We start from the raw sequence: 113,832 nt of genomic DNA on the forward strand, positions 1-113,832 counted from the left end.
GGCAGCCCGGGCCGCTTTCGAGTTCGGGATGTTTTCGTGCGACCCAAGCGTCACGCCGGGCCCCCATGTTCATACCCGCCGTTCTCATCCTCGCCAGCCTGAGTGCCGCCCCGGTGGTGGTGCCTCCACAGCCCGCGCCCGGGCTGGAGCCCGTGAAGAAGGAGACTGGAGTCGATGCGATTGCGCTGCCGTTGGTGAGCTTCAACTCGGACCACGGCTTCGGCTACGGCGGCGTGGGCGGCATGTATCTGTACTCGCCGGGGAAGACGCCGTACGCGCACGCGATTGGCGCGCAGGTCTTCTTCAGCAGCCGCGGCGTGCAGACCCACTACCTGCGCTACGACGGGCCGCAGCTCATCGGCCCGCTGCGGCTGGAGGGGCGGCTGGAGTACCGGCGAGAGCTGCGCAGCCCGTTCTTCGGCGCGGGCAACAAGTCGGCGCCGGACTTCAAGGGCGACGTGAATGATCCGAAGTACAACTTCGACAAGGGCTCGCCGGGCTTCTGGGTGCGTCTGCGTGGACGGCCCTTCGGACTGACGCACCCGCTCCAGTCCTACGTGGGCTACGGGTGGCGGTACACGAGCGTGGACTCGGCGGAGACGTCCATGCTGGCGAAGCAGCAGCCGCTGGGCATCGCCGGAGGCTCGACGGGGCAGCTGCTCGCGGGCGTGCTCTGGGACACGCGCGACGACGAGTCGGACCCGACGGAGGGCGGCGTGGAGGAGCTGGCGCTGCGCGTGTCGGGCGGCGTGACGGGGAGCAGGTACCAGTACGCGGGCATCACCCTGAGCGAGCGGCGGTACTTCAAGCTGTCGTCGCGGCTGACGCTGGCGCACCGGCTGACGTTGGACGTGCTGTTCGGCGACGTGCCGTTCTTCGAGTGGAGCAACACGGGCGGAGTGAATGTGTCCGAGGGCGTGGGCGGGATGAGCAGCGTGCGCGGGATTGAACGCAACCGCTTCTCGGGGAACATCAAGGCGTTCAGCAACACGGAGCTCCGGTTCCAGGCGACGCAGTTCCGGATGTTCGGGCAGAGCCTGAAGCTGGGCGCGGTGGTGTTCATGGACTTCGGCCGCGTGTGGCACCCGGGCGTGCCGGACGGCAAGTGGTACGAGTGGCACCCGGGCATCGGCGGCGGCCTGCGCCTGTCCAAGCGCGCCGCCACCGTGCGCATGGACTACGCGCGCTCCACGGAGACCGGAGCGCGGCGGTTCTACCTGACGTTCGGGCACATGTTCTGAGGGCGCGGCCTGGGCTCGGGCTTGCCAGCTACAGCCTTACGTCGTCCAGCCGCTCCAACGCGGCACGGATGGCGTCCTCGGTCGTGCCGAACTTCTTGGCGAGACTCGTCGCGGAGAAGGTCACGGCCGCCGTGGACGGTGGGTACTGCGCGAACGTGCTCACCACGATTCCGAGCTGACCGGGCCACGAGAGGGTCGCCAGCTCACGGCTTCTCCGAGCGGGTTCCAGCAGGGTGAAGCAAGGCCAGGTGGGAAGCCGTAGGGTGCCGGCGTCACAGCCGATGAACCGGCAGCCGTCCAATTGCGCGCCCGTGAAGTCGCAGTCCTCGATGCCACCTGCTTCGGAGTCCGGCCAGCGCCCGAAGTCATTGCCGATGAGTGCGCCCGTGAAGCGGCACCCCTTCACGAAGGCCTCGTCCCAGCGGAAGTTCTTGAGCGGCTTCTTCACCTCGATGGAGCAGTCGATGATGCGCGTCCTGGCGATGGTCAGCGCGTTGGCGGGTACCCCGATGACGAGTGTGCAGTTCCGCAGGGTCAGGTGATGACCGAGGTAGTAGTGCTCGGTCTTGCTGTTCAACTCGAGCCGCTCGTTCACGAGCTCGGTGTCTCGGAACTGAATCATGGTGCCTCAAGCCGACGACGTGCTCAGAAGGTAATCATCCGGAACAGGGCGTTGGCCATGCGCTGTCCATGGAGAGCCAGATTGGAGGCCGTTCCGGAGAGAACTTCGTATCTGTACCCTGTCATGGGATCAACCGCGTCGACTCCGGTGCGGCTCCATTGCAACTCGGGGAACTGCCGCCGCAGCTCGTTCTCCACGAAGCGGCCTCTGGCCTGACGTTCCAACAGTCGCGCCAACCATGACTTGCCCTGTGCCGCGGCACGCTGGATGGCGATGAGCTCATCAGCGTCAGGGCCTCGCGCGCTCCAACGCTCGGCGCTGCGAGCAGCAGCGGCCTGAAGCCGATCTCCCATCGAGCCCGTCGCTGGGATGTCCTTCAGCGGTTTGTTCGCGGGCACGTGCCAGCGCTGCCCGTTGGTGATGACCTGCCGGTTTCCACCCTGATGCCGGATGATGGCGGTGACCGTGGCCTCTGCCTCCGCGGCCGCCGTGCTCGCCCGGCTCCCGGGGCTCTTCATCACCACGGAGAAGGTGCCCTCGGACGAGGCCGCCACCGACTCCACCTCGGCGGCTTGTGCGAGCCGGACTCCTCCCTGGGCCTCCGCCTGTACCGCCGCCTGCTGGAAGCCGGGCAGTGCAGGCAGTTTCTTCGCCAGCTTCGGCACCGAGCCCGCGAGGACCGCCGTGGCCACCATCACCAATACGCGCGCGGTGTTCTCGCCCATCACCCGGCCGAACCTCTCTCCGGCGTCGCTCAACTCATCGAACGTGGTGGCCCGGTTGGAGTCCTCCACGAGTTGGACCCAGCCGCGCATCATGCTCCACACCGTGTCCACGCCCAGCCACGCCAGGAGCGCCACGGTCATCACCGCCGCGACGCCTTTAGACAGCGGGTCTGGTAGTGCCCACAACGTGAGATAGAGGGCGGCTGTCCATACCAGCATCGAAAGCACGGCGGACGGCTGCACCATCCCCTTCAGCGCCTCCTTCGTCTCCGCCATCACCGAGCCCAGTGAAATCGCCAGCGCCAGGGCATACCGGTCATCACCGCGCACGGTGGGCCCGTCCACCAGCAGGCGCAGGCAGTCACCTCCGCCCTGCGTCCGCTCGCACCAGCGCAGGTACTCGCGCGTCAGCTCCGCTTCGGCCCGCGACGCAGAGGCACTCACGTTCACCGGCGCCAGGCGGAAGACGCGCTCGCCGTTCTCCCGCGCCGCAGCCTCGCGAGCCTCCGCGAACAACCGCCGTGCCTCTTCCTGAGGGCGGGCGATGGGCCGTGCCTCGCGCGCCAATCTCGCTACCGCCTCCGTGAACTCGTCCTCATCCACGTCTACCGGCGACACAGGCGCGCTTTGTGGAGATACGACAGCCACACCGAACCGGGCCGTTCCCGCGCCTCCCTCGCGGACTTCCCATGAAGCCCGCGAGGCACGCGGAGCGCCGCCACAAGCAGTCAGCAGCACCAGGAGAACGGCACCGACCTTCCGGAGTGTCATGCTGGGCCCTCTATCTTCGGGTGCCCGACGCTACGGCAGCACACGAAAGATGAGGACGATTCCCGGAGTCCTCGAGGTGCCACTGACCTCGAAGGTGGAGGTACGAGTGAGCGCTTCGCCCCGAGGAGACCGGAGCGCGGCGGTTCTACCTGACGTTCGGGCACATGTTCTGAGGGCGCGTCACGCATCCGGGAGGAGCACGGAGGTTCCTCCCGGGCGCGTGTTCCTACGCGTGAATCACGGACCGTCCACCGTCACGTCGTCGATGGCCAGGCCGCAAGTCACCCCCGTCGAGGTGCTCTCAATCTTGATGAGGGAGCTCGTGCTCGTGGCATTGAACACGTAGGTCCTCAGGGTCCACCCCGCGAGCGTGTTGGAGAAGCTCGCGGTCGAAGGGCCGTACGTAATCTTCGCGGAGCGGTTGACGCCCGTGCAGCCCGGGCTGTTGGCCACGTAGAACTTCACCGTGTACCCGGCCCCCACCACCGTGGGAATCGTCTGCGAGATGCTGCCCGCGCCCATACCGTTGAGGTCCACGGACTTGGTGCCGGTGTTCGCCGCCTTGTACGTGCTGTGCATCACCTTGATGCTGCCGCCGATGGTCCAGTTCGTCAGCGTCGTCGCTCCCGTGGTGAGGACCGTGTAGTTGTAGCTACCGGCTGGGGCAGCCTCGAAGCTGCTGTTGGTGATGAGCTGGAGCCCCTGCTCCGTGCTCCCCAGCTCCGGAGCCGCCAACTCCTCCGTCTCCGGTCCACCGCACCCCGTCAGGATGAGCCCCAGCACAGCGACACCGCGGACGACTCGCTTCGCGTTCATGTTGTCCCCTTTTGTTTGTGGATGAGACCTCGGCAGGGGTTTTGCAGACCCGCTGCTCGTGGCACGGCGTGACAGCCGCAACCAGGTAACGTGAAGAACGCGAATCATTGAATTGTCGACACAACACCCGGCCGCAGGACGGCCGGGCGAGGGATGACTCGGGGCGCGAATGACTCAGATGTATTCGTCGACCCAATCGAACATGCGGTGATTGGCCACGGCCTGCGCGGCTTCCTGGCAGTGCAGTTGCGCCGTGTCCTCCTCGGTGAAGAGCAGGTAGTCCTTGGGGCACGTCAGCGCGTCGAAGAGCAGCTTCGCCTGGCCCACGGTGAAGGCCTCGGCGGTGCCGTCCATGACGAGCGTGCGGCAGCGGATGCGCTGGACGACGGGCTCGTTGTTGAAGTCGCGCAGCTTGAACAGCAGGTCCGACGGCGAGCTCGCGCCGTGCTTGAACATCGCGTCCCGCATGTACCAGCGATACAGGAACACCTGCTCCATGAGCTGCGCCATCGCCGCGTCGAACGCCTGCGGGTCCTGGTCCAGCAGCGCCATGATGTCCGGGAAGTACATGTTGAACTGGTCGAACGACGCCTGCCCCCAGTTCAGGACACCCGGGTTCGGAATCAGCAGCTTGATGCGGTGCTCGAACGCGGCCGCGCGCGGCACGAGCGCTCCGCCCATGCTCCAACCCAGCAGCGCGATGCGACGAGGGTCCACACCGGAGATTCGCGTGGCGAAGCTGATGACGGGCGTAATCACCTTCTCCCAGTCGGGCCGGAAGGCGAGCCCCTGCTCGCGCACGGCCATGCCCTGCCCCGGCGCATGGACGATGAGGCAGTGGTAGCCACGCGCCAGCGCGTCATCAATCACATACTTGGACTCCTCCGGCCACGCGTCGCGTCCCTGCTGGAAGACGAGCAGGGGCGCATGGCCGTGCGCGCACGAGCTGCGGAAGAAGTAGCCGGGCAGCGTCGTGCCTTCGTACGGAATCCGTACTGGCGTCGCAGGAAGCCGAAGCAAGGAGATGGCCTTGTTGTACGCATCCACGGCCTTGCGTCCCGTGTCGAGCACGCTCGGGTGTCCGGGCTCGGGGTGGTGAATCAGCGCGGCGCGGTAGTAGTTCGCGGCGCGCAGGTAGGCATTGCCTGCACTGTGACGGCGTCCCTTCGCGTGGCTCGCGTCGCCCATGGCGCGAATCCGGTCGGCCGTGCTCACCCACTCCGTGGGCCAGTTCCAGTCATCGCCCGCGACAATGCGGCTCGCGGTATCGAGCACCTCGCCGATGTCCGATTGCGCGCTGTACGTCCCCGCCAGGAAGTGCAGGAGCTGACTCTCCATGATGGGGTCTTCCAGTATCCCCATCTCGTACCAGGGGCGCGGCTCCGCATCGGGTGACGCAGTGGGCGTCGAGCGAGGCGCGGCGTGGGCAGGAGTTGCACGCAGCAGGGCGAGTCCCCCCGTCAGGCCAAGGCTGGCCTGGAGGAGCGAGCGACGGTTCAACATGGGCTGAAAACCTCTCGGAAGGGGTGTGTGACGTTCAAACCCCGGAGGCGTTCGAACCTGTCACCCACGCTTTTCCGAGCGACTCAGCCCAGCGCGTCCACCCAATTGCGCAGCCGTGCGTCCACCTGCGCCTCGCCGCGCACACCGGGCTCCGCGTCCAGTGTCAGGGTATGGAAGCCACGCGCCTCCAATCCCTTGCACAGCTCCGTGCGCGTCTGCACGTCCGGGGCGAACAGGATGCATCCGTCCCCACCGCCCGCACCGGACAGCTTCCCCGCGCAGCCGTAGGCCGCCGCCATCGCGAGCACCCGGCGCATGCCTTCCGTCTCCAGCGGCCCCAGCTCCAATAGCAGCGCGTGCTGCGCCTTCACCGCCTCGGAGAAGGCACGGAAGTCTCCACCACCGAGGCCGTCCTCAATCACGTGCCCCAGCGCATCCGAGCGCTCCACGAACGAGCGCCGGCCCGCCTCCTCCAGCCGCGCTTCCACCTGCGCAATCAACACGCGTGTGGAAGCGCTCTCACCCGTGAAGGCATACGCCATCGCCACGCGCGGCACGGCGAGCCGCCACACGTCCACCGACGGTGACTCCGCCAGCGCCGCCCGCAGCCGGCCCGCGTTGCTCGCTTCAATCAGCGGCGCCACGTCATAGCGCCGGTAGCGCAGGAGCCCACCCGCGAAGCTCGCCGCCACGTCTCCGCCACTGCCCTTCCCGCCCTGCCCCAGCGCGTGCGCCGTCAGCGCGAGCTTCAGCGCGTCGTAGCGCTCCTCCAGCACGTAGCGCGCGCCCTCCGCCGCCAGCACCGTCGCGCACGCACTGCCACCCATGCCCAGCTTCTGCCCGTTCGGTCCCACCGCGGACGGCGCCACCGCCAGGTCGAAGCCCGGGCTCGCGCGGCCGTGGGCACGCAGCGCCTCGTCCAGCGCGCGCGCCACGAAGGAGAACCCCGCCGGCACCTCGCGCTCCCACCGTACGCCCAGCGGCGTGGTGCTCCCTCCGAGCGTCCCCTCCTCCAGGCACACGTGCACGCGCGAGTCATGGCGCCTGCGCACGTAGGCCGCCGTGCGCGGCGCCACCGCGGCCACGCGCGACACGCCGCCCCACAGCACCGCGTACTCACCGGAGACGAACAGCTTCCCTGGGGCGGAGAGGGCGCGCTCCATCAGAACAGGTGCTCCGACTTCAGCTCCGCGTCACCGCCCGGCACGCAGCGCACCACTTCCAGCGCGCCACACGCGCGGGCCAGTGCCTCGGCCGCCACCTCGTGCGCCGCGTCCGTCAGCAGCACCGGGTTGGGCCCCGCGTCCAGCGTGAACCAGACCGGAATGCCCTTCTTCCGCTGCTCACGCAGATTCTGGATGAGCGCCAGCGTCCCCGAATTCAGGTAGCAGAGCGGCGGGTTGGCCCCGAGGGACGTCGCGTGCATCCGCCACGCGTTGCGCTCGCACAGCTCGCCGAGGGCCTGCAAGTCGCGCTTCGCGATGTGCTCGCGCGCCTGGGGCACCTCCTTCTCCGCGTCCTGCACCCACGCCGGGTAGTACGGGCTGGTGTCCACCGTGTGCTTCATCCCGTCCCGCGACTTCACCTCCTTCTCGCCGCGGTCGAGAATCGCCACCACCATGCGCAGGTCCGGCCAGTGGGCCGCGTCGAAGCGCTGCACCGCGAAGCTGTCCTCGCCGTCCGCGCGCTCGCCACGCTGCCACTCACAGAAGCCGCCCTGCACGCTGCGGCACGCCGAGCCGCTGCCCAGCCGCGCCAGGATGCTCGCCGCCCTCGGGTCCGCCGGCAGCCCCGCCGCCGCGCGCCCCGCCACCGCCAGCGCCGCGAAGCCCGCCGCGCTGCTCGCCAGGCCCGCCGCCATCGGGAAGTCCCCGCGCGACACCACCTTCGCGGGGCCCAAATCCTTCTTCGCCGCCGCGCGCACCGACTCCAGCAGGCGCAGCACGCGCTCGCGCTCGCTGCCCCGGGCCGTGTGGCCGTTGAGCTCCACGGCGTCGTTGCCCACGCCGAACTCCACCGTCGTCGTCACCGACAGCGGCGACAGCGTGAGGGACAGGCTGGATTGATGCGGCAGGATGAGCGCCTCGTCCCGCTTCCCCCAGTACTTCACGAGGGCGATGTTCGGATGCGCCAGGGCAGTCGCTTTCATGACAGGACTCACTACGCCCGCGGACCCGCGAGCTGGCTGCTGAAGCAGCGCACGCCGAGCCGCGTCAGCTTCTTCACCGCCGGCTCGGGTTCGAGGAACAGGCCGATGACGGCCCCACCATCTCCGCCGGCTCCGGTGAGCTTGGCGCCCAGCGCACCCAGCCCCCGCAGCCGGTACACCATCTCCTCCAGCGGCGGGGACGACAGCCCCAGCGCCGCCAGGAGGCCCTGGTTGACGTTCATCGCGTCACCCAGCGCCTCCAAATCTCCCGCCTCCACCGCCTTCGCGCCCTCGGAGGCCACGCGCCCAATCTCCGTGAAGAGGCGCGTGTACCGCTCGGACCACTTCGCCTGCCGCTCGCGCAGCGCGCCCACCGTCGCCTTCGTCGGGCTGCGCTCACCCGCGAGCGCCACCACCACGTGCAGCGGCTTCGGGCTGTCCACCACGCGGCCCTTGCCCACCGTCGTCCCCGGCTTGCGGCGGTAGAGGACGAGCTGCTCCTCGGCGCTGGTGGTGTGGTCCACGCCGGACGGCGTGCCGTGGAACTCCTGCTCCATGGCCCACGCCACGCGCGCGGCGTCCTTCGTCGTGGGCTCCTTCCCGGAGGCCTTCAGGAGCAGCCGCGCGCACGCCACCGACAGCGCCGCCGAGCTGCCCAGCCCCACCGCCAGCGGCAGGTCCGCCTCCAGCGACACCTTCACCGGCGGCGAGCCGGTGGCCTCCGCCGCGCGAGCGAAGGCCGCGGTGAGCTGTGCGCGCTGGACGCGGCTCAGGTGTGGCGGCAGCGCGAGCTGGCACTGCTTCGCCGGCACCCCGTGCGCCGTCACGCCCTGGGTCAGCGGCCCGGCCAGCGCCGGGTGGCCGTACACCACGCTGTGCTCGCCGAGCAGGATGACCTTGCCGGCGCCGAACGCCGTCAGCGGTGGAGAAGAGCGAGGTGCCACGGCTCAGCCGTTGGTGCCGGTGATGGCCGCGTCGTCCTCGGCCGGGAGGCTGGCCAGCAGCTCGCGGGCCTTCTCCACCTTCACGTGGCCGGCCTTCACCAGGAGGTTGGCAATCTTCTCCACCCAGTGGCCGCGAGCCCCCGCCGTCACCGCCACGCAGCGCGCATGCATCGCCATGTGGCCCTTCTGGATGCCCACGCTACCCAGCGCCCGCAGCGCCGCGAAGTTCTGCGCCAGGCCCACCGCCGCGAACACCATGGCCAGCTCGCGCACGTTGGTGGTGCGCATCAGCTTCAGCGCCATCTGCACGCCCGGGTGCACCTTGATGGGGCCGCCCACCGTGCCCAGCGCCATGGGCAGCTCGATGCGGCCCACGAGGTGGCCCTCCTCCAGGTACCACGTGGAGATCGGCCGGTACTGCCCTCCGCGGCAGGCGAACGCGTGCGCGCCGGCTTCGATCGCGCGCCAGTCCTGGCCCGTGGCAATGGCCACCGCGTCGATGCCGTTCATCACGCCCTTGTTGTGCGTGGCGGCGCGGTACGGGTCGGCCTCGGCGAAGCGGCTGGCCTGGGCGATGCCCTCGGCAATCTCCTCGCCCGGCATGTTGAAGTCCGCGAGCTGCGCCAGCGGAATGCGGCACATGGCGCGCGCCAGCCGGCGGTCCGCGAGGTTGGACAGGATGCGCAGGTACACCTTGCCGCCCGTAATCTGCTCGATGAGCGGCGCCACGCCCTCGGCGACGGTGTTGATGAGGTTGGCCCCCATCGCCTCCTGCGTGTCGATGAGGATGTGGACGATGAGCAGCGGCTCGCCGCGCGGGCCCTCCGGCGCCGGCAGCACGCGCACCTCCACGTCCCGGGCGCCACCACCACGCGCCACCATGGACGGGTGGAAGCTGTTGGCCAGCGCGAGGATCTGCTCCTTGTGCTCGAGGATGCGCTCGGTGGCCACCGTCGGGTCGCCGTAGCGCGTCACCTGCACCTGGCCAATCATCATCGAGTCGTCGGCCTCGGCGGTGAAGCCACCCGCCTCGCGGACGATCTTCGCGGCGAAGGACACCGCCGCCACGACGGACGGCTCCTCCACGGCCATGGGCACCAGGTAGTCGCGCCCGTTGACCTGCATGTTGAGGCCCAGGCCCAGCGGCAGGGAGAAGGTGCCCACCGCGTTTTCAATCATCTGGTTCGCGAGGACGGGCTCCAGCGACTCGGTGCCGCGAAGCTGCAGCAGTTCCTCGGGCGTGAGCCGGAACATCCGGGCGAGCTGCGCGAGGCGCTCCTCCATCGGCAGCTTGTGGAACCCGGCGAGCCGGGACGTCACGGTCTCAGACATGTTCTTCCTTCCCCACTTCGCTGCGGGCCTGCCTTACAGGGCCGCCAGCCAATCCTTCAACTCTCCAGTCACCACCCGGGGCCGCTGCCAGAGTTCAGCGCAGCTTCTGCTCCCCGTCAGGACGAGCGCCTGCCGCAGGCCCGCCAGGATGACTCCCAACGCCGCCTCCGCCCCTTCGAATCCACCGGCCTGCTGCGCGCGGAACAGCGGCAGCGCCATGCCAGCCAGGTCCGCGCCCAGCGCGAGCACCTTGGCCGCTTCCAACCCCGTGCGGATGCCTCCGCTCGCCACCAGCCGGATGTCCGGACCCACGGCCCGCCGCACAGTGGCCAGGGCCGCCGCGGTGGGGATGCCCCACGCGCTGAACTCGGCCCCCAGCTCCGCCTGCACGCCAGACGCGCGCAGCTGCTCCACCCGCACCCACGAGGTGCCGCCCAGGCCGGACACGTCGATGTTCCGCACGCCCAATTCAGTGAGGCGCCGCGCCACGTCCGGGCCGATGCCGCACCCCGTCTCCTTCACCAGCAGCCGGTCGCCGAAGGCGCGCACCAGCGCCTCCACCACGCGGTAGCCGCCGCGGAAGTCCCTGTCCCCTTCCGGCTGCGTGAGCTCCTGGCCCGCGTTGAGGTGCAGCGCCAGCCCGTCCGCGCCAATGGCATCCATCAGCCGCCGCGACCCATCCACGCCCAACCGCACCGCCTGGTACAGCCCGATGTTGCCCAGCAGCGCCACCGTGGGCGCCACCTGCCGCACCTGGAACGACGCGGCGCGCGAGGCGTCCTCCGCCATGGCGCGCTGGCTGCCCACGCCGAAGGCGAGCCCATGGCGCTCGGCCAGCCTCGCGAGGTCGCGGTTGACGGCGCCGGCCCGCTCGGTCCCGCCCGTCATGCCGGTGACGAGCAGCGGCGCGCTCAGCGTCTTGCCGAGAAAGGGCGTGCGCAGGTCCACGTCCTCCACCGCCATCTCCGGCATGGCGCAGTGGACCAGACGGACGCACTCCAGCAGCGTGCTGTTCTGCCCGGGCTCGACATCACCCGTGGCGCAGAGGTCCAGATGGGAATCCTTGCGCCTGGCTGTGATGTCCTCGGTCATCGTGCCGAACCCGGTCCGCTGAAACTTCTAGAAACGTGTAAGTGCCTGAATGCCCGTGGGTTTCCTAGCAAGCGGCGGGGCAGGGACGCAAGACAAAGGGCCCCGAGTGGTCGCCCCGTGAGCGCGAATGGACGAGGCCCGCTTGTGGACGGTATGAGGCCCCTGTGAGCACACCGTCGTCGAAGGTGGTCGTCTTCCTGCACAGCGGAGAGTACGACCGCGTACACCAGGGGCTCTCCATCGCCGCGGCGGCCGTCGCCTCTGGCCGGAAGGCGGAGGTGTACCTCTTCTGGTGGGCGTTGGAGCGCTTCCTGAAAGGCGCGCTGGACGAACCCGACTTCGCCGGGCGTGACGACGTGTCGGACCGCTTCGAGTCGCGCGGCATGCCTACCCTGCGCGTGCTGCTGGAGCACCTGACGGACTCGGGGCTTTGCACCGTGGCGGGCTGCACGGGCTCGCTGGGGGCGCTCGGCGAGGAGGCCTCGGCCGGGAAGAGCGGCATCGACGTGTGGCTGGGCTGGAGTGCCATCCTCCAGCGTACGGCTGGCGCGACGGACCGTTTCTATCTTTGAGGAGCGCTCGGACTCCCGCCTGTTCCGTGAGCAGGCCCGGCCCCCTCGCGGGCCGCCCGCTTCCGTTGCCGCACCTGCCACCCTGTCTACATTTCTGAAGCCCCCGGGACGGGCGAAAGGAACGAGACGGCCATGGCCTACAGCGGGACCCATAATTCCTCGCGCGGCGGATTCAGCGGTGGTGGGTGGCACCGGCTCGGCAATGCCCTCAAGACGACGGTGCTGCTCGCGGGGCTGACGGCGCTCGTGCTCCTCATCGGCGAGCGGCTGGGCGGCGCGCAGGGGCTGATGTTCGCGGGCCTCTTCGCGGTGGTGATGAACTTCGGCTCCTATTGGTTCAGCGACCGGATTGCGCTGGCCATCCACGGCGCGCAGCCGCTGTCCTACGAGCAGGCGCCCTGGCTGCATCAGATGATTGAGCGCCTGGCGGCTCGCGCGGGCATGCCCAAGCCGAAGGTGTACCTGCTGCCCACGCGCACGCCCAACGCGTTCGCCACGGGCCGCAACCCGAGTCACGCGGCGGTGGCGGTGACAGCGGGGCTGATGGACATCCTCGACCGGCGCGAGCTGGAGGGTGTGCTCGCGCACGAGCTCGGCCATGTGCGCAACCGGGACACGCTCATCGGCACGGTGGCGGCGACGCTCGCGGGCGTCATCAGCTACGCGGCGCAGATGCTGTTCTGGTTCGGCGGCTCCATGCTGTCGCGCAGTGATGACGACGAGGGCGGTGGCATCGCGGGTGCTTTCGCCAGCCTGGGCCTGCTGCTGGTGGCGCCCATCGCCGCCACGCTGTTGCAACTGGCGGTGAGCCGCTCGCGCGAGTACGGCGCGGACCTGGCGGGCGCGGAGCTGTGCGGCGACCCGGATGCGCTGGCGGACGCGCTGCTCAAGCTGGAGCGCGGCGTGGAAGCGATGCCCTATGACAGGGCCCCGGCGACGTCGCACCTGTTCATCGTCAACCCGCTGCACCATGGCGGTGTCATGGCGCTGTTCTCCACGCACCCGCCCATTCCGGAGCGCGTGCGCAGGCTGCGCGAGATGGGGGCCCGCGCGGGTGGCTACAAGGCTCACGGTACGGGCGGCTGGGAGTACGCGTACTGACGAAGAGGTCCCCTGGTTGTTTGTTGACCAACCGACATGCTCGCAGGCTATTGAAGAAGTCTGCGTTGGAGCGTGCGGGACCGCCTCTTCAGCGCTCGTCACTTCGTTAGGGCCGCCCGCAGTAGCGTGCGACCCTTGCGGACTACGCGACCGCCAGCCGCGCCATCCGTAGCAGGCTGTAGGCAGCTCCGACGAAGTAGGCGGCCATCTGTGTTCTCTGCCTGCCTTTGAAGCGCGTCTTGCGGCAACTGCCCACCGTCTCTATCCAGCCCCAAATCTCCTCGTTCCGTTTTCACGCACGCTGGATCAGGCTGAAACCCGCTGGTGCCGTCGTGCGGGCGTCGATTGCCTGGCGGCATCGGACGCTGGCGTTCTGTGAGGCGTGACGACCAAGTGCCAGCAGTCGGCCACGATCGGAACCTCACTCTTCTTTAAGGCGCCCGACCCTCCTCAAGACATTCTTGCGAAGTTGATCCTTTGCAACTGAGTAATGAAGGGCCATGTGACAGTTGGGGCAGACGGCGACCACGTTGGCAACGGTGTCGCTTCCCCCTGCCGCCAGCAGTCGCAGGTGATGCACCTCCAGGTAGGGAGTACCGTCTTCTTTCTTGAACGGCGCCTCCTTCTCACACACTTCGCAAGTGCCCTTGGCCTGACGCAGAACCCAGGCTTTCACCTGGGGGTCACGCTCAATTTGATCGGTCTCTTTTTTCGAGCGCGTGGGATGCTTATTTCCTTTGGGTTCGGGGATATCCAGCTCGGTCGACAAAAGAGCTGACACCTTTTCGTCCAGCGCATTCCTGTCCGAGGTTGGCGTATTGAGCACGTCTGCAAAGGCACCGGCGTTTTGCGTGCCGGATGCGAGCTGCTGCCACAACTCCTCACTCACAAGCGGGTGGTAAAGTAAAACTGTCTTGTAGCGATTTCCGCCACTGGTACCTGGGTCCACTTTGAGGTCGGCCACGGCGCTCCCAATAACCAGCCTCACCTCGTGCGGGTCCTGGCCTGACAGAGTGATCCGGTCGGAACCGATGGTTCTGATCGCCCGCTGCGCTGCGTTGGGAAAATATTCTTTGAGCTCTCTCGAAACAGCCCAGACCTTTACGTAGGGGACCCCACACGCTTTCAGTCGGCTGAGAAGGACTTCCATCGCCTGAGCGTACTCGCGGTTCGTATCGCCCGGTCCCCACCTATTGAGAATCAGCCCTTTGTTCCTGCCTTCCGCTCCGAAAGTGTAGGTGGAATTGAGCTCCTGGTTGTTTGCACCGATGATCTTGGGCATGGGGACCTCCTTCATACAGATGCGCTATTGGAACAGCCAGACGGCCACGATGAGCAGGGCGTCGACCACGCCACGCACGTCAACAGCCTGCTAGCGCGACTCAAAATTAAGACATCTCAAGCTGTCACTTCACCGCCTCCGGCAACCCGAAGGCGGTGAACGGGTCCTCGAGCATCTCCCGAATCGTGTTGGCAATCACGCCCGCGTGGTAGCCGTCGATGAAGCGGTGGTCGATGGACGCATTCACGCTCATCACCTTCCCCACCACCACGCGCTCCCCTTCCACCACCGCCGTCTCGCGCACCGCTCCGGGCGAGAGGAACACGGGCACGCGCGTGAAGGGCACCAGCGGCAGATACGCGATGTCCAGCCCCAGCGTCCCCACGTCCGCGACGACGGCCGCGCCGAACGCGTCCCTCGGCAGGCCGAAGCGGCGCAGGTCCAGGTTCAGCGTCACCGCGAGGAACGACACCAGTCGCGTGAAGAGGTGCAGCAGCGGTGACGGCACGCGCTCCACCATCCGCCACCCTCGCCGGGCCTCCGGCTCCGCTCGCACCGCGGCCTCCAATTCGGCCGCCAACTCCATCAGCCCCTTCTTGTCCGCGTCCTCCACGCGCACGGGCACCAGCCGCGTGCCGTTCCCCTCCGGCCTCGCCACCAGCGCGGACACGGTGACGCGGTGGCGCAGGTAGATGCGGCTGAAGCGGAGCACCGCATTCGCGTCGGGACAGCGGTGCAGCGCCTCCGCCAGCGCCTTGAGCACCAGGTGCGTCACCGTGAGCCTCACGCCCGTGCGCGCCTGGAAGGCATCCATGTAGGCCACCGCCCGGTCCATCCGCACCGTCAGCGTGCCGTAGACCGTGGGGTCATACGCCGTCTCCCAGCTCCCGATGGCCAGCTTGCGGAAGCTCGACACGTGCGTCTTGGGGCTCAGCTCCAGGTGCGGCATGACACCTATCTATCCCATGGCCCGCCCGCCTCACGGCCCTCCGAGGGCGCTGGAAGGCCCTGCCCTCCAGGACGGGGGCTGATTTCCCGAGTGCAATCTTTCGCGAGGCAGGGCATGCAGGGCCCCGAAGGAGCCCCGTCCGGCAGTGGACCCTTGACGTGCCTATGTCTGACGGTAGGCTGCCCCGCTTTTTGCATCTCCCAGTGGAGGTCGTCCCCGTGCTGGTTGCACTCATCCTCGTATCGATCGGGTTTGCCGTGACGCTCGGCATCCTGCTCTTTGGCGGCTCGAAACAGGCCGCGCTCCCGTCCTCCTCTTCCTCCGCGCCCGCGTTCCGCAACGAGCTCGAGTCCGAGTCGCAGCGGCGCACGAAGGCGGAGGCGGAGCTCCAGCGGAAGCAGAAGGAGCTGGACGAGCAGCGGACCCAGTTGCAGGACGTGAAGGACCAGCTCAAGCAGGCCAAGCGCAAGCTCTTCGAGCAGAAGGAGTCCGACAAGGGCTCGCAGGACCTGACCAAGGCCCGCGCCGAGGTGGAGCGCGCCGCGTCCATCCAGCTCGAGCGGACCCGCGAGGAGCTGGCCCACGCCCTGTCCGAAAACCAGCGCCTGCGCTCGGAGGCGGAGTCGCGCGGCCGCCGTCCGCAGCCGGCTCCCGCTGCAGCCCCCGCCGCTCCCGCCACGCCCGCCCCGGCTGCGCAGATCTCCGCCCCCGCCAAGGAGGGTGAGCCCGTCGTGGCCGCCGCCGTGACGGTGACCCCGGCCGCCGAGGCCGCGCCGCAGCAGGACAAGGGCGTGCGCCGCTACCGCGAGCTGAACGACGCGGACCGCGAGAAGATGGAGCGCCTGGAGCAGCAGGCCAACAAGGAGCGCTCGCGCGCGGTCGAGCTGGAGAAGGAGCTTCGCCGGGTGAAGGGCCGCTCGGAGACGCAGCAGCGCGTCTATGCCTCCGCGAAGAACGACCTGGACCTGATGCGGGACAAGTACAAGGCGCTGGAGAAGCGCCTCAACCGCACGCTCCTGGAGCGCGACCTGATTCGCCGGGCCATCAAGGACCTGGAGAAGAAGACGGGCATGCTCGCCGACCGCACGGAGCTGACGCCGGAGGAGATGGCCGCCAGCGACCAGCGCACCGAGGAGACCGCTCGCGCCCGCGCGGAGAGCGAGGCCCAGGCCGCCGCCCAGCAGCCCGCCGCCACCGAGACGCCCGCCTCCGAGCCCGCCGCTCCGGCCGACTCCGAGTCCAAGCCCGCGTCCGTCTGAAGCACCGGCTCACGCCGTGTAACGCATGAAGGGCTCGGTCCTCTCGGGGGCCGGGCCCTTCGGCGTTTCTGGCGCCCTGCTCACGTCATGCCGGACATGAAGGGCTCGGTCCTCTCGATGAGGCCGGGCCCTTCGGCGTTTCAGCCCGTCACTCGTCCGCCGCGCACGCGGGGCCCGACGTCGTGGAGTCCTCCTCCTTCGACAGGCCATCCTGGAGCTTCGCGAGCAGGCGTTGCAGCTCCGTGACCTCGGTGGGCTCCAGGTGCTTGCGCATCTCCCCGTCCACCCAGTGGAGCGCGGCGACGATCAATTCCATCTCCGCGTGGCCCTTCTCGCCCAGCTCCAGGCGCACACATCGGCGGTCCTCACCGGCGCGCCGATGTACGAGCCCATCCTCCTCCAGGCGGTCCACCAGCCGGCTCGCCGCGGGAGGGTCCACGGACAAGCGATCCGCGAGCGCAGCCTGACTGCGCACACCGTGCGCAATCGACTTGAGCGCCAGGAGTTGCATGAAAGGCCTGCCCGTCTGCTCTCCGAGCCGCTCGGCGAGGAGCCGACGGACGGTGCGACGCAGGGTTGCCACTTGCTCCGCGAGCGTCATTGCCCGTAAAGATGGTTGCGAACCACAACGGTTGTCAATTACATCGGTTGCGCCGCAAGCCGTCGAACGGGGGGAAACCGGGCAGCACGCGCAGTCACTCCTCTTTCTTCTCCACGTCTGGCGTATGGCAACCCCTTCAGTCCTCATCCTGGCGCTCGCCGCCACCTCGATGCAGTCCGAGCCGACCCCCTCCTATGCCCCCACGGCTGCTGTCGCGCCGAAGGTGGAGGACGCGATGCTCGCCCCCGTCCCGCCGGCCCCGCGGCTGGTGAAGACGTGGGACGAGGCGCTCGGTCTGCTGCGCGAGCGCTCCACGGACCTGCGCAGCGCGGAGGCCGGCGTGGAGCGCGCCGGCGGCCGGTGGCGTCAGGCCCTGGGCACGCTGCTGCCCAACGCCCGTGCGCAGGCGGCCCTGTCCCACGACCTCCTCAACCCGGACGTCCCCTACGGAGTCAGCCCCACCGCGGCAGGTGACGGCCGCACGGCGACGACGCCGGTGGCCACCCTCACCGCGACGCTGACGCAGTCGGTGGTGGACCTGAGCGCCTGGCGCGGGCTGTCCTCGGCGCGGGCCTCGGAAGAAGGCGCCTCGGCGAGCCTCCTGGACGCACGCCGCCGCCTGACGCTGGGGCTGGCCCGCACGCTGGTGGCCACCGTGGCCGCCGAGCGCGCCGCCGAAATCAACCGCGTCAACCTGCAGCGCGCCCTGGAGCGCTCGGCCCTCACCCAGCGCAGCTTCGAGTTGGGCGCCGGCAACCAACTGGACGTGGTGCGCGTCGACCAGGACGTGGCCGTGGCGCGCGGCGCTCTCGTCGCCGGTGACGAACAGCTCCGCCAGGCCCGCGAGGCGCTGGGCATCGCCCTCGGCTTCGGCCAGTCCATTGGTGTCGACCCGTCCTTCAACCTCCAGGGGCTGGTGGACTCCACGCGCAAGGACTGCTCCCCGCTGCAGAGCTTCGAGTCCCGGCCGGACCTGGTGGCGGCGAAGGCGCAGGTGGAGTCCGCGCACGAGAGCACGCGCCAGGCCACTGCCGGCTACCTGCCCTCGCTGGGCGTCTCCAGCGCCCTCTACGGCCTCACCACCTCGCCGGGCTTCGGCCACTTCGCCACGTGGAGCGTCTCCGCGGTGCTTACCGTGCCCATCTGGGAAGGCGGCACGCGCGAGGGGCTGGTGCGCGAGCGCAAGGGCGTGGAGACGCAGGCGTCCGCGACGCTGGAGAGTGCGCGCCGCAACGTGGAAGTGGAAGTGGCCCAGGCCCGGCGCGGCGTGGAAGTCGCCGAGGCGCTGGTGAAGACGGCCATCGAGTCGCGGGATTTGGCGGAGAAGACGGACCGACTCACCCGACGTGCTTTTGAAGTGGGCCGCGGCAGCAGCCTCGAGCTGGTGCAGAGCGCGGCGGCATTGCGCCAGGCGGAGTTGACGCTGGTGCTGCGTGAATTCGAGCTCGTCCAGGCGCGCCTGGACGCATTCCTGACGGAGGCCCGGTGCGACTGGTGAAGCGGGTGCGCCCCCTGGCGGCGCTGAAGAAGACGGTGGGCAGTCTGGTGGTGGTGGCGACGGTGGCCGCGTGCGGTGGGCAGAAGGGGCCTCCGCCCGCGCCTCCGCCGCGTGAAATCGACGTGGTGTCGCTGGCACCACACGAGGTGCGCGACACCGGCGAGTACCTCGGCAGCCTGCTGTCGCGGCAGAGCGTCACCGTGCTGCCGCAGGTGGCCGGCTACGTGCGCAAGATTCTCGTGAAGCCCGGCCAGCAGGTGGAGGCCGGCGCGCCGCTGGTGGAAGTCGACGCGCGCGTGGACACGGCCGCTCTGGACAGCGCCCAGGCCCAGCTGAGCTCCACGAAGGTCAACCTCGAGCTGTCCCGCACGACGCTGGCCCGCGTCGAGGCGCTGCGCAAGGAAGGCCTCGCCAGCGCGCAGGAGCTCGACTCCGCCCGTGCGCAGGTGGAAGCCGCCGAGGCCGCCTCGCGCTCCTCGGCCGCGCAGGTGACGCAGCGCCAGGTGCAGCTGCAGTACAACGTCGTGCGCGCGCCCTTCGCGGGCACGGTGGGCGACGTGCTGGTGCGCGTGGGTGACTTCGTCGGCGCCACCTCACAGCTGACCAGCATCGCCCAGGCGGATGCGCTGGAAGTCAGTGTCTCGGTGCCCTCCACGCGCGCGCGGGAGCTCAAGCCGGACACGGCGGTGGAAATCCTCGACGGCCACGGCAAGGTGCTGCTCACCAGCACCGTCTTCTTCATCGCCCCGCAGGCCGACCCGCGTACGCAGTTGGTGGAGGTGAAGGCCGCCTTCCGCAACACCGTGGGCCTGCGTCCCAGCGAGCTGGTGCGCACGCGCATCGTCTACTCCGTGCGCGACGCGCTGCAGATTCCGGCGCTCGCGGTGGTGCGCCAGAGCGGCCAGCCCTTCGCCCTCATCGTGCAGGAGAAGGAAGGCAAGACGGTGGTGGAGCGCCGCCCGATTTCCCTCGGCGCGCTCGGTGAGATGGCCTACGTCGTGGAGAAGGGCCTGAAGGCCGGCGACCTCGTCGCCGTCTCCTCCATGCAGGCGCTGCGCGACGGCATGCCCGTGAAGGTGAAGAACGCGCCCCAGGCCGCGGCGCAGCCCGCCGAGGCCCTGGAGAACACGAAGACGGCCGGCGGTACGGGAGGCGGGTCTCCCGTCGGCGGAAGCCGCTGAGCCGGGAGTACCGAGAGCACCATGTTCGTCGATTTCTTCATTCGCCGGCCCGTCTTCGCCATCGTCTGCTCCATCCTGCTGACGCTGGTGGGCCTCATCGCCATCCCCACGCTGCCCATCGCCCAGTACCCGGACCTGGCGCCGCCGCAGGTAACTGTCACCAGCAACTACGTGGGCGCGAGCTCCGAGGTGGTGGAGAGCGCCGTCACCATCCCGCTGGAGCAGGAGCTCAACGGCGTGGAGGGCATGCGCTACATCACCTCCACCAGCGGCAATGACGGTGTCAGCACCATCACCATCACCTTCGAGCCCACGCGCGACATCGAGGTGGCCGCCGTCGACGTGCAGAACCGCGTCAGCCGCGCCGCCGCGCGCCTGCCCTCGCAGGTGAACCAGACGGGCATCGTCGTCAACAAGGCCTCCAGCCAGATGCTGATGACGGTGGCCCTGTTCAGCCCCGACGAGCGCTACGACGCGAAGTTCCTCTCCAACTACGCCGACGTGAATCTCAAGGACGCCATCAAGCGCGTGCGCGGCGTGGGCGAGGTGCGCATCTTCGGCGAGCGCAAGTTCTCCATGCGCCTGTGGCTGGACCCCACGGAATTGGCCCGCCGCAAGCTCACCCCGCAGGACGTCACGCGGGCATTGCAGGAGCAGAACCTCCAGGTGGCCGCGGGCGCCGTGGGCCAGCCTCCGTCCTCGACGGAGCAGCCCTACCAGCTCGCGGTGCGCGCTCGCGGCCGTCTCGTGGAGCCGGAGGAGTTCGGCGAAATCGTCCTCATGCGCCAGAACGACGGCAAGAGCGTGCGCGTGAAGGACGTGGGCCGCGTGGAGATGGGCGCGGAGAACTACGGCACGCTGCTGCGCTTCAACGGCAAGCAGGCCGTGGGTCTCGCCATCTTCCAGCTCCCCACCGCCAACGCGCTCGACGTACGTGACGGCGTCTATTCGGAGCTGGAGCGCCTGTCGAAGCAGTTCCCCCCGGGCATGCAGTTCATGACGGGCACGGACACCACCCTCGCGGTGCGCGCGTCCATCAGCGAGGTGCTCCACACCCTCGTGGAAGCGATTGCGCTCGTCATCCTCGTCATCTTCCTCTTCCTGCACGGCTGGCGCAGCGTGCTCATCACCGCCTTCACCCTCCCCGTCTCGCTGGTGGGCACCTTCGCCTTCGTCCAGTTGATGGGCTTCTCCATCAACACCCTCACCCTCTTCGGCCTCACACTGGCCACGGGGCTCGTGGTGGACGACGCCATCGTCGTCATCGAGAACATCGAGCGCTTGATGGTGGAGCGGCACCTGACACCGGTACAGGCCGCGCGAGAAGGCATGAAGGAGGTATCCGGCGCCGTCATCGCCATCTCCATCGTGCTGGTGGCTGTGTTCGTCCCGGTGGCCCTCTTCCCCGGCACCACCGGCGCCATCTACCGCCAGTTCGCGCTCACCATCGCCGCGTCGGTGGCGCTGTCCACCTTCTGCGCCCTCACGCTGACGCCCGCGCTGTCCGCGCGGATGCTCAAGCACCACGAGGGTGAGAAGTGGATCTTCTTCCGCTGGGTGGACAAGGCGCTGGACGCGACGCGCGCAGTGTACGGCCGCAACCTGCGCCGGCTGCTGAAGCACCCCGTCATCGTGCTGGTGGCCTTCCTCCTCTGCATCGGCGGCACGGTGGCGCTGTTCCGCTCCGCGCCCACGGGCTTCATCCCCGACGAGGACCAGGGCTACCTCATCGTCTCCCTGCAGGGCCCGGAGGGCATGTCCCTGGCCCAGACGGAGAAGGTGATGGCGGAGGTCGAGAAGATTCTGAGCGCCCAGCCCGAGGTGCGCGCCGTCTTCGCCATCGGCGGGTTCTCCCTCCAGGGCTCGGGCGCGAACATGGCCACCATGTTCACCGCGCTGAAGCCCTGGGAAGAGCGGCCCGGAAAGAACCAGACGGTGGCCGCGCTGGTGGAGCGGCTGCGTGGCCCCTTCAGCAAGATTGGCGGCGCGCGCGTGATTCCCTTCCAGCCGCCGGCCATCCGCGGCGTCGGCAGCGTCGGCGGCTTCCAGTTCGTCGTCGAGGACATCGCCGGCACCAGCTCGCTGGACCAGATTGCCTCGGCCGTGCAGCAGTTGGTGGCCAAGGGCAACGAGGACGGCCAGCTGCGCGGCGTCTTCACCACCTTCAACGCCGACACGCCGCTGCTCGACGTGGAGGTGGACCGGCAGAAGGCCAAGGCGCTCGGCGTCCCCATCGAGCAGGTCTTCGGCACCATGCAGGTCTACATGGGCAGCCAGTACGTCAACGACTTCAACTACGCGAACCGCACGTACCGCGTCTATGTGCAGGCCGAGCAGCAGTTCCGCGACAGCCCGCAGGACATCGGTGCCTTCTACGTGCGCAGCGACAGCGGCGACATGATTCCCCTGGAGTCGCTGGTGAACGTGCAGCCCACCGTCTCCGCGCAGGTCATCCGTCACTACAACCTGTTCCGCTCGGTGGAAATCAACGGCCAGGGCGCTCCGGGCGTGTCCTCCGGCCAGGCGCTGGACACGATGGAGTCCATCGCCGCGCAGGTGCTGCCGCAGGGCATGGGCTCGGAGTGGACGGGCATCAGCCTCGAGCAGAAGCAGAGCGGTGGCCAGACGCTGGTCATCTTCGGCCTGGGCCTGCTCTTCGTGTTCCTGGTGCTCGCGGCGCAGTACGAGAGCTTCAGCCTCCCGCTGGTCATCATCCTCTCGGTGCCGCTGGCCATCATGGGCGCGCTGGGCCTGCAGCTGCTGCGCGGGTTCGCCAACGACGTGTTCTGCCAGGTGGGCCTCGTGATGCTGGTGGGCCTCGCCAGCAAGAACGCCATCCTCATCGTGGAGTTCGCGGAGCAGCTCCGTGAGAGCGGCAAGAGCGCCATCGACGCGGTGGTGGAGGCGGCGGAGGTGCGCCTGCGTCCCATCCTCATGACGTCGATTGCCTTCCTCCTCGGCGTGGTGCCGCTGATGACGGCGTCCGGCGCGGGCGCGGCCTCGCGCAACTCGCTGGGCACGGCGGTGTTCGGCGGCATGCTCGTGTCCACCGTGGTCAACTTCGTCTTCATCCCCGGCCTCTACGTGCTGATGCAGAAGCTGCGCGGCGAGGCGAAGCGGAGCACGGGCCAGGACGAGGCGGTGCCCACTCCGGCGCCGTCGCACTGAGCGGCGAAGCCCGTTGAAGACACGAGGGGCCCGGGTTCCACACCCGGGCCCCTTTTCATTTGCGGCGCTCGGCCTCGATGAGCTGGGCCAGCAGCGTGCGGTGGCAGATGGGCTCGAGGATGCAGTCCTTCGAGCAGAGCAGCGTCACCGTCTCACCCCGGTCCACGCGGGCGGCCAGCGCGGCAATCTTGTCCTGCTGGGCCTGCATCTCCTGGACGTACCGCTCGCGGTACACGTCGAGGGTGATGGGCGTCTGGCCCTTTCCGTAGAACGCGTCGAAGAGGTCCGGGCTGGGTGCCAGGTCGCTCATCCACACGTCCCAGGTCTCCTTCGCCTTGGGCAGGCCGCGCGGACGGTAGCGGCAGATGAGGACGCGAAACCCATCATCGGGCTCCGCGGGAACACACCAGCGCTTCGTCTTGATGGGCATTCCGACTCAACGCCCACCTGACTGGTGGGATTCCACGAGCAACGCCCGGAACCGCCGGGGGCGGCCGGGACTCACTTAAATCCCGCGCGACAGGAGTGTTACAACGAAATCCCCCCTGCAGCAGAGGTCCCCCATGTCCGCCGCCGCAGCGCCCTCTCCCACCTCGCCCCAGGTTCCCGCCAGCATGTTCGAGGGCCTCTTCGTCCGCGCGCTGCCAGCGGACCCCGCCTTCCACGCGGCGCTGAGGGCGGTGGGCGTGGACGTGGCGAAGCTGTCCCCGCACTATCCGGTGGAGGTCTGGCAGGAAGCCATGGCCGTGGCCCGCCAGCACTTCCACCCGGGACAGCCGCGGGTGCAGGCGGACTGGCAACTGGGACGCGTCTTCGCGCAGGGGTTCCTCGACACGCTGGTGGGCAGGGTCATCGCGGTGACGATGCCCATGCTCGGCCCGGCCCGCCTCGTGGACCGGCTTCCGCGCCACCTGGCCACGGGCCGCGCCGACATGCGCGCCACCGTGGAGACGCTGGGAGAGACCGAGCGCAAGGTGCGCATCGAGGCCCTGCACCCCATGCCCGACTTCATGGCCGGCACCGTCGAGGTCATGATGGAGCGCACCCGGGTGAAGCCCCAGGTGGAGGTGCTGGAGCGGGCGGCGGCCTCGTACGTGCTGCGCGTCCGCTGGTAGTCCGCCTGCCTGGAGGGCTTGGAGACACATCGCGACTTGCGCGGCGGGCCGGGTCCGCGTAGCGATGACTCCCTGTGAAGCTCTCCCTCGCCACGCGCATCTTCCTGGGCTACGCCGTGGTGCTCATCACCTTCGGGATGGTGTCGCTCTTCAGCGTGACGGAGCTGCACCGCAACCGGCTCGAAATCCGCCTCGTCAGCCAGGGCTACCTCCAGCTCTCGCAGGACGCCGCGGAGCTGGAGACGTTCCACACCACCCAGGAGAAGGACACCGAGCGCCTGCTCGACGAGGGCAGCGTCGAGGCCCGCCGCGCCTTCATCCGCCTCGCCCGGCTGTACTTCCCTCCCCTCATGTCCCAGCGGCTCACCGCCGCCCAGGTGAAGGCGCGCGAGGTGCTCGCCTTCGCTCCGCCCGGTGAGGCCCCCTTCATCCTCGGGCTGGAGAACCGCTTCGGCGAAATCCACGCGCGCTACCGCGACTATGCCCGCGCCGCCGAGGCGGTGTTCGCCGCCCTCTCCACCGAGACGCCGGACCGCGAGCAGGTGGCCCGCGCCACCGCGGACCTGCGCCAGTTGGAGACGTCCATCGGCCGGGAGATTCGCGTCCTGCGCGCCGCGCTGGCCAACCGCATCCGCGAGCGCGTGGACGGCGCCGAGGAGCGCGAGCGCACCACCGGCCTCTTCATCATCGGCTTCTCGCTCGCGGCCATCATCGTGGGCCTCGGCGTCATCGCCTGGTCCGCCCGCACGCTGCGCCCGGTGCGCACCCTCATCGAGGGCGTGTCCCGCATCGGCCGCGGTGACTACAACGCCCAGCTCGGCGTGCGCGGCGACGACGAGGTGGCCGTGCTGGCCCGCGAGTTCGACCAGATGGCCCGCTCGCTCCAGGCCCGCGAGGCCCAGCTCAAGGCTCAGGCCGAGGCCCTCATGCGCGCCGAGCAGCTCGCCGCCGTGGGCCGCATCTCCGCGCAAATCGTCCACGAGGTGCGCAACCCCCTCTCCTCCATCGGCCTCAACGTGGAGCTCCTCCAGGACGGCCTCGAGCGCGCCAGCTTCGCGTCGCAGGAGGACTCGGCCGAGGTGAAGGAGCTGCTCTCCGCCGTCACCCACGAGGTGGACCGGCTGGCGGACGTCACCGAGCAGTACCTGCGCATGGCCCGCCCTCCCCGGCCTGATTTGGACCCGCGCGACGTCACCGCCGTGCTGGATGGGGTGCTCGACTTCACCCGCGAGGAGCTGGAGCGCGCGGGGGTGGAGGTGGTGCGCGACTTCGCGAAGGACACGCCTCCCGTGCTCGCCGACGAGGGCCAGCTCCGCCAGGTGTTCCTCAACCTGCTGCGCAACAGCCGCGAGGCGATGCCCCAGGGTGGGAAGCTCACCGTCGCCACCCGCCCGCTGGAGCGCGACGTGGAGGTGCAGGTGAGCGACACCGGTCAGGGCATGACGGAGGATGTGCGACGTCACCTCTTCGAGCCCTTCTTCACCACCAAGGAGGGCGGCACCGGGCTGGGACTCGCGGTGAGCCAGCAGATCCTCCAGGCCCACGGGGGCTCGCTCTCCTGCCAGAGTATTCCCGGCCAGGGAACATCCTTCGTGTTAAGGCTTCCTCGCGCATGAGCTTCAATTCGTACCAGGACGTGCTGCCCTCCGGTCTGCGCGTCGTCACCGTCGAGACGCCCCACCTCCACACCGCCCTGCTCGCCATCTACGTGCGGACGGGCAGTCGTCACGAGACGGCCGCCAACAACGGCGTCAGCCACTACCTGGAGCACCTCTTCTTCCGCGGCAGCGAGGGCTGGCCGGACACGGTGAAGATGAACGCCGCCGTCGAGGAAGTCGGCGGCAACCTCAACGGCGTCACCACCCGGGACCACGGGTACTACTACACGCCCATCCACCCCGCGCACCTGCGCGTGGGCATGGACATCCTCGGCGACATGCTCACCCGCCCCCGCCTCACCGACATGGAGGTGGAGCGGCAGATCATCCTCGAGGAGATGCTGGACGAGGTGGACGAGAAGGGCCGCGACATCGACCTGGACAATCTCTCGCAGCGGCTGCTCTTCCCCGAGCACCCGCTGGCCCTGAAGATTGCCGGCACCCGCGAGTCCGTCTCCGCCCTCACCCACGCCCAGGTGCTGGAGCACTTCGCGAAGCACTACGTCGCTGGCAACCTCGTCGTCACCGCCGCGGGGCGCGTCAACCGCCAGGAGGTCCTGGAGCTGACCGAGCGCGCCTTCGCCCGCCTGCCACACGGCCCGGGCAACATCGAGGTGGCTCCGCCCCCGACGCCGGCCGGCCCGACGCTGCACTTCGTGGCGCACGACGAGTCGCAGACGGAGTTCCGCATCAACTTCCGCACCGTGCCGGACCGGCACGAGGACCAGCCCGCGCTGCAAATCATCCGGCGCCTGCTGGATGACGGGCTGTCGTCACGGCTGCCCTTCGAAATCGTGGAGCGGCGGGGCCTTGCGTACTCCGTCCACGCCTTGCTGGACACGTACCACGACGCGGGCATCTTCGAGATTGAGGCCGCCAGCGCCCCGGAGAAGGCGGCGCAGGTGGTGGAGGAGTCCTTCCGCGTGCTGGGCACCCTCTGCGACACCGAGGTGGGCGAGGAGGAATTGTCCCGCGCGAAGCGGCGTCACCGCATGCTGCTGGAGTTCGCCCAGGACTCGCCGGGCGAGCTGGCCGGCTGGTTCGGCGTCAACGAGCTCTTCAACGCGCCCGAGTCCTTCAGCCACCGCGCGGACCTGGTGGACGCGCAGTCCGCCGCGCGAGTGCGCGAGGTGGCGCGCCGCTACTTCCACCGGGAGAACCTCACGGTGGTGGCGGTGGGCCAGCGCAAGGGGCTCAAGGCCCTGGAGCGCGTGGTGCAGGAGGCCCCGGGCCTTCCGGCGCCGGAGGCCCCCGTGCTGGCGGCCGTCAGCGGCGGCCGCCGCGGATGATGATGGGCCCCGAGGGGCGCTTCGCCGGCTTCGGCGTGAGCGCCTGGAGGGCCTTCTGCGTGCGGAGGTACTCTTCGTTCTCGGGGCTGCGCTTCAGCGCCTCCTCGATGAGCTTCAGCCCCTGCGGCACCTTCATCTGCTGGGCCGCGTAGAGGGCGGCGAGCTGCGCCTTCTCCTCCAGCGAGGCGTCGCCCAGCATGAGCAGCCGCTCCAGGGAGAGCTGGGCGTCCATCTTGCGGCCCGCGTTCAGGTGCAGCTTCGCCATGCGTGAGTGGGCGGGCGCGAAGCGGGGGTCCGCCGTCAGCGCGAAGCCATAGCTCTCCTCGGCGCCGCGCCGGTCTCCCTGGTCCTCCTGCACGCGGCCGCGCACGTAGAGCGCCCGCGCCAGGCGGGGCCTGAGCTGCAGCGCCCGGTCCACCAGCCCCTGCGCGTCCGCGCGGCGCCCCTGCGCCAGCGCGGCCTCCGCGAGCCACGCCAGGGCCTCGGCGTTCTGGGGCTCGGTCTCCACCACCTTCTTCAGCGCGATTTCCGCCTCCGCGGGGCGCCCCAGCACCAGCAGCACCCGCGCGCGCAGGGCGACGACGTCCGCGCGCGCCGACTCCGGGGCCTGCACCGCGCCCAGGTCCGCCTCCGCCATCTCCGGGAAGCCGCTGTTGAGGAAGTACCTCGCGCGCAGGAGGCGCGCGGACGTCAGCCCCGGGTCCTTCTGGAGGAGCCGGTCCATCAGGTTGGCCGCGAGCAGCTCGTCGCCCTTGAGGAGCAGCACCTCGGCCTCCACGGACTTGGCCTCGGCGTCGTCCGGATTCTCCTGGAGGATGCCCTCCAACGACTTGAAGGCGGCGTCAATCTGCCCCTCGCGCGCCTGGATGCGGGCGAGCCGGAGCACGTCCGCGTCCGGGAGCGCGCCCGAGTCACGCAGGCGGATGAGGGCGCTGAGCGCGTCCGCGGTGTGGCCGTCCTCGAGGTAGAGGTCGGCCAGCTCGCGCTGGATGGCGGGGTCGTCTCCCACGAGGGTCTTCGCCTGCTTGAGGGCGAGGATGGCGGCCCCCTCGTTGCCCGCCAGCCGGTGGGCCTGCGCCATGAGGAGCAGCGGCTCGGCGCTCTCCGGGGCGGCATTGGCGGCCTTGCGCAGCGCGGAGAGGGCCTGGTTGGGCTCGTTCTTCTCCAGGTAGGCACGGCCCTCCGCCAGAGCGGTCTGGGCCTGCTGGGCACGGTTCTGGACGGCGGCGACCTCCGGCTCCTTGCAAGCGAGCGGGAGGAGGAGCGCCAGGGTCCAGGGACGGATCAAAAAATACCGGGGCATCGCTGAGCGGGAGGGTAGCGGATGTTATCCTCCCCCGTCGATGGACCCATTCGTTCGGCGCCTCGTGGAGAGGCTCCATGACCCCAGCAAGCCCCTGTCGAGAAATCGGCACTTCCACACCTTCGACACCCCCGAGGGTCGACTGGCGCTCAAGGTGTTCCGCCGGCTGCGTAGCCTGCGCAACGACATCCTCGCATGTCAGGCCGAGGGCCGCCGCGCGCGCATCTCACGCCAGCTCAGTCCATCAGGTGACTATCGCATCGAGCTGCTCATGGACCGTCTGTCCGGTCGGCGGGTGTCCATGCTCCAGGCGGCGGAGTTCGAGCTGCTCGCCGCCCTGCCCGGCGTGCGTGATGCGCTGGAGATTCTGGACGTCGCGGCGTAGTGCGGCTCAGGCCTCCGCCGCGTACGGCGGCGCGGGCTCGTATTGGATGTAGCGCTGGACCTGTCGCGCGAAGGCCGGGTCCCAGAGCTGTCCCACCAGCCACAGGGACATGTCGATTCCGGCGGACACTCCCGCCGAGGAGACGACGTTGCCATCGCGGACGTAGCGGATGCCGTCGAGCACGGTGACGTTGCCCCGGGCGCGCAGCTCCTCCACGGCGCTCCAGTGCGTCGTCATGCGGCGGCCGGTGGCCAGCCCCGCCGCGTGCAGCAGGAAGGCACCGGTGCAGACGCTGGTGTTCCACCTCGTCTCGGCGCCCTTCGCGCGGAGCCACGCGAGCATCTTCTCGTCGTGCATCTCCCGCTTGCGGCCGTCGCCTCCGGGCGCGAGCAGCACGTCGAGGCGCGGAGCGTCCGCGAAGCTGCCGTGGGGAATGACGCGCAGGCTCTTGGCGCTGGTGATGGCGTTGCCGTCCTTCGAATAGGTACGGACGTCGATGTCGAGCTCGGGGCGGAGCTGCGCGGCCGCGGCGAAGACCTCCCACGGGCCGGCGTAGTCGAGCTCCTCTGCTCCATCGAACAGCACGATTCCGATGCGGGTCATGTGCGGTGTCTCCTGTCTTCAGCGGCGTGGAAGCGCTCGCGGTAGGCGGTGGGGCTGATGTGCAACAGGCGGGTGAAGGCGCGGCGCATGGACTCGGAGGTGCCGAAGCCCAGGCGCTCGGCGATGGCGTCCACGCCGTCGGTGGTGTCTTCGAGGGCGCGGCGCGCGGCCTCCACGCGCACCTGCTCCACGAAGCGGGCGGGAGGACACCCGACCTCGGCGGTGAATGCGCGGCGGAAGTGGCGCTCGCTCATCGCGGCGCGGCGGGCCAGCGCGGGGATGCGCAGGTCCTCTCCGGGATGGTCCGCCATCCATGCCTGGAGGTCGCGCAGGGGCTCGCGCTCGGCCGTCTGCGTGGAGAGCTGCACGCTGAACTGCGACTGACCTCCAGGGCGGCGGAGGAAGAGGACCAGCTCTCGGGCCACGGCCATGGCCACGTCCCGGCCGCAGTCCTCCTCCACGAGCGCCAGCGCGAGGTCCATGCCCGAGGTGACTCCGGCGGAGGTGTAGACGTGGCCATCGCGGATGAAGATGGGGTCCTCTTCCACTCTGACGCGTGGATGGAGGCGCGCGAGCTGTTCGCACTCGCTCCAGTGGGTGACGGCACGGCGGCCGTCGAGGAGTCCGGCGGCGGCGAGCACGAAGGCGCCGGTGCAGACGGAGGCGAGCCGTCGGACACGCGAGGCCTGCGCCTTCACCCAGGCGAGGACGTTCTTGTCCTCCGCTACGTGGCGCACGCCCCTGCCTCCCGAAATGAGGAGCGTGTCGATGGGGGCTCGCGTGCTCCGACGCGGAATCACCGCGTCCGCGACGAGGCGCAGACCCGAGGATGAGCACAGCACGGGGCCGTGCGCGCTGAGGAGCTCCAGGGTGTAGCGGTCCCCGGTGGCGCCGTGCTCCTCCCGGAGCAGGCGGGACGCGCGGCCGAAGACCTCCAGCGGGCCGGTGATGTCGAGGATCTGCGCGTCATCGAACGCGAGCAGCGCGATGCGCAGGGGCGTGCCCCGGGTTCCGGAACGCGCGGACGCGGTGGACCGTGGGCGCTGGGGAGGTTGCTTCATGCGAGGCACTGTGCGCCCCTTCGCCCCATGGCCGCAAGGACGCGGAGCCCACGCTTTCGGCCATGCTCAGAACACCCACGGTCCGAGGCCAGCCGGCGCGCCTCCGCACGCCTCGCGCAGCCTCGCGAGCGCGTCCTCGTAGGACAGTGTCATGGCGTCATCCCGCAGCTCCGGCGAGGCCCACGTCCTCCACGAGCGCAGCACGGCGACATGGTGCCCGTCCTCCTCCTGGGCCTCGGAGAACTGCACGAGGAGCCGCTCCTGCAGCGTCTGGCGGGCCTTGGTCCATGGCCCCTCCTTGTGGAGCCGCACCTCGCCATCCCGCTCCACGGCCGTCAGCAGCTCACGGGCCTCCGTGGACAGTCCCACCAGCGACGCTCGGCGGCGCGAGGGCTCCATGGCAACGCGGTACACGGAAGGCCACAGTGTGTGGTCCACGAAGGCGACCTTCCCCTCCACCAGCCGCACCGCGAGCACGTCCGGCGAGGCCCTCAACATCCGCCCCAGCCGGTACGCGAGCCGGCCCTTGGCGTGCTCCCGCCAGCTCCCGCTGGGACACCCTCCCAGCACCTTCTCCACCAGCGAGGCGGGCCCGTGCGTGGGAACCTCCGTGATGAGGTGGTGCGTGTGCACCAACTCCACCGCGTCGTTCAGCGTGCGAATCAACCGTCCTCCTTCGCCGGCGCGCCGTACGGGCCGGCCTGTCTGGAAGATGGTCATCCCGCGCGGACGGTGATGCGGGCGCTGCCTCGCAAGGCCGCCGCCCTCGTCGCTTTTCTAATGCTTGCCGCCAACTCCCCTCTCGGACGCTTTTCAGGAGTCAGGGACAGGCAGGCGGGGGAGCCCTATTTTTCCTCCATGCCCCTACTCCCTCGACTTCACCTCTTCGAGTTCGTCGACCAGTCGTGGCTGCCCAAACCGATACGCAGTGGCGAGGTCGACTACCTGCGCATCGTGCTCGACCGCATGCGGCCCTATGACAGCGTGGCGCCCCAGCTCGCGGAGCTGCTCCGCGCCGCGGGCACGAACCAGATCATCGACCTCTGCTCCGGGGCGGGAGGCCCATGGCGAACCCTGCTCCCGGCGCTGCAGGCCGTGCATGGCCAGGCCGAGGTGATGCTCACCGACCTCCATCCCACCCCGGGCCAGGAGCTGCCTGCCGGCGCGCGCTACCACCACACGCCGGTCGACGCGATTCGCATCCCGGCGGAGCTGAAGGGGGTGCGCACCATCTTCGAGGGGCTACACCACTTCCGACCGGAGCAGGCCCGCGCGCTCCTCGCGGATGCCGCCGCGCGCGAGGTCCCCATCGCCGCCTTCGAGCTCACCCAGCGCTCGCTGGTGTCCATCCTCTTCCAGCTCCTGCTCATCATTCCCCTCGTGTGGGTCTTCACCCTGCTCATCCGTCCGGTGCGCGGGTGGCGCCTGGTCCTCACCTACCTGGTGCCCGTCCTTCCCCTGGTCATCCTCTGGGATGGCATCGTGTCGTCGCTGCGGACCTATGCGCCGACGGACCTCGAAAAGCTGACGGCGGGGCTCGGCACCGACGGGTACCGCTGGACGAGCGGGGTCCATCGCCAGAAGGGCATGGCCATCACCTACGTCGTCGGGCAGCCCGTCCGCCCGTAGGGATTGCGACTCGACTCCCTCGGGACAGGCACTGGCGCGCGAGCCGGACGGCTCGAACGGTCTCCGTCCTGAGCGGGCCCGGGAGCACGCCCCCGGGCCGCCGAGCTACTCGCAGCGGCCCTCCGTCCCGTCCGCCGTCGTCGCGTGCCGGCACGCATGCAGCGCCGGAGGCACATCCAGCGAATAGATGAGCTGCACCACGTCCTGACTGCTCTGCACGTTGACGCTCTGGGCCTGCGGCGCCCCCGGGTCGAACGAGTCGAGGCTGTAGCGAATCTGCCCCTGCGCGTTGATGCTCACCTTCGGCGTCGGCTCGGCGGGAGGCGTAATCACGGTGCGGGTCAGCGAGCGGACATAGGTGCCATCCGCCTGCTTGAACGAGTCCGCGCAGTCCGCCGCGCCGGTGAAGATGTTCGCCTGGTAGATGCGCGCCTGGTTCGTCCCGCCCACCGCGCACGTCGAGACCGCGTTCGGCTGGAACTCCAGTGAGTTCCACAGCACACAGCTCGCGAGCACCCCCGAGCCGCTCGCGGTGCGCTCCGCCATCGCCCCGTACTCCAGCCGCCACCCTTCCGAGCTCGGCGCCGCCGTGCCGCCGTCCGTCACGTCCACCAGTCGCGCCTCGCGCAGCCGGTTCGAGTCGAACGCCGCCGCGCCCGTGTCATCCGAGAACTCGCGCGTCACCGTCCCGCCGTCCGCCTGGGTGACGGACTTCCCGTAGCTCCAGAAGCCGTAGTACCGGTTCCTGTTCACCCCGGTGCCCGTGAAGGTGCCCACCGTGGCCGTGTCGAAGACGCCGCCGCCCTCGGACGCCATGTCCTCGGTGCAGCCGTAGCCGCCGTCCATGTTCTCGCACGTCACGCTCTTGTACTTGAGCACCTTCGGCGATGAGAGACCCGCGCAGTTGTTGACGGCGTCCACCTGCCTGCCCGTGAACGAGGCGCACGTGGAGCCCGTCCCTGACGTCGTCGTCTCCGTCACCGAGGACACCTTGGCCCCCGACAGCGTGGTGGTCGTGGAGTAGCTCCGGTCCCCCGTGTCGATGGTGAGATTGCTCACCCACGTGCACGAGTACTTGCCGCAGGCATAGGGGTTGTCCACCCGGCACTCACCGGCATTCGTGTCACGGACGTTGTAGCGGTCTCCCGTGCCGAGGAACGTGCGCAACTGGCCCGTCATCGGGTCGATGCTGTTCGACGGAAGGAAGAAGAACGAGTTGCGTTCCTTCAGGTCCAGGTCCGAGCCGCCGCCCTGCTCGAAGGTGCGCGCCATGCGCCAGTTGTCCATCAGCCCGTCGCCGTTCGTGTCCTGGCCCGGCTCGTTGAAGCGCAGCACGTGCACCTGTCCGCCGGTGTCCGCGACGATGGCCGTGTCGAAGAAGCCGTCCTGGTTGGCGCCCTGCCCGCCGTAGTCGATGAGGCCCATCGGCGCGGCGATGGGGAACTTCAGCGTCAGCCCCTTGCCCGCCGCCGGGTCATACTGCCGCTTGAAGAGCAGCGAGCCCGTGAAGACGTCGAGCACGTAGACGCCGCGCCCCTTGTTGAGGTTCGGGTCGTAACCGCCCTGCAGGAACACCGTCCAGCGCTCCTCCGTGGGCACCGCCGCCGTCGCCGGGGGGACGAGGCGCGGGACGCCACCCGCGCCGCTCGTGCGCAGCAGCACCGGGCCGATGGGCGGCGCCTTCGGGCTCAGGCTCATCCACGTCTCGCCAATCTCCGCCGCCTCGGGCGAGCAGGGCTGCGGGAAGAGCCAGCGGAACCGCGGCTCTCGCGGGCTCGTGACGTCCAGCGCGAAGTAGTGGTTGCCGCCCCGGCGCTCGCTGAAGACGGCCAGGGTGTGGAACTCGTCCGCGTCCTTCTGGCCGGGGTTGGTGGCGGAGTCCGCCCAGATGTCGCGGACCATGATGTCGCCGTCCACGAAGTAGTGGTGCCGGCCCTCGAGGTTGATGCGGAACTTCAGCTTCGCCAGCTGGTCCGGCGGAATGAAGGCCCACAGCTCCTCGCCCGTGCCCACGTCGTGCGTCTCCGGGAAGCGGTTCGCGGCCGAGGGCGCCGGCACGGACGTCAGCGGACTGCCCGCCTGGAACGCGTGCACCATGCCGTCGTTGGCGCCCACCAGGACGACGCGCTCGCGCGACAGGCCGTCCTGCCGGTACTTCTCGTAGGCGTCCACCGTCGACGTGCCGGAGGGATAGCCCGTCAACGGCGTGGCCCCCACGGGGAGCTGCTTCACGTACAGCGTGTTGACGCACTGGGTATGCAGGCCCAGGTCGCAGAGGAAGGGCTCCACCGGGTTCGACACCAGCGCGGGCGACGAGTGGAAGACGTCGCCGAGCAGCCACTCGCGGTCGTCGTTCCGGTCCAGGTCTCCGTCCTCGTCCAGCACGTCCTTGCCGCGCACGTAGCGGATGAGGTACCTGCCGCAGTCCCGCTTGCTCAGGGAGCTCAGTGCCAGCGACGTCTGGATGATGCCGCACACGGGCGAGCCCTCCAGCGCGAGGTACGGCAGCAGCCGGTCCACGTTGGCCTCGGTGAACTCGATGCGCGCGTCACCCGAGTCCAGCTTGCCGTCCGGCCCGCCGCTGCCGTTGGAGGACGCGGTGTCGACGACGGTGTAGATGAGCCGGTTGTCCGAGCCCTTCTGGACGAGCTTCTCGCCCGCCTCCCAGTGCGGCGTGGCCACCTGGGTGGAGCCCTTGCGCCGGAAGACGCCGTCGTCATCCTCGATGACGATGTTGTTGTTCACGTCGGTGATGAACACGTCGTCCAGGTCATCCGGGTCCTCCTCGCTGGCGTTCTTGTTCACGCCCTCGACGAACTCGCTGAACAGGTTCCAGCGGTAGAGGAAGCCGCGCCAGTCGCCGGTGCGGTTGGGGCGGAAGCGCGGGACGATGCCCGTGCCGCCGGAGTTCACCTGGAACGAGGACACGGCCGCGCTGGCGAAGGACGTGGCCCGCCGCGACATCTGCGTGAGCATGGAGTCCAGGCCGGTCTCCAGCTTTGAGTACTCGTCCGCGAGGTAGAAGTCGCCACCGCCCTCCTCCGCGATGCGGCGGAGGATGTTCATGCGCTGCGCGCTGTTGCTGCCCACTCCGATGACGTACGTCTGGACGGTGTTGTCCCCCGGGAAGGCGGACGCGACGCTCAGGTCCGTGCGGTCCAGGAAGCCCGCCACGTCATCCGCCAGGTCCGAGGGGCACGTGCCCGAGGGCGTCCGTGGCAGGCCGCCGCCCAGCACCACCGAGCGGCCCGCGGAGATGTAGTCCTCCCCGTCGCCCTCCGTGTGGGAGACCCCCGTGGGGTCCAGGCAGGCCGCGCTCGTCGCCTGCGTGCAGGGGCTCGGCAGCCTCCAGCCGCCCGAGCCGTCGGGCTGGGGCGCGCAGAAGGGAATGGCATCGTCGCCGCGGCCATCCGACAGCAGGGCCACGAAGTGCTTGTCGCAGTCGCGGCAGAGGTTGCCCTTGTCGTTCATCTTCTGCACGTTGCTGTCGTAGAAGAGCTGGTTGGCGCCGCCGTACCAGCGCCCCGAGTCCGCGTGGAACTCGCCCATGTTGAACAGCACCTCGGAGAGGGGGTTGCTGTCGAGGGTGAAGGGGACGGAGTCGACGCCGTTGGAGAAGGAGTTGGTGGGCGTGCCGCTGCCGCCGCACGAGGGGCGGAAGGCCTCCCTGATGACGGCGCCGCGGTCATCGTTGTTGCTGACCACGGAGATGCGGAAGCGGGAGATGCGCGGGTCGCCCATCAGCCGCTTCAGCGCCAGCCGCAGCATCACGAAGCGCGGCGGGTAGAAGTTGAGGAAGTTGCCGGAGAAAACGCCCGCCTGCGTATTCGTCAGCAGGCTGCGCCCGTTGTCCGGCGCGGTGGGCAGGTTGGGATTGAGGTAGTAGCCCCGCGTGGCGAGGCACGTGTTGCACTCCGTCTGCTGCGTCGCCGTCAGGCCGGAGAGGCCGGAGCAGGCCGTGGTGACGCTGCCGGAGGGCGCTGGCGAGGCGCCGCGGTACGTCCAGGTGAGGAACCGGTAGTAGCTCGTGCCAATGAAGAGCTGGTCCACCGCGTTGGTGTTCACCGTGCTCGGGGAGTAGACCACCTCCGGGCGCGGGTAGCCGCGCGTCGACTGGTAGCGCCCCGAGAGCGCTGTGTTCCTCGGGTAGAAGTAGTTGAGGTTGTTGAGGTACGCGTTGTTGCAGCCGGTGGCGGACGGGTCATCCGGGGAGCGGCCATCCGCGCTGCCCAGGATGCGAATCTCGTACATGGACAGCGGGAACTCGAGCATCCGCCTCCGGTTCATCAGCACGAAGGCGATGGTGGCGTCGCCTCCCGCGGCCTGCCGGAAGAAGGTGTTGTCCTCGCCCGAGGGCGGGTTGAGGTACGCGCTGAGCGCGCTCGAGGCCGTCAGGCAGCATGAGGCGTCCGAGCCGGACTGGGCGCTCGCGTGCGGAGCCACCAGCAGTCCGCCGGCCAGGGCCACCACCGCCGCCCACGCGACGACGCGTGCGTTGTTCTCTCGTGACACGGGCGTCTCCTAGATTCCGAAGCGGACGAGCATCTCCATCTCGTGCTGCCGGCCGCCCCGGCCCGTGCACTCGACGGCGATGCGGTAGTACTGGCCGCCGAGCACCGCGGGGCCGACGAGGTTCGTCACGTCGCGCGCCTGCCGGCCGGTGGAGCCCACGCCCTTGAGCACCACCTCCACCGGCTCCACCGTCACGCCCGCGCCACCGTCGGCCGCGGCGGGCGGCGCGCCGACGTGGCCCGTGCCGTAGGTGGAGCGGGTGGACGTGAGGACCGAGTCCGGGAGCTGCTCGCTGAAGCGAATCTCCGTGGGGCGCACGCCCACGGTGCGCAGGCGGGCCAGCACGTTGGCGCGCGCCGTCTCCGCGCAGGCGCGCACCTCCGCCTCCTGGGTGAAGGCGTGGGCCGCCTCGCGCTCGCGCCCGGTGAACTGGATGCCCAGCACCGCGAGCACCGCGAGGATGGTCATGACGATGAGAACGAGCAGCAGCGCGGAGCCGCGGGCAGAGCGGGAGTGCATCAGCTTCCTCCCCCCGACTTCACCTGCACCGGGGCGAACTCGGAGCGGGACAACATGTTGCGGATGGCGACCTGGGTGGTGATGACGCTGCGGTAGAAGTCGTCCGGGACGGTGGCCGCCGGCCGGTTCTCCACCGCGGGCCGCGCGCCGCGCCGGCCCACCGGGCGCGTGGAGCGGATGACGAGCGTGAGGCGCACGCTCCGGATGTTGGCCGGGTGCCCGCTGAAGCGGTTGCCGTCGAGGTATGCGTCGGTGAAGGCGGGCGCGGTGGCGGCCGGGTTCGGCTGCTCGGCGGCCGAGTCACCGAGAATCCAGTTGGCGTCCGCGTCGGGCGCCGTCACCGTCGTCGTGGGGGCCGCGGCGCCCTCGGGCCGGTTCATCAGCCACGCCACCTGGAAGTCCTCCACGTCCGCGGCCAGCGGCGTGACGTTCTGCAGCTCGTTGGTGGTGAGCACCCGCGCGCCGTCCCAGGGTGTGGAGTCCCTCGGCTCGGGGAAGCGGTCCGTGGTGGTGTTGAAGGCGCCGCGGGTGCCGGGCACCACCTCCAGCCCCTGGTCCAGCAGGAGGTACGCGCGGACGCGGCCGCCCTCATTCACGTCCGCGACGAAGAAGCGGTAGCGGTCCACCTTGAGGACGTAGGGCGCGTCCGTGCAGGTGGGCACATTCTGGCGCGGAAAGGCGCCGGACGCGCTGAACAGCGACACCGTGGCCAGGCCCGTCATGCCGCTCACGGTGACGTAGGCGCTGCCGCTGCCCGTGGGGCAGATGAGCAGCAGCACCTGCCCGGGCTTGAGAGGGTTGGCGAGCGGCGCGTCCAGCGTGAGGGTGGTGCCGCCCGTCATGGTGCCGCGGCGGTTGAAGCCCGGCGCGCGGGTGAAGAAGACCAGCTCGTCCGGCGCGGTGTTGGAGTCGCGTGGGATGACGTCGCCCACCTTGCCGAAGTCGAAGGCGAAGCGCGGGTCCACGCCGAAGCCGGCCATGCGCAGCCGGCGCTCGATATAGGAGACGCTGGTGCGGTTGGCGGACACCACCTCGCGCATGCGGGCGCTCAAGTCATACGCCCGCGTCTGGTGGATGACCACCGCCACCACCGCGGCCGACAGCAGCGAGACGATGACCAGCGTGACGAGCAACTCCACCAGGGTGAGGCCGCGGCGCGCACGGGCGCGGGGACGGGACATCAGGGAGCGCATCGCGCACGCCTCACAGCCCCGGCACCGGCGCGTTGTTGCCCGCCGGGTCGTAGACCATCGTGTGGAGCACCACCTGGCGCCACCGGCCGCCCTCCGGCCAGGACACCACCGCGCTCACCAGCAGCCCGAGCTGCGTGGTGCCGTCCATCAGCGGCCGCAGCGCGACGTGTCGGCGGAAGGTGGTGTTGTCGAGCGCGCGCGTGGAGCTGGGGGCCGCCGTACCGGACACGGCCGCCATGTCCAGCTCGTACGCGCTCCAGTCCGGCTCGGAGAGGAAGGCGCCGCTCTCCAGCACCCGGCTGTCGTTGCCCGGGCTGTTGCTGAGGCGGGTGTCCGAGTAGTTCCACCGGGACAGGGTGTCCGCGATGTCACGCGCGAGCGCCGTGGCCTGGTTCTGCTTCACCGCGTACGCGTTCTGCTGAAAGGAGACGAGGTCCGCGGACAGCAGGCCGAGCATGCCGAACAGCAGCGCGGCCGTGGCCACCATCGCCTCGACGAGAGTCGTGCCTCGCTGGGAGGCAGGGGAGCGGAGCGAGCGCCTCACGGCCGGGTCACCCGCGAGAAGCCGGTGGCGGGCGCGACGGCGAGCGCACCCCGTTGGTTGTCGCTCGACAGCGTCACCACGCCGGCGTTGAGGTTGGACACGGTGACGCCGTTGCCGTCCACCAGGCGCACCTCGCCGTTGGCCTGGAAGACGATGGCGCCGCGCAGGCCGGCCGGGCCGTTCGTGCAGAAGTTGCAGGTGGCCGCGGCGCCAGAGAACGGCGCGTTGAGCGAGAAGCCGTCGCTCGGCCTGAGCGCGAGCTGCACGCGGCCGCGGTAGGGCTCGGCGCCGTACCACGTCCTGTTCAGCAGCTCGTCGCCCGCCTCGGGCGCGGTGGCCAGCGTCCCGTCGTCATTGACGGCGAGCGAGCCGAGCATGAGGTCGCGGTCGAAGTCCTCGTAGACGAGCACGCCGCCCTTCGCCCGGGTGGTGGTCCCCGCCGACGTCGGGACGATGACGACCCACACGTCACCGCCGCGCGACCAGGCGCGGGCCTGCGCCTGCGCCAGCGTGGCCTGGAGGTCATCCAGCGCGCCCATGACGTCCATGCGCGGCTGCATCCGCGACAGCGTGGTGACGGAGAGGCTCGCGAGGATGCCGACGATGGCGATGACCACCATGATTTCCAGCAGCGTGAATCCCGACGCGCGTTGCCGGCCCATCGTCTCCTCCTGGCGCGAAGAAGCACCGCACCGGGGGGACCCTGCCCACCATTCGAATGGCCACATGCGGGGCCGCGAATTTGCCGGAGTGTGAAAAGCCGAGATTCGCGCCGGGTTGACCTTCACCCACCTGCCCGTAGATGAAATCCGGCCTGTGGGTGGACCTGAGCGACACGGCGTGTCGCGAGCATTCGCGAAGACCCCGGAAGTCCGCTCGAAATGGGTGGAAATCGACGCCCCGATCCGCGAAGAGGCTGACGCGTCAACACTTCACCGTGTGTCTGGCCCTGGGTTCTTTGACACGTCAGGAATCCACCGGCGTGCGCCCGGGGCCGGGCTGAACAGAGCGAGCCTCCCTCTGAGAGCGTGTGCGCTGAGCCCATGGCTCGGTGCGTGCACAGGGGCCGCGAACCCCATTCGGGTCGATGGACGCGTGCACCAGAGGGGGGCACGCGAGACGTGGAGGAAGCCGTGTTTCTACGTAGGAATCATTTCTGGCTCGGGGGACTGGCGGTCCTCTGGGCATCCAGTGTCCAGGCGCAGGCGCAGCGCATCCCCAGCGTGGAGCTGGAGCGCCTGCAGCTCAACCCCGCGGCGAAGGACAGCCTCGTGCTGTCCACCGGCGACTTGCTGGACAAGGGCGAGTACCGCCTCGCCTTCACCGCGCATTACGAGAACGAGCCGTTGGTGCTGCTGGAGAACGACCAGCGGCAGGGCGTCATCGTCACGGACCGCGTGACGGTGCACCTGTCCGGCGCGTACGCCGTCACCGACTGGTTGGAGTTGGGCGCGCAGGTGCCCGTGGTGGCCCAGTGGGGCCCGGACACCTCGTCACTGGGCGTGGCCACGCCGGAGACGGCGGCCCTGGGCACCCCGTGGCTGCAGGCGCGCGCGGGCATCCTCTCCGAGCGCAACGACGGGCCGCTAGACCTCGGCGTGCACCTGGGCGTGGCGCTTCCGCTGGGCAGCGCCGAGACGCTGACCAAGGACGACGGCTTCGTCTTCACGCCGCGCCTGGGCGCGGGCAAGTCGCTCGGCGGCACCTGGCGCGTGGGCGCGGACGTGGGCGCGCTGGTGCGCACCAAGACGTATGCGCTCTCTCCCAACACGCAGCCGGTGCGTGACGAGATGGGCGTGGAGATGAACGGCGGCGTCAACCTCTCCGCCGGCCTCTTCGGCCTCAAGGAGGAGTTGGTGGTCCGCGGCACCCTGCCGGTGGCGGACGCGCCGGAGTCCCTCGAGGTGCTGCTCGGCCTGCGCGCGCCCACCAGCAACGGCTCCGAGGTGTACCTCATGGGCGGCCCCGGCTTCGGCCAGACGCCCGGCACCCCCAACTTCCGCGTGCTCGCGGGCATCACCTTCGGCACGGACTCCAACACGGCGCGCCGCTGTGTCGAGGGCCAGCCCTACGAGGTCTCCCAGTGTCCCGACCTGGACGCGGACGGCGACGGCGTGAAGAACGTCGCGGACCGCTGCCCGTCCACCAAGGGCCTCGCCCAACTCAACGGCTGCGCGGACGGCGACGATGACAGCGACGGCATCCTCAACCTCGCGGACCGCTGCGCCTCCCAGCCGGAGAACACGAACGGCTTCGAGGACGAGGACGGCTGCCCGGACGACCCGGACACCGACAAGGACGGCATCGCCGACTCCAAGGACTCCTGCCCGAAGGAGGCGGAGGACAAGGACGGCTTCGCGGACGAGAACGGCTGCCCTGATTTGGACAACGACTCGGACGGCATCGCCGACGCGCGTGACGCCTGCATGAACGAGGCGGGCCCGAAGGAGAACCGTGGCTGCCCGGACAAGGACCGCGACGGCGACACCATCGTGGACCGACTGGACAACTGCCCGGACGAGCCCGGCACCGTGAAGAACAACGGCTGCAAGGAGAAGCAGCTCGCGCAGATTGGCGAGGGGCAGATCCGCATCGTGGAGAACGTCTACTTCGAGAACAACAAGGACGTCATCGCCCCGCGCAGCTACAAGCTGCTCGACAACGTGGCGAGCATCCTCGCCTCGCACCCCGAGGTCGAGAAGCTGCGCATCGAGGGCCACACCGACAACACCGGTAGCCCCGAGTACAACCTCGACCTGTCCCAGCGCCGCGCCGAGGCGGTGGTGAAGTACCTCGTCGACAAGAAGGTGGCGCGCGAGCGCCTGGAGTCGAAGGGCTTCGGTCCGGAGAAGCCCATCGCGGACAACAAGACCAAGGAAGGCCGCGCGAAGAACCGCCGCGTGGAGTTCCACATCGTCGGCGATGCCGAGGGCGTGACGACCCAGCAGGGCAGCCCCTCCGCCGACACCACCGAGAAGTGAGGCCAGCTTCCATGAATACCCGAACCCTCTTCAAGGCGGCGGCACTGGCGCTCGCGCTGGTGTCCACCCTGACGGGCTGCGAGGCGGATGTCCCGCAGCAGTCGTCTACCAACCCCCCCGTGCTGGTCAGCCAGGCGTCGTCCCTCGTGGGCGACGGCCGGCTCCAGCCCAACGAACAGTGCGACGACGGCAACACGACGTCCGGTGACGGCTGTTCCGCCACCGGCACCATCGAGGCCGGCTACCTCTGTCATGTCCCCGGCCGGGCCTGCTCGCTGGCGAGCCTGTGCGGCAACGACGTCATCAACCCCGGCGAGGCCTGCGACGACGGCAACACCACCGCGGAGGCCAACGGCTGCTCCGCCACCTGTGATTTGTCGCTGTGCGGCAACGGCGCCTTCAACAACCGCCCGTGGCCCAACTTCGACCAGGAAATCTGCGACGACGGAAACCGCTTCGAGGGCGACGGCTGCAGCCGCCAGTGCGAGGTGGAGCCCGGCTTCGCCTGCGCGGGCAGCCCCAGCCGCTGCGTGCTGGCGGGCGTGACGGTGTTCAACACCGGCGTGGACCAGAACAACCGCCGCCTGGAGACCGGCGCGGACCCGCACTGGTTCTACGCGGTCACCAACACGGGCGCCGCCACCGACGTGCGCGACGCGCAGGACTGGCCGCAGGAAATCCAGACGGCGCGCTACATGCGGGCGCCCCTGGGTGAGAACACCTGCGTGTACCAGGACTTCCTCGTCCCCTCGACGACGAACGTCGCCAACTTCCGCCTGCGCATCGCCACGTTCAACGACAACGCCTTCAACGGCGCGCGTGTGAATGGCGCCTCCTTCACGCCCACCGTGGTGAACGACCCGGGCGGCCAGCCCTGGCAGAAGAACATCTTCCGCGAGTTCGGCACCACCGCGCCCTGGCGCACGGGCCTCAACCGCATCGAGCTGTGCAACGACAACGAGCAGACGGAGCCCAACGCGTTCCGCTACCTCTTCGTGGACGCGTACGACGACCGCTGCGGCGACGGCAAGGTGTCCCCGCGCGAGGACTGCGACGACGCCAACACCACCAACGGCGACGGCTGCAGCGCCACCTGCGGCATCGAGCCGGGCTACGGCTGCGCGGGCCAGCCCAGTTCCTGCGCCCGGACGTGTGGCAACGGCCTGCTGAACCCCGGTGAGCAGTGCGACGACGGCAACGCCAACAACGGCGACGGCTGCAACGCGAGCTGCCGCGTCGAGGCTGGCCATGCCTGCCCCACCCCGGGCCAGGCCTGCGTGGCGACGTGCGGCAACGGCACCGTCAACGCGGGTGAGCAGTGCGACGACGGCAACACCAACGGCTCGGACGGCTGCTCCGCGGCGTGCCGCATCGAGCGCGGCTACGAGTGCGTGGGCACCAGCCCCTCCGTGTGCTCCCCGCTGTGCGGCAACGGTGCGCTGAACCCCGGCGAGCTGTGCGACGACGGCAACACCCGCTCGAACGACGGCTGCTCCATCGCCTGCACCCTGGAGCTGGGCTACTCCTGCCCCACTCCGGGCCAGGCCTGCACGCAGACGTGCGGCAACGGCACCGTCAACCCCGGTGAGCAGTGCGATGACGGCAATGTGAACCCGGGCGATGGCTGCGCCACCGAGTGCCGCGTCGAGCCGGGCTACGCGTGCAGCATCCCCGCCTCGGGCCGTTCCGTGTGCAGCCTGACGTGCGGCGACGGCAACCTCGACGACAACGAGACGTGCGACGACAACAACACCGCCAGCGGCGACGGCTGCAGCCAGGGCTGCCGCGTGGAGCCGGGCTACGGCTGCTCGGGTGAGCCCAGCGCCTGCCAGACCCTCTGCGGCGACGGCATCCTCGCGGGCAGCGAGAAGTGCGACGACGGCAACACCCGCTCGGACGACGGCTGCAACGCGACCTGCACCGTGGTGGAGCCGCCCTACACGTGCCCCACCCCGGGCCAGGCCTGCGTGCTCACGTGCGGCAACGGCACCCTCCAGGCCGGCGAGCAGTGCGACGACGGAAACAAGACCAGCAACGATGGGTGCAGCAGCACCTGCGCCCAGGAGAGCGGCTACTCGTGCAACGGCCAGCCCAGCGTCTGCAGCACCTCGTGCGGTGACGGCGTCGTCGCGGGCACCGAGGTGTGCGACGACGGCAACCTGAACAGCGGCGACACCTGCTCGCCGCGCTGCCTGTGGGAGGTTGGCCAGACGTGCTCGGCGTCGGGTGTCTGCGACAGCGGCTACTGCAACCCCAACACCAACCGCTGCGCTGTCCTCACCAACTGCGGCAACGGCAGCCTGGACGAGGGCGAGCTGTGCGATGACGGCAACACCGCCAACGGCGACGGCTGCAATGCGACGTGCTCCACCATCGAGGCGGGCTATAGCTGCAGCGGCAGTCCGTCGGTGTGCGCGGTGACGTGCGGCGACGGCGTCAAGGCGGCCTCCGAGGCGTGCGACGACGGCAACACCACGGCGGGCGACGGCTGCGGCGCCACCTGCACCATCGAGAGTGGCCATGGCTGCCAGAACACGGGGGTGCGCAGCTTCTTCACCCGCCTGGGCCGCAGCCAGTGCACGCAGGTGACGGACATCAACGCCCCCGTCATGCCGGACAGCGCCATCCAGGCCGCGCTGACCGTCCCGGGCCGCTACCGCATGCACTACGTGTCCGGCGCCGTCAGCTACTCGGGCACCACGAAGTGGTACCCCGGCATCTTCGGCGTCAATGCCAACCCGGGCTCCGGCGTGCAGGTCTTCTCGCAGGGCTTCGTCACGGACAACGGCACCGTCGCTGCCACGCGCGCCGCCGCCATGACGCTGGGCTTCCCGCTGTCGCGCGACTTCGACGCGGCCACGGGCGAAGTGCGCCTGGCCCTGGTGGACATCAACTGCCCCTCGCTCGACAACACCGATACGGCGGTGACGTACCGCGTGGACGCGCTGTCCATCTGCCAGCTCTACCCCGTGCTCACCCAGCCGAGCCCGGGCGGCAGCTCGGGTCCGGACATCGGCGGCACCGGCACTCCGGGCGCCACCATCAACGTCTACGTCGACGGCGGCACCACGCCGGCCTGCACCGCCGTGGTGGACAACACCGGCCACTGGACGTGCGCGCTGACGGGCGTGCCCGCGGGGCAACATGAGCTGGTGCTCACCTCCACCACGCTGAGCGCCACGGAGACGGCCCCGGCCGTCACCGTCACCATCAGGAGCAACGACACCACCGCGCCCCCGGCGCCGGTCATCACCGGTCCGGTCAACGGCTCGGTGACGAACGACTCGACGCCGACGATTTCGGGCACGGCGGAGGCGGGCACCACGGTGACGGTGCGCGAGGGCACCACGGTGCTGTGCACGGCCACCGTCAGCGACACCGGCGCGTGGAGCTGCGTGCCGGCCTCGCCCCTGGCGGACGGCGCCCACACCGTGACGGCCACCGCCACCGACGCGGCGGGCAACACCAGCCCGGCCTCGGCCCCGGACAGCTTCACCGTCGACACGCAGGCACCGGACACCAGCATCCCGCGTGGCCCGGGCCCCCGCACCAACGACGGTGATGCCTCGTTCGAGTACGACTCCACCGAGGACGGCGTGGACTACGAGTGCAGCCTGGACGGCGCCGCATATGTCCCCTGCGAGGACAGCTACGACGTCGGCGTGGGCGACCACACCCTGCGCGTGCGCTCCATTGACGAGGCGGGCAACGTGGACGCCTCGCCCGCCGTCTACAACTGGACGGTGGAGCAGATTACCCGCGCCTTCGCGGGTGGCGGCTGCAGCGCGGCGCCGGCCTCGTCCGGCCTCGCCCTGCTGGCCCTGCTCGGCCTGCGCCGTCGTAGCCGCCGCTCGGACGCGGCGAGGAAGTAACGGTTGAGACCGCCGGGAGGTCCACCTCCCCTCACCGGGCCCTACTCCCCCTGGGCCCGAAGGACCTCCCGGCGGGCCTCCCGCTGCACCGGGGCAGCCCGTATGCTGCTCCGGTGCACGCGGTGGGACGGTTGAACGAGGTATTCGAGGAGGAGCTGCTCCTCGCCCTGGACGAGGGGCTGGTTTCCCACGAGGAGGCCTCCGCCCTGCGGGAGGAGGCGCTCCGTCTGGAGCGTGGCCCCCTGCAGTTGCTGAAGGAGCGCGGGCGGCTCACGGAGCACACCCTGTCCCTGCTGCGTGAGGAGCTGACACCCCGGGGCCAAGGAGATTCGGTGAGCACGGACAGCGGCGGCGTCCGGCCCGAGGAGGCCGACACGCTGACGCCGCCCACTCCCGGTCGCTCCGGCGAGGCGGGTGTGCCGGGCGCGGCGTCCCTGCCCGACTTCCCGGTGCCGGAGTGGGAGCGCTACCAGCCGGTGCGCTTCCTCGGCCAGGGTGGCATGGGGCAGGTGTTCCTCGCGTATGACCCGATGCTGCGGCGCAACGTGGCGCTCAAGTTCGTGCGCGGCGCGCACCCGGAGCAGGCGCGGCGCTTCCTCTCCGAGGCCCGCGCCCAGGCGCGCGTGCGGCACGAGCGCGTGTGCGAGGTGTACGAGGTCGGCGAGGTGCGCGGCCGCGGCTACATCGCCATGCGGTACGTGGACGGGCGGACGCTGGGACAGCTCGCGTCCACGCTGACGCTGGAGCAGAAGGTGCTGGTGCTGCGCCAGGCCGCGGAAGGAGTGCACGCGGCCCACCGCGCCGGCCTCATCCACCGCGACATCAAGCCCGGCAACATCCTGGTGGAGCGCACCGAGGACGGGGGCCTTTCGCCCTTCGTCATGGACTTCGGCCTGGCGCGCGAGGTGCGCGACGACGGCGGGGCCTCGCACGCGGTGCTGGGCACGCCGCACTACATGGCGCCGGAGCAGGCCCGGGGCGAGGTGTCCCGGCTCGACAGGCGCGTGGACGTCTACGCCCTGGGCGCCACGCTGTACCTGCTGCTCACCGGGCGCACGCCCTTCCCCGGCGACACGGAGGAGGAGGTCCTCAAGCGCATCCAGACGGAGGAGCCCCAGCCGCCTCGCTCGCTGGACGCGGACATCCCGGAGGACCTGGAGGCCATCGTCCTCAAGTGCCTGGAGAAGGAGCGGCCGGCCCGCTACGACTCGGCGCGCGCGCTGGCGGAGGACTTGGAGCGCTTCCTCTCCGGCGAGCCGGTGCAGGCGCGGCGCGGCGTGGGCTACCGCCTGCGCAAGAAGGCCCGCAAGCACCGGGTGGCGCTGGCGCTGGGCGCGGCCGCGCTGACGGTGGTGACGCTGGCGGTGGGGCAGACGGTGCTGGCGCGGAGCGAGGTGGCCGCGCGCGAGCGGCTGGCCCGCCGCTTCACCGAGCGCGTGGAGCGAATCGAGGCGTCGGCGCGCTACTCCGCGCTGTCACCGCTGCACGACACGCGCGAGGACCGCAAGGCGCTGCGCGCGAGCATGGACGCGCTGGAGGCCGAGGTGCGCGAGGCCGGACCGCAGGCGCAGGGCCCCGGTCAGTACGCGCTGGGACGCGCGCTGCTCGTGCTGGATGACCGGGACGAGGCACGCAAGCGGCTCGAGGCCGCGTGGGCCTCGGGCTACCGCGAGCCGCGCGTGGCCTGGGCACTGGCGTGGGTGCTGGGAGAGCAGTACCGCGAGCAGCTCCTGGTGGATGTGGAGCGGCGCAATCCCGAGCAGCGGGAAGCCCGCCGCAAGGAGCTGGAGCAGCGGTACAGGGACCCGGCGCTCGCGTACCTCCGCCAGGCGGAAGGGCCCGACGTCCCAGCGCCGCCGCTCTACGTGCGGGCGCTGTTCGCCTTCTATGAGGGCCGGTACGAGGAGGCGCTGTCGGACCTGGATGCCATGGGCCGCGCGCAGCCATGGTTCTACGAGGCACCGCTGCTGCGGGGCGACGCGCTCCTCGCGAGGGCCACTCACAAGTGGAACCTGGGAGACACCGCCGGCTCGCGGGAGGACCTGGACGCCGGCCGTCGGGCCTACGCCACCGCCATCACCACCGCGGACAGCCACCCCTCCGCGCACTACGCGCTGGGCCGGCTGGAGCTGGACGCGCTCATCATGGAGCTGTACGGCGAGGGCAACACCCTGCCCCACTACGAGCGTGGGCTGGAGTCCATGTCGCGCGCGCTCCAGGCCGCGCCGGATGACTTCCGGCCACTGCTGGGCAGGGCGCGGCTGCACCGCCGGCTCGCGGAGCAACACTCCCTGAAAGGGGAGCCCGACACGGAGCAACTGCTCCAGAAGGCCATCGACGCGGCGCTCGACGCGCAGGCGGTGGCGCCTCCCGCAGCCCGCGTGCCGCTGGAGCTGGCCATCTCCTACCGGTTGTGGGCGCGACACCGGCAGCGCCAGGGGCTGGACCCTCGCGAGCAGCTCCGGCAGTCCATCGAGGCCTGCGAACGCCTTCGCCCCGAGGAGCGCGACTACACCTACCACGCCAACCTCGGCGTGACGCACCTGGTCTGGGCGGACTACGAGGCCGAGCATGGAGGGGACCCGTTGGAGCACCTCGACCGGGCCATCGAGGCGCAACGCGCGGCCATCGCCCTGCGGGAGCAGCAGGCCGATGCGTGGATCAACCTGGGCTCGGCGCTGGGCAAGCGGGCCGCGCTCCCTCGCGCGCCGGATGCCCCGGGAGACCTGGCCCGGGCGAGGGATGCGCTCGAGCGGGCCCTGGCCCTCAATCCACGCAACGTCGCGGCCTGCTTCCAGGGAGCGGACGTGTCCGAGCAGCTCGCGCGCTGGCACTGGGACCGGGGCGAGGACCCGGGGCCCGACCTCGAGAAGGCGCTCGCGCTCTACCGCCAGGGACTGGAGGTCAACGCAAAGCTCCCGCCGCTGCACCACGGCCTGGGCTCGGTGCTGCTGTGGCAGGCGGAGCTGCGCTGGGACGAAGGAGGAGCCCCCGAGCCCCTCCTCGCCGCGGCCCAGCAGTCCTTCGAACAGGCGCGGGCGGTGGCCCCCCAGCAGGCCTATGCCTACAACAACCTGGGCGAAGTCGCGGCCCTGCGCGCCACGTTCGCGCTCGCGCGCCGCGAGGACCCGGGCCGGAGCGTCCGCGCCGCCGTGGAGTCCTACCAGCAGGCGCTCGGGCTGATGTCCGATGACGCCGACGTCTGGACCAGCCTCGCGCGCGTGCACGCGCTGGATGCGGCGTGGGCGGTGGAGAGCGGAAGGGAGCCAGGACGCGACGTGGCCCGGGCCGAGCAGGCGCTGGCGCGCGCGCAGGCGCTCAACCCTCGCATGGGCCATGTGTGGCGCTACCTGGCCGAGGTGCGCGGCATCCGGGCCCGGTGGTTGGCGCGGCTCGGGACGGCGCGGGACGCGGACTTCGAGACAGCGGAGGAGGCCTTCCAGCAGGCGCTGGAACTGGCCCCCACGAAGCTGGAGTACCGGCTGGCCGCCGGGCACCTCCAGCGCGAGTGGGCGGAGTGGAAGGCGCGCCAGGGCGGAGACGCGACTCCGATGCTGCGGCGAGGCCTGGAGCTGGCGGAGCACGTGCTGGCCGCGCGGCCCACGTGGGCCCGGGCGCAGGTGCTTCACGCCAGCGTGCTGCTGGCCCTGGATGAAACGCGGAGAGACGAGGCGCGGAAGGAGCTGGAGGGGGCACTCGCGTCCAATCCGCACCTCGTCCCCGCGTGGCAGGGCCTGCTCGCTCCGTCACCGGAGCGGTTGGCGGGCCCTTCCACACCCTGAGTCGCTCAGGGCTACTTCTTCTTGTCCTTCGGCGGCTCCGGCGTCACGTCGATGCCGCCCTTCTTCACCTCCAGCTCGCCACCCAGCTTCGCCTTTACCCCGTCCTGCCCGCGCACGGTGCTGTCGAAGATGGTCACCGTGAAGTCGTACTCACGCGTGATGGCGTTCGTGGCGACGGTCTCCAGCTTCGACGACGTCGTCAGGGAGGTGCCGTTCAGGTAGTAGGGAGGCTGCGCACTGAAGGGGCAGCCGTTGTCGAAATCGATTTCGGCCTCGTAGGGGACGTTGTCGAGTTTGAACGTCACCTGGTCGCCAGGATGGACGTCGGGGCTGGGGTCGTAGCGGAGGTCTGCGTTTCTCTCGATGGTGATGGTGATGTGGCCCATGTGCCTTGGCTCCTCCCCTCAGGGGGCTTGAAGGACGTTGTCCGCGTGGGATTGCAGGCAGCGTACCAACGCCGTCCTCCTCTGGAGCCAGGGTGTCCCGTGCGCGCGGGTTGCCCATTGGACACGTCATCCGGTGCGTCAGGCCCGGTCTTGACGTGTCACGAGCCGAGGCCCAGCTCGCGCACGCGGCGCTGCAGCGCGCGCTTGGAGACCTCGAGCCGCTGCACCATCTGGTCGAGGTCTCCCCCGCACTCGTGGAAGCAGCGGGTGATTTCCTCCGGGCTCAAGTCACGCGCGGTGCGGATGAGCGAGCTCTTGTCGATGAGCAGGTACACGGAGGGGCGGGGAATCCCCAGCCAGTCCGCGGTGGCCTTGAGGTCCCATGAGCACGCGCGCAGGGCCTCCAGCAGCTCCTGCTCGCCCACCTCGGAGGGCTTGCGCCGGGCCGCCTTGGCCTCGGCTGCCTCTGGCGCGGGTGCCTCGGGCACTGGTGTGGCCACGGCGGTGCCGGGCACGGGCAGCGCGTCCGCGTCGAGCGTCTGCTCCAGGCGCGGGTCGACGCGCAGGCGCGGCATTCCGCGGCTGCCGATGACGAGCTGCCGCGCGACATTGCGCAACTGCCGCACGTTGCCGGGCCACGCGTAGCGCACCAGCCGCACGGCCAGGTCCGCGGGCAGCCAGGGGTGCGCGCGGGCTTCCGAGGATGACAGCCGCCCTGCCTCGCCCGTGGCCTCCAGCTCCTGCCGGGCGAAGTGGAGGAAGAGCGGGCCGATGTCCTCGCGGCGCGCGCGCAGCGGAGGCATCTGGATTTCGAAGCCGGCGAGACGGTGGAGCAGCGGAGCCTTGAAGAGGCGCTGCTGGATGCGCGCCTCCAGGTCGGCGTCGGTGGCGGAGACGAGCCGCACGTCGACGCGCACGGGCTCATGGCCGCCCACCGGAATCACCTCGCCGGACTCCAGCACGCGCAGGAGCGCGGCCTGCACCTCGGGCGGGGCCTCGCCCACCTCGTCGAGGAAGAGCGTGCCTCCGTGCGCGGCGCGGACGAAGCCCTCGCGGTCCCTCGTGGCGCCGGTGAAGGCGCCGCGCTGGGCGCCGAACAGCTCGGCCGACACGAGCTCCTTCGCGAGCGCGCCCAGGTTGACGCTGACGAAGGGGCCGTCACGGCGCGGGCCGCGCTCGTGGATGGCGCGCGCCACCAGTTCCTTGCCCGTGCCCGTCTCGCCGCGGATGAGCACGGGGATGTTCAGGTCGGCGACGCGGGCGATGTCGTCGCGCACCTGGCGGATGCCCTCGCCCTGCCCCACGATGCCCAGGTCCTCCTCCGAGCCGGAGGCCTTGGTGCCGGAGGCGTCGGCGTTGAAGGTCCGATGGAGCAGCAGCACCACGCGGTCGGCGAGCACCAGCGGCACGCCGACGGAGAGCTCCTCGGCGGAGAACTCGCGGTCACCGGTGAGCGGCTCCCAGGCCACGCGCACCTGCGTGGAGTCCTCGGGCACGTGCAGCCGCACGCCGCCCCGAGGCGTGGGGACGAGGCGCACGGGCGTGCGGCTGATGAACGGGTCCCCCAGGGGCATGGACAGCAGGCCGCCGGGACGTACGAAGTCCGGCGCGTTGCGGGACAGCGCCACGGGGACGAGCGACTCCAGGAGCAGCCGGTCTCCCACGCGCTGGAGCTGCGGATGGGCCACCACCGTCAGCACCGGCACGCCGTGCGCGGACGGCGACAACCGGGACGTGTCCCGTCCCGGAGGCGTCGACATGTCGGCGGGGTGCTTCGGCTCCATGGGCATGCGTCCGGCCTTGATACCTCTGTCGCGTCAATACCGCACGGCCTCTGTGTTTCAACGTGAGCTATTGGCTGACAGCCCCCGTGGGGGAGACACCCTGGGGGCCGTCCCGGCGCACGGACAAATGCAAAGAAATTCCCCTCGCTGCGGCTCATGCATGGAGCCGGAGACACGCTCCGATGCACCCACGGAGGAGAACTTCATCGTGATGACCTTGTTGCGAATGACGAACGTGTCGGTGGTCTGCATGGCCCTTCTGACCGCGTGCGGTGGCAGCGCGCCCGAGCCCGCGGAGTCCCAGCCCGCCTCGGCCAGCGCGCCGCTGCTTCCACCGAATGAGTGCATGGAGTGCGAACCCGGCGGTGGTGGCGGAGGCGGAGGCGGCGGGACGACCACCACGCAGGTGACCATCAACACCCTCCAGCCGCCCTCGGCCCCCTTTGGAATCACGCCCAACGTGCCGCTGGTCCCCTACTCCTCGGGTCGTCCGGAGGACAAGTGCCGCCAGTCCAGCTACGTCTCGGCCACCTTCCAGTCGCCCACCACCGCGAGCTCCACCATCTTCTTCACGGGCGTCGTGGCGCCGAGCACCAAGGCCACCTTCCACTTCTACAACGCGCAGGGCCAGCTGGTGCGGAGCCACGAGACGAACCACTCGCACGACAACTGCGTCATCATGCAGGAGCCGGAGACCACCACCGTCGGGCTCCCCGCGGGGACGTACCACGTCTATGCGTCGTTCTGGTTCATCGGCGTGTATCTGAATAGCGGCTGGTACTACAACGGCGGCTACGGGCCGCTGGCGTACACGAACCGGTACCTGGGCTCCATCACCGTCCAGTAGCGCCTCCGGCCGGGTGGGTTCCCACTGGCGGCGCGGGGCTCTATCTTCCGCGCCGCCGCCACCCCGCCGGAGCCCATGGGACACGTCCACATCATCCGAGACTTCGCCTCTCCCCTGGAGGGGCGCACGCGCACGGTCCGCATCTACACGCCGGATGCGTATGACGCCGCGCCCGGGCAGCGCTTCCCCGTGCTCTACATGCACGACGGGCAGAACGTCTTCGCCCATCCCGAGTCCGCGCTCTTCGACACCTGGTGCGCGAACCTCACGCTGGAGCGCCTCGTCTCCGAGGGCCGAATCGGGCCGTGGCTCATCGTGGCCGTGGACTCCACGAACGACCGCCTCGCCGAGTACTCGCCCTGGCCCGAGCCGCGCGGCAACATCCCCGCCCGCAGCGGCCCCTTCGTCCACTTCGTCGTCGACACGCTGAAGCCCTTCGTCGACCGCGTCTACCGCACGCGCCAGGAGCCCGAGTGGACCGGCATCATGGGCGCGTCGCTCGGCGGGCTCATGTCGCTGTACTTCGGCTGGAGGTACCCGGACCTCTTCGGCCGCATCGGCGCGCTGTCGCCCTCGGTGATGTGGGGCTGGGACAGGCTCTTCGGCGAGTGGACGTCCCATACGCGCAAGTGGTCGCGCATCTACCTGGACGCGGGCACGGATGAGGCGGTGGACCCGGTGGGCTACGTCATGCGCTACGGCCAGGCCACGAGCGACTTCCACCGCCACCTCCAGCACCTCGGCTACGCGGACCACGAACTGCGCCTCGTCCTGGAGCCCGGGGGCCAGCACCACGAGCGCGACTGGCAGCGGCGGCTCCCGGATGTCATGGGCTGGCTGTTGAGCTAGCCCACTGTCCGCTCGCCTGCCGTGCGCGAGCGGCACCTCACATTCCGCTCCGCTCCACTCCCTCCCCATGAACAGGAGGGTCCTCACATGCCGTTGAAGAACTATGGCGTCTTGAAGGGTGCGGCCATCGACCGGAAGCTGGGCTCGGGTCCAAGCCCCCACTACCAGGTGCGCATCGTCGCCAGCGACGTGCACTACCGCATCGCCGTCAACGTCAGCTCGAAGCTGCCTCCGTCCGACTTGATGTACGTCGTCGACGAGAACTTCCAACATCCCCTCGCCGAGGCGCTCGAAGCGCTGTCACCGGGCTTCACGGCCATTCCCCGCCGCTCAGGCGGACTGGCGCTCGACTTCGTCCGAGGCAACCTGTTCAAGAAGGAGGACATGAAGCCACTGCCGCCCAACATCCCCGGGCCGGACAACGACTTGAACGACAAGCTGGACCACTACTTCCAGCGCGCCATGCGTGACTCGCAGGCCATCGTCTATGCCTTTGGCGAGCCCTGGGGACCGGAGACCAACATTCCGGACAAGTATTTCGGCTTCAAGCCCGGCAACGGCATCCACGACATCCACATGAACCAGGGCAATGACCCATCCTTCGCCGACCAGGACGGCGTCTGGCAGGACGGAGGAGTGCTCATCCATCTGCCGTCGACGCAGCAGTGGGTCGGCATCTTCCTCGGCTTCCAGTCCCAGACGTGGCACACCGACGACGTGACGGGCCACGCGCTCGACATCCCCCAGCCCGAGAAGCACGACGGCGTGGTGCGCATCATCGCCGCGCTCGTCAACGACACGCGCTCGCCCGAGCGGGAGACCGTCACGCTCCTCAACACCTCGCCCGATACGGTGTCGCTCGACGGGTGGCAGCTCGTGGACAAGAACAAGCACATGCTGCCCTTGAGCGGAGACCTGCCGCCGGGCGCCACGAAGCTGACGCCGGTGACGAAGCCCCTGGAGCTGTCGAACAACGGCGGCATCCTCTCGCTCCTCGACAGCAAGGGCATCAAGGTGGACGGTGTCTCGTACGTGAAGGCGCAGGCCCGTCCCGGGTGGACCGTGGTCTTCTGATGCAAGGCATTGCTGCTCCCGTGGGTGGCGGATAGGGTCCGCCACCCCAAAAATCGGGAGCCGCATGTCACGACACCTTCGTTCCGCCCTCGTGCTTCTGTCCTGCTGTGCCCTCGCCGCCTGCTCCAAGGAAGGCCCCACCGGGCCCCAGGGGCCTCAAGGCCAGCAGGGCGTCCAGGGGCCTCAGGGGCCCCAAGGTCCACAGGGCTCGCAAGGCCCCCAGGGACCTGAAGGTCCCGCCGGTGGCCCCATGGGGCCGCAAGGTCCGCAGGGCCCTCAAGGCCTCCAGGGCCCAGCCGGGCCGCAGGGCCCCAAGGGCGACCCGGGCTCGCTGGGCCCCGCCATCTGCACGCCGGGCGAGAACTTCTGCGAGGGCAGCTCGCTCTGGGCCTGCACGAAGTCGGGCTCGGACGCGATTCGCACCGCGAAGTGCGCGGGCGGCTCGGCGACGAACCCCACCGGCTGCTTCAGCGACAACTGCCCTCCGGGTGATGCCGCCTGCTGCCGTCCCACGAAGCCCCTGTGCCGGTGGAACTTCACGAACCCGGCCAGTTCGGGCACGTACTACTCCGGCTTCCTGGACGGCGAGCTCGTGTGCACCACGCCGGCCCCGTGCACGGAGGCCAGCGCATTCGAGCTCCAGTTGTACCGCAACGGAGGGGGCCTGCAGTGCGGCACCGGGCTCAGCCACCTCTCCCTCCGGCTGCCACGCCCCATGGCCAACCCCGGTCAGGTCTTCACCCTGCCGGACGCGCGCGTGTCGCTGAGCCTCAACGCGTTCCAGAGCACCCGCTCCTGCGGCGCGTGGACGGGCACCATCACCTGGAGCTCGGAGGTGCCCTCCTGGAGCGTCACCATCGACGCCACGTGCAGCACGAGCGGGCGGACCGACATCCGCGTCACCGGCACCTGGAGCGGAGACCTCTGAGCCCCCACCGGAACAGCCGCACCGCCTGATGTGTTACGAAGGACTTCGGCACCAGGCAGGCGAGGGCCACGCGGGGAATCCTCCCGGTGTGGCCTCCCGCTCCAGCGGTGGTGGCGGCGGTGGCGTGAGAGCGGGTGAATGTTGTCGCATGCAACGAAGGCGCAGTCCCGGGAGTCGGGGCTCTTCCATCAGGACCTCAAGGCGCGGGTGGAGCAGTACCTGGAAGCGAGCGGTCGCTCCGCCCGCGACCTCCCCCGCATGTACGTAAAGACGGCGGTCATCCCTGGCTGGTTCGGGGCCTCGTACGCCTGGCTCGTCTTCGGGGCCACGAAGATGCCGCGGCCCGGGGGATGGAAGCTGGCCGGAGTGCTCGGCCTGACGCTGGCCACCGTGTTCCAGCTCGCGCACTGCGTGGAGGAGGCCGGCTTCACCGAGGTGCCGGAGCACGGCGACGTCTACCGGGTGAACCCAAGCGTGGGCGCGCCCCTGAAGAGCCACGTGCGCTGGCTCAAGCGCATGGGACAACCTGCCATCGAGGGTGCGGCATGAGTGATGAGACGGAGAAGGTCCGGTACGGGCGCGCGCAGAAGTTCCGCCTCTCCCCGAAGGGCACCGAGGCCGCGGCGTCGTACGCAGCCATGATTGAAGCGGCGAAGAGTGGCACCGGCCGCGCCCAGTTCGACGCGGCCCGCGCCGCGTGGGGTGCCTCGCTCGGCCTGCCCGCCGAGGATGGACTCTTCCTCGGGGAGTTCGCCGCGGGGGAGCGCACCATCGCGGAAGCAACGCGCAGCCTCGAGGACTGTGGCCCCACGGCGAAGGAGGTCAAGGCGGCCGTCGAGCGACTGCTGAAGCTGGGCATGCTCGAAGTCCCGACCGTTGCGGCGCCACCGACAGCGCCGGTGCCTCGCCGCTACTGGTGAGCGCGGCTATACCGCGGACGCGGTGAGCCGCTGCGCCTGCGTCACCCCGGGCAACGTGGGCGCGGGGTTGAGGGCCTGGACGAGCAGCGAGCGCAGCGCCTCGGACAGGTCGTCATTCACGCCCACCGCGCCCGCGGGTGCCCCTTGCAGCGCCGCGGGCACCTCGGCGCCCACCACCACCACGGGCATGCGCACCTCCCACGAGAGGTAGTGCGCCAGCCGCACGGCGGGCTCGGACACGTCGAGCAGCAGCGCGCCCACCGCGCCCGCCGTGAAGGGCCGCCACAGCGGGCGCGCCGCCTCGGCGGGGGGCAGCACGCAGAAGTCCAGGCGCAGCACCTCGCTCAGCACCAGCCGGCCCAGCGTGCCAAAGCCGCTCTTCACCGCGGTGGGCTCGGCGGACAGCGCCTCCAGCCCCGGCAGCCGCGCCATGATTCGCCGCGCCGCGCTCGCGCCGCTGCCGCAGATGAACACCTTCGCGGTGGCCACCTTCGCCGGCGCCGCCCGCGTGCGGAGGATGCGGCCGCGCAGCGCATGCACCTCCGCCGCGCCCAGCAATTCGCTGGCGCTCGCGTCCGCGCCGTCCGAGTCCGACGGCTTCGCCACGCCGCGCTGAATCAGCGCGGACAGCACGCTCAGCACTTCCAAATCGGTGGCGGGCGCCAGGTCCAGCACCTCGCCCAGCGCGCGCGGCTGGCGCAACAGGCCCACCACCTGCGCCGTCACCGGGTGCTGGTCCTGCGCCAGGTCCACGTCCGGCGCAAGCATCAGCCGCGTGTGGCGCGGCGGCAGGCCCGGCATCAGCCGGTTGACCTCGTCCGACTGCCGCATGCCTTCCAGCAGCGCGTCGTCCATGCCGCGGTTGATGCGGGGGCGCGCCTGGCTCGTGCCGGGCGAGAAGGTGAAGGTGCCGTCCATCCACGCCAGCAGGCGGAACAGCGCCTTCTCCCCTTCCACGCGCCCCAGCTTGGCATTCACGGGGCGCCCGTCGACGACGAAGATTTCGCCCCGGTCGTTGCCGCGCTCCAGCGCCAGCCGGCCGCTGCGCTTGTTCATGCCCAGCAGCTGCATCAGGTCCGGGATGCTGAGCTGGCTGAGCGAGCCTTCGATTTCCTGCTGCTCGCTCTTGAGGTCCTTGGCCGCCTCGTTGCGCCGGAAGATGTGCTCGATGCGGCTGAGCACCTCGTCCAGGTTGAAGGGCTTGCGCAGGTAGCCGTCGCGCAGGCCGCGCTGCCGGTCCGAGTCGAAGCTGGCGGTGGTGAGCACCACCGGGATGTCTTCCGTGCGCGGGTTGGTGCGCAGAATCTGGATGAAGGTCCGCGCGTCCAGCAGCCGGCAGCCCTCGTCGAAGAGCGTGAGGTCCGGGTGGCGCAGCACGGCGACTTCGAGCGCGCGCGAGCCGTCCGGCGCGTAGTGCACCTGGTAGCCCTTGGTGCGCAGCGCGCGCGACAGGGAGCGCACGGACTCGAGGTCGGGGTCGGCGATGAGAATCTTGCGGACCTGGGCCACGGTGGTTCCCCTCGCGCCTCAGTAGGGCTGCAGGTCGTACTCGGCCTGCAGCTTGGAGATGAGCCCGTCCACCACCGCGGTGTCCGAGGTATGGAAGCCCCAGGTCGCCCCGAGCCCGCGCCGCTGGATGAGCGCGTACGCGGCGTTCTCCGAGAGCCAGAGGATGAACTCGTGCCGCGTCACCCGGTCATCGCCCTCCAGGAAGACGGGCGTCAGCGCGGGGTGCGACTCCAGGTCCACGCGGCGGCCCAGCAGGTAGATGCGCGACGCCATGTCCGGCGGCGCCGACTCCAGCCCCGCGGCGATGGGCAAATCGGTGCGAATCTCCGGCCCGCCCACGTAGAGCAGGCCGCGCGAGCCCGGGTCTCTCATCAGCTCGCGGGCAATCTCCGCCTGCAATTCGTCGAAGAGGACGTCGGCCACCTTGCCTCGGCGGCTCGGCTCGGAGCGCTCGTCCACCGGCAGCTTGGGGCTGGTGGGCGTGCCGAGCAGCAGGTCCACCTCGTCCCAGAAGGGCAGCCCGTCCAGCATCAGCCGGCGCTGCAGCGAGGCACGGCGCTCGTCCATGCGGCGGCGGCAGCGGTGGACCAGCTCGTCGAAGTCCTCGCCGTCCTTGGGGAAGGTGCTCGCGCCACCGACGAGCGCCAGCGGCAGGCGCTGCTCCACGTCCTGCACCTCGGGCTCGTCGCGCACGGCGGCCACCGCGCGGCGCACGAACATCAGCGCGCCGAAGAAGTCCGTCTCCGGCAGCAGGAGGTAGAACTCCTGGTCGCTCGCCTTCGCGATGACGTCCGAGTCGCGAATGATCTTGCTGAGCGCGCGGATGATGCCGCGCACCGCCTTCTTCGCGTCCGATGCGCCCAGGCGCACGCGCACCAGTGGCAGGTTGTCGATGGAGAAGGTCAGCAGCGAGAAGGTCCGCCCGTAGCGGCGCGCCTTGTAGATTTCCTTCGACGCGTAGTCGGTGAAGTAGCTGAGGTTGTACGCCGCCGTCTCGCGATCTCTCAGGCCCAGCCGCTGGAGCGCGAGCATCCGCCGGCCGTTCTTCACGCCCACCGCCGCGAAGTCCGCGAGCACCTTCGCGTCGCGCGAGTGCTCCGGCCGGAAGTCCCCGGCCAGCGGGTCCGAGAGCTGCGCCAGCCCGACGATTTCGCCCGAGGCCAGCAGCGGCACGTACATCACCGCGGAGCGCTCGTCGCGCGCCTGCCACGGCTGGGCCTCGCGCAGCCGGCCGGAGAGCGGGCCCTCCGGGTTCATCTTCTCCGCGAGGAACTGCTTGTCGAGCAGGCCCCGGTACGCGCGCAGCACCAGGTCGCCCCGGTCGTCCATCACCCACAGCGCGGCGCTCTGCGCGTCACAGACGGCGCCCAGCTCCGCGATGATGCGCTCCTGGAGCCACTCCAGATCCGGATGGGACAGGAGCTCCAGGCAGCGCTGGTGCAGGTTGTGGAAGCGGGCGAACTCCAGGTTCTCGTCGCGGAGCTGCGCGCGCTCGCGGCGGAGGCTGGCGCGCTCCAGGGCGCGGCCCACGGACAGCAGCAGGTCCGCTTCGTCCACCGGCTTCGTGAGACAGTCCGCCGCGCCGGAGCGCAGCGCCATCTCCGAGCCGCGCACGTCGGTGCGCTGGCTGACGAGGATGACCTCCTGGTCGGGGTCTCTCTCTCGAAGGCGCGCGGTGAGCGCGAAGCCGTCCACGCCGGGCATCACCACGTCGGCGATGACGAGGTCGAACGGAGTGCGGGCCGCCTCCTCGAGCGCGACCGTTGCGTTCTCCACGGACACGACGCGGTGACCGTTGCGGGTGAGCATGTCGCTGGCGACTTGTCGGAAGAACAGGTCGTCGTCGACAAGGAGGATGGGACCGACCACGGCGCGTTCTGACCTGGGGCGAGGGGGAGGAACGCGGGAGGTTATCGGGGCGAGGGAAGCGCGACAACGCCTTCGAAGACAAACGCGACAGGACCCCGGAGGCGGATGTCGGACAGGTCGGTGGGCACGCGGATGCGCAGGTCTCCGCCCGGCAGCGTGACGCGCAGCCAGGCGTCCGCGGGCAGCCGCTTCGCCAGCACCGCCGCCACCGCCGACGCGCACGCGCCGGTGCCGCACGCCTGCGTCAGCCCGCAGCCCCGCTCCCAGACGACTACCGTGAGGCCGTCGGATTCCACGCGCACGAACTCCACGTTGGTGCGGTCGGGGAAGGACGGGTGCACTTCGAGCGCGGGGCCCAGGCGGGGGGCGTCCTCCAGCGGCTGGTCGAGGAGGACGAGGTGCGGGTTGCCCATGCTCACCGCGGAGCCGCGCAGCTCGGGGTGGCCCGGCAGGGGCAGGTCGAGGAACGGCTTGCCGGTGGCGCCCGAGGGCAGATTGGGCGCGACGAGGCGCGCGGGGCCCATGGAGATGTCCACGCCGACGACGCCGCCGTCGCCATAGCCGGGGACGCACGTGAGCACGCCTGCGCCCGTCTCCACGTCGATGCGGCCTGGGTTCTCGTCGGAGTGGTCCACCAGGTACTTCACCGCGCAGCGCAGGCCGTTGCCGCACATCTCCGCGATGCTGCCATCGGCGTTGTGCACCACCATGCGGGCCGCGGCCTGATTCGAGGGGAGGATGGAGAGCACCCCGTCCGCGCCGATGCCGAGGCGCCGGTCGCACATCCACCGCGACGTGGCGGCGTCGATGTCCACGCCGGTGCGGCGGCGGTCCAGGATGACGAAGTCGTTGCCCAGGCCCTGATACTTGAAGATGCGCTCGCGAGCGTCCACGGGCGCAATCCTAGCGGCGAGCCGTCACTCGCGCTCGTCTGGCTTCTTCGGAGTGGTGGCGGGCGGCAGGTCGAGCGCGGGCACGGCGGTACGGCCCGGAGGCTTCACCTGCGGAATCGTGGGCAGGCGGCCGGTCGAGCCCCCGGGCGCCGCGGGGGTACGGCGGGACAGCTCGTTCTTCACGGCGTTCAGCTCGGCGTTGGCGCGCTCGTAGATTTCCTGGACGGGGTTGGCGCCGGCCCGGGCGGCCTGCCTCCGCAGGGTGCCCAGCTCCGTCTCCTGGGCGGCGAGCTTCTTCTGGAGGTCGTCCACCACGGACTGGAGCTGCTCCATCTCCGCGGCCATCTCGAGCACGGCCTCGGGCTGGGCGGAGGCCTTGAGCTCCTCCACCTCGGCCTGGAGCTGCTTGCGCTCGGCCTCCAGCTCCGCGAGGCGGACCTGCTGCTCGCGGACGCGGGTCTCGAGGCGGGCTCGCTCGGCGCGGTCCTCCAGGAGGGACTGCTTCTCCGTGGTCAGGGTGCCAATCTGCTCCTTGAGGGCGGTGACTTCGGCGAGGAGCTTGTTGAGGCGCTCGGCGGAGCTGCCGTCGCGCTTCTGGAGCTGCTGGCGCGTCTCTTCGAGCGTCTGGGTGAGGCGCTCGCGCTCGGTGCGCTCGGTGTCGAGGATGCGGACGGCGTCGGTGGAGGCCGTTTCGAGGGCGGTGATGCGGCCCTCCAGGCGGACGCGGGCGGACTTGGCGACGGTGAGCTCGGACTGGAGGCGCTCGCGCTCGGAGGCGATGGCCGTGCGCTCGGCCTCGGCGCGGGACAGGCGCTCCTGCGTGGACTGGAGGGTGGCGGTGCTCTCGGAGGCGGTGGCCTCCAGGGCGGCCTTCTCGGATTCGAGGCGCGCGGTGGCGTCGGCGAGCTGCTGCGCCAGGGCGGCACGGTCCGTCTCTGCGCGAGCGGTGAGCTCGGCGAGCCGGGACTCCAGCGCGCTCCTGTCGGCCTCGGCGCGGGCGGTGACGTCGGAGAGCCGGGACTCCAGCTCGGAACGCTCGGCCTGGAAGCGCGAGGTGGCCTCCGCGAGCTCGGCGCGCTGCGCTTCGAGCTGGGCGGTGGTCTCCGTGAGGCGGGCCTCCACGTCGGAGCGCCAGGTCTCCGACTGGGCGGAGACTTGAGCGAGCCGGGCTTCCAGCTCCGCACGCTGGGCCTCATGTTGCGCGGTGGTCTCCGCGAGACGCGACTCCAGCTCGGTGCGCTGCGCCTCGTGCTGCGCCTTTGCCTGCGCGAGCTGTGTCTCCAGCTCGGCCTGACGCGCCTCGAACCGGGCGATGTCGGTCTGCCGCGTCTCCAGCTCGGCACGCTGGGCTTCGACTGTCGCGGTGATGTCCGCGAGCCGAGCCTCCAGCTCCGTCCGCGCAGCAGCCGCACCTTCCTGGGCCTCTGCGAGCCGTGCCTCCAACGCGGTGGCACGCTCCTGCTCGACGCGGGCCTCCTCGGTGGCACGCGTCAACTCGGCCTTCAGCGAATCGAGGGCGGCACGCTCGGCCTCCAGCGTGTTCTCCATCGCGTTGGCCTTGCCCGCGAAGCGCCGCGCCGTTTCGAGCTGCACCATGAGCAGCTCGGCGTTCTCCCGCTGACCGGCGAGCCGGTCCTGCGCGTCCACCAGCTCCGCGTCGAGCCGGGCAATGTGCATGCCCCGCTCGTGCAGGGCCGCCATGGCGCGCTGGAGCTCCGTGTTGAGGCGCATGATTTCCTGCCGCGCCGCCACCACGTGTCCCAGCTCCGCGCGCAGGGCCACCACCTCCTGCTGCGCGGCCTCCAAGGCAACGCGCGCCTCCTCCCGCTCGCGGGCGCGCTCCGTCTCCAGGGTCTCGATGTGGCGCTGCTGCCGCTCCGCGCGGATGAGCGCCTCCTCGACCTCCGCCTCCAGCGAATCCAGCTTCTTGCGCGACACCGACTCCTGCTGGGCCAGTGCCTCGCGAGCCTCGGCCAGGGCCTTCTCGTGGGCCGCCGCCGCCTCGGTGAGACGCCGGGCCTCGCCCTCCCCTGCCCCGACCTGCTCCCGCAGTTGAGCCACCTGCGCCTGGAGCTCCTGGAGGGACCAGTCGCGCTCGGAGAGCTGGGCCTCGGTGCCGCTCCGGGCCTTCTCCGCCTCGGCGAGGGACTCCTCCAGCGCCGCGCGGCGAGCAGCCTCCGCCTCCTGGGAGGACAGGGTCTCCGCGAGCCGGGCCTCCAGCCGCGCCACCGTGTCCTGGAGCACCTTCGCGGCCGCGCGCTCCTCTTCGAGGACGCGCTGCTGCTCGGCCATGACACGCTCGGCGGCCTCCAGGCGCTCCTGCCGCGCACGCTCGCGGGCGTCGGTGTCGGCGCGCAGCGACTCCAGCTCACTGCCCGTCTGGGAGCGCGCCTCCTGCTCCGCGGTCAGCGCGGCCTGGGCCCGGGCCAGCGCGGACTCCGCGTCCACGCGGGCGAGCTGTTCAGCCTCCAGCCGAGCACGGAGCTGCGCCAGTCCGGCCTCGCCCTCGCTGCGTCCCTGCCGCTCGGCCTCCAGCTCCGCGCGAGCCGAGGCCAGCACCTCGTCGAGCCGCGTACGCTCCTCGCGCTCGGCATCGAGCTGGGTCCGGGCCAGGGTGAGCGCGCCATCGAGCCCGGTGCGCGCCTCGCGCTCCCCCTGAAGGTCCGCGCGAGCCGAGGCCAGCGCGGACTCCAGTCGCGCACGCTCCTCGCGCTCCGTCTCCAGCGCCTCCTGCACCTCCGCGCGTGCCGTCTGGGCGCGGACGCGGCCTTCGCGCTCCGACTGGGCCTCGGCCTGGAGCCGGGTGACGACCTCGTCGGCCCCGAAGGCGCGCTCCCGCATCTCGGTGAGCTCGGCCTCCAGCCGCTCGCGATGCTCGCGCTCCGAGGCCAGGGCCTCCCGGGCCTCCGCCAGCGCCGCCTGGGAACGGGCCTCCAGCCGCTCGCGCTCCTCACGCGCTTCGACGAGCGACGCCTCGGCGCGGGTCCGCTGCTGCGCCTCGTCCTGGAAAGCCAGCTCCAGCTTGGAGCGCTGCTGGGCCTCATCCTGGAGCGTCAGCTCCAGCTTGGAGCGCTGCTGCGTCTCGTCCTGAAGTGTCAGCTCCAGCTTGGAGCGCTGCTGGGCCTCTTCCTGGAGCGTCAGCTCCAGCTTGGAGCGCTGCTGCGTCTCGGCCGCGAGTCCGGCCTCCGCCTCGGCCAGCGCCGCCGTGGCCCGAGCGTGCTTCTCTTCTTCGTCCCGCAGGCGCGCCTGGAGCTCCGCCGAAGCGGCCTCCGCGATGGCCCGAAGCCGGGCTTCTTCCTCGAACCGGGCCGAGCCCTGCCCCCGCTCCTCGCGCCAGGCCTGTGCCTCCTCGGCGATCCGAGCCCGCGCCGCCTCCGCGTCCGCCTCGGCCCGGGCCCGCTGCTCGGACTCCTGCTGGAGCCGCGCCTGCGTCTCCGCCAGTACCGACTCCCCGGCCTGGAGCCGCGCCTGTGCGTCCGCCAGCGCGGACTCCGCGGCGGCGCCACGCTGCGACTCGGCCTGGAGCCGCGCCTGCGCCTCGTCGAGCGCCGTCTCCACGCGGGTCCGCCGCTGGACCTCATCCTGGAGCTGGGCCTGCGCGTCCGCGAGCGCCGCCTCCCACCGGGCGCGCCGCTCCTGCTCGGTGGCCAGGGCCTCTCGCGCCTGTTCGAGCGCCTCGCGAGCCTCCGCCAGCGCCGTCTCCGCCCCGCCGCGCAGCTCGCGCTCCGCGTCCAGCTTCGCGCGCAGCGCCTCCAGCGCGGAGCCGGACTGCGCCCGTCCTTCGCGCTCGGACTCCAGCGTGGCGCGAGCCTCGGCCAGCGCCGTCTCCAATTCGGTGCGACGCCGCACCTCGGCGTCCAGCGCCTCGCGGGTGCTCGCCAGGGTGGCCTCGGCCTCGGCCAGCCTCCGAGCCGCGTCCTCCAGCTCCTCACGGGCCTGCCGCAGTGACTGCGCCGCCCGGGCCTCCGCGGCCTGCCGCTCCTCGTGCGCGGCCTGGAGGGCCGCCTCCATCTCCTGCCGCTGCGCCCGGACGCGAGAGGAGGACTCCGCCTCCAGCTCCACCACGCGCCGCACCAGCGCCTCGCGCTCCTCCTCCAGCTCCAGCCGCCGGGCCTCGCTGTCCGCCCGTGCCGCCGCCTCGTCGCGCGCCTTGCCGGCCAGCGACTCCGCCCGGGCCCGCGCCTCATCCAGCGCCTGCTCCAGCGACGCCAGCCGCTCCCGCAGCTCCGCGCGCTCACTCTCCAGCGCCTGCCCCAGCCGCGCCTCGGTCCGCGAGCGCTCCGCCTCGAGCGCCTCCACCCGCGCCGAGGCCTCGTGGAGCGACTCCTCCAGCCGCGCCGCCAGGGCCCGGGAAGCAGCCTCGCTGCTCGTCAGCGACTCCACCTCGCCGCGAAGCCGGCCTTCCGCCTCGCGAGACGCCGTCAGCTCCGTCTCCAGCCCACGCACCTCGGCCTGGAGCGCCTCCATCCGCGCCTCGGCCTCCTGGCGCGCGCCTTCCGCCGTGGCGGTCCGCAGCTTCGCGTCGGCCAGCTCCCGCGCCACGCGGGCCAGCTCGGCCTCCTTCACCGCCACCGCCGTGCCCGAGTCGCGCGACAGCTCTTCCGCCCGCGCCGACTCGGCCTTCAGGTGCTCCACGGCCGCCAGCGCCGCCGAGTACTGCTCGGCGATGCGAAGCTCCCGCTCGCGCGCGGCCTCCGCCGCCCGGCGCCGGTCCTCGGACAGCTCCACGGCGCGCTCCGCCGCCAGCCGGTCCTTCTCCCGGTCGATTCGCAGCGTGGACAGCTCGTCCTGGACCTCGCGCACCTGCGCGTACGCCTGCGTCAGCCGCTCGCGGGCCTCCTCCAGGGAGGCCACCGTCTCCTCGCGCCGGGCCCGCTCCAGCCGCAGCGTCTCCTGCGCGGCCAGCACCTGCACGCCCGCGTCCGCCTGGGCGCGCTGCGCGGCCTCCACCTCCAGCCGCTGCGCCGCGAGCCGGCGGTCCGCGTCCGCCAGCCGCTCCGAGGCCACCTGGAGCTCCATCTCCCGGCGGCGCAGCTTCCCGGTCAGGTCATCCCGCTCGCGCTGCGTCTCCTGGGTGCCGCGCGCCAGCTCCAGCTGCGCGGTGAGCTTCGCCACCTCGTTGCGCGCCGACTCCAACGTAGGCCGCAGCGAGGCCACCTCCGCCTCACGGTCCGACAGTTCCGCGCGGAGCTTCGTCAGCGACTCCTTCAGCCGCGCGCTGCGCTCCTCCCAGGACTTCGCGCGCGCCACCACCTCGTCCAGCTTGCCGCGGGTGAAGGCCAGCGGCTCGGGGGGCAGCTGCACCCACGTGGGGTCCACCACCCGCGCCGGCTCCTGCCCCGCCACCACCACGAAGTACGCGGCCTCGCTGCCGTTGACGAGGGTGCCGTCCACCTGGAGCCCCTCGCCCTTCTCGAAGGCGAGCTGGTAGCCCAGCACCGGCGACTGCGTGGCCACCTCCACATGCGGGAAGTGCGCCTTGAGCGCGTCCAGCAGCAGCCCGTACGTGGGCGGCACGCCCTCCTCGGGCTCCAGGAGCTGCGGCAGCGCCAGCCCCGCCACGTTGCGCAGGCCGCCCACGAGGAAGCCCTGCTTCGCCACCAGCCGCGACAGCTCCGCCAGCAGCTCCGGCGCCTTCACGTACGGCGCGAGGTCCGCCACCAGCACTACATCGAAGCTGCCCGCCTCGAAGTCGTCATAGACGTTGGCACGGAAGCGCAGCTGCGGGCCTCCGTGGGCCTTCTGCGCCGCCTCCACCGCCGACACATCCGCGTCGCAGGCCACGACGGCGCGCGCGCCGCGCTCGACGAGGAAGCGCGCGCTCTCGCCTCCGGTGGAGGCCACGGCGTCGACTTCCAGCACCCGGCGACGGGCGAAGAAGCTCTCCGCGAAGATGTACCGGGGCAGCAGTTCACTGGGCCCCATGCGGCGGAATGTGTGATGCATGGGTGTGTTCGGGGGTAGGAGTATAGCCGTGGGCGTCCGTGCCCCAAGTTAAGCGCCAGGGCCAGAAATCGGCCTCGCGCCTGTCCGTCAGGAGAGCAGGCGACATGAACGCATCGGGACAACAGGGATTCGGTTACCGGGCCAAGCGCACCTTCACGCGGCTCATCGTCTTCACCCTCATCCTCGGGTTGGGAGGCCTCGTCGTCTTCCTCCTCTCCCAGCTCAACGCGCGCACCTTCACCCTCGCCCTCCAGGACGGGCAGCTCGTGGTGATGAAGGGCCGCAGCGCGCCGGCCGGCTCCGTGCCCTACCGCCCCGGGGACCCGCGGCTGGCGGACGCCTATGCCCCCATCCCCGTGGAGGGCCAGGACGTCACCTCCCTGGTCCTGCGCAGCTTCACCGAGCGCGACGAGCTGGACCGCGCCCTCTTCCCCCTCCTGGAGAACCTGGCCCGCCCGCGCATCGCCTCGGACGAGCCCGCCAAGGTGGACCAGGGCCTCTACTACCTGCGCCGCGCCGAGAAGCTCTCCGGCATCACCGAGGAGCAGCGCCTGACGCTCCAGAAGCTCATGACGGACGTCGCCTACTACCAGGCCCGCCAGAAGCTGGAGGACGCCCGCAGGCTCGTCAGCGACGCCCTCACCCAGCTCAAGCTCGCCGCGGAGAGCCAGAGCCGCCACGCCCGCAGCGCCAACCAGATGCTCTCCGTCGTCACCCCGCCCGCCCGCGAGCTGGAGGAGGCCCTCCGCCGCGCCGTCCACACCCTCAGCGGCCCCCAGGGCGCCCCCGAGCAGCCTGCGCCCGAGACGCCCATCGCCCCACCTGCACCCACCCCGTCGGCGCCGCCCGAGATGCCCGTTCCGGCCGCCCCGGACGCGGGCGGGAACCCGTAAATCCAGCGCCTCGCCTGCCGCTCAGGTTGGATTTCAGGAGGCCCATACAACACGTCCCTGGGCATCTCACGGAGTGTCGTAATCACAACGTGACGAAACGTGTTGGAGATCGATCATAGATTGCAATGATCGTGCGCAGCCGGGCACTAGATCTCGCGTTGACACCTTCGATACCCCCCCATAGCTTGTGGCCGGTCGTCGGTGCCCCACCGGAGACAACGCCGTGACGCGGGGCTGAGGAGGGGTTGTGGGAATCTTGCGTACAGCAGCCGTCTGCCTCATACGTTGTCGCATTGTCCCGGCCCTCGTCAGACCGTAGACCTTCCTGAACATATTTCCAGTAGCGTGACCTGGGGACCGTCCCCCCGGGGCAGCCACCCGTGTGTCTGCCCAAGGGCCATGCCTTTGTCCGGAGTGAGCCGCTCGTGAACTTCGAAACGCCCGTGAAGCCCGCTGCCGCCAACCTGGCCGTCCCGCCCGCCACCAACGGACATGCGGTGCCGTCCGTGACTGCCACGCCAGCGCCAGTGCCCGCGGAGAACGCTCCGGCCGAGTTCACCTCCACCACGATGCGCGTGAAGAAGCGCAACGGCTCCAATGAGCCGGTGGACCTCAACAAGATTGTCCGCGCCGTGGGCCGCTGCTGCGTGGGCCTGCCCCGCGTGGACGTCATGCGCGTGGCCACGAAGACCATCTCCGGCCTCTACGACGGCGCCACCACGCGCGAGCTGGACAGCCTCTCCATCCAGACGGCCGCGGCCCTCATCGCCGAGGAGCCCGAGTACGGCCGCCTCTCCGCGCGCCTGCTCGCCGCCTTCATCCAGAAGGAGGTCAGCAACCAGGAGATCCACTCCTTCAGCCAGTCCATCGCCGCCGGCCACAAGCACGGCCTCATCGCGGACCGGCTGCTCCAGTTCGTTCAAGCCAACGCGCGCAAGCTCAACGCGGCCATCGACCCGTCGCGCAACGACCTCTTCGAGTACTTCGGCCTGCGCACCGTCTATGACCGGTACCTCCTGAAGAACCCGGTGACGCGCGAGGTGCTGGAGACGCCGCAGGAGTTCTTCCTCCGCGTGGCCTGCGCCCTCAGCGGCGACAACGCGCGCGAGGCGATTGAGCTCTACCGGCTGTTCAGCTCGCTGGAGTACATGCCCAGCTCGCCCACCCTGTTCAACTCGGGCACGCGCCACGAGCAGCTCTCCAGCTGCTTCCTGCTGGACTCGCCCGCGGACGAGCTGGACGCCATCTACAAGAAGTACTCGGACATCGCGATGCTGTCGAAGTTCTCCGGCGGCATCGGCGTGGGGTACCACCGCGTGCGCGCGCGCGGCTCGCTCATCCGCTCCACCAACGGCCACTCCAACGGCATCGTCCCCTGGCTGAAGACGCTGGACGCCTCCGTCGCCGCGGTGAATCAGGGCGGAAAGCGCAAGGGCGCGTGCTGCGTCTACCTGGAGTCGTGGCACGCGGACATCGAGGACTTCCTCGAGCTGCGTGACAACACGGGTGACGAGGCCCGCCGCACGCACAACCTGAACCTGGCCAACTGGGTGCCGGACCTCTTCATGAAGCGCGTGGAGGCGGACGGCGACTGGAGCCTGTTCGACCCGAAGGTGGTGCCCCACCTGACGGACCTGTACGGCGAGGCTTTCGACAAGGCCTACGCCGAGGCCGAGGCGAAGGGCCTGGCCATGCGCAAGGTGAAGGCGCGCGACCTCTACGCCCGGATGATGAAGACGCTGGCGCAGACGGGCAACGGCTGGATGACCTTCAAGGACATCAGCAACCGCAAGAGCAACCAGACGGGCAAGGATGGCAACGTCATCCACCTGTCCAACCTCTGCACCGAAATCCTGGAGGTGACGAGCCAGGGTGAGACGGCGGTGTGCAACCTGGGCTCGCTGAACCTGGGCCGCATGGTGGTGGACGGGAAGTTCGACTTCGAGCGCCTGCGCGCCAACGCGCACCTGGCCCTCAAGCAGTTGGACCGGGTCATCGACCTCAACTACTACCCCATCTCCCAGGCCGCCTCGTCCAACATGCGCTGGCGCCCGGTGGGCCTGGGCCTGATGGGCCTGCAGGACGTGTTCTTCCAGCTCCGCCTGCCCTTCGACGCGCCCGAGGCCCGCGCGCTGTCGAAGAAGATTTCGGAGGAGATCTACTACGCGGCGCTGTCCACCTCGTGCGAGCTGGCCGAGCAGTTCGGCGCACACCCCTCCTTCCCGGAGACGCGCGCGGCCAAGGGCGAGCTCCAGTTCGACGCCTGGGGCGTGGTGCCCGAGGACACGGCGCGCTGGGACGCGCTGCGTGAGCGCATCAAGAAGCACGGCCTGCGCAACTCGCTGATGATTGCCATTGCCCCCACCGCGACGATTGCGTCGATTGTGGGCTGCTACGAGTGCATCGAGCCGCAGGTGTCCAACCTGTTCAAGCGCGAGACGCTGTCCGGCGACTTCCTCCAGGTGAACCGCTACCTGGTGCGCGACCTCCAGGCGCTGGGGCTGTGGAACGAGAACATCCGCAACCGCATCAAGATGGCCGAGGGCAGCGTGCAGGACATCACCGAGCTGCCGGAGAACCTGCGTCAGGTGTACCGGACGGCCTGGGAGATTCCGATGCGCTCGCTCATCGACATGGGCGCGGACCGCGGGGCCTTCATCGACCAGAGCCAGTCGCTGAACCTGTTCGTGGAGACGCCGAACATCGGCAAGCTGTCGTCGATGTACTTCTACGCGTGGCAGAAGGGCCTGAAGACCACCTACTACCTGCGCTCGCGTCCGGCGACGCGGATTGCCAAGGCGACGGTGAGCGGGGCCGGCACCGGCACATCGATGCCTGCGACCCCTGTCCCGGTGGTGGCGAAGGCGACGGAGGCCGAGGCGGTGGCCTGCTCGCTGGAGAACCCCGAGGCATGCGAGGCGTGCCAGTAGGCCCGGCTCGCTGAAGCACCCGAGACGTGCGAGGCCCGCCACCCGGCCGGCCTCGCCGCGGTACGGACGTAGCGAAGGACTCGTAGGAAGCATCCCGCGCGCGCGGCGCAAGGAGCACCGAAGCAATGCTGCTGAACCCTGGACTGAACCTGACGCTGCGCCCGATGGCGTACCCGCAGTTCTTCGAGATGTACCGGAACGCCATCAAGAACACCTGGACGGTGGAGGAGGTGGACTTCTCCACGGACCTGGTGGACCTGCGGTCGAAGATGACGGACGCGGAGCGTCACCTCATCCACCGGCTGGTGGCGTTCTTCGCGACGGGTGACAGCATCGTCGGCAACAACCTGGTGCTGAACCTCTACAAGCACATCAACGCGCCCGAGGCGCGCATGTACCTGTCGCGCCAGCTCTTCGAGGAGGCGCTGCACGTCCAGTTCTACCTGACGCTGCTGGACACGTACGTGCCGGACCCGGCGGAGCGGGCGAAGGCCTTCGCGGCCATCGACAACATCCCCTCCATCCAGCGCAAGGCGCGCTTCTGCATGAAGTGGATGGACAGCATCCACGGGATGGATGCGCTGCACACGAAGGAGGACCGGCAGAAGTTCCTGCTGAACCTCATCTGCTTCGCGGGCTGCATCGAGGGGCTCTTCTTCTTCGCGGCGTTCGCCTACGTGTACTTCCTGCGCAGCAAGGGCCTGCTGAACGGCCTGGCGGCGGGGACGAACTGGGTGTTCCGCGACGAGAGCGCGCACATGGCGTTCGCCTTCGAGGCCATCCAGGTGGCGCGCAAGGAGGAGCCGGACCTCTTCGACGCGAAGATGGAGCGCGACGTGGAGCAGATGCTCCGCGAGGCGGTGGAGTGCGAGACGGGGTTCGCGCAGGACCTGCTGAGCGGCGGCGTGGCGGGCCTGTCCGTGCAGGACATGCGCGGCTACCTGGAGTACGTGGCGGACCAGCGCCTGCAGATGCTGGGCATCTCCCCGGTGTTCAAGACGAAGAACCCGCTGCACTTCATGGACCTGCAGGACGTGCAGGAGCTCACCAACTTCTTCGAGCGCCGCGTGTCCTCGTACCAGGTGGCCGTTGGTGTCGGCGCGGCGACGGACGTGGTGTTCGACGCGGCGTTCTGAGCCTTCCAGCGCAGGTCACACCTTCCGGCCCGGCCCTCCGCATCCAGGAGGACCGGGCCGTCTTGCTGGAGGCACCATGTTCCGCTCACTTCTCTCCAGCATGCGAGCTGCCAGAAAGCCTGGCGCGGCGGACAATGCGCAGCGGACCGGGAACACCGAAGCCGCCTTGCACGCCTACGCGGATGCGCTCGCGATACTCGGGGCACGGGGTATCGACCTGGAAGCTCCCTGGTGCCGTTCATCGGTGTCAGTGGCCCTCATTGGTTGCTGCCGGGCCGCGCAGGAGCTGGGTCGCAAGGCCGAGCTGCTGGCCACGCTGGTGCAATGGAGACCGTCCGTCCTCTCGTGGATGCACACGCCCATCACGCCTGTCCATCACCTCATCCGGGAGTTTCCCCCTCCGGTCTCCAGCAGCTGACTCCGGCCGGCCCCCACCCGATTCCCCCCGGTCCGGGTGGCCTGGCGGCCGGAGTCACTACCCCTTCGAATCGCGCGGGTCGTTCCCGTAGCTGTTCCGCTTCCCGATGCTGCCGTCGGCGTTGTGGATGAAGTGCTCCATCCGACGCTCCTGAGCGAGCTCCCGCCCCGCATCCACCGCGCGCTCCTTGAGACGGTGCTTGCTCGTCACCTTCCCCTTCACCTGGTTGATCCAGCCCGCGCCCTCCGGATTCGGGGTGGTATGCACGCCGCCGCCTCGGCTGATGTTCTTCGCCATGTGAGTGCCTCCTGCATGCCCGCCCTCGTGAGCGGACCTTGTGGTTGCAGGAATCAACGAGCACCCCGTGAGGCGGGATTTACGAGTCGCGCGGACCTGCGCCGCCGGACGAGAGGACTGTCGGGTGGAGGTCGCAGCGCATCACGTGACGGCGCGAGCCCGCGGTGCCGACCTCGCGAAAGCCCATCGCCTCGAACGTCCCGACGAAGCCCATGAAGCGATAACTGGGTGACTCGGGGTCGACGGGATACGCCTCCAGGCTGCGGGCGCCCCGCTTCCGCGCGTGCTCCATCGCCGCTTCGATGAGTTGCCGCGTGACACCCTGCCCTCGCACCACGCGCGAGACGAAGAAGCAGACCACGGACCAGACCGAGCCCGGTTCATCACCGGGTTCATCCACTCCGCCCAGGCCCGAGCGGAACGTCTCCCGAGGCGCAATCGAGCACCACGCCACGGGCTCATCGTCGAGGTAGCCGAGAATCCCCACCGGAACGCCCGAGCGCACGCGCTGCTCCATGGCGGCCCTGCGTCCCGCGCTGCCCAGCCGCTGTGCTTCTTGCGACGTCGCGCGCCAGACCATGCACCAGCAGTACTTGGGCCCGCCTCTGCTTTCGAACAGCCGCGCGAAGTCATCCCAGCGCTTCGCATCCACCTCGTGGAAGACGAGCTGGACCGGAGTCTCCGCGTCAGCGGGAACCGGACCTTCCGGATGCTTCGACCGGTCCGCGGTCTTTCTGCTCGGAGCCTTGCCCGATGAAGCCGGCGCTCTCGGAGTCTTCGTCCGCGTCGCGACCTTACGGCCCCGAGCCTTCGTCGATGGAGTTGCGCCCTTCGCAGGCGCCCGCCGTATCGCGGGCCGACGGCCCGGAGTCTTCCTCGAAGTCACCCGCCGCGTGGCCATGGCGCCTCCCGTGCCGGCATTGTGCCCTGCCCACCCTCATCGGGTGACCGGCCGTGGAGGCCAGCACCAGCGGTCGGCTCACTTCCGAACCGACGCCCCTGCCCCCATCTTTGCGAGCGTCGATTCCACCCAGTCCTTCCACGCTCGCGGGTCCTCGCCCAGGTCACGCCCCGCCAGGGCCTGCAGCGCGAGCAGGGCCCCCTCCCGGTCCGAGCGCGAACGCATCGTCACCATCTCCACCAGCAACGGCCCGGCGTCCCGCAGGGCGGCGTCCCGCAACGAGGCATCCTTCTCCACCAGCGCTCCGAGCAGGACCGAAGCCTTGTTCCGGTCCGCCAACGTCGGTCCATGCAGCGCGCGCACCACGGGCGCGAGCGGCACGAGCGCCTTCGAGGCCCCCCGCTGCGTCTGCCACAGTACGCGCATCGCGCCGTTGCGCACCGCACTGCTCGAATCTCGCAACGAGGGCAGCAGCGCCTCCGCGACCTCTTCCCGCGTGCGTCCATACGCGAGCAGGTAGGGCACCAGCGAGCGCCGGTACTCGTCCTTCTCGGTGCGAAGCACCTTCACCAGCGCCTCGAAGTGGGCCGGAACGCCGGTGATGAAGCGCGCCTCCAGGGGCGCGAGCTTGGGATGGTCGAAGCCCGTCCCGCAGTGGAAGGCCTTGCACGTTCCCTCCTCCCCCACGGGAAGTTCCCCCGCGAGGTACAGCGCTCCGGTCTGTTTCTCCAGGTCCGCCCAGGCAACGATGAGGCCGTCCGGGTCCTCCGGTGCACCGTCGGGAGCCGGAGCGAAGTCGATGCGCCACTCGTCCCCAACGTCCACGAGGTCCACTGTCACATACAGGACGTGGGTGTCCTCGTAGGTGGTGTAGCCGCACCCGACCTTCGCGAAGGAAAAGCGCGACAGGAGCCGCTCCTTGCCCTGCTTCATCTCACGGAAGAGCCCGCCATCCGCCAGGTCCACATCCCGGCCCTCGGGGACGCCGAAGACGGCGAGCACCTCGTCGCGCGAGTAACGACGGGAGCCGATGACCTCGACGCTCTCCAGCCGGTAGCGCGAGGACGGTGGCGACGCGGGGCTCGCTGCTGGCGACTGCGCGGGCTTCGTGGACGGAGCGGCCGTTGGGACCTCGGGAGAAGTCCTCTTGATGGCAGGAGCCGAGACACAGCCCGCCAGCAATGCCAGGGCAATCACCAGGATGCGGGCCCGCGTCATGACGCTCATCTCCAGCAACCCGAAAAGGTCCACGAGCACATCCACGAGTCTCGCTCAGCGGGCACGCGTCATGACGCCGCCCTGCTCCAGCAACCCGAAGAGCTCCACGAGCTCCTCCACGGGGAATGCGTAGCCATACTCGGCATAGGCCGCATCGCGGATGTCCGCGACGGAGCGCTTCCCATCGGCGTAGCTCGCGACGGCATCGGGCAGTTGAAAGAAGCGCAGCTCGTCCTCTCCGCGCTCCCGCAGGGCGGTGGTCGCGGCGTTCATCGCGGCCTGCACTGCCTCCACCCGAGGCTTGTCCTCCGGACGAGCCTTGCCCGCCACCTCATCGAACGAAGCCAACTCCTGCCCCTTCACACGACGCGGAACGAAGGCCCGCGCCCGGCGCTCGGCCTCGGAGGGAGCCGACTCCTTCAGCGACACACCGCGCGCCTTGCCGTCCGCCTCCAGTCGCTTCAGGGCCTGGGCCTCGGCGGCCTCGAGCCCCTTCACCAGGGCCTGCACCGACGCAGCGGGCGCGCCCAGGGGCACGCAGGTGCGCAGGGCCTCGCGCTCACGCTGGTAGCCAGAACGCACCACGGCGCGGGCCAGGCGGTACACCTCGGGCACCTCCGCGGTCCCCGCCGCTGCCAGATCACGGCGGGCATTGAACTCATCCTCCGCCACACGCCGCACGCCGTGCACCGAGACCAGCCGCGCCACTTCCAATGCGTCCGCGCCTTCCGCCCACGCGGCGACGGTGACGGAGGCCAGGCCCGCGAACGCGGCGCGGTGCAACTGCGTGGGGTCCACGTTCTCCGTCCGGTCACCGCTGGTGTGGTAGGCGTCATCGGGCCACGTGGAGAAGGCCACGCCGGGGATGCCGTAGTCGTTGAAGAGCTGGTGGTCCGACCCCCGGCTGTAGCGCTCCATGTGCGCGTCCAGCGGGTCTCGCGAGCCGGTGACGGAGCCGATGCGGAAGTCCTTCCTCGGCGGGTACACCACCCTGTTGAAGCGATTCATGAAGGCCGCGGTGGACTCGATCACGGCATTCACGAAGCTGGCATTCCAGTCCGGCGTGTACGTCACCATGAAGCGCGAGTGCGTCCGCGTGAGACTCGCGCCGAGCATGTCGAAGTTGAAGTTGGCCACCCGCCGCACCGGGTCATCCGCATGGTGGGAGAACCAATCGCGGGTGCCCTCGAACTCCGGCAGCCACAGCACGCGCAGGGTGCGCACCGGCGGCGGCAGCACGCCCCGGCGGATGAGCGCGGCATACGTGCGCACCACCTCCAGCACGGTGGCCGAGCCCGACGCATTGTCATCGGCCCCGGGCTTGTAGTGGTCCAGGTGCGCGGTGAGGACGACCTCCTCGCCGGAGCGCGTACCGGGGATGACGCCGCTGACGATGTTGTAGTGCCCCGTGGAAGTCTCCGTGGCGACGCTCACGTCGACCTTCACGTCGCCCGCCCGGAGCTGCGCGCGCAGCTCGCGCCCCTGGCGGTCGGAAACCATGAACACGAAGGGCATCCGCGTGCCCGGCGGCAGCAGCGACGGCGCGATGTGGAACCAGCCCACCTGGTCCGGGAAGTCACCGTCCAGGCGATGGGGCCAATTCCACGGCGGCGTCGAGTACGACGAGATGACGCCCACGGCACCGCGCTCGCCCACCGCCTTGCGCACGGCGAACCCCGGCGCGCCGCGCGTGAGGACGACCTTGCCCTTCACGTCCTTGCCCGCGTAGTCCGCGTCCCGCATGCCCGTGTCCACGTCGACCAACTCCAGGCCCGAGCCCTCGAAGCTGCCACTGCCAGGTGCCAGGGACATGGGCAGGTCGGCGTACGAAGTCACGCGGTACCTGTGCGGCCCGGCCACCCACAGCTCGCCGCGAGTGGCGCGCCACTGCGGGCCGTCCTTCATCGGCTCCAGGCGCACGTCCTGGAGCCCCGCGGCCTCGGCGGCGGCCTTCATCCACGTGGCCGCCGCGCCGTAGCCCTCCTGCGTGTCCCGCGCGAGGAGCGCGAGCCGCTGCACGTCATCGTGGATGCGGTCGCCGGAGCTCTCCTGGATGAGGGAGAGCACCACCTCGTCCCGCAGCACGAGGCCGGTGGTGGGCGACACGCGCCCCAGCGGGGACGGAGAAGGCTGGGCGGCGGCACTGAGTGCGACGAGGAGGGCGAAGGAGAGCAGGCAGGTGCGCATGGGATGTCTCGCGGGGCCCCACTCATAATTGCCCGAGTCGCTGGCTACCAGCGCTTGCCGCACCCACCGGGGGGCGTCGCCGCGCCGTGCTAGAACGAGGGTCACCGCATGGACCACTTCGCCCCGCTCCTCTGGCTCTGGATGCTCTGCTTCGCCGTCAACGCGCTCTGGGCCCTGGCCCAGGCGGCGGTGGCGAGCACGCTCGGCGCGCGGCCCGTGCTCGTGGACCTGGGCGTCGGCCCCGTCCTGTTCGCGGCACGCCTGGGCGGAATCCTCTGGTCCTTCCGCCCCTTCGCCATCGCCAGCGCGGTGGGCTTCACGGAAGAGGCCGTGTCCGAGGACGCACCGCAGCGCAACCGGCTCCAGGAGCTCTCACTGCCCATGCACGGCGCAGTCATCCTCCTGCCCTGGGGGGTGCAGGTCGCCATCGCCATGACCTGCCTGGGCGCCGCCGAGGGACTCCGCCAGTTCCTCCACGGCTTCACGCTGCCCTTCGAGCTCTCCGCCCTTCCCGGCCGCGTCGAGCGCCTCGCCGAGATACTGCGCCACGGCGAGCTGCTCCGGGCCTGGGGCCTCCTCAGCGCGAAGATGGCCGCCATCAACCTCCTGCCCGTGCCCGTCCTGGCGGGAGGCCAGCTCCTGCTCCTGCCCTGGCGCGAGCGCTACCCCGTCTGGGCGGGGCTGCTCAATGTGCCGTGCTACCTCGCCTTCCTGGGCTGGGGCCTCTACGTGGCATTCCTCGTCGCCACGACCTTCTGAGCTAATCCCTGCCCTGCAGCGCCAGCCGCGCCCCGAGCGCGACGAACACCGCGCCGGTGACGCGCTTCTGCGCGGCGGCCACGCGCGGGTTGCGCCGCAGCCACGCGCCGAACGCGCCCGACGCCCCCGCGAGGAAGACGAGCCACGCCGTCCCGGTGAAGGCGAACAGCAACCCGAGCACGACGAACTGCGCTCCCGTGGAGCCCCGCGCCGGGTCCACGAACTGCGGCAGGAAGGCGAGGAAGAACAGGGCCACCTTCGGGTTGAATACGTTGGTGACGACACCGTCGCGGAAGATGCGCCACAGGCTCGTGGGCTGCAGGCCCTGCACGGCTTCCGGGCCCGCCTTGCTGCGCAGCATCTGCACGCCCATCCACACGAGGTAGACGGCGCCCACCCACTTCACCACGGTGAAGGCCAGGGCGGACGTCGCCAGCAGCGCGGACAGGCCCAGCGCCGCGGCGGCGATGTGGAACAGGCACCCGGCGGCGATGCCCAGCGCGGACACCACGCCCGCGGACCGGCCCTGGCCGAGGCTCCGCGCCAGCACGTACATCGTGTCAGGCCCGGGCGTGAGGTTGAGGGCGATGCCGGCCAGCATGAACGCGGCGAGACGGGTCGGGTCGAAGAGCATGGCGGTGGCTCCACTCCGTGGCACCCACAAGCTGGGTGCGCGACATCCGCCGTATACGCCCGCCTACGGTCCGCGTGAAGCGTGCCGGCCCACGGAGAGCCGCCGTCGTACGTCCGGCCGCACGCTCCGTCCGCAGGCCGCGATGCCTTTCATTATGCTGCATGTCCCAGCGCGCTTCGTTGGCGGGCAGGTGGAACGCACGCTCCATCCGCTGCCTTCACCCGAACCGCGCGAGGCGCACGCATCGCCAATGCGCCCGGGCTCACACCGGCGTCCGGTGCTCCCTCCGGTCGCTCGCCAGCCGCTCCGCCCGCTCGCGCTCCGTGGCCCGCTCCGCCGTGGTGGCCGTAATCGGCGCCACCGGACGGAACAGCGTGCGGTACACGGCGGCGGCCGTTGCTCCTCCCAGCAGCGGCGCCACGATGAACAGCCAGAGTTGGCTCAACGCCAGGCCGCCCGCGAACACGGCCGGCCCCAGGCTGCGCGCCGGATTCACCGACGTGTTCGTCACCGGAATGCCCACCAGGTGGATGAGCGTCAGCACCAGGCCAATGGCCAGCCCCGCGAAGCCCACCGGCGCGCGCGCATCCGTGGCGCCCAGCACCGTCAGCACCAGCAGGAACGTGAGCGCCACCTCGGTGAGGAAGGCCGCGCTCATGCCGTAGCCCTCGGGCGAGGCGACGCCGAATCCGTTGGACGCCAGCCCCTCTTCCACCGCCGAGTAGCCCCCGGGCATCCCCCGCGCAATCAGCAGCACCACGCCGGCCGCGACAGTCGCCCCCACGCACTGGGCCACCACGTAGCCGAGCGCATGGCGGGACTCCATCTTTCCCGTGAGCAGCAGCCCCAGCGTCACCGCCGGATTGACGTGGCAGCCGGAGATGGGCCCCACCGTGTACACCATCGCCAGCAGCGACAGGCCGAACGCGAACGACACGCCCAGGAAGCCGATGCGCCCTCCCGCCAGCACGGCCGCGCCAACGCCTCCGAGCACCAGCACGAAGGTCCCCACCAGCTCCGCCAGGTACTTGCGGAACGCCTCTTCGCCCCCGACACGGACCGGGGCCGACTCCACCGTGGATGCAGCCATGCGCAGCCTCACTCCGCGAGGCCCCTCGCCGCGGCTGCCCACGGCCGGTGCCTCACGGCACAAGCAGTCCCATGGGAGACAGTGAGCACGGCAACCCGGTGGCGACAGGGCCACCCGCCTCATGGCCGGTGGGGCGGCCTCCGCGAGGAGCCCTCGCAGCGCCGCCCACCCACGACGGCCAGAAGGCCTACTTCCCCTTCATCACGCCGATGAACGGCAGGTTCCGGTACGTCTCGGCATAGTCGAGCCCGTAGCCGACGACGAAGTGGTCGTCGATGACGAAGCCCTTGTAGTCGATGTCCACCTTCGTCCGCGCCCGCGCCGGCTTCTCCAAGAGCGAGCACAGCTTCAGCGACGCCGGGTGCCGCGCCCGCAGGTTCTCCAGCAGGAACTGCATGGTGAGCCCGGTGTCGATGATGTCCTCGATGATGAGCAGGTGCTTGCCCGCCATGGGCTTGCTCACGTCCGTGGTGATGCGCACCTCGCCCGTCGTCTCCGTTCCACCCTGGTAGCTGGACACGCCGAGGAACTCGAGCTTCAGCGGCAGGTCGATGTTCTTCGCCAGGTCCATCGCGAAGAACACCGAGCCCTTCAGCACGCAAATGATGGTCAGGTCCTTGCCCGCGTAGTCGCGCGTAATCTCCGCGGCCAGCTCCCGCACGCGCGCCTGCAACTTGTCCTCGGAAATCAGGACGCCGACTTGCGACTCGTAGAACGCCAAGGCCTGCTCCTTCGCTACACGTAGGCGTTGTTCATGATCTCCCCGAAGCCGCCTCCTCCGGGGACGATGTACTGCCGGTCATCCAGCCCCCGCTCCTTCTCCCAGAGCGCGCCCGGCTCCGTGCCGAACACCTCCGGCGGGGACATGCCCCGGTCCAACCGGAGCGCGTAGATGATGACGTCCGGATGGTCCTTCGTCATGCGCCGCAGGTACTCCGGCGTGATGATGAGGTTCAGGGTGATGATGCGCCGGGGACGCCCCGGCACCTTGTTCTTGTAGAGCGTAATCGCCGTGGACAGGCTGCCGCCCGTGGCCCCCATCGGGTCCGGGAAGAGCACGAAGGCGTCATCCACGTCGCCGCCAATCTTCGCGCCGCCAATCTCCGAGCCCACCACCGCCTGCGCCGCGTCAATCATGCGGCTCATGATGATGTGGTCCTGGCGCACCAGCGTCGGGTCCACCGTGGTGTTCATCAAGTCATACGTCACCTGCGACGGCAGCGTACCCGCACGGGCGATGTTCACCGTGACGACGCGCACCTGCGGGTCGATGACCTCGCCCTGGTAGAGCCCGTTCGGCGTGTAATCAATCATCCGGGTGGGCAGGCTCACCATCTTCCGGGGGAACTCGGCGTTCACCACCGTCTTCACCAGGTCGGTGTAGAGCAGCTCCACCAGCCGGTTGATTTGCGGCTGGATGACGCCCTTGGAGCACAGCGTCGCCAGCTGCGAGAGGAGGAACGGATTTCCCACCAGGTGGACGTGAGGTCCATAGTGGTGGGTCATCTCGTTCAGCCGGAAGGGTACGTTGGCGTACAGGGTGTCGCGCATTCGGTCGGCTCCTCTCGCCCGGGGCCTCGGACCGTAAGGCCCGGGCGGACAACACGGCGGGCCTCAGTCGAACAGCTTGAGTGTCTGCGGCGGGGTGCCTTCTGTCGGCTCCGGCACATGGCACTTGCGGCAGCGCGGCTCGTACGCCCCGGCCGCGCCCACCACCACGCGCTCACCGCTGGACACGATGCGCTGCGAACGATTGGCCGGATTCCCACAGACGACGCAGATGGCCAGCTCCTTCGTCACGTACTCGGACACCGCCATCAACTGCGGCATCGGCTCGAAGGGCCGCCCCTGGTAGTCCTGGTCCAGCCCCGCGCAGATGACCCGCAGGCCCTTGTTGGCGAGCGCCTGTACGACGGCCACCACTTCCACGCCGAAGAACTGCACCTCGTCGATGCCCACCACCTGGGTGTCGGCGGCCAACCGGTAAAAAATCTCTTCAGCCCGGTCGATGGGCGTGGACGTCACCTTGAGCTGCGAGTGGCTCACCACCGCCGTGTCGTCGTACCGGTTGTCGATGCGCGGCTTGAAGACCTGCACCTTCTGCTTGCCGTACAGGGCGCGCTGGACGCGGCGGATCAACTCCTCCGTCTTGCCGGAGAACATGGAGCCGCAGATGACCTCTATCCACCCGATATCTTTGGGGAATTGGTGCAAGGAAGCGCTCGCGGGCAGGGGGCGGAAAGGGCGCGGATAGTCTGCCACACCCCCATGGGAGTCAACTTTCAGCCCACCCCTCCCCATGCGTGTCTCGTCCCACTCCAGCCCGCCTGCCCGCCTGCTTCCGGTAGGGCCCGCGCGGCGCTGGCAAGCCTCTTGAAAGAGGCTCCTCCCGGTTGGGTGTGAACGGGCGCGGGAGGCAGGCGTGGCGGCGACGATGGAGCAGGTGCAGGACGCGGCTTGGAGCAGCAGGGCGTCGTTCTACGTGTCACCGGCCTCGGTGGCGCTGCTGATGCTGAACCTGATGGACGGGCTCTTCACCCTGCTCTTCCTCCAGCTCGGAGTGGCCGAGGAGCTCAACCCCCTCATGCGGCTGGCCTACGAGCAGTCCCCGCTCTTCTTCATGTTCTCCAAGCTCGTCATCGTGAATGCCGGCCTCTGGCTGCTCTGCCTCCACCGGCAGCTGCCGGCCAGCCGCATCGCCATCAGGGCGGGCGCCGTCGTGTACGGCATCATCGTGGTCTACCACCTCGCCTTCCTGACCCACCTGGTCCTTCACTGGCCCGTCGCCGGCCGCTGACCCCACCGGTAGAGCGGTGGACTGTGGGGAGGTTGAACATTGGCCCCCGGGTCACTCGTGTCCCCGCTTGCATTTTACACCCGGTATGTCCCAGGCTTCCCTTCAGCTCCGACCTTTCGGGTTCGGGGGGGGACCATGAACATCACCGACGTCCGGGTGTTTCCGGTCGAAGAGGACAAGCTCAAGGCGTACGTCACCATCACCCTGGATCATTGCTTCGTCATTCGCGATTTGAAGGTCATCCACGGCTCCTCGGGGCTGTTCATCGCGATGCCGGCAAAGAAGAGGAAGGATGGGACGTACAAGGATATTGCTCACCCGCTCAACGCGGATACGCGCAGCCAGATGGAGCGCGTCATCCTCATCGAGTACGAGAGACACCTGCATCAGGCGCAAAGCGGGATGCTCGTCTCCGCGCCAGCGGACCTGGACTAACGACTTCCCTTCCACCCGTGTCCAGGTTAGTCAGCGGCCCCACCATGCAGCCGCGTGACTTCAAGGTCTTCGCCGGGAACTCGAATCCCGGCCTGGCACACCGCATTTGCGAGTACCTCAAGCGCCCGCTGGGCAAGGCGGAGGTCGGTCGCTTCTCCGACGGGGAAATCCACGTCGAGATTGGAGAGAACGTCCGCGGTCATGACGTCTTCATCCTCCAGTCCACGTGCCCGCCGGCCAACGACCACCTGATGGAGCTGCTCATCATGTGCGACGCCCTCAAGCGGGCGAGCGCCGGCTCCATCACCGCCGTCATGCCCTACTACGGCTACGCCCGGCAGGACCGGAAGGTCGCCCCGCGCACGCCCATCACGGCCAAGCTGATCGCCGACCTCCTCGAGGTCGCCGGCGCTGGCCGCGTGGTGTCCATGGACATGCACGCCGGGCAGATTCAGGGCTTCTTCAACATCCCCTCGGACCACCTCTACGGCTCGCCGGTGTTCCTGGAGGATTTGCGCAAGCGCTTCCCGGACTCGCAGGAGATCGTCATCGTCTCGCCGGACGCCGGCGGCGTGGAGCGCGCCCGCGCGTACTCGAAGCGGCTCAACACGGGCCTAGCCATCATCGACAAGCGCCGCCCGCGTCCCAACGCCTCCGAGGTGATGAACCTCATCGGCGACGTGAATGGGAAGGACGCCGTCCTGGTGGACGACATGGTGGACACCGCCGGCACGCTCGCCCAGGCGGCCGCCGCGCTGAAGGCCAAGGGCGCGCGCCGCGTGGTGGCCTACGCCGTCCACCCCATCCTCTCGGGCCCGGCCATTCAGCGCATCACCGACTCCGTGCTGGAGGAGGTGGTGTTCACGGACACGGTGCCGCTGTCGCCCGCGGCGCAGGCCTGCTCGAAGATTCGCGTGCTCACCACCGAGCGCCTCTTCGGCGAGGCCATCGCCCGCATCCACCGCGCCGACTCGCTCAGCTCGCTCTTCGTCTGAGCTGGCGCACGCCTGCCAGCCGGGCGGCTTGACTCCAGGCCCTCCGGCTGGCATGTGCACCCTCCTCCATCGGTCCCCTTACGCGTAGGGGCGCCGTCATCGGGGCCCGCCACTGGGGCGGGATGCCGAGGGCGCCGGGGTGACCGCTGGCAACCGCAGTCCCCTTTCGTGAGGTTTTTCCATGTCCGTCGACAAGAGCACTCTCGAGGCCAAGCCGCGTGAGGGCGCCGGCAAGGGCGTTGCCCGCCGCCTGCGCGCGCAGGGTCTGGTTCCCGCCGTCGTTTACGGCAAGCACCTGGCCAAGCCGGTGCACCTCGCGGTGGACCCCAAGTCCGTCCGCGTGGCCATCAACACCCCGCACAAGTTCAACACCCTCATCCAGATCAAGCTGGGCGGTGACACCCATCAGGTCCTCCTGAAGGACTACCAGATGGACCCCGTCTCCCGCGAAATCCTCCACGTCGACTTCATCGGCGTGCGTGAGACCGAGCCGGTGAAGGTCAACGTCCCGCTCGTGCTCACCGGCAAGGCGGCGGGCGTGGCCGACGGCGGTCTGCTCACCCAGGTCCGCCGCGAGCTCGAGGTCTGGGCGCTGCCGAACGCCATCCCCGAGAAGATTGAAGTGGACGTCACGCCGATGAAGATTGCCGAGGCCATGCACGTCAACGACGTGAAGCTGCCCTCGGGCGTCTCCATCAAGACGAACGTCAACTACACCGTGGCCGTCCTCAGCGCGCCCGAGGCGGTCGAGGCTGCTCCGGCGGCTGCTGCGGCGGCGGCGGCTCCGGCGGCGGCTGCCGCGGCTCCGGCGGCCAAGGCGGGCGACAAGGCGGCGGCGGCTCCGGCTGCCGCGGCCAAGGCCCCGGCGAAGAAGTAGGCTTCGTCGTACGCAACCCTTCTGGAGCGGGGCTGGTCCTCACAAGGGGCTGGCCCCGTTTCCGTTTCGGAGCCTCGCATGAAGCTCATCGTCGGGCTGGGCAACCCGGGGCGCGAGTACGAGCGGCACCGGCACAACATCGGGTTCATGGTGGTGGAGGCACTCTTGTCCCGGGCGCGTGCGGAGCTCAACCAGGAGAAGTTCGCCGCCAGGGTGGGCCAGGGCACGCTGGCCGGTGAGCGCGTCCTCTTCCTGGAGCCGCAGACGTTCATGAACCTGTCGGGCCGCTCGGTGGGAGAGGCCGCGCGCTTCTACAAAATCCCCGTGGAAGACGTGCTCGTCATTCACGACGAGCTGGACATGCCCTTCGGCCGGCTCCAGCTCAAGGCGGGCGGCGGCAGCGGCGGCCACAACGGTCTGAAGAGCATCGTCTCCAGCCTGGGCGCGGAGGCGTTCATCCGCTTGCGCTTCGGCATCGGCAAGCCGGAGGGGCCCAATGCCAAGGAGCGAGTGTCCGGCTACGTCCTCTCCGGCTTCGACGACGGCGAGCGCCGGCAGCTGGAAGAGCTCATCGGCCGCTCCATGGACATCACGGAGTGCTGGATTCGGGACGGCCTCTCCGTCGCCATGAACCGGTTCAACCGGAAGGCGTGAGGGCAGGCAGGCGTCCAGGCGCTTCCGGCCGCTTGACTTGGAGGGGGCCCGCTCCTAGAAGGCGCGTTCCCCCATCGGGCACCCGCCAGGTGGGATGTTCTTTCACAGCTTCCCGTGTTCGTGCACGGGACGTAGCGCGAAGGTGATGGGCGCGCGGTTTCCCATCCCCGGCGGCGCGGGCTTCGGCCTCGCTGACCGTTTCCCCGCTCCTCGGATTGTCCGGGGGGCACTCGACCCCAAGGGGAGAGAAAACATGGCTGAGACGCAGGCCGCGACGCGGCTTCGTGAGTACGAGACCATCTTCCTGGTCAAGCCGGACCTGACGGACGACAACGTGGACAAGCTCAAGGAGCGCGTCCGCGGCATCGTTGGCCGTGAGGGTGGCAAGCTGATCCGCTTCACGGTGTGGGGCAAGAAGAAGACCCTGTTCCCCGTGGCGAAGCAGCCCCGCGCCATCTACGTGCACGCCAGCTACCTGGGTAACTCCAAGCTGGTGGCCGAGGTGGAGCGCAACCTCCGCAACTTCGACGAGGTGTCCCGCTACATCTCCGTGAAGGTCGCCGAAGAGGTGGACCCCGAGACGCGTCCGGTCCTCGAGGACCTGAAGCTGGCCGGCGACGTCGAGGAGACCCGTCCGGGCGGCGCCCCTGCCGAGCGCGAGGGTGGCTTCCGCGGCGGCGGCGATGAGGGCGGTGGCGAGTCGGAGGAGGAGTCGACCGAGGAGGCCTGAGAAGGCCACCGGGTCAATTCCCTTAGGGACCAACCCAGGAATCGAGAACGCTCATGAGCAACGGAACTGAGAACAAGACGGGCGCTGCTCCGGCCGGCCGGACGGGCGGCTTCGGCGGCGGTGGTGGCGGTGGATTCGGCGGTGGCCGTGGTGGCGACCGCGGCGACCGCGGTGGTCGTGAGGACCGCGGCGGGCGCGGTGGCGACGACCGCGGCGGGATGGGTGGCGACGAGGACAAGCGCGGTGGCCGCGGCTTCGGCCGCAAGAAGGTCTGCCGCTTCTGCGCCGAGAAGAACGCCACGGTGGACTTCAAGGACCAGGCGACCCTGAAGTACTTCGTCACGGAGCGCGGCAAGATCATCCCCCGCCGCATCTCCGGCAACTGCGCGAAGCACCAGCGCGAGGTGGCGGTGGCCATCAAGCGCGCCCGTGGCATCGCGCTCCTCCCCTACAACGCGGTGGTCGGCTAGCCGCCGGTCCGCACAGGAGACTGAACATGAAGGTCATTCTGCGTGAGGACATCGACAACCTCGGCAAGTCCGGGGACCTCGTCACCGTGAAGGACGGCTTCGGCCGCAACTACCTGCTGCCTCGCAAGAAGGCGGTGCTCGCGAGCGAGCAGAACATGCGCCAGCTCGAGCACGAGAAGTCGGTCATGACCGCCCGCAACGCCAAGCTGAAGGGCGCGGCGGAGGATCAGGCCAAGAAGATCGGCAGCATCAAGGTGACCATCAAGCGCAAGGTCGGCGAGCAGGACAAGCTGTTCGGCTCCGTCACCGCGCTGGACATCGCCGAGGCCGTTGCCGCCCAGGGTCAGACGGTGGACCGCCGTGCCATCCACCTGCCCGAGCCCATCAAGTCGACGGGCAGCTTCGAGGTGGAGCTGCGCCTGCACCGCGAGGTGACGGCGAAGATCAAGGTCGACGTGGTGGCCGAGTAGTCATCGCCCTTCGTCACTGAAGTTCGCAAAGGCCGTCCGGGGCAACCCGGGCGGCCTTCTGCTTTTCGCGGGGCTCCGCCTCCCGTCCGGCTCGCGCCGTGCCCGGTCCGTCCCGCGACATCCGCGTGGAGCGTCCGGCGCGCGGTGCGTATCCCAGAGCGGAAGGAGGCTCACCCATGAGCACTGCCGCACCGCGCGCCGCCGCCGTTGACGACCACCGCCCCGACCTGGACTGGCTCCGGGTGGTGTGCATCCTGCTGCTGCACTTCTTCCACACGGGGATGATGTTCAACCGGTGGGACTGGCACGTGAAGAGCGCCGAGGCGCTCACGTGGCTGGAGCCGCCCATGGAGGTGCTGCACCACGTGCGCATGCCGCTGCTGATGCTCATCTCCGGCGTGGGCACGGCGCTGGCGCTGCGTCGGCGCTCGGTGGGGGCGTTCGCGAAGGACCGCGTGAAGCGGCTCTTCGGGCCGCTGGTGTTCGGCATCTTCATCGTGGTGCCGCCGCAGATCTACGTCGAGCAGTTGTTCCGCGGCCGCTTCCACGGGAGCTACGCGGAGTTCTACCCGTCGGTGTTCGACCTCGTGCCCTACCCCGCCGGCAGCTTCAGCTGGCACCACCTCTGGTTCGTCGCGTACCTCTTCGTCTACTGCGTGCTCGCGCTGCCGCTCTTCTGGGCGCTGGGCACCAAGCGCGGGCAGGCCTTCCTCTCGCACGTGGAGGGCTGGCTGTGCCGCAAGTGGAACGTGGTGTGGCTGTTCGTCCCGCTCGCGCTCAACGCGCTGCTGCTGCACGCGTACCCCACGACGCACGCGCTCTTCGATGACCCGCGCACGTTCGGCCACTACGGCCTGCTGTTCCTCATGGGCCACCTGCTCGGCCGCTGCCCTCGCGTGTGGGACTCGCTCGTGGAGCGGCGGCACGAATTGCTCGTGGTGAGCATCCTCCTGTTCGCCATCATGTTCCCGCCGGACGAGTTCGCCCTGGTGCCGGAGATGCTCGGCGCCCAGTCGGCGCTCTGGTTCTTCATCCTCACGGCGCTGGCCTGGGCACGCTCGCGCATCCACGTCCGCCGGCCCTGGCTGAAGCACGCGCAGGAGCTGTCGTACCCCTTCTACATCCTCCACCAGACGGTCATCGTCGTCGTGGGCTACGCGTTCCTCCCGCTTCCCGTGGGGACGGTGACGCTCTTCGGCCTGGTGCTCGTCGTGTCCTTCGCCCTGACGTGGGCGCTGACGGAGGCTGTGGCTCGGGTGCCCCTCCTGCGGCCGTGCTTCGGGATGAAGCCGCGCGCCGCCCGGCCCGTGCCCCCGCGGACGGTGGAGGCGGGGCATACTGCCTGAGGCGCCCATGGCTTCCCTCCCCACCGACGGCACCTCCCCTCACGCCTTGCGCTGGCAGTGGCCGAGCATCCGCGCGAAGCCCGCGCTGGGGCTGTTCGCGCTCTTCCTGGGAGTGGGGCTGTGGAACGGGATGACGGTGTGGTTCACCATCCGTGGCAATGGCGGCTCGGTGCACGTCCTGGAACCGTTCGTCTGGGAAATCACCGGGGCGCTGGGAGTCTGGGTGGCGCTGCCCATCCTCCACGCCGCGGTGCTCAACGCCCCGGGGCCGAGCGTTGGCTGGGCGCGCTTCCTGGGTATCCACGTGGTGGGCTACCTGCTCTTCACCACACTGCACATGGTGGCGATGGTGCCGCCGCGCTACCCGCTCTACACGCTGCTCGGGCTGGGCACGTATGACTATGGAGACCTGACCTTCCGCATCCCCATGGAGGCGCAGAAGGACCTCATCGTGTACGCGGTGGGCTCGGTGCTGCAGCGGCTCTTCAACGCCTGGAAGGAGCGGCAGGCGCGAGTGGTTCGCGAGGCCACACTGGAGAGCGAGTTGCGCGAGGCGCGGCTCCAGGCGCTCACCGGCCAGCTCCACCCGCACTTCCTCTTCAACGCGCTGAACACCATCAGCTCGGTGATGTACGAGGACCTGGCGCGCACGGACCGGCTGCTGAGTGATTTGGGCGGCCTGCTGCGCGCCAGCCTGGAGCGGAAGGACGCCACGTGGACGCTGGCGGAGGAGCGTACGCATGCGGAGCGCTTCGTCGCCCTGCTGGCCGCGCGCTTCGGTGAGCGCGTGAGGGTGAGCTGGGACGTGGCGCCGGGACTGGACGCGGCGCGCGTGCCCTGCTTCGCGCTGCAGGCGTTGGTGGAGAACGCGGTGAAGCACAACCAGGACCGCCGCGAGCCGCTGGAGGTGCGCATCCGCGCCCGCGACGACGGGCCGGGCTGGTGGCTCGAGGTGGAGGACACCGGGCGTGGCTTCGGAGAGGCGTCGCCCGCGAAGGGGCCCGGCGTGGGGCTGGCGCACCTGGAGCGCATCCTCGCGTTGCTGCACGGCGGACGGGCACGGCTGGAGCGCGGGCAGGGGCCTGAAGGTGGCGCGCGCGTGTCACTGTGGCTGCCTCGCGAGGTGGCTGCATGAAGCGCTTCGGCGTGCTCGTCGTCGACGACGAAGCCCCCGCACGGGCCAAGGTGAAGCGGCTGCTCGCGGACGACTCGCGTTTCCTGCTCGCGGGGGAAGCCGTGGACGGCACGGACGCCCTCGCGCGGGTGGAGGCCCTGCGTCCAGACCTGCTCGTCCTCGACGTGCAGATGCCGGGGCTCACCGGCTTCGAGGTGCTGGAGGCGCTCGGCCCGGACGCCTGCTCCGCCGTCATCTTCTCCACCGCCTACGACGCCTTCGCCCTCAAGGCCTTTGACGCGCACGCGGTGGACTACCTCCTCAAGCCCTACGACGCGGCCCGCTTCGGCCGGGCGCTCGACAAGGCCCATGCGCTGCTCGGCGCCGGCGAGCGCGAGTCCGGCCGCGTCCAGGCGCTCCTCGAAGACGTGTCCCGCGCCACGCCCGCGCGCCCGCTGGAGCGGCTCGTCGTGAAGGTGGGCGAGGCCTGGGTGCCGCTGAAGCTGGACACCGTGTGGCGCCTGTCCTCCGAGGACAAGTACGTGCGCCTCCACACCGCGCAGGGCGAGCACCTCGTCCGCCAGAGCCTGCGCGCGCTGGAGGAGCGGTTGGATCCGGCGCGCTTCGTCCGCGTGCACCGGGGCGACATCGTCAACCTGGACGCGGTGGCGAAGCTGGAGCCCTGGACGCACGGCGACGGCATCCTCGTCCTCAAGGACGGCACCACGGTGGTGCTCAGCCGCACGTGGCGTGAAGCCTTCCTCGAAAGATGGGGAATGGCGGGGTGAGCCAGGGGGTAGGGCCGCCGCCCTGCTCCCACCCGGTGCTACAGGTCGGTTGCGCCCTGTCGCAGAAAATTGGGGCCACGTCAGAGCCGCCTGTAGAGTGAGCAGGCAGCCATGGAAAACGTCCTCGACACAAGAGATGGCCGGCGGGTTCACGAGGACCTGGCGGCCGAACGGGCAGTGCTGGGCGCGGTGCTCGCGGACAACACGCTCATCGCCGCCGTGGCGGAGGCGGTCAGCGCCGACGATTTCTCCAGCCCCGCACACGCGCAGATTTTCGCGGCGATGATCCGGCTGGACGGCCAGTCCCGTCAGGTCGACCACCTGACGCTGGCCGAAGAGCTGAAGGTATTGGGGCAGCTCGTCGCCGTGGGCGGCCCCGCGTACCTGATGCGGCTGGACCAGGTGGTGCCGCTGGCGTCCAACGCCGTCCAGTACGCGCAGATCGTCAAGGACCAGGCCATCCGCCGTCGCCTGGCCAACGTGGGCCGGGAGATTCAGGAGCTGGCCAGCTCGGAGACGGGCGAGCTGGAGGTGCTGCTCGACGAGGCCGAGCGCAAGGTGTTCCTCCTCGCGGAGAAGAAGCGCGAGGGAGACCTGCGCCCGGTCAGCGAGCTGATGGAGCAGACGCTCGACCTGCTCGACAAGATGAAGGCGGCGGCCACGGGCATAACGGGCCTGTCCACCGGCTACATCGACCTGGACAACCAGCTCACGGGCCTGCACGCGGGCGAGCTCATCATCCTCGCGGCGCGTCCCGGCATCGGCAAGACGTCCTTCGCGATGAACATCGCGGTGCACGCGGCGCTGAAGGAGAACAAGGCCGTCGGCATCTTCAGCCTCGAAATGCCCGCCGACCAGCTCCTCATGCGTCTGCTCGCGTCCACCGCGCGCGTGGACATGAAGAAGCTTCGCGGCGGCCGGCTCACACCGCACGACGAGGAGAAGTTCCAGGAGATGGCGGGCGCGCTCTACAACGCGCCCATCTACATCGACGACTCCGGCGGTCTGTCCCCGTTCGATTTGCGCGCCAAGGCGCGGCGCGTGAAGCAGAAGGACCCGCGGCTGTCGCTGCTGGTCATCGACTACCTCCAGCTCATGCACCAGAAGGGCAAGGTGGAGAGCCGCCAGCTGGAAGTGGCGGAAATCTCCCGCGCGCTCAAGCAGCTGGCGAAGGAGCTGGAGGTGCCCATCATCGCGCTCAGTCAGCTCAACCGTAAGGTGGAGGAGCGCAAGGGTGGCAAGCCCATGCTGTCGGACCTGCGTGAGTCCGGCTCCATCGAGCAGGACGCCGACGTGGTGATGTTCATCCACCGCGAGGAGACGGAGGAAGGCGGCGAGGGCGGAGAGTCGGCCGCGCGCTCCAGCACCGTCATCCCCGTGGAGCTCATCATCGCCAAGCAGCGTAACGGCCCCGTGGGCTCCATCGATTTGGTGTTCCTCTCCGAGTACACCCGCTTCGAGAGCCGCAGCCGCAGCGAGTAGGCGCCCCGCGACGCTCCAGGCAACCTGGAGCGTCTCGCGGACAGCCTTCGCGTCGAGAGCAGCGCAGCCGCAGCGAGCAGTTGCCCTGCCCTACCCCGCGCGCAGGTAACGCACCACGAGCCCGCGCGCCGCGCGCACCGCGGACTCCACCGTGCGGCCCCGCCCCAGCTCCGTCGCCAGCGCCGAGGCCAATCGGCACCCGGTGCCACGTCTCTCGGGCGCGCGCTCCAGCCATTCACCTCGCAGCACGCGCACGCGCTCGGGTGTGGCGAGCACGTCCGCCAGTCCTGCATCCCCCGGCAGGTGCCCGCCCTTCACCAACACCGCGCCAAAGCCATACCGAGCCAGCGCGGCGGCCGCCTCCGAGGCCTCCTCCACCGAGCGCGGCGCGGACCCGCCCAGGAGCCATCCCGCCTCATCCAGGTTCGGCGTGAGCACCACGCGCGGGCCCGCCAGCGACAGGTACGTCTTCGGAGACAGTCGCGACAGCACCTGCCCGCGCGACGTACGCACCACCGGGTCCACCACCCACCACGCGTCCTCGCCATTCAGGGCCGCGCGTGCGGCGGACAACTGCGCGGAGCCGGGCACCATGCCCCACTTCACCGCGTGCAGCGGCCCCAGCTCGCGCGCGGCGGCAATCTGCGCCGCCACCACGCGCGACGGCGAGGCCACCCACGAGAACGTCTTCAAGCCCTGCGCCGTCTGCGCCAGGGGCACCGCCACCGGCAGCCCGTCTCGCTCCAGCACGGCCGACAAGTCCGCGAGCAGTCCCGCCCTCCCCGTGGGCTCGTGCCCCGCCAGCAGGAGGACGCGCGGAGTCACCGCCGGTGCTCGCGCGCCTTCTGGATGAAGGACTTGTACAGCCCCGTGTGCACCGGAATCGTCGTGGCCATGTACTCGGGGTGCCATTGCACGCCCACGGCGAAGGCATGTGCGGTGGACTCAATGGCCTCCACCACGCCATCCGGCGCCACCGCGCACACCACCACGTCCTTGCCCGCCGCGCGCACCGCCTGATGGTGCGTGGAGTTGACCATCAACTGGCCGTGCCCCACCGCCTCCGCCAGCAGCGTGCCGCTCTTCACCTCCACCGGGTGCTGCGGCTGCGTGCGGTCATGCTTCTGCTCGTGCTCGCGAGCACCCTGCACCTCGCGGCCGATGTCCTGGAACAGCGTCCCGCCCAGCACCACGTTGAGCAACTGCATGCCGCCGCAGATGCCCAGCACCGGCATGTTCCGCTTGAGCGCGCCGCGCATCAGCGCCGCCTCGAACGCGGTGCGCCCCTCCTTCAGCGTGCCCAGCCCCTCGCGCGCCGTCTCGCCATATGCCTCGGGCGGGATGTCGAACGCGCCACCGGTGATGAGCACCCCGGAGACGCGGTCCAGGTACGCCTCCACGCACGTGGGGTCGTCCGTGTACGGCAGCACGAAGGGCAGGCCCCCGGTGCGCATCACCGCGTCCGAGTACGGCACCTTCAGCTCATAGCGGGCAAAGGGCTGGTCCTCGGGCTGGCTCCAGTCCGGAGTGATGCCGATGTTGGGGCGGCGCGGCGGCGGCCCGTGGTGTCGCGGATGGTTGTTCATGGGGCTCCTGGGCGCGCGAGGCTAGTCCCCCGTCCCGCCCTGTTCAAACGCGGCCACCAGCTGCCGCACCCGCTCGGCGATGTCCTTGGCGAGCAGGGCGTCGGACACCACCGCCGCGCCATGCGCCCCCGTCGCCGCCACCCGAGCGATGTTCCCGAGCTTCACCCCGCCAATGCCCACCACCGGCAGCGGACTGCCCTTCACCACCGCGGCGAAGTCCTCCAGCCCCAGCACCGGCGCCCCCACCTGCTTCGTCATCGTGGCGAAGAGCGGCCCCACGCCCACGTAGTCCGCGCCCGCGTCCCGCGCCGCCCTCGCTCCCTCCACGCCCCGCACCGTCACGCCCACCAGCCGGCCGGGCCCCAGGAGCTCGCGCGCGGCCTCCGGTGGGAGGTCCTCGTCTCCCACGTGCACCCCGTCCGCCCCCGCCAGCAGCGCCAGGTCCACCCGGTCATTGAGCAGGCACAGCGCCCCCGCGCGGTGGCACAGCGCCGTCACCTCGCGCGCGGCGGCCAGCGCGGCCCGGGGCGGTGTGCGCTTCATGCGCAGCTGCATCACCCGGGCGCCACCGGCCAGCAGCCGCGCCGCCTTGTCCACCAGCGGAACATCCGGGAGCACGGTGTCGTCGCAGAGAAGATAGGGGCCTCGGGGAAGCATGTTGCGGGGCGGTGCGTTCATCGGCTCTGGAAGACGGCTCGGCGGCGTTGACAGGCGCCCTCCCTGCTATAAGGTGGCGCGCTGTTTTCCAAGCAATTCTGAGGATTTGAACATGGCGGATACGGCGGACCCGAAGTACCTCGACAAGCGCACGGCCGAGCGTTACCTGCGCTCCGGCCACCTGGACGAGAAGGCGTACGATCGCCACCTCAAGGGCCTGCCCGACGTGGCGGAGAAGGCCGTCCCCATCGAGACGCTGATGCTCGGCGACGTGGACGACTTCGAGGACGACGAGGAGGAGGAGGACGAGATCGACGAGGACGAGGACGAGTCCGATGAGGACACGTCCGACGAGACCTCCACCGACGAGGGTTCGGCCTCCGCATGAGCTCCGGGGACGAGAAGCGCGGCGAGACCTTCGTGATGCGGGGGGAAGCGCGCTCCGCGTCCGAAGAGTCCATTTCCTTCAGCACCTTCATCGTGGGGCTGGGCACCGCGGTGCTCATCTACCTCGGTGACGCTCCCAACCCGGAGACGGGCCAGACGGTGAAGGACTTGCCGCTGGCCCGGCAGAACCTGGACCTGCTTTCCATGCTGCGCGCGAAGACGAAGGGGAACCTCACGCCCGAGGAGGAGAAGCTCTTCGACGGGCTCCTGACGGACCTGCGCCTGCGCTTCGTGGAGGCGAGCAAGCGGTGACGGTGTCTGCTTCCCGTTCGGGCGGGCTGCCTCGCGGCATCCGCTTCGCAGCCCTGGTGAGCCTCGTGCTCGCCGCCCTCACCGGCTGGTCCGCCCTGAGCGAGGCCACGCAGCTCGAGCACTTCTACGAGTCGCGTGACCGGCAGCTCGAGCTCGACTACCCCACCTGGATGGGCGACAAGGCCATCATGGAGACGGTGGTGCGGACGCACTTCTCCGCCCTCGAGCCCATGCGGGAGCCTCGCATCGTGCTGATGGGGGTGCTCTCCATCGCGTGTGCCTTCGTCTTCGTGGCCGCGGCGCGCATGCTCCGTCCGGACGGCCTGCCCCGCGAGGGCATGCGGCGGATGCTCGGCAGGGCCGCTCTCGTCGTGGCCGTGCTGCGCACCATCGACGGAGCCCAGCTCGCCGTGGTGGCTCGGCGCATGGGTATCGCCATGGCGGAGGGCCTCCGCCACCTGCCCGTGTATCAGGACGAGGTGGGCACGCAGGTGGTGAGCACCGTTCCCTCGATGGCCGTGGCCGCCTCCGTGCTCGGGACGGCCATCATCGCGGGCACCTTCGCCCTGCTCGGCCAGTACTTCCGCAGCGACTCCGTGCGCGACGCAGTCCTCGCGAGAGATCCGGAGCCCGAAGAGGACTAGGCGCGCGAGGGCGCTGCTTCAGGCGGCGTCCGGCCCGAGGAACGGCACCTGCGCGCCCGGCAGCAGGGCCTCCAGCGCCGCGGCGCTCTCCTCGTCCGAGCCTTCCAGCGGCAGCAGCACCCGGCCCGGCACCGTCATGGGCAGGCGCAGCAGCTCCTTGCGCGTGAGGCCGAAGACGTAGGCCAGGTGGCCCATCGGCCAGCGCTCCTGCATCCGCGTGAAGGCCGCCTCGTCCACGTCCTCGGGACGCCCGGGCAGCTCCACGTCCTCGTAGACCACCCGCTCGCCGCCCACGCGCCGGCCGTTGCCGTAGGCGATGACTTCCTCGCCCTCGTCCGGATCATAGACGTAGGCCTGCACCGTGACATTGGCGGCTCGGGACAACAGCCTCGCCAGCGCGTGGTGGGCCGCGTACCAGTGCGCGCCCTGCCGTCCGGCGGTGAAGGGGCCCACGTACGCGATGCGCACCACCTTGCGGCGCCGGTTCACCGTCACCTGCAGGCCCGTGGCGCCGGTGGCGCCATCCAGCGCCAGGGCCTCACGCGCCAGCCGGAGAAGCTCCAGCCCGCCCAGGCTTTCGAGTCGTACGAGATAACCGCCGTGCGCTTCCAGGTTCAGCCCCCCGAGGGATGGGCGCCGCCTATACCGGGCCCGGGCCCACATGGCAACCCCAGCTCCGTGAAAGCCCGGTTGCTACCAGCAACCCAAAGTATTCCACGAGGGGCAGACATCCGACGCACCGCGCCAACTTGCCAAGGGGGGGTTGGCTCTTACGTTGTTGACATGCGACTCGACAAATACACGGTGAAGGCGCAGGAGGCGATCCAGGAAGGCCAGTCGCTTGCCCGGCGGGCGGACAACCCGCAGTACGAGCCGGAGCACCTGGCGACAGCGCTCCTGGGTCAAAAAGACGGCATCGTCGAGCCCCTGCTTCGGAAGATTGGCGCGGACGCGAAGCTCTTCGCGGCCCGGCTCGGTGAGGCGCTGCAGAAGCAGCCCCGCATGCAGGGCGGCGAGAGCGCCGTCCTCAGCCAGCGCCTGCTCAAGACGTTCGACAAGGCCGAGGACGAGGCCAAGTCCCTCAAGGACGAGTTCGTCTCCTCGGAGCACCTGCTGCTCGCGCTGACGCACGACAAGGGCGCGGTGGGCGAGGTGATGAAGTCCTCGGGCGTGACGCGTGAGCGCGTGCTCGCGGGCCTCAAGGAGATTCGCGGCTCGGCCCGCGTGACGAGCCAGGACGCGGAGTCCACCTACCAGGCGCTGGAGAAGTACGGCCGCGACCTGACGGAGGCGGCGCGCTCCGGCAAGCTGGACCCCGTCATCGGCCGCGACGAGGAGATCCGCCGCTGCATCCAGGTGCTCAGCCGGCGCACGAAGAACAACCCCGTGCTCATCGGTGAGCCGGGCGTGGGCAAGACGGCGATTGCCGAGGGTCTCGCGCGGCGCATCGTCGACGGCGACGTGCCCGAGAGCCTGAAGAACAAGCGGCTCGTGTCCCTGGACCTGGGCGCCATGGTGGCCGGCGCGAAGTACCGCGGCGAGTTCGAGGAGCGCCTCAAGGCCGTGCTCAAGGAAGTCTCCGACGCGTCCGGAGAGGTCATCCTCTTCATCGACGAGATGCACACCATCGTCGGCGCGGGCAAGGCGGAAGGCGCCATGGATGCGGGCAACATGCTCAAGCCGGCGCTGGCGCGCGGCGAGCTGCACTGCATCGGCGCCACCACGCTGGATGAGTACCGCAAACACATCGAAAAGGACGCGGCCCTGGAGCGGCGCTTCCAGCCCGTCATGGTGGGCGAGCCCAGCGTGCACGACACCATCAGCATCCTCCGCGGCCTGAAGGAGCGCTACGAGGTGCACCACGGCGTGCGCATCCAGGACAACGCCCTCGTCGCGGCCGCCACGCTCAGCCACCGCTACATCGCGGACCGGTTCCTCCCGGACAAGGCCATCGACCTCGTCGACGAGGCCTCCAGCCGCCTGCGCATCGAAATCGACTCCATGCCCACGGAGCTGGACGACGTGCGCCGGAAGATGACGCAGCTCCAGATTGAGAAGGAGGGCCTGAAGAAGGAGACGGACCCGCACTCGCAGGAGCGCCTGGGCCAGATTGAGAAGGAGCTGGCCAACCTGAGCGAGAAGTTCAACGCCCTCAAGGCGCACTGGGACGCGGAGAAGTCGGCCATCGGCGCCATCCGCACCCTGAAGGAGAAGCAGGAGAAGGCGAAGAACGACCAGGCGGCGGCCGAGCGTCAGGGGGATTTGAACAAGGCCGCGGAGCTGAAGTTCGGCGTGATTCCCTCGCTGGAGAAGGAGCTGAAGGCGCAGAACGAGAAGCTCTCCGAGCTGCAGAAGAACCAGAAGTTCCTCAAGGAGGAGGTGGACGCCGAGGACATCGCCGAGGTGGTGGCCAAGTGGACGGGCATCCCCGTCTCCAAGTTGATGGAGGGCGAGGTCCAGAAGCTGGTCCACATGGAGGATCGGCTCGTCAAGCGCGTCATCGGTCAGCGCAGCGCCATTGAAGCCGTGTCCAACGCCGTGCGCCGCGCGCGCAGCGGGTTGCAGGACCCGAACCGGCCCATCGGCTCGTTCATCTTCCTGGGCCCCACGGGCGTGGGCAAGACGGAGACGGCCAAGGCGCTGGCGGAGTTCCTCTTCGACGACGACTCGGCCATGGTCCGCATCGACATGTCCGAGTACATGGAGAAGCACGCCGTCTCGCGACTGGTCGGCGCGCCTCCGGGCTACGTCGGCTACGAGGAGGGCGGCCAGCTCACCGAGGCGGTGCGCCGGCGGCCGTACACGGTGGTGCTCTTCGACGAAATCGAGAAGGCGCACCATGACGTGTTCAACGTCCTCCTCCAGATTCTCGACGAGGGCCGGCTCACCGACAGCCAGGGCCGCACGGTGGACTTCAAGAACACGGTGCTCATCATGACGTCCAACCTGGGCTCGCAGGACATCCAGGCCGGCATGGCGGGCAAGGACGAGCTGGACGAGAAGACGCGCGACGAGGTGATGGAAGCGCTGCGCGCCCACTTCCGCCCGGAGTTCCTCAACCGCGTGGACGAAATCGTCGTCTTCGAGCCGCTGCGCAAGAAGGACATCCACCGCATCGTCGACCTGCAGCTCGGCCGGCTGTCGAAGCTGCTCGCCGACAAGCGACTGACGCTGGAGCTGACGGACAAGGCCCACGACTTCCTCTCGGAGCGTGGCTACGACCCGACGTACGGCGCCCGGCCGCTGAAGCGCGCCGTGCAGAAGTACCTGTTGGATCCGCTCGCGATGAAGGTGCTCAGCGGCGAGTTCGTCCCCGGGGACCACATCCAGGCGGACGCCGGCAACGGCCAGCTCACCTTCGCGAAGGTGCTGGTCGACGCCACGAAGAACGTGAAGCGCTCGGCGTAGGCGCGAGCCTCGCCCGGACGCGGCACGGCTGAAGACAGGGGCCCGGTGTCGGGAGGATGACACTCCCGGCGTCCGGGCCCTTCGTCTTTTTCCAGCACTCCTGGTGAGCCATGCAAAACCAGCGAGTCGCGTATAGTGCCGCCCGACTACGGGAGGCGACATGCTCGAAGTTCTCAAGACGGCGAGGAACCTGAAGAACGCGCTGCTGGCGGACCCGGCGCGCTTCTACACGAACGACGTGGGCCCCTGGGTGCCGGGCATGCCCCAGCCCATGCAGGTCCGCGCGGGCACGGGGCGCGAGCCGCTGTGGCTGAACCTGGGCTACTGGCGCGACGTGGAGAAGGTGGACGAGAACAACTGCGAGCGCGTGGGAGAGCTCTTCCCCGCCGCCCAGAGGCAGATGGCGCACCTGCTGGCGAAGACGGCGCGGCTGGGCGAGGGCCAGACGGTGCTGGACTGCGGCTTCGGCTACGGGGACCAGGACCTGCTCTGGGCCGAGGAGTACAAGCCGTCGCGCGTCACGGGCATCAACATCACCCCCACCCAGGTGCGCATCGCCAGCGAGCGCGCGAAGCTGCTCGGCCTCGACGGCGTCATCAAGCTGATGGAGGGCTCCGCGACGCAGCTGCCCTTCGGGGCCGGCGAGTTCGACGTCGTCTTCGCGCTGGAGTCCGCGCTGCACTTCAAGACGCGCCGCGACTTCCTGCGCGAGGCCTTCCGCGTGCTGCGCCCCGGCGGCCGGCTCGTCATGGCGGACATGTGCATGAAGACGGACCGCGAGGCCGGCCTGAGCCTGCGCCGCCGCCTGCACCTGCGCTACTGGCGCGGCCGCATCGCCTTCCCGGAGGCGAACATGTGGACGGTGCAGCGCTACGTCTCCGAGCTGCGGCAGGCGGGCTTCCAGAATCCCAAGCTGGACTCCATCGCCCTCGACGTCTACCCCGGCGCCAACACCGCCTTCACGGCCCTGCACAGCGTGACGCGCATGCAGCGCGAGCCCGGCACCTTCACCCTGGAGCAGGTCCGCGCCGACGTGAAGAAGGCGCGGGAGATGGACCCCAACCAGCTCTTCTGGCACCTGCAGTACAACACCGACGAGTACGCGCTGGTCTACGCCGAGAAGGCGTGACGCGGAGGCGCCACGGAGGAGGAAGACGCGGCCCCGAGCGGAGAATCAGAAGTCGCGCGTGGCGCGCGACGTGGCCTGCGGGGACTCCCCGGCCTCGGCGCCGTAGAGCGCCTGCACCTTGTGGGCAATCTCGGTGTTCTCGTAGAGGCCGCTGAAGCGCTCCGAGCCGGGCCCGTAGGCGAAGAGCGGGACGAGCGAGCCGGTGTGCGCGTTGGTGCCGAACTCCAGCGCCACGCCCCCGGCGCCGTCCGCGAGGACGCGCAGGCCGCCCGTCTCGTGGTCGCCCACGACGAGCACCAGCGTGTCGCCATGCTGCCGCGCGAAGTCCGCGACGACGCCCACCGTCTCGTCGAAGGAGCGCAGGCTGTTCTTCAGGTCCTCCGCCGAGTTCTCATGGCTGGCCGAGTCCGTGCCCTCGTGCTCCAGGAGGAGGAAGAAGCCGTCCGGGTCCGAGGACAGGCGCGCCAGCGCCCAGCGCGCGAGGTCCGGCAGCCGGGCGCCCGGCATGTCCGCGGCGTTCTTCTGCGAGGGGAAGACGGCCAGCGCCTTCTTCGCCGGGGCCGAGGCGAGCGCGGAGGGCTCGGTGACGAGCGACCAGCCGTGCTCCGAGGCGGCGGAGGTCAGCGAGGGAAGCCCCTCCGTGCCGAACAGCTCCGCGCCGCCGCCCGCGATGAGGTCCACCTCGCTCTCGAGGAGCTGGTGGACGATGTCCGTCACCTGCTCGCGGCGGGCCGTGTGGACGGCGAAGGCCGCGGGCGTCGCGTCACAGAAGAAGGAGGTCGTCACCAGGCCCGTTGCCCGGCCCTGCCGCGCGGCCAGCTCGACGAGCGTGGTGACGGGGTGGCCCTGGGGGTCCACGCCCAGGCTCTTGTTGTTCGCCTTCGTCCCGGTGGCCATCGCCGTGGCGGCGGCCGCCGAGTCCGTCACCACCGAGCTGGCCGAGCGCGTGGAGACGACGCCCGTCACCGGAAAGCGGCCCGTCGCGAAGGACTCGCCCCGCAGGAGCTTCGCCGCGGCGAAGTGCGAGGAGCCCATGCCGTCACCCACCAGGAGGACGACATTCTTGGGGAGGGTGGCCCGGGCCTCCGGCACCGGAGTCGGTGCAGTCCGGCAGGCCAGCGCGAGGAATGCGGGGATGGCGAGCAGCGTGTGCAGACGGGACATGGGAATCCTCTTGCCACACAGGCTGCCGGGTACAACCGACAATTGCCAATCAAACGTTTCCACCGCGGGGCATCGATTATTTCGCGGACCCGCGGCGCGGGTGGGCCTCACCCACCGCGTGGGGCTTCAGCCCGCCGAGCGGGTGGCGACCTGGGAGGGCGGAGCCCACGTCGAGTTGAGCTGCTGGATGGTCGCGAGCGGAATCCCGAGCAGGAACATGTAGTAGAGCGCCCGGTGCTGGTCGTTGACCTCGGACTCGAACGCGCCCAGCCAACCGGTGGAGTAGAGCTGCCCGGGGAGGCTCGTGGCCGCGCTCGGCTGCGTGTACGTCAGGTCCGCCTTCTGCAGCGCCTTCACCGTGCGGTCCACAGCCGTCTTGCAGAGGGGCCCGCACTGCGGCCCGCCGGGATACAGGGACAGGATGGACTCCAGCCCGTCCATCGTCCAGAGGCGGGGCACCACGTCGAGCGCGTTGTAGTAGCGCATGGCCGAGCCGAAGACGGAGTCGAAGGCCGAGGCGAAGGCCGGGTTGCCCGCGGTGGGCGCGGCGAAGGTGATGGGCAGGATGGAGGCGCTGTTCGTCAGCGCGCTCTGGAACCACGCGGCGAGCACCGTGGCCATCTGCCCTCCGAGGCTGTGCCCCGTCACGAGGATGGAGGGCGAGCCGGACAGGTTCTGGAGGAACGGCAGCAGCGCGCCCGTGCCCGAGCCCGGCACGGACGACACCATGTTGTCGATGTTGGTCCACACCTCCACCACGCCCTTGGAGACCTGGGCGTTGGAGAACGAGGACGCGGTGAAGGGCAGCGGCTCCTGCGTCGCCACGCTCTTGTCCTGGATGACGTCCTCGATGCGGTCGAAGACCGTGCCGCGCACCACCACCGCGTACTGGCCCGAGCCATTGGATGCCACGTAGACGAGGTCCTCGCCCTGCGTCGCGGGGCCCCACACAATCTGCCAGTTGCTCCCCACGGTGTTGGCCATGGCCGTGTTCATCAGGGTGAAGCGCTCTGGATTCGTGTTGGACTGCCCCAGGTACGAGATGGCCGAAAGGGTGATGCCGAGCTGCGCGGTATTCGGAGTGAAGGCCATGGGAGGTTCCTTTCGTTGGGGGCGAGGAGCCCGCGTTGCAGGTCTCCTGGCCATTGTGCACCGGACATGCCGGGACGCCTCGCGCCAGGCGGTCCTCTGGAGCGAGCGCCCTGCCCTCTTCCGGCAGGCGTCCGACATCATGCTCGACGTGTCGGTCCGACATGTCGGAAGGGCCTGTCGCCTTGACCGGGCGCGGCATCCGCGCGAAGAGCCGGGGCCATGAAGCCTTGGGAGACGCTCGACACCGCGCAGGTCCCCGACGTGGGGGAAGTCACGCTGGCACGGCGCGGCGACGAGTACGTCCTACGGGTGCGAGGCCAGACGCTGATGTCCAGCCGGCAGCATGGCTCGGAAGAAGCGCTCGCCGAAGCCGGGTGCGCGGAGCTCGCGGGAAAGAGCGGCGCACGGGTGCTCGTGGGGGGATTGGGCTTCGGCTACACGGCGCGGGCCGTGCTGGACCGTGTCGGGCCTTCGGCGCGAGTGACGGTGGCGGAGTTGCTCTCCGCGGTGGTGACGTGGAACCGGGGGTTGCTCGCCCCGCTCGCGGGCGCGCCGCTGGAGGACCCGCGCGTCACCGTGGTGGAGGGCGACGTGGGCGCGCTCATGGCCCGCCATCCCTCGACGTTCGACACCATCCTGCTCGACGTCGACAACGGCCCCACCGCCCTCACCCACCCGGACAACCAGGGCCTCTACGGGCTCGCGGGACTGGCGCGAGCGTTCAACGCGCTGCGCTCCCGGGGAACGCTCGGCGTCTGGAGCGCGGGCCCCGCGCCCGGCTTCGAGCGCCGCATGGAACAGGCCGGCTTCACCGTCCAGGTGCTGCATCCGACGGCGCATGGCACCAAGGGCACACGGCACGTGCTGTTCATGGGCCGGCGCGGACGCTGAGCTTCACCGCGCGCCTCCCAGGTGACGCCCACCCCGGGTCTGCGCGCCCCTGACTTCATCCCCGCGTGCCTGTGACAGGGCGCGCTACACCGCCGCCGGCCCTGTAACGGCGCGCGCCACAGCCCTCCCGTGCGCGCGTACGTGTTTCCCTCCAGGCCGGGGTCCCGGTCCGCCGCGCTCCTCGTGGCGTGGACGGTGCAATGCCCTCCCCCGCCGATTCACGCGCGGCACCCGCCAGAAGGCGGCCCGCGTGCGGCGGAAGAGCGCAGCATCTCCCAACCAAGAGGACACACCATGCAGATGAAGATGATGGGACGCCTGCTGGCGGCCACGCTCCTGAGCGTAGCGGCGGGTTGCCAGGGTGACGAGACGGCTCCGTCCACGGACAGCACCCTGGGTGCCCAGGAGGCCGCGGCCGGCACGCAATGTGTGCAGCGCTTCGATGGCATCACGAGCTGTGCGACGGGCAACGCGCGGCTGGCCACCACGCAGGCCGGCCTCCAGGTCTCCGGGCTCGCGGATGCGAACAAGGACGGCGTCTCCAGCAACTTCGCGAAGGCCTCGCGGTGGACGCAGAAGCTGGACGTGAAGTTCGGCACCGCTCAGGCGGGCATCTCCCTGGCCGCGCGCGCGGGCGACCAGACCGTGAGCACACTGAAGATGACGCCCCTCCGCGATGGCACGTCGATGACGGTGCTGCCGAGCTTCAGCGGCGCGCCGGGTGGCTCCGCCTACCGGGTGAACGTATACAACAACGGCATCCTCCAGGGCGGCACCACGCAGCCGGCTGGAAGCTTCATGATCATCCGCGACTGGTACGACCTGCTCCGCTGGCTCGTGGCGGTCTACTCCTTCGACGACCGGTACGAGATCATCGTGTGGAAGCCCGGCGTGACGGCGGCCGCCACGGACACCACCATCCCTGGCGCCTGCGTGTGGCGCGTGCGCAACGAGCGCGGCACCTTCTCCGTGCAGCTCTCCGACGGCAAGGTGCTTACCGGCAACCAGATCGAGTTCGTCGAGCAGATCGATGACGGCCACTACCCGTACACCGACTTCTCGGGCATCGACGTGAAGGCGGCCGCGAACGAGTTCACCGTCCTCAACGAGACCTTCCTCCCGGCGAAGTAGCTGCGAAGAAGACTCACCCGCCCGTGCGCACCGCACGGGCGCCACGCCGGGCAGGCGCGCGAGTCCTGCCCGGCGTCCCCCAGAGCGGCCCGCTCCCCTTCCGGGCCACCAGGAGCTCTCCGATGCGCCGGATGTACCTGCTTGGCATTCCCGTGGGTGCCCTCGTCCTTACCGCGGTGTGGGCCGATACGGGCCGGCGGCCCCCCGTGCTGGAGCTGGGCGCGCTCACGGAAATGGCCGAGCCGGGCGAGGAGCTCGCGGGTGGCGCCACCACCGTGACGGACACCGGGCGCAACTCCTTCGGGCGCTCGCTCATGAACATGGACCGGGCGCGCTGGCCGGAGTTCCACGCGAGCAAGAAGGTGTTCGGCCGCGACTGGAACGACACGCGCACCGGGCCCGTCATCGTGGGCCCGCTCTTCAGCGCGGCCTCGTGCATGACGTGCCACGTGAAGGACGGACGCGGGCGGCCTCCGGCCTCACCGGCGGAGACGCCCGTGTCGCTCGCCTTCCAGCTCGGCGCGCCGGAGGGCCGTGGGCCGCATCCCGTGTACGGCGAGCAGCTCGACTCCCAGGCCGTGGACGGACAGACGACGGAGGGCCGCGTCGCGGTGGACTACGAGGAGGTCCACGGCGAGTTCGCCACGGGCGAGTCGTACACACTGCTGCGTCCGAGCTACCGCTTCACGGACCTGACTCGGGGCCCGCTGGGTGACGGGACGCCCTTCTCGCCCCGCGTGGCCCCGGCGAACTTCGGGTTGGGGCTCCTCGAGGCGATTCCCGAGGAGACGCTGCGCGCCCTCGCGGACCCCGACGACGCGAACCATGACGGCATCTCCGGACGGCAGAACCAGGTCCTGGACGTCGCCGATGGCCAGACGAAGCCGGGCCGCTACGGATGGAAGGCCAACCAGCCCTCGCTGAAGCAGCAGATTGCCCACGCGCTCGTCGCGGACATGGGGCTCACCACGGAGCTGTTCCCGAAGGAGCAGGGCCACGCGGACGGAGCGCCGGAGGTGGCGCCAGCGGACCTGGAGCGCCTGCTCTTCTACATGCGGCTCGTCGCTCCGCCGAAGCGCAGGGACTGGGACACGCCACCCGTGCTGCGCGGCAAGGCGGTGTTCCGCGCCATCGGCTGCTCCGGCTGCCACGTGGCCACCGGCTTCGAAACGGGCACCGTGTCCGCCGTCCCGGAGCTGTCCACGCAGAAAATCTTCCCGTACACCGACCTGCTGCTGCACGACATGGGCGAGGGGCTCGCGGATGGCCGGCCGGATGGGCTGGCCACAGGCCAGGAGTGGCGCACACCGCCGCTCTGGGGGCTCGGGCTCCAGGAGGCGGTGAATGGCCACACCCGTCTGCTGCATGACGGCCGGGCGCGGAACGCGGAGGAGGCCATCCTGTGGCACGGAGGCGAGGCCGCCACCGCCCAGGAGCGCTACACGCGCCTGCGCCGCGAGGACCGCGAGGCGCTGCTCGCCTTCCTGAAGTCGTTGTGAGCGACCCCGGTCAGGGATGAATTTCGCGCTCCGTCATTCAGGATTGAGCGCGCCCGGCCGAAGAGGTCCTACACGCTTTGAAGACGGTTCAACTCCGTCCGCCTCCACTCTCATGGGGGCGCTGCCGAGGGTTCGGCATCTGACTCTTAATCAGAACCCCAAATGGCTTGTTCACTCGGGCGCGCTCACTCCTTTTCTTTCTGAAGCAACTCCAGCTCACACCGCGGCATCCGCCGCCTTCTGCCCCGCCGTCAGGCGCATGGGCTGGGCGCGGCCGTAGGTGAGCGAGCGCCACAGCCACTCGGCCGGGCCGAAGCGGAAGCGCGCCAGCCACCAGTGGCTGAGCGCAATCTGCGCGGCGAATACGACGAAGCAGATGGCGACGATGCGAGAGGGCGGCAGCTTGCCGATGAGCCCCAGTCCCCAGCCGTCGTAGATGCACACGCTCACGACGGACTGGAGCAGGTACTGGCTGAGCGCCATGCGTCCCACCGGCGCGAGCCCGCCCAGCGCCCGCCTCCAGCGCTCGCGCTGGAACAGGAGCGCGAAGGCGCCCACGTACCCCGCGGCGAGCAACAGGAAGCCAATCTCCTGGAGGTTGTTCAGCAGGAACTGCCACGTGCTGTCCTGCGACGTCAGCACGCCCATGGCGCGCAGGCGCGCCATCGCCAGGCCCGAGAGGCTGATGAGCCCACCCACGCCGAAGCCCCGACGGACCATCCGGCGCAGCAGCGGGCGGTTGCCCTCCACGTCCTGGAGCAGCAGCAGCCGTCCCGCCAGCAGTCCGAAGAGGAAGCGCGAGAGGATGAGCCCCATCCACTTGACGCGGTTCAGGCGCACGAACGTGTCCACGTAGTAGTGGAACCGCCCCACCGCGCCCGTCCACCACGAGTCGCTGGAGAGCGCCGCCAGCAACTGCGCCCGGTAGGTGGCCTCCTCCGCCTGCGACGCCTTCGCCACCTCCGCCGCCGCGTCAGCGCCATGCAGCAGCACCGGTACGTAGCGCTGGAGCACGGGCACCACGAGCGCCATCGCCACCATCAGCCCCGCGGCCCAGACGAACACCGTCTTGTTGGAGCGCTCGCGGAACAGCAGCAGCAGCACGCCCACCATCGCGTACGTGTGGAGGATGTCGCCAATCCAGATGCCGAACAGGTGCACCGTGCCGATGCACAGCAGGATGAACAGCCGCCGCGTGTAGAGCGGGACAACGGAAGCGCCGCGCGCGGATGCGCGGGACATCTGGATGGAGAAGCCCAGCCCGAAGAGGAACGAGAAGAGGGTGATGAACTTCTGGTTCACCAGCGTCTGGTAGACGGAGTTGACGATGATTTCGAGCAGCGGCGCGGCCTGCGCCTGTGCCTGCTCGCGCGGCAGCAACGCCCGGCCGCTGAACCACGTAATCGCATTGGAGAGGAAGACTCCGCACAGCGCGAAGCCGCGCAGTGCGTCCAGCAGGGTGACCCGCTCGGAAGCCGCCACCGGCCGGGCCTCGGTGGGGCTCCCGGCGGATGCCGCGGGAGGAGCGTGTTCGGACATGGCGCAAGCAGACGCCCGCGCACCGAAAGCGTCAACCGAGTCTCCGTGACGCGCGTCCGCACTTCCCGCATCAGCGAAGTGCGGAATCCGCATGCCGCAAGGCGTCGCGCTTCACGCGAAGCGCAACGCGGGCAGCACCTTCTCAGCGAATGCCTGGATGAACGCCTCCTGCCCGCGATTGACGTTGTGAAGGTACAGGTGGCTGAAGCCGAGCCGTACGTCCTCGGCCAGCCAGTCCACGTGGCGCTGGAGGCTGGAGGACACGCGCACGTGGCCCTCCAAGTCCTTCGGCTGCACCGTCTTCGCCAGCTCCTCGAACTGCTCGGGCCGGCGCAGGTCCGAGAGCACGTTGCTGGCGAAGATGTTCGGCGCCCACTGCTCCATCGCGCCCTTCAGCGCCTCCGCCTCGTCGCGCGCCCAGGACAACTGGACCTTGAGGAACAGGGGCTTGCCCTCGCCGCCGCCGCGCCAGAAGGCGTCCACCATCTTCCGCAAGTCCGCCAGCGGCTTGCTCACGGTGATGAGGCCGTCCGCCCAGCTTCCCACCCACTCCGCCGTCTCGGGCGTAATCGCCGCGCCCACCAGCAGGGGCGGCTTCTCGGGGCGCGTGTAGAGCTTCGCCTCCTCCACCGTGACGAGCCCCCGGTGCGTCACGCGCTCGCCCCGGAAGAGCGCGCGCATCACGTCCACGCACTCCTTCAGCCGCGCGTTGCGCTGGTCCTTCGCGGGCCAGAGCCTGCCGGTGATGCCCTCGTTGACGAGCTGCCCGCTGCCCAGCGCCGCCCACGCGCGGCCGGGGAACATCTCCGCGAGCGTACCCAGCGCCTGCGCGACAACGGCCGGGTGGTAGCGCTGCCCCGGCGCATTCACCACGCCCACGCTGGCCAGCTTCGTCGTCGCCAGCGCCGCGCCCATCCAGCTCCAGGCGAAGCCGCTCTGTCCCTGCGCATCGCTCCACGGGTGGAAGTGGTCCGAGTTGAGCGCCGCCGTGAAGCCCGCCGCTTCCGCCTGCTGCACCAGGCGCAGGAGCTCGCTCGGAGGGAACTGTTCGTGTGACGCGTGATAGCCGACCGTGAGCATGTGGCAGGGAGGTTGGAGCCGCGCCGCCTTGGCCGCGAGCATGCCGTACACGCGAGTGTCCGCTGATGGAAGCGGGAGCCGCCGTGTTGTGCGCTGGCGCACGCACCGCGCACGTCGTGCTGCCACGTTGCGAGCGGACGCCCCACCCTCCCATACCGGGAGACAGGATGATTCAGGACCTCTGGTACAAGAACGCCGTCGTCTACTGCCTGGACGTGGAGACGTTCATGGACGGCAACGGCGACGGGGTGGGCGACTTCATCGGACTCCAGCGGCGGCTGGACTACCTCTCCGGCCTGGGCGTCACCTGCCTGTGGCTCATGCCCTTCTACCCGTCGCCCAACCGCGACAACGGCTACGACATCACCGACCACTACGGCGTGGACCCGAGGCTCGGCTCGCCGGGCGACTTCGTGGAGTTCACCCACCAGGCGAAGCAGCGCGGCCTGCGCGTCATCATCGACCTGGTGGTCAACCACACCAGCGACAAGCACCCGTGGTTCCAGGCCGCGCGCAAGGACCCGAACAGCCGCTTCCGCGACTTCTACGTCTGGTCCGACAAGAAGCCAAAGGACGCGCACAAGGGCATGGTGTTCCCCGGCTCCCAGGACACGACGTGGACGTACGACAAGGACGCGAAGGCCTGGTACTTCCATCGCTTCTTCCCCTTCCAGCCCGAGCTGAACGTGGCCAACCCCGCCGTGCGCGAGGAGCTGCTCAAGGTCATGGGCTACTGGCTGGAGCTGGGCGTGTCCGGCTTCCGTGTGGACGCGGTGCCATTCCTCATCGAGCTCAAGGGGCTCAAGCACCACGGCATCAAGGACCCGTACCAGCTACTGGACGAGATGCGTGAGTTCCTCTCGTGGCGCACCGGTGACGCCATCCTGCTGGCGGAAGCCAACGTCACCATGGACGAGGTGATGAACTTCTTCGGTGACGACGGGGACCGCATGCAGATGGTCTTCAACTTCGCCGCCAACCAGAACCTCTTCCTCTCACTGGTGACGGAGAACGCCACGACCCTGGCCGAGGCGCTGTCCTCCGCGCCGCGCCTGCCGCAGACGGCGCAGTGGGCCAACTTCCTGCGCAACCACGACGAGCTGGACCTGGGCCGCTTGTCCGCCGCCGACCGCAAGCGCGTCTTCGCGGAGCTGGGGCCGGAGCCGAAGATGCAGCTCTACAACCGGGGGCTGCGCCGGAGGCTCGCGCCCATGCTGTCCGCGGACCGGCGCCGATTGGAATTGGCGTTCAGCCTGATGCTGTCCCTGCCGGGAACGCCGGTGCTCTGGTATGGCGATGAATTGGGCATGGGGGAGGATTTGTCCCAGCACGAGCGCCAGAGCGTGCGCGCGCCGATGCAGTGGTCCAACGAGCCGCACGCGGGCTTCACTCGCGCGGCCGAGCCCTTCCGCCCCGTGATTTCCGAGGGCACCTTCGGCTACCCGAGCGTGAATGTGGAGACGCAGCGAAGGGACCCGGCGTCGATGGTCAACTGGGTGGAGCGCATGGTGCGCATGCGCAAGGAATGCCCCGAGCTGGGCTGGGGCGCGTGGCGCCTGCTGCGCGTGAAGCCGGAGAACGTGTTGGCGCTGCGCTTCGACTGGAAGGACGAAACGCTGGTGACGCTGCACAACCTGTCCGGCAAAGCGTGCGAGGTGAGCTTCAATCCGGGTGGGTCTCCGGTGCGGCTCTTCCATGCGCTCGCGGACGCGCACTCCACGCCCGGCAAGGGAGGGCGGCACCGCGTGACGTTGGAGGGCTACGGCTACCGGTGGTTTCGCGCGGAGCCGCTGGAAGAGGAGATGCCCGGGAGGTGAGCTTCACACTTCTTCATGGCCGCGAGGGAAATGGCGCAACGCGCGCTGCATACGGTGGGCATGAACCTGAACCCACGCACGCTGTTGCTGCTCATTCCCCTGCTCTTCGCTCCCGCCATGTCCCACGCCACGCCTGCTCTGACGCCCCAGGATGAAAAGGCCCTCCGGGCCCTGATGACCGACCTCGACCTGCGCTGGAAGCAGCGCGACATGGCGGCGTACCTCGCCCACTACGCCGAGGACGCTGACGTCGTGAATCGCGGCGGCGGATGGTTCCGAGGCAAGGCCGCGTTCCAGCAACAGCTCGAGTGGCTCGCGAAGAATGGGCGCCCGGAGATCTTCACCATGCGCACGGACATCGAGGCCATCCGCGCCATCGCTCCCGGCGTGTTCGTCCTCGTCCAGCACCGCGATGAGAACGTGCGGAAGTCCCGCGCCACCTTCGTCATCGCCCGGAGCGGGGACACATTGCGTGTCCAGTCCGTCAGCATCGCGCCCATCGAGCCGCCGTCGGGCCCGCAGGCGCCATCCCAGCCTGCGACTCGCTGAGTGCGCCTGAAGGCCTGGACGGGTCGCCTGAGCGGACCTTGTATCAGTCCTGCGTCAAGGTCCGGAACACGGCAGGCAACTCCTGGCCTCCGAGTTCCACGCTGACGGCTCGCTTGTAGTTCTCGAGCAACGCCTTCGGGAAGCGTGCGCTGATGCGGGCGTCCTGGCTCAACCGGACGATGTGTTCGATTGCCGCGACGTGCGTGTTGAGACTGCACTGGTTGCCCGAGAAGTCATTCTTCTCGATCATGTCCTGCGCGGCATCGGCGGTGACGGAAATCAGGCCGAGGAAGGAGTTCTTCTGAGCGAAGAACGTCTTCGGGTCGAGGCCTTCCGCCTTGCACATCGCCGCGGCGTGAAGGAACGCGAGGGAGCCGCCGTAGTAGGCCTCGAGAATCGCGCAGTCGAGCGTCGCGGCGGCACCAATCTTCTCGTCGACGTAGGTGGAGTTCTTGGCGATGGCACGGAGGGTATCCACGTGCCGGTCGAAGACCGCTCGCGAGCCGGCGTAGTAGACCGTCGCGTAATCGGTGGCGACAAAGCTCGGGTAGGCGAGGATCGCGGCATCCAGGTAGTCCACGCCGTTTGCCTTTGCCCATTCCAGTCCCGCGCGAGCGTCCGAGGGGGAGCCGCTGGTGAGCTGCACAAGCGTTGTTCCGGAGAGTGCCGACGCGACACCCGGCGCGGAGAGCACCTCGAAGGAGGCGGCGTAGTTCGACAGGGAGACGACGACGAGCTCTCGTCCCGAGACAGCCTCGCTCAGGCTCTCGAATGCGACGGTTCCCGCGCCTACAGCCGTTGCCTTGCTCGACGTCCTGTTCCAGACCGCGACGTCGTGTCCTGCCGAGGCGAAGGCTCGGGCCAGTGCGCTTCCCATGAGACCACTACCAATCACCGCGACCTTCGCTGGACGACTCGGGGGCATGTGCAAGCTCCTTTTGTTTCAAGCTAGCACGGCGCCCTCCGGCTCACGCTCGACGTAGCACCCGTCCCGTCGTGGGCGGCAGGACGCCCAACGAGAGCCGACCACCTCGCAGGGAGAATCGGCGCGTGGGCTCCAGCAGGTCCACCCACTCCCCTTGTGCGGAACCCGGCATCGACAGGTCCACGAGGTCCGAGGGTTTGTCTGAAGAATTCACCGCCACGATGACGAGCTCACTCCCCAGCTCCCGCGCGTAGGCGAGTTGCTCGTTGCGCACCAGCAGCTCACGGAAGCGCCCGCGCCTCAGCGCCTCATGCTGGTTCCGGAGCGCCGCGTAGCGCGAGATGGCGGCGCGTAGCCCGAGCGGATTGTCCGCGGGCCCGGGGGGGTCCGGCAGCGGCGGGCGCAACGGCCGGTCATCACCACCCTCCTTGCGCCCCTGCTGTCCCCACTCGCTGCCGTAGTACAGCGACGGCGCACCCGGCAGCGTGAAGAGGAGCAGGTACAACAGCGGCAGGTGACGGAGCTCCTTCAACTGGCTCGCGGCCCGATTCACGTCATGGTTGTCCGCGAACGTGTAGAGCGTGAGCCCCTCGTACATGCCCTCGCCGGCGGCGTACTGGCGCTTCAGCGTGTGAGCCAGCTCGAAGTAGTTCCTGTCATTGTGGCTGGACCAGAGCGCCTTCCACAGCGCGTAGTCCGTGGTCGCGTGCAGCCGTCCAGGCCGGGCCCACTGGCGATAGTCACCGTGGATGACCTCGCCCATCAGCCAGAGCTTCCTCTCCAGTCCCGCGCAGAACGCGTGGAGCCCGTCGAAGAAGTCCAAATCCATGGCGTCCGCCGCATCCAGCCGCAGCCCGTCGATGTCGAAGCGCTTCACCCAGTGCGCCACCGCGTCGAAGAGATGCCGACGAACCGCGTCCTGGCGCAGGTCCAGCTTCACCAGCTCGTCCACCCCATGCCAGCCCTGGTACACGAACGGGTCCCCGAACCGGTTGCGCGCATCGAAGCGCAGGCCCGCGAACCAGCTCCGGTACGGCGACGCCTGCCCCTTCTCGCGCACGTCCCGGAAGGCCCAGAAGGCGCGCCCCACGTGGTGGAAGACGGCATCCACCACCACCTTCATCCCCCGCGCGTGCAGCCCGTCCACCAGCCGGGCGAGCGCCGTGTCATCGCCGAGGCGCCGGTCCACCTGGATGTAATCCGCCGTGTCGTAGCCGTGCGTGGACGACTCGAAGACCGGGCCCAGGTACACCGCGTTGACTCCGAGTGCGGCCCACACGTCCAGCCACGGCAAGAGCCGGTCCAGTCGCGCGGTGGGCGCACTGTGGAAGTCATTCGCCGCGGGAGCGCCGCAGGCGCCCAGCGGGTACACGTGCATGAAGACGGCGTCGTGAATCCAGGCGGGCTCTGGGAGCAGGTTCTCGGGCATCCCGTCCATGGATGCGCACCCGAGGTGCCAGCCTCAACGCCCCGCGGCAAGGTGTGCTCTATTGCCTGCTCTACAGCCATTCGGACAGGAGACCTCCTGGTGAAATCGCTCCCCCTGCTTGCCGCCCTCTTCACCTGTGTCGCCGTATCGGGTGGACCGGCCCTCGCGGCGGCGCCTTCGCCCGTTCTTGGTGGCCTCGACGCGCTCTATCCGGACCTGGACGCGTTCTACCGGGACCTGCACCAGTCGCCCGAGCTGTCGCTGCAAGAGGAGCAGACGGCGGCGAAGCTCGCGGAGCGCCTGCGCAAGCTGGGCTACGAGGTGACGCAGAAGGTGGGCGGGCACGGCATCGTCGCGATTCTTCGCAACGGCAAGGGCCCCACGGTGCTGCTGCGCACGGACATGGATGCACTGCCGGTGGAGGAGAAGACGGGACTGCCCTACTCCAGCCAGGTGAAGGTGAAGGATGCGTCCGGGGCCACGGTGTCGGTGATGCATGCGTGCGGACACGACGTGCACATGACCTCATGGATGGGCGCGGCCACGCTGCTGGCGAAGTCGAAGGACAAGTGGCGCGGCACGCTGATGCTGGTGGGCCAGCCCGCCGAGGAGATTGGCGCGGGTGCACGGGCGATGCTCGCGGACGGCCTGTTCAAGCGCTTCCCCAAGCCGGACTTCGCCGTGGCCCTGCACACCATGGGCACCGCCGCGTCGGGAACGGTGCAGTACACGTCCGGCTATTCGATGGCGAGCGTGGACTCCATCGACATCACGCTCTACGGCAAGGGCGGGCACGGCGCGTACCCGCACACCACGGTGGACCCGGTGGTACTGGCCGCGCGCACCATCCTCTCGCTGCAGACGCTCATCAGTCGTGAGAAGCACCCGCTGGAGCCCGCAGTGCTCACGGTGGGCTCCATCCACGGCGGCACCAAGCACAACATCATCCCGGACGAGGTGAAGCTCCAGCTCACGCTGCGCACGTACAAGCCCGAGGTGCGCAAGGCGCTGCTCGCCGGAATCGAGCGCGTGACGAAGGGGGAGGCCCAGACCGCCAACGCCCCCCGCTCGCCCGATGTCTCCGTCACCGAGGGCACGCGCGCCACCTACAACGACCCGGAACTGACGAAGCGGCTGGTGGCCGCGGTGGGCCGGGTGCTCGGCCCGCAGAACCTCAGCGAGGCGCAGCCCGTCATGGGCGGTGAGGACTTCTCCGAGTACGGCCGCGCGGGCGTCACCGCCGTCATGCTGTGGCTCGGCATCGTCGAGCCCCAACGCCTCGCCAAGGCCCAGGCCGCGGGAGAGGCCCTGCCCTCCGCACACTCGCCGCTGTACGCGCCGGACCGCGAGCTCACGCTGCGCACCGGCGTCACCACGCTCACCACCGCCGCGCTGGAACTGCTCGGCAAGCCGTGAACTTCCCGCCGCGTCCGCTACGCTGCGCCCACCTCTTCATCGCGGAGCCAAACCATGTCCGAGCTCATCCTCCATCACTACCCGGCCTCACCCTTCGCCGAGAAGGGCCGCCTGATGCTGGGCTTCAAGCAGCTCGCATGGCGCTCGGTGCACATCCCGCGCATCATGCCCAAGCCGGACCTGATGGCGCTCACGGGTGGCTATCGGAAGACGCCCGTGCTGCAGCAGGGCGCGGACGTCTACTGTGACACCGCGCTCATCGCCCGCCACCTGGAGCGGGTGAAGCCCACTCCCACGCT

General features: G+C 69.8%; 97 protein-coding genes (1 of these 97 running past the window's edge). 50 read left to right on the forward strand and 47 right to left on the reverse strand.

Features of this window, described 5'->3' with window-relative positions:
* Positions 1-65: 65 nt before the first annotated feature.
* Positions 66-1,241, forward strand: a complete 1,176-nt coding sequence (gene omp85 / locus ACVTJA_RS36290) for an Omp85 family outer membrane protein (protein ID WP_465826754.1) — start codon at positions 66-68, stop codon at positions 1,239-1,241.
* A 28-nt stretch (positions 1,242-1,269) separates the two neighbouring features.
* Here the strand turns inward: omp85 and ACVTJA_RS36295 are convergent, their stop codons facing one another.
* The 9 genes from ACVTJA_RS36295 to fni all read right to left on the reverse strand — a co-directional run bounded on the left by ACVTJA_RS36295 (position 1,270) and on the right by fni (position 11,195).
* Entirely contained in the window at positions 1,270-1,863 is a 594-nt protein-coding gene (locus ACVTJA_RS36295) for a hypothetical protein (protein WP_465826758.1), read from the reverse strand.
* Positions 1,864-1,886: 23 nt separating this feature from the next.
* Complete coding sequence (gene sitA5, locus ACVTJA_RS36300) at positions 1,887-3,359, reverse strand: SitA5 family polymorphic toxin (protein ID WP_465826760.1); 1,473 nt, start codon at positions 3,357-3,359, stop codon at positions 1,887-1,889.
* 237 nt (positions 3,360-3,596) lie between these two features.
* Positions 3,597-4,175: a DUF642 domain-containing protein gene (locus ACVTJA_RS36305; RefSeq protein WP_465826764.1), complete on the reverse strand. Its 579-nt coding sequence runs from the start codon at positions 4,173-4,175 to the stop codon at positions 3,597-3,599.
* A gap of 174 nt (positions 4,176-4,349) precedes the next feature.
* A complete protein-coding gene (locus ACVTJA_RS36310) occupies positions 4,350-5,513 on the reverse strand; it encodes an alpha/beta hydrolase family protein (protein WP_465826767.1) in 1,164 nt (387 codons plus the stop codon).
* Between the two features lie 248 nt (positions 5,514-5,761).
* Positions 5,762-6,841, reverse strand: coding sequence for a mevalonate kinase family protein (locus ACVTJA_RS36315; RefSeq protein WP_465826769.1), 1,080 nt, complete (start codon positions 6,839-6,841; stop codon positions 5,762-5,764).
* A complete protein-coding gene (mvaD, locus tag ACVTJA_RS36320; RefSeq protein WP_465826772.1) occupies positions 6,841-7,827 on the reverse strand; it encodes a diphosphomevalonate decarboxylase in 987 nt (328 codons plus the stop codon). The genes ACVTJA_RS36315 and mvaD overlap by 1 nt, the downstream gene beginning before the upstream one ends.
* Before the next feature lie 11 nt (positions 7,828-7,838).
* Complete coding sequence (mvk, locus tag ACVTJA_RS36325; protein WP_465826774.1) at positions 7,839-8,771, reverse strand: mevalonate kinase; 933 nt, start codon at positions 8,769-8,771, stop codon at positions 7,839-7,841.
* Between the two features lie 3 nt (positions 8,772-8,774).
* On the reverse strand, positions 8,775-10,103 hold the full coding sequence (locus ACVTJA_RS36330) for a hydroxymethylglutaryl-CoA reductase, degradative (protein WP_465826777.1): 1,329 nt from the start codon (positions 10,101-10,103) through the stop codon (positions 8,775-8,777).
* A 33-nt stretch (positions 10,104-10,136) separates the two neighbouring features.
* Positions 10,137-11,195: a type 2 isopentenyl-diphosphate Delta-isomerase gene (gene fni / locus ACVTJA_RS36335; protein WP_465826781.1), complete on the reverse strand. Its 1,059-nt coding sequence runs from the start codon at positions 11,193-11,195 to the stop codon at positions 10,137-10,139.
* 185 nt (positions 11,196-11,380) lie between these two features.
* Here fni and ACVTJA_RS36340 point away from each other — a divergent pair, with 185 nt between their 5' ends.
* Both ACVTJA_RS36340 and ACVTJA_RS36345 read left to right on the forward strand, forming a co-directional pair.
* A complete protein-coding gene (locus tag ACVTJA_RS36340; protein WP_465840607.1) occupies positions 11,381-11,767 on the forward strand; it encodes a hypothetical protein in 387 nt (128 codons plus the stop codon).
* 132 nt (positions 11,768-11,899) lie between these two features.
* A complete protein-coding gene (locus ACVTJA_RS36345) occupies positions 11,900-12,868 on the forward strand; it encodes a zinc metalloprotease HtpX (protein WP_465826783.1) in 969 nt (322 codons plus the stop codon).
* 421 nt (positions 12,869-13,289) lie between these two features.
* On the opposite strand, the gene ACVTJA_RS36350 is transcribed toward ACVTJA_RS36345, so the two are convergent.
* Both ACVTJA_RS36350 and ACVTJA_RS36355 read right to left on the reverse strand, forming a co-directional pair.
* Positions 13,290-14,150, reverse strand: a complete 861-nt coding sequence (locus ACVTJA_RS36350) for an HNH endonuclease (RefSeq protein ID WP_465826787.1) — start codon at positions 14,148-14,150, stop codon at positions 13,290-13,292.
* Positions 14,151-14,274: 124 nt separating this feature from the next.
* Positions 14,275-15,099 carry a 2-oxo acid dehydrogenase subunit E2 gene (locus tag ACVTJA_RS36355; RefSeq protein WP_465826790.1) on the reverse strand — a complete coding sequence of 275 codons (825 nt, stop codon included), beginning with the start codon at positions 15,097-15,099 and terminating at the stop codon, positions 14,275-14,277.
* A gap of 218 nt (positions 15,100-15,317) precedes the next feature.
* Here ACVTJA_RS36355 and ACVTJA_RS36360 point away from each other — a divergent pair, with 218 nt between their 5' ends.
* Positions 15,318-16,358, forward strand: coding sequence for a cell envelope biogenesis protein TolA (locus ACVTJA_RS36360; protein ID WP_465826792.1), 1,041 nt, complete (start codon positions 15,318-15,320; stop codon positions 16,356-16,358).
* Positions 16,359-16,506: 148 nt separating this feature from the next.
* On the opposite strand, the gene ACVTJA_RS36365 is transcribed toward ACVTJA_RS36360, so the two are convergent.
* Positions 16,507-16,941 (reverse strand): MarR family winged helix-turn-helix transcriptional regulator, encoded by a 435-nt coding sequence (locus tag ACVTJA_RS36365; RefSeq protein WP_465826794.1) that lies wholly within the window; start codon positions 16,939-16,941, stop codon positions 16,507-16,509.
* A 142-nt stretch (positions 16,942-17,083) separates the two neighbouring features.
* Here ACVTJA_RS36365 and ACVTJA_RS36370 point away from each other — a divergent pair, with 142 nt between their 5' ends.
* From ACVTJA_RS36370 to ACVTJA_RS36380, 3 genes are read left to right on the forward strand one after another with little or no spacing between them, the layout of a single operon-like run.
* Complete coding sequence (locus tag ACVTJA_RS36370) at positions 17,084-18,457, forward strand: TolC family protein (RefSeq protein WP_465826796.1); 1,374 nt, start codon at positions 17,084-17,086, stop codon at positions 18,455-18,457.
* A 44-nt stretch (positions 18,458-18,501) separates the two neighbouring features.
* Positions 18,502-19,638 carry an efflux RND transporter periplasmic adaptor subunit gene (locus ACVTJA_RS36375; RefSeq protein ID WP_465840609.1) on the forward strand — a complete coding sequence of 379 codons (1,137 nt, stop codon included), beginning with the start codon at positions 18,502-18,504 and terminating at the stop codon, positions 19,636-19,638.
* Positions 19,639-19,659: 21 nt separating this feature from the next.
* Positions 19,660-22,806: an efflux RND transporter permease subunit gene (locus tag ACVTJA_RS36380; protein ID WP_465826799.1), complete on the forward strand. Its 3,147-nt coding sequence runs from the start codon at positions 19,660-19,662 to the stop codon at positions 22,804-22,806.
* Positions 22,807-22,861: 55 nt separating this feature from the next.
* Here the strand turns inward: ACVTJA_RS36380 and ACVTJA_RS36385 are convergent, their stop codons facing one another.
* Positions 22,862-23,236: a DUF488 domain-containing protein gene (locus tag ACVTJA_RS36385; RefSeq protein WP_465826802.1), complete on the reverse strand. Its 375-nt coding sequence runs from the start codon at positions 23,234-23,236 to the stop codon at positions 22,862-22,864.
* A 133-nt stretch (positions 23,237-23,369) separates the two neighbouring features.
* On the opposite strand from ACVTJA_RS36385, the gene ACVTJA_RS36390 reads away from it, so the two are divergent.
* The 3 genes from ACVTJA_RS36390 (at position 23,370) to ACVTJA_RS36400 (ending at position 26,868) form a co-directional block, all read left to right on the forward strand.
* Complete coding sequence (locus ACVTJA_RS36390; protein ID WP_465826805.1) at positions 23,370-23,921, forward strand: DUF2378 family protein; 552 nt, start codon at positions 23,370-23,372, stop codon at positions 23,919-23,921.
* Between the two features lie 74 nt (positions 23,922-23,995).
* Positions 23,996-25,537 carry a sensor histidine kinase gene (locus tag ACVTJA_RS36395; protein ID WP_465826808.1) on the forward strand — a complete coding sequence of 514 codons (1,542 nt, stop codon included), beginning with the start codon at positions 23,996-23,998 and terminating at the stop codon, positions 25,535-25,537.
* Positions 25,534-26,868, forward strand: a complete 1,335-nt coding sequence (locus ACVTJA_RS36400; RefSeq protein WP_465826810.1) for a M16 family metallopeptidase — start codon at positions 25,534-25,536, stop codon at positions 26,866-26,868. Before ACVTJA_RS36395 ends, ACVTJA_RS36400 begins: the two co-directional genes overlap by 4 nt.
* Here the strand turns inward: ACVTJA_RS36400 and ACVTJA_RS36405 are convergent.
* The gene (locus tag ACVTJA_RS36405) at positions 26,846-28,156 is read right to left on the reverse strand and encodes a tetratricopeptide repeat protein (protein WP_465826813.1); all 1,311 of its coding nucleotides are present in this window, start codon (positions 28,154-28,156) and stop codon (positions 26,846-26,848) included. The two genes, ACVTJA_RS36400 and ACVTJA_RS36405, sit on opposite strands and share 23 nt — an antisense overlap.
* 55 nt (positions 28,157-28,211) lie before the next feature.
* On the opposite strand from ACVTJA_RS36405, the gene ACVTJA_RS36410 reads away from it, so the two are divergent.
* The gene (locus tag ACVTJA_RS36410; RefSeq protein WP_465826816.1) at positions 28,212-28,556 is read left to right on the forward strand and encodes a hypothetical protein; all 345 of its coding nucleotides are present in this window, start codon (positions 28,212-28,214) and stop codon (positions 28,554-28,556) included.
* A 6-nt stretch (positions 28,557-28,562) separates the two neighbouring features.
* Here ACVTJA_RS36410 and ACVTJA_RS36415 read toward each other — a convergent pair whose 3' ends face one another.
* The 3 genes from ACVTJA_RS36415 to ACVTJA_RS36425 all read right to left on the reverse strand — a co-directional run bounded on the left by ACVTJA_RS36415 (position 28,563) and on the right by ACVTJA_RS36425 (position 30,886).
* The gene (locus ACVTJA_RS36415) at positions 28,563-29,159 is read right to left on the reverse strand and encodes a DJ-1/PfpI family protein (protein WP_465826818.1); all 597 of its coding nucleotides are present in this window, start codon (positions 29,157-29,159) and stop codon (positions 28,563-28,565) included.
* The gene (locus ACVTJA_RS36420) at positions 29,156-30,220 is read right to left on the reverse strand and encodes a GlxA family transcriptional regulator (protein WP_465826820.1); all 1,065 of its coding nucleotides are present in this window, start codon (positions 30,218-30,220) and stop codon (positions 29,156-29,158) included. The genes ACVTJA_RS36415 and ACVTJA_RS36420 overlap by 4 nt, the downstream gene beginning before the upstream one ends.
* A 66-nt stretch (positions 30,221-30,286) precedes the next feature.
* Positions 30,287-30,886 (reverse strand): RNA methyltransferase, encoded by a 600-nt coding sequence (locus ACVTJA_RS36425; RefSeq protein WP_465826822.1) that lies wholly within the window; start codon positions 30,884-30,886, stop codon positions 30,287-30,289.
* 192 nt (positions 30,887-31,078) lie between these two features.
* On the opposite strand from ACVTJA_RS36425, the gene ACVTJA_RS36430 reads away from it, so the two are divergent.
* A complete protein-coding gene (locus ACVTJA_RS36430) occupies positions 31,079-31,849 on the forward strand; it encodes a hypothetical protein (RefSeq protein WP_465826825.1) in 771 nt (256 codons plus the stop codon).
* A 105-nt stretch (positions 31,850-31,954) separates the two neighbouring features.
* Here the strand turns inward: ACVTJA_RS36430 and ACVTJA_RS36435 are convergent, their stop codons facing one another.
* The 5 genes from ACVTJA_RS36435 to ACVTJA_RS36455 are packed head-to-tail and all read right to left on the reverse strand — an operon-like array spanning position 31,955 to position 39,279.
* Positions 31,955-36,361: a pilus assembly protein gene (locus ACVTJA_RS36435; protein WP_465826828.1), complete on the reverse strand. Its 4,407-nt coding sequence runs from the start codon at positions 36,359-36,361 to the stop codon at positions 31,955-31,957.
* A 9-nt stretch (positions 36,362-36,370) separates the two neighbouring features.
* Positions 36,371-36,880: a hypothetical protein gene (locus ACVTJA_RS36440; RefSeq protein WP_465826831.1), complete on the reverse strand. Its 510-nt coding sequence runs from the start codon at positions 36,878-36,880 to the stop codon at positions 36,371-36,373.
* Positions 36,880-38,073 carry a prepilin-type N-terminal cleavage/methylation domain-containing protein gene (locus tag ACVTJA_RS36445; protein ID WP_465826834.1) on the reverse strand — a complete coding sequence of 398 codons (1,194 nt, stop codon included), beginning with the start codon at positions 38,071-38,073 and terminating at the stop codon, positions 36,880-36,882. Before ACVTJA_RS36445 ends, ACVTJA_RS36440 begins: the two co-directional genes overlap by 1 nt.
* Before the next feature lie 10 nt (positions 38,074-38,083).
* A complete protein-coding gene (locus tag ACVTJA_RS36450) occupies positions 38,084-38,617 on the reverse strand; it encodes a hypothetical protein (protein WP_465826836.1) in 534 nt (177 codons plus the stop codon).
* Positions 38,614-39,279 (reverse strand): pilus assembly FimT family protein, encoded by a 666-nt coding sequence (locus tag ACVTJA_RS36455; RefSeq protein WP_465826839.1) that lies wholly within the window; start codon positions 39,277-39,279, stop codon positions 38,614-38,616. The genes ACVTJA_RS36450 and ACVTJA_RS36455 overlap by 4 nt, the downstream gene beginning before the upstream one ends.
* 471 nt (positions 39,280-39,750) lie before the next feature.
* Between ACVTJA_RS36455 and ACVTJA_RS36460 the strand changes: the two genes are divergently transcribed.
* The 3 genes from ACVTJA_RS36460 (at position 39,751) to ACVTJA_RS36470 (ending at position 49,252) form a co-directional block, all read left to right on the forward strand.
* Positions 39,751-41,598 carry an OmpA family protein gene (locus ACVTJA_RS36460; protein WP_465826842.1) on the forward strand — a complete coding sequence of 616 codons (1,848 nt, stop codon included), beginning with the start codon at positions 39,751-39,753 and terminating at the stop codon, positions 41,596-41,598.
* An 11-nt stretch (positions 41,599-41,609) separates the two neighbouring features.
* Complete coding sequence (locus ACVTJA_RS36465; protein WP_465826846.1) at positions 41,610-45,470, forward strand: DUF4215 domain-containing protein; 3,861 nt, start codon at positions 41,610-41,612, stop codon at positions 45,468-45,470.
* Positions 45,471-45,583: 113 nt separating this feature from the next.
* Positions 45,584-49,252 carry a protein kinase domain-containing protein gene (locus ACVTJA_RS36470; RefSeq protein ID WP_465826849.1) on the forward strand — a complete coding sequence of 1,223 codons (3,669 nt, stop codon included), beginning with the start codon at positions 45,584-45,586 and terminating at the stop codon, positions 49,250-49,252.
* An 11-nt stretch (positions 49,253-49,263) separates the two neighbouring features.
* Here ACVTJA_RS36470 and ACVTJA_RS36475 read toward each other — a convergent pair whose 3' ends face one another.
* Both ACVTJA_RS36475 and ACVTJA_RS36480 read right to left on the reverse strand, forming a co-directional pair.
* Positions 49,264-49,638 carry a hypothetical protein gene (locus ACVTJA_RS36475; protein ID WP_465826852.1) on the reverse strand — a complete coding sequence of 125 codons (375 nt, stop codon included), beginning with the start codon at positions 49,636-49,638 and terminating at the stop codon, positions 49,264-49,266.
* 158 nt (positions 49,639-49,796) lie between these two features.
* The gene (locus ACVTJA_RS36480) at positions 49,797-51,422 is read right to left on the reverse strand and encodes a sigma 54-interacting transcriptional regulator (protein WP_465826856.1); all 1,626 of its coding nucleotides are present in this window, start codon (positions 51,420-51,422) and stop codon (positions 49,797-49,799) included.
* 211 nt (positions 51,423-51,633) lie between these two features.
* Here ACVTJA_RS36480 and ACVTJA_RS36485 point away from each other — a divergent pair, with 211 nt between their 5' ends.
* The 6 genes from ACVTJA_RS36485 (at position 51,634) to ACVTJA_RS36510 (ending at position 56,040) form a co-directional block, all read left to right on the forward strand.
* Positions 51,634-52,269, forward strand: coding sequence for a hypothetical protein (locus tag ACVTJA_RS36485; RefSeq protein WP_465826859.1), 636 nt, complete (start codon positions 51,634-51,636; stop codon positions 52,267-52,269).
* Between the two features lie 75 nt (positions 52,270-52,344).
* Positions 52,345-53,118 (forward strand): alpha/beta hydrolase, encoded by a 774-nt coding sequence (locus tag ACVTJA_RS36490; protein ID WP_465826860.1) that lies wholly within the window; start codon positions 52,345-52,347, stop codon positions 53,116-53,118.
* 87 nt (positions 53,119-53,205) lie between these two features.
* The gene (locus ACVTJA_RS36495) at positions 53,206-54,192 is read left to right on the forward strand and encodes a DUF2278 family protein (RefSeq protein ID WP_465826862.1); all 987 of its coding nucleotides are present in this window, start codon (positions 53,206-53,208) and stop codon (positions 54,190-54,192) included.
* Positions 54,193-54,442: 250 nt separating this feature from the next.
* Positions 54,443-55,120: a collagen-like protein gene (locus ACVTJA_RS36500; protein WP_465826865.1), complete on the forward strand. Its 678-nt coding sequence runs from the start codon at positions 54,443-54,445 to the stop codon at positions 55,118-55,120.
* Between the two features lie 138 nt (positions 55,121-55,258).
* Positions 55,259-55,669 carry a hypothetical protein gene (locus ACVTJA_RS36505; RefSeq protein WP_465826868.1) on the forward strand — a complete coding sequence of 137 codons (411 nt, stop codon included), beginning with the start codon at positions 55,259-55,261 and terminating at the stop codon, positions 55,667-55,669.
* Entirely contained in the window at positions 55,666-56,040 is a 375-nt protein-coding gene (locus ACVTJA_RS36510; RefSeq protein WP_465826871.1) for a hypothetical protein, read from the forward strand. Before ACVTJA_RS36505 ends, ACVTJA_RS36510 begins: the two co-directional genes overlap by 4 nt.
* Positions 56,041-56,046: 6 nt before the next feature.
* On the opposite strand, the gene ACVTJA_RS36515 is transcribed toward ACVTJA_RS36510, so the two are convergent.
* Genes ACVTJA_RS36515 through ACVTJA_RS36530 form a run of 4 tightly spaced genes read right to left on the reverse strand, consistent with a single transcriptional unit; the run spans position 56,047 to position 66,257 of the window.
* Positions 56,047-57,549: a DUF4388 domain-containing protein gene (locus ACVTJA_RS36515; RefSeq protein ID WP_465826874.1), complete on the reverse strand. Its 1,503-nt coding sequence runs from the start codon at positions 57,547-57,549 to the stop codon at positions 56,047-56,049.
* A gap of 18 nt (positions 57,550-57,567) precedes the next feature.
* Positions 57,568-59,418, reverse strand: a complete 1,851-nt coding sequence (locus ACVTJA_RS36520; protein WP_465826877.1) for a GGDEF domain-containing protein — start codon at positions 59,416-59,418, stop codon at positions 57,568-57,570.
* 41 nt (positions 59,419-59,459) lie between these two features.
* The gene (gene dapF / locus ACVTJA_RS36525; protein WP_465826881.1) at positions 59,460-60,311 is read right to left on the reverse strand and encodes a diaminopimelate epimerase; all 852 of its coding nucleotides are present in this window, start codon (positions 60,309-60,311) and stop codon (positions 59,460-59,462) included.
* Positions 60,312-60,335: 24 nt separating this feature from the next.
* On the reverse strand, positions 60,336-66,257 hold the full coding sequence (locus tag ACVTJA_RS36530; RefSeq protein WP_465826884.1) for a methyltransferase domain-containing protein: 5,922 nt from the start codon (positions 66,255-66,257) through the stop codon (positions 60,336-60,338).
* Positions 66,258-66,361: 104 nt separating this feature from the next.
* On the opposite strand from ACVTJA_RS36530, the gene ACVTJA_RS36535 reads away from it, so the two are divergent.
* The 4 genes from ACVTJA_RS36535 (at position 66,362) to ACVTJA_RS36550 (ending at position 71,634) form a co-directional block, all read left to right on the forward strand.
* On the forward strand, positions 66,362-67,150 hold the full coding sequence (locus ACVTJA_RS36535; RefSeq protein ID WP_465826887.1) for an IF-2 protein: 789 nt from the start codon (positions 66,362-66,364) through the stop codon (positions 67,148-67,150).
* Positions 67,151-67,575: 425 nt separating this feature from the next.
* A complete protein-coding gene (locus ACVTJA_RS36540) occupies positions 67,576-70,080 on the forward strand; it encodes a ribonucleoside-diphosphate reductase subunit alpha (protein WP_465826891.1) in 2,505 nt (834 codons plus the stop codon).
* A 125-nt stretch (positions 70,081-70,205) separates the two neighbouring features.
* Positions 70,206-71,216, forward strand: coding sequence for a ribonucleotide-diphosphate reductase subunit beta (locus tag ACVTJA_RS36545; protein WP_465826895.1), 1,011 nt, complete (start codon positions 70,206-70,208; stop codon positions 71,214-71,216).
* 244 nt (positions 71,217-71,460) lie between these two features.
* Entirely contained in the window at positions 71,461-71,634 is a 174-nt protein-coding gene (locus ACVTJA_RS36550; RefSeq protein ID WP_465826898.1) for a hypothetical protein, read from the forward strand.
* Between the two features lie 57 nt (positions 71,635-71,691).
* On the opposite strand, the gene ACVTJA_RS36555 is transcribed toward ACVTJA_RS36550, so the two are convergent.
* The 4 genes from ACVTJA_RS36555 to ACVTJA_RS36570 all read right to left on the reverse strand — a co-directional run bounded on the left by ACVTJA_RS36555 (position 71,692) and on the right by ACVTJA_RS36570 (position 76,237).
* Positions 71,692-71,931: a DUF2188 domain-containing protein gene (locus ACVTJA_RS36555; RefSeq protein WP_465826901.1), complete on the reverse strand. Its 240-nt coding sequence runs from the start codon at positions 71,929-71,931 to the stop codon at positions 71,692-71,694.
* Positions 71,932-72,010: 79 nt separating this feature from the next.
* Entirely contained in the window at positions 72,011-72,511 is a 501-nt protein-coding gene (locus ACVTJA_RS36560; RefSeq protein WP_465826904.1) for a GNAT family N-acetyltransferase, read from the reverse strand.
* Positions 72,512-72,910: 399 nt separating this feature from the next.
* Entirely contained in the window at positions 72,911-74,083 is a 1,173-nt protein-coding gene (locus ACVTJA_RS36565) for a hypothetical protein (protein WP_465826907.1), read from the reverse strand.
* 21 nt (positions 74,084-74,104) lie between these two features.
* Positions 74,105-76,237 carry a M28 family peptidase gene (locus tag ACVTJA_RS36570; protein ID WP_465826911.1) on the reverse strand — a complete coding sequence of 711 codons (2,133 nt, stop codon included), beginning with the start codon at positions 76,235-76,237 and terminating at the stop codon, positions 74,105-74,107.
* A 108-nt stretch (positions 76,238-76,345) separates the two neighbouring features.
* Between ACVTJA_RS36570 and ACVTJA_RS36575 the strand changes: the two genes are divergently transcribed.
* Positions 76,346-76,996 carry a hypothetical protein gene (locus ACVTJA_RS36575; protein WP_465826914.1) on the forward strand — a complete coding sequence of 217 codons (651 nt, stop codon included), beginning with the start codon at positions 76,346-76,348 and terminating at the stop codon, positions 76,994-76,996.
* 1 nt (position 76,997) lies between these two features.
* Here ACVTJA_RS36575 and ACVTJA_RS36580 read toward each other — a convergent pair whose 3' ends face one another.
* The 5 genes from ACVTJA_RS36580 to ACVTJA_RS36600 all read right to left on the reverse strand — a co-directional run bounded on the left by ACVTJA_RS36580 (position 76,998) and on the right by ACVTJA_RS36600 (position 80,934).
* Positions 76,998-77,630 (reverse strand): LysE family translocator, encoded by a 633-nt coding sequence (locus ACVTJA_RS36580; RefSeq protein ID WP_465826918.1) that lies wholly within the window; start codon positions 77,628-77,630, stop codon positions 76,998-77,000.
* Positions 77,631-77,892: 262 nt separating this feature from the next.
* A complete protein-coding gene (gene aqpZ / locus ACVTJA_RS36585) occupies positions 77,893-78,720 on the reverse strand; it encodes an aquaporin Z (protein WP_465826920.1) in 828 nt (275 codons plus the stop codon).
* 187 nt (positions 78,721-78,907) lie between these two features.
* Entirely contained in the window at positions 78,908-79,441 is a 534-nt protein-coding gene (gene hpt / locus ACVTJA_RS36590; protein WP_465826923.1) for a hypoxanthine phosphoribosyltransferase, read from the reverse strand.
* A 14-nt stretch (positions 79,442-79,455) separates the two neighbouring features.
* Complete coding sequence (locus ACVTJA_RS36595) at positions 79,456-80,271, reverse strand: uracil phosphoribosyltransferase (RefSeq protein ID WP_465826924.1); 816 nt, start codon at positions 80,269-80,271, stop codon at positions 79,456-79,458.
* Positions 80,272-80,334: 63 nt separating this feature from the next.
* A complete protein-coding gene (locus ACVTJA_RS36600) occupies positions 80,335-80,934 on the reverse strand; it encodes a thymidine kinase (protein WP_465826926.1) in 600 nt (199 codons plus the stop codon).
* 220 nt (positions 80,935-81,154) lie between these two features.
* Between ACVTJA_RS36600 and ACVTJA_RS36605 the strand changes: the two genes are divergently transcribed.
* The 12 genes from ACVTJA_RS36605 to dnaB all read left to right on the forward strand — a co-directional run bounded on the left by ACVTJA_RS36605 (position 81,155) and on the right by dnaB (position 90,878).
* A complete protein-coding gene (locus ACVTJA_RS36605; protein ID WP_465840611.1) occupies positions 81,155-81,517 on the forward strand; it encodes a DUF5658 family protein in 363 nt (120 codons plus the stop codon).
* A gap of 135 nt (positions 81,518-81,652) precedes the next feature.
* Positions 81,653-81,952: a septation regulator SpoVG gene (gene spoVG, locus ACVTJA_RS36610; protein WP_206726123.1), complete on the forward strand. Its 300-nt coding sequence runs from the start codon at positions 81,653-81,655 to the stop codon at positions 81,950-81,952.
* A 44-nt stretch (positions 81,953-81,996) separates the two neighbouring features.
* Positions 81,997-82,947 carry a ribose-phosphate pyrophosphokinase gene (locus ACVTJA_RS36615; protein WP_465840613.1) on the forward strand — a complete coding sequence of 317 codons (951 nt, stop codon included), beginning with the start codon at positions 81,997-81,999 and terminating at the stop codon, positions 82,945-82,947.
* Positions 82,948-83,128: 181 nt separating this feature from the next.
* The gene (locus ACVTJA_RS36620; RefSeq protein ID WP_465826931.1) at positions 83,129-83,824 is read left to right on the forward strand and encodes a 50S ribosomal protein L25/general stress protein Ctc; all 696 of its coding nucleotides are present in this window, start codon (positions 83,129-83,131) and stop codon (positions 83,822-83,824) included.
* A 78-nt stretch (positions 83,825-83,902) separates the two neighbouring features.
* Positions 83,903-84,478 carry an aminoacyl-tRNA hydrolase gene (pth, locus tag ACVTJA_RS36625; RefSeq protein ID WP_465826935.1) on the forward strand — a complete coding sequence of 192 codons (576 nt, stop codon included), beginning with the start codon at positions 83,903-83,905 and terminating at the stop codon, positions 84,476-84,478.
* A 253-nt stretch (positions 84,479-84,731) separates the two neighbouring features.
* Positions 84,732-85,208 (forward strand): 30S ribosomal protein S6, encoded by a 477-nt coding sequence (gene rpsF / locus ACVTJA_RS36630; protein WP_465826939.1) that lies wholly within the window; start codon positions 84,732-84,734, stop codon positions 85,206-85,208.
* A gap of 53 nt (positions 85,209-85,261) precedes the next feature.
* Positions 85,262-85,678 carry a 30S ribosomal protein S18 gene (gene rpsR, locus ACVTJA_RS36635; RefSeq protein ID WP_465826943.1) on the forward strand — a complete coding sequence of 139 codons (417 nt, stop codon included), beginning with the start codon at positions 85,262-85,264 and terminating at the stop codon, positions 85,676-85,678.
* Between the two features lie 26 nt (positions 85,679-85,704).
* A complete protein-coding gene (gene rplI / locus ACVTJA_RS36640) occupies positions 85,705-86,148 on the forward strand; it encodes a 50S ribosomal protein L9 (RefSeq protein ID WP_465826947.1) in 444 nt (147 codons plus the stop codon).
* 176 nt (positions 86,149-86,324) lie between these two features.
* A complete protein-coding gene (locus tag ACVTJA_RS36645) occupies positions 86,325-87,494 on the forward strand; it encodes an acyltransferase family protein (RefSeq protein ID WP_465826950.1) in 1,170 nt (389 codons plus the stop codon).
* 7 nt (positions 87,495-87,501) lie between these two features.
* Positions 87,502-88,629: a sensor histidine kinase gene (locus tag ACVTJA_RS36650; RefSeq protein ID WP_465826952.1), complete on the forward strand. Its 1,128-nt coding sequence runs from the start codon at positions 87,502-87,504 to the stop codon at positions 88,627-88,629.
* On the forward strand, positions 88,626-89,396 hold the full coding sequence (locus tag ACVTJA_RS36655; protein WP_465826956.1) for a LytR/AlgR family response regulator transcription factor: 771 nt from the start codon (positions 88,626-88,628) through the stop codon (positions 89,394-89,396). Before ACVTJA_RS36650 ends, ACVTJA_RS36655 begins: the two co-directional genes overlap by 4 nt.
* A 111-nt stretch (positions 89,397-89,507) precedes the next feature.
* Positions 89,508-90,878 carry a replicative DNA helicase gene (gene dnaB, locus ACVTJA_RS36660; protein ID WP_465826959.1) on the forward strand — a complete coding sequence of 457 codons (1,371 nt, stop codon included), beginning with the start codon at positions 89,508-89,510 and terminating at the stop codon, positions 90,876-90,878.
* A gap of 90 nt (positions 90,879-90,968) precedes the next feature.
* Here dnaB and ACVTJA_RS36665 read toward each other — a convergent pair whose 3' ends face one another.
* The 3 genes from ACVTJA_RS36665 to thiE are packed head-to-tail and all read right to left on the reverse strand — an operon-like array spanning position 90,969 to position 93,142.
* Entirely contained in the window at positions 90,969-91,703 is a 735-nt protein-coding gene (locus ACVTJA_RS36665; protein ID WP_465826962.1) for a bifunctional hydroxymethylpyrimidine kinase/phosphomethylpyrimidine kinase, read from the reverse strand.
* Entirely contained in the window at positions 91,700-92,464 is a 765-nt protein-coding gene (locus ACVTJA_RS36670; protein ID WP_465826965.1) for a gamma-glutamyl-gamma-aminobutyrate hydrolase family protein, read from the reverse strand. The genes ACVTJA_RS36665 and ACVTJA_RS36670 overlap by 4 nt, the downstream gene beginning before the upstream one ends.
* Positions 92,465-92,485: 21 nt before the next feature.
* Positions 92,486-93,142, reverse strand: coding sequence for a thiamine phosphate synthase (thiE, locus tag ACVTJA_RS36675; RefSeq protein WP_465826968.1), 657 nt, complete (start codon positions 93,140-93,142; stop codon positions 92,486-92,488).
* A 91-nt stretch (positions 93,143-93,233) separates the two neighbouring features.
* Here thiE and ACVTJA_RS36680 point away from each other — a divergent pair, with 91 nt between their 5' ends.
* Genes ACVTJA_RS36680 through ACVTJA_RS36690 form a run of 3 tightly spaced genes read left to right on the forward strand, consistent with a single transcriptional unit; the run spans position 93,234 to position 94,464 of the window.
* Positions 93,234-93,509: a hypothetical protein gene (locus tag ACVTJA_RS36680; RefSeq protein ID WP_465826972.1), complete on the forward strand. Its 276-nt coding sequence runs from the start codon at positions 93,234-93,236 to the stop codon at positions 93,507-93,509.
* Complete coding sequence (locus tag ACVTJA_RS36685; protein ID WP_465826974.1) at positions 93,506-93,820, forward strand: DUF1844 domain-containing protein; 315 nt, start codon at positions 93,506-93,508, stop codon at positions 93,818-93,820. The genes ACVTJA_RS36680 and ACVTJA_RS36685 overlap by 4 nt, the downstream gene beginning before the upstream one ends.
* On the forward strand, positions 93,817-94,464 hold the full coding sequence (locus ACVTJA_RS36690; RefSeq protein WP_465826976.1) for a hypothetical protein: 648 nt from the start codon (positions 93,817-93,819) through the stop codon (positions 94,462-94,464). Before ACVTJA_RS36685 ends, ACVTJA_RS36690 begins: the two co-directional genes overlap by 4 nt.
* 18 nt (positions 94,465-94,482) lie before the next feature.
* Here the strand turns inward: ACVTJA_RS36690 and ACVTJA_RS36695 are convergent, their stop codons facing one another.
* Entirely contained in the window at positions 94,483-95,127 is a 645-nt protein-coding gene (locus ACVTJA_RS36695) for a hypothetical protein (RefSeq protein WP_465826978.1), read from the reverse strand.
* A gap of 120 nt (positions 95,128-95,247) precedes the next feature.
* Between ACVTJA_RS36695 and clpB the strand changes: the two genes are divergently transcribed.
* A complete protein-coding gene (clpB, locus tag ACVTJA_RS36700) occupies positions 95,248-97,872 on the forward strand; it encodes an ATP-dependent chaperone ClpB (RefSeq protein ID WP_465826981.1) in 2,625 nt (874 codons plus the stop codon).
* A gap of 160 nt (positions 97,873-98,032) precedes the next feature.
* Positions 98,033-99,001, forward strand: coding sequence for an SAM-dependent methyltransferase (locus tag ACVTJA_RS36705; protein WP_465826984.1), 969 nt, complete (start codon positions 98,033-98,035; stop codon positions 98,999-99,001).
* Between the two features lie 45 nt (positions 99,002-99,046).
* Here ACVTJA_RS36705 and ACVTJA_RS36710 read toward each other — a convergent pair whose 3' ends face one another.
* Positions 99,047-100,165, reverse strand: coding sequence for an alkaline phosphatase (locus ACVTJA_RS36710; protein ID WP_465826988.1), 1,119 nt, complete (start codon positions 100,163-100,165; stop codon positions 99,047-99,049).
* A 126-nt stretch (positions 100,166-100,291) separates the two neighbouring features.
* Positions 100,292-101,257, reverse strand: coding sequence for a lipase family protein (locus ACVTJA_RS36715; RefSeq protein ID WP_465826991.1), 966 nt, complete (start codon positions 101,255-101,257; stop codon positions 100,292-100,294).
* A gap of 219 nt (positions 101,258-101,476) precedes the next feature.
* Between ACVTJA_RS36715 and ACVTJA_RS36720 the strand changes: the two genes are divergently transcribed.
* The 3 genes from ACVTJA_RS36720 to ACVTJA_RS36730 all read left to right on the forward strand — a co-directional run bounded on the left by ACVTJA_RS36720 (position 101,477) and on the right by ACVTJA_RS36730 (position 104,778).
* The gene (locus tag ACVTJA_RS36720; RefSeq protein ID WP_465826994.1) at positions 101,477-102,148 is read left to right on the forward strand and encodes a spermidine synthase family protein; all 672 of its coding nucleotides are present in this window, start codon (positions 101,477-101,479) and stop codon (positions 102,146-102,148) included.
* 294 nt (positions 102,149-102,442) lie between these two features.
* A complete protein-coding gene (locus tag ACVTJA_RS36725; RefSeq protein ID WP_465826997.1) occupies positions 102,443-103,279 on the forward strand; it encodes a hypothetical protein in 837 nt (278 codons plus the stop codon).
* Between the two features lie 122 nt (positions 103,280-103,401).
* Entirely contained in the window at positions 103,402-104,778 is a 1,377-nt protein-coding gene (locus ACVTJA_RS36730) for a di-heme oxidoreductase family protein (protein WP_465827001.1), read from the forward strand.
* Between the two features lie 216 nt (positions 104,779-104,994).
* Here ACVTJA_RS36730 and ACVTJA_RS36735 read toward each other — a convergent pair whose 3' ends face one another.
* The gene (locus tag ACVTJA_RS36735) at positions 104,995-106,317 is read right to left on the reverse strand and encodes a DUF418 domain-containing protein (protein ID WP_465827003.1); all 1,323 of its coding nucleotides are present in this window, start codon (positions 106,315-106,317) and stop codon (positions 104,995-104,997) included.
* 111 nt (positions 106,318-106,428) lie between these two features.
* Positions 106,429-107,439: a TIGR03885 family FMN-dependent LLM class oxidoreductase gene (locus ACVTJA_RS36740; protein WP_465840615.1), complete on the reverse strand. Its 1,011-nt coding sequence runs from the start codon at positions 107,437-107,439 to the stop codon at positions 106,429-106,431.
* Between the two features lie 125 nt (positions 107,440-107,564).
* Between ACVTJA_RS36740 and ACVTJA_RS36745 the strand changes: the two genes are divergently transcribed.
* Together ACVTJA_RS36745 and ACVTJA_RS36750 are read left to right on the forward strand one after the other, a co-directional pair.
* Positions 107,565-109,214, forward strand: coding sequence for an alpha-amylase family protein (locus ACVTJA_RS36745; RefSeq protein ID WP_465827005.1), 1,650 nt, complete (start codon positions 107,565-107,567; stop codon positions 109,212-109,214).
* Positions 109,215-109,274: 60 nt separating this feature from the next.
* The gene (locus tag ACVTJA_RS36750) at positions 109,275-109,763 is read left to right on the forward strand and encodes a YybH family protein (protein WP_465827007.1); all 489 of its coding nucleotides are present in this window, start codon (positions 109,275-109,277) and stop codon (positions 109,761-109,763) included.
* A 43-nt stretch (positions 109,764-109,806) separates the two neighbouring features.
* Here the strand turns inward: ACVTJA_RS36750 and ACVTJA_RS36755 are convergent, their stop codons facing one another.
* Both ACVTJA_RS36755 and ACVTJA_RS36760 read right to left on the reverse strand, forming a co-directional pair.
* Positions 109,807-110,640 (reverse strand): NAD(P)-dependent oxidoreductase, encoded by an 834-nt coding sequence (locus ACVTJA_RS36755; RefSeq protein WP_465827010.1) that lies wholly within the window; start codon positions 110,638-110,640, stop codon positions 109,807-109,809.
* Positions 110,641-110,731: 91 nt separating this feature from the next.
* Positions 110,732-112,126, reverse strand: coding sequence for an alpha-amylase family glycosyl hydrolase (locus ACVTJA_RS36760; RefSeq protein WP_465827013.1), 1,395 nt, complete (start codon positions 112,124-112,126; stop codon positions 110,732-110,734).
* 90 nt (positions 112,127-112,216) lie between these two features.
* Between ACVTJA_RS36760 and ACVTJA_RS36765 the strand changes: the two genes are divergently transcribed.
* Both ACVTJA_RS36765 and ACVTJA_RS36770 read left to right on the forward strand, forming a co-directional pair.
* Complete coding sequence (locus ACVTJA_RS36765) at positions 112,217-113,533, forward strand: amidohydrolase (protein ID WP_465827015.1); 1,317 nt, start codon at positions 112,217-112,219, stop codon at positions 113,531-113,533.
* A gap of 54 nt (positions 113,534-113,587) precedes the next feature.
* Positions 113,588-113,832, forward strand: partial view of a glutathione S-transferase family protein gene (locus tag ACVTJA_RS36770; protein ID WP_465827017.1) — the beginning only. It continues 691 nt past the right edge of the window; the window shows 245 of its 936 coding nt (coding positions 1-245); the start codon lies at positions 113,588-113,590; the stop codon falls past the right edge of the window.

It is taken from the genome of Pyxidicoccus sp. M6 (assembly GCF_055568925.1).

Excerpts from the sequence above, each read along its gene's own strand:
- ACVTJA_RS36545 (WP_465826895.1), top strand. The coding sequence starts at position 70,206 with ATGCTGCTGAACCCTGGACTGAACCTGACGCTGCGCCCGATGGCGTAC.
- ACVTJA_RS36385 (WP_465826802.1), bottom strand. The coding sequence starts at position 23,236 with ATGCCCATCAAGACGAAGCGCTGGTGTGTTCCCGCGGAGCCCGATGAT.
- ACVTJA_RS36345 (WP_465826783.1), top strand. The coding sequence starts at position 11,900 with ATGGCCTACAGCGGGACCCATAATTCCTCGCGCGGCGGATTCAGCGGT.
- rpsR (WP_465826943.1), top strand. The coding sequence starts at position 85,262 with ATGAGCAACGGAACTGAGAACAAGACGGGCGCTGCTCCGGCCGGCCGG.
- ACVTJA_RS36695 (WP_465826978.1), bottom strand. The coding sequence starts at position 95,127 with ATGTGGGCCCGGGCCCGGTATAGGCGGCGCCCATCCCTCGGGGGGCTG.
- ACVTJA_RS36760 (WP_465827013.1), bottom strand. The coding sequence starts at position 112,126 with ATGGACGGGATGCCCGAGAACCTGCTCCCAGAGCCCGCCTGGATTCAC.
- ACVTJA_RS36475 (WP_465826852.1), bottom strand. The coding sequence starts at position 49,638 with ATGGGCCACATCACCATCACCATCGAGAGAAACGCAGACCTCCGCTAC.
- ACVTJA_RS36580 (WP_465826918.1), bottom strand. The coding sequence starts at position 77,630 with ATGCTCTTCGACCCGACCCGTCTCGCCGCGTTCATGCTGGCCGGCATC.
- ACVTJA_RS36430 (WP_465826825.1), top strand. The coding sequence starts at position 31,079 with ATGCCCCTACTCCCTCGACTTCACCTCTTCGAGTTCGTCGACCAGTCG.
- ACVTJA_RS36745 (WP_465827005.1), top strand. The coding sequence starts at position 107,565 with ATGATTCAGGACCTCTGGTACAAGAACGCCGTCGTCTACTGCCTGGAC.
- ACVTJA_RS36380 (WP_465826799.1), top strand. The coding sequence starts at position 19,660 with ATGTTCGTCGATTTCTTCATTCGCCGGCCCGTCTTCGCCATCGTCTGC.
- ACVTJA_RS36535 (WP_465826887.1), top strand. The coding sequence starts at position 66,362 with ATGAACGCATCGGGACAACAGGGATTCGGTTACCGGGCCAAGCGCACC.
- ACVTJA_RS36390 (WP_465826805.1), top strand. The coding sequence starts at position 23,370 with ATGTCCGCCGCCGCAGCGCCCTCTCCCACCTCGCCCCAGGTTCCCGCC.
- ACVTJA_RS36725 (WP_465826997.1), top strand. The coding sequence starts at position 102,443 with ATGCAGATGAAGATGATGGGACGCCTGCTGGCGGCCACGCTCCTGAGC.
- ACVTJA_RS36410 (WP_465826816.1), top strand. The coding sequence starts at position 28,212 with ATGGACCCATTCGTTCGGCGCCTCGTGGAGAGGCTCCATGACCCCAGC.
- ACVTJA_RS36415 (WP_465826818.1), bottom strand. The coding sequence starts at position 29,159 with ATGACCCGCATCGGAATCGTGCTGTTCGATGGAGCAGAGGAGCTCGAC.
- ACVTJA_RS36595 (WP_465826924.1), bottom strand. The coding sequence starts at position 80,271 with ATGCGCGACACCCTGTACGCCAACGTACCCTTCCGGCTGAACGAGATG.
- rpsF (WP_465826939.1), top strand. The coding sequence starts at position 84,732 with ATGGCTGAGACGCAGGCCGCGACGCGGCTTCGTGAGTACGAGACCATC.
- ACVTJA_RS36315 (WP_465826769.1), bottom strand. The coding sequence starts at position 6,841 with ATGGAGCGCGCCCTCTCCGCCCCAGGGAAGCTGTTCGTCTCCGGTGAG.
- ACVTJA_RS36730 (WP_465827001.1), top strand. The coding sequence starts at position 103,402 with ATGCGCCGGATGTACCTGCTTGGCATTCCCGTGGGTGCCCTCGTCCTT.
- ACVTJA_RS36705 (WP_465826984.1), top strand. The coding sequence starts at position 98,033 with ATGCTCGAAGTTCTCAAGACGGCGAGGAACCTGAAGAACGCGCTGCTG.
- ACVTJA_RS36510 (WP_465826871.1), top strand. The coding sequence starts at position 55,666 with ATGAGTGATGAGACGGAGAAGGTCCGGTACGGGCGCGCGCAGAAGTTC.
- ACVTJA_RS36400 (WP_465826810.1), top strand. The coding sequence starts at position 25,534 with ATGAGCTTCAATTCGTACCAGGACGTGCTGCCCTCCGGTCTGCGCGTC.
- sitA5 (WP_465826760.1), bottom strand. The coding sequence starts at position 3,359 with ATGACACTCCGGAAGGTCGGTGCCGTTCTCCTGGTGCTGCTGACTGCT.
- ACVTJA_RS36440 (WP_465826831.1), bottom strand. The coding sequence starts at position 36,880 with ATGCACTCCCGCTCTGCCCGCGGCTCCGCGCTGCTGCTCGTTCTCATC.
- ACVTJA_RS36480 (WP_465826856.1), bottom strand. The coding sequence starts at position 51,422 with ATGGAGCCGAAGCACCCCGCCGACATGTCGACGCCTCCGGGACGGGAC.
- ACVTJA_RS36735 (WP_465827003.1), bottom strand. The coding sequence starts at position 106,317 with ATGTCCGAACACGCTCCTCCCGCGGCATCCGCCGGGAGCCCCACCGAG.
- ACVTJA_RS36465 (WP_465826846.1), top strand. The coding sequence starts at position 41,610 with ATGAATACCCGAACCCTCTTCAAGGCGGCGGCACTGGCGCTCGCGCTG.
- ACVTJA_RS36715 (WP_465826991.1), bottom strand. The coding sequence starts at position 101,257 with ATGGCCTTCACTCCGAATACCGCGCAGCTCGGCATCACCCTTTCGGCC.
- ACVTJA_RS36370 (WP_465826796.1), top strand. The coding sequence starts at position 17,084 with ATGGCAACCCCTTCAGTCCTCATCCTGGCGCTCGCCGCCACCTCGATG.
- ACVTJA_RS36295 (WP_465826758.1), bottom strand. The coding sequence starts at position 1,863 with ATGATTCAGTTCCGAGACACCGAGCTCGTGAACGAGCGGCTCGAGTTG.
- dnaB (WP_465826959.1), top strand. The coding sequence starts at position 89,508 with ATGGAAAACGTCCTCGACACAAGAGATGGCCGGCGGGTTCACGAGGAC.
- ACVTJA_RS36455 (WP_465826839.1), bottom strand. The coding sequence starts at position 39,279 with ATGGGCCGGCAACGCGCGTCGGGATTCACGCTGCTGGAAATCATGGTG.
- ACVTJA_RS36420 (WP_465826820.1), bottom strand. The coding sequence starts at position 30,220 with ATGAAGCAACCTCCCCAGCGCCCACGGTCCACCGCGTCCGCGCGTTCC.
- ACVTJA_RS36575 (WP_465826914.1), top strand. The coding sequence starts at position 76,346 with ATGGACCACTTCGCCCCGCTCCTCTGGCTCTGGATGCTCTGCTTCGCC.
- thiE (WP_465826968.1), bottom strand. The coding sequence starts at position 93,142 with ATGAACGCACCGCCCCGCAACATGCTTCCCCGAGGCCCCTATCTTCTC.
- ACVTJA_RS36560 (WP_465826904.1), bottom strand. The coding sequence starts at position 72,511 with ATGGTCTGGCGCGCGACGTCGCAAGAAGCACAGCGGCTGGGCAGCGCG.
- ACVTJA_RS36305 (WP_465826764.1), bottom strand. The coding sequence starts at position 4,175 with ATGAACGCGAAGCGAGTCGTCCGCGGTGTCGCTGTGCTGGGGCTCATC.
- omp85 (WP_465826754.1), top strand. The coding sequence starts at position 66 with ATGTTCATACCCGCCGTTCTCATCCTCGCCAGCCTGAGTGCCGCCCCG.
- ACVTJA_RS36605 (WP_465840611.1), top strand. The coding sequence starts at position 81,155 with ATGGAGCAGGTGCAGGACGCGGCTTGGAGCAGCAGGGCGTCGTTCTAC.
- fni (WP_465826781.1), bottom strand. The coding sequence starts at position 11,195 with ATGACCGAGGACATCACAGCCAGGCGCAAGGATTCCCATCTGGACCTC.
- ACVTJA_RS36615 (WP_465840613.1), top strand. The coding sequence starts at position 81,997 with ATGCAGCCGCGTGACTTCAAGGTCTTCGCCGGGAACTCGAATCCCGGC.
- ACVTJA_RS36740 (WP_465840615.1), bottom strand. The coding sequence starts at position 107,439 with ATGCTCGCGGCCAAGGCGGCGCGGCTCCAACCTCCCTGCCACATGCTC.
- ACVTJA_RS36330 (WP_465826777.1), bottom strand. The coding sequence starts at position 10,103 with ATGTCTGAGACCGTGACGTCCCGGCTCGCCGGGTTCCACAAGCTGCCG.
- ACVTJA_RS36485 (WP_465826859.1), top strand. The coding sequence starts at position 51,634 with ATGACCTTGTTGCGAATGACGAACGTGTCGGTGGTCTGCATGGCCCTT.
- ACVTJA_RS36355 (WP_465826790.1), bottom strand. The coding sequence starts at position 15,099 with ATGCCGCACCTGGAGCTGAGCCCCAAGACGCACGTGTCGAGCTTCCGC.
- ACVTJA_RS36310 (WP_465826767.1), bottom strand. The coding sequence starts at position 5,513 with ATGGAGAGTCAGCTCCTGCACTTCCTGGCGGGGACGTACAGCGCGCAA.
- ACVTJA_RS36495 (WP_465826862.1), top strand. The coding sequence starts at position 53,206 with ATGCCGTTGAAGAACTATGGCGTCTTGAAGGGTGCGGCCATCGACCGG.
- ACVTJA_RS36680 (WP_465826972.1), top strand. The coding sequence starts at position 93,234 with ATGGCGGATACGGCGGACCCGAAGTACCTCGACAAGCGCACGGCCGAG.
- ACVTJA_RS36645 (WP_465826950.1), top strand. The coding sequence starts at position 86,325 with ATGAGCACTGCCGCACCGCGCGCCGCCGCCGTTGACGACCACCGCCCC.
- aqpZ (WP_465826920.1), bottom strand. The coding sequence starts at position 78,720 with ATGGCTGCATCCACGGTGGAGTCGGCCCCGGTCCGTGTCGGGGGCGAA.
- ACVTJA_RS36750 (WP_465827007.1), top strand. The coding sequence starts at position 109,275 with ATGAACCTGAACCCACGCACGCTGTTGCTGCTCATTCCCCTGCTCTTC.
- ACVTJA_RS36655 (WP_465826956.1), top strand. The coding sequence starts at position 88,626 with ATGAAGCGCTTCGGCGTGCTCGTCGTCGACGACGAAGCCCCCGCACGG.
- ACVTJA_RS36490 (WP_465826860.1), top strand. The coding sequence starts at position 52,345 with ATGGGACACGTCCACATCATCCGAGACTTCGCCTCTCCCCTGGAGGGG.
- ACVTJA_RS36505 (WP_465826868.1), top strand. The coding sequence starts at position 55,259 with ATGTTGTCGCATGCAACGAAGGCGCAGTCCCGGGAGTCGGGGCTCTTC.
- spoVG (WP_206726123.1), top strand. The coding sequence starts at position 81,653 with ATGAACATCACCGACGTCCGGGTGTTTCCGGTCGAAGAGGACAAGCTC.
- ACVTJA_RS36620 (WP_465826931.1), top strand. The coding sequence starts at position 83,129 with ATGTCCGTCGACAAGAGCACTCTCGAGGCCAAGCCGCGTGAGGGCGCC.
- clpB (WP_465826981.1), top strand. The coding sequence starts at position 95,248 with ATGCGACTCGACAAATACACGGTGAAGGCGCAGGAGGCGATCCAGGAA.
- ACVTJA_RS36710 (WP_465826988.1), bottom strand. The coding sequence starts at position 100,165 with ATGTCCCGTCTGCACACGCTGCTCGCCATCCCCGCATTCCTCGCGCTG.
- ACVTJA_RS36650 (WP_465826952.1), top strand. The coding sequence starts at position 87,502 with ATGGCTTCCCTCCCCACCGACGGCACCTCCCCTCACGCCTTGCGCTGG.
- ACVTJA_RS36685 (WP_465826974.1), top strand. The coding sequence starts at position 93,506 with ATGAGCTCCGGGGACGAGAAGCGCGGCGAGACCTTCGTGATGCGGGGG.
- ACVTJA_RS36570 (WP_465826911.1), bottom strand. The coding sequence starts at position 76,237 with ATGCGCACCTGCCTGCTCTCCTTCGCCCTCCTCGTCGCACTCAGTGCC.
- ACVTJA_RS36670 (WP_465826965.1), bottom strand. The coding sequence starts at position 92,464 with ATGAACAACCATCCGCGACACCACGGGCCGCCGCCGCGCCGCCCCAAC.
- rplI (WP_465826947.1), top strand. The coding sequence starts at position 85,705 with ATGAAGGTCATTCTGCGTGAGGACATCGACAACCTCGGCAAGTCCGGG.
- ACVTJA_RS36755 (WP_465827010.1), bottom strand. The coding sequence starts at position 110,640 with ATGGGAAGCGCACTGGCCCGAGCCTTCGCCTCGGCAGGACACGACGTC.
- ACVTJA_RS36530 (WP_465826884.1), bottom strand. The coding sequence starts at position 66,257 with ATGCATCACACATTCCGCCGCATGGGGCCCAGTGAACTGCTGCCCCGG.
- pth (WP_465826935.1), top strand. The coding sequence starts at position 83,903 with ATGAAGCTCATCGTCGGGCTGGGCAACCCGGGGCGCGAGTACGAGCGG.
- mvaD (WP_465826772.1), bottom strand. The coding sequence starts at position 7,827 with ATGAAAGCGACTGCCCTGGCGCATCCGAACATCGCCCTCGTGAAGTAC.
- ACVTJA_RS36445 (WP_465826834.1), bottom strand. The coding sequence starts at position 38,073 with ATGCGCTCCCTGATGTCCCGTCCCCGCGCCCGTGCGCGCCGCGGCCTC.
- ACVTJA_RS36720 (WP_465826994.1), top strand. The coding sequence starts at position 101,477 with ATGAAGCCTTGGGAGACGCTCGACACCGCGCAGGTCCCCGACGTGGGG.
- ACVTJA_RS36555 (WP_465826901.1), bottom strand. The coding sequence starts at position 71,931 with ATGGCGAAGAACATCAGCCGAGGCGGCGGCGTGCATACCACCCCGAAT.
- ACVTJA_RS36500 (WP_465826865.1), top strand. The coding sequence starts at position 54,443 with ATGGGGCCGCAAGGTCCGCAGGGCCCTCAAGGCCTCCAGGGCCCAGCC.
- ACVTJA_RS36350 (WP_465826787.1), bottom strand. The coding sequence starts at position 14,150 with ATGCCCAAGATCATCGGTGCAAACAACCAGGAGCTCAATTCCACCTAC.